The organism is Mesorhizobium sp. KR2-14, from assembly GCF_040049255.1.
Taxonomy (GTDB): domain Bacteria; phylum Pseudomonadota; class Alphaproteobacteria; order Rhizobiales; family Rhizobiaceae; genus Pseudaminobacter.
In genome coordinates, this window is the sequence record NZ_JBDZDR010000009.1 from 1 (window position 1) to 114,593 (window position 114,593).

The 114,593-nt window shown below is 64.8% G+C and carries 100 protein-coding genes (1 of these 100 running past the window's edge); 39 read left to right on the top strand and 61 right to left on the bottom strand.

The genetic code is table 11. From position 1 onward, the window contains the following. Window positions 1–1,193 (bottom strand): HAMP domain-containing protein (locus ABLE86_RS19360; protein WP_348780624.1); only part of this gene is annotated, 1,193 nt, incomplete at its 3' end. 784 nt (window positions 1,194–1,977) lie between these two features. Between ABLE86_RS19360 and groES the strand changes: the two genes are divergently transcribed. The 4 genes from groES (at window position 1,978) to ABLE86_RS19380 (ending at window position 4,890) form a co-directional block, all read left to right on the top strand. Beyond that, the gene (gene groES, locus ABLE86_RS19365; protein ID WP_348780625.1) at window positions 1,978–2,292 is read left to right on the top strand and encodes a co-chaperone GroES; all 315 of its coding nucleotides are present in this window, start codon (window positions 1,978–1,980) and stop codon (window positions 2,290–2,292) included. A gap of 51 nt (window positions 2,293–2,343) precedes the next feature. Further along, window positions 2,344–3,972, top strand: a complete 1,629-nt coding sequence (gene groL, locus ABLE86_RS19370; protein WP_348780626.1) for a chaperonin GroEL — start codon at window positions 2,344–2,346, stop codon at window positions 3,970–3,972. A 94-nt stretch (window positions 3,973–4,066) separates the two neighbouring features. After that, window positions 4,067–4,258: a hypothetical protein gene (locus ABLE86_RS19375; RefSeq protein ID WP_348780627.1), complete on the top strand. Its 192-nt coding sequence runs from the start codon at window positions 4,067–4,069 to the stop codon at window positions 4,256–4,258. A gap of 290 nt (window positions 4,259–4,548) precedes the next feature. Continuing rightward, window positions 4,549–4,890, top strand: coding sequence for a hypothetical protein (locus ABLE86_RS19380; protein ID WP_348780628.1), 342 nt, complete (start codon window positions 4,549–4,551; stop codon window positions 4,888–4,890). Window positions 4,891–5,198: 308 nt separating this feature from the next. Here the strand turns inward: ABLE86_RS19380 and ABLE86_RS19385 are convergent, their stop codons facing one another. The 12 genes from ABLE86_RS19385 to ABLE86_RS19440 form a co-directional block, all read right to left on the bottom strand. Continuing rightward, window positions 5,199–5,564, bottom strand: coding sequence for a hypothetical protein (locus ABLE86_RS19385; RefSeq protein ID WP_348780629.1), 366 nt, complete (start codon window positions 5,562–5,564; stop codon window positions 5,199–5,201). A gap of 76 nt (window positions 5,565–5,640) precedes the next feature. Then, window positions 5,641–6,708, bottom strand: a complete 1,068-nt coding sequence (locus ABLE86_RS19390) for an ABC transporter ATP-binding protein (RefSeq protein ID WP_348780630.1) — start codon at window positions 6,706–6,708, stop codon at window positions 5,641–5,643. Between the two features lie 17 nt (window positions 6,709–6,725). Then, a complete protein-coding gene (locus tag ABLE86_RS19395; RefSeq protein WP_348780631.1) occupies window positions 6,726–7,517 on the bottom strand; it encodes an ABC transporter permease in 792 nt (263 codons plus the stop codon). Next, on the bottom strand, window positions 7,514–8,359 hold the full coding sequence (locus ABLE86_RS19400) for an ABC transporter permease subunit (RefSeq protein ID WP_348780764.1): 846 nt from the start codon (window positions 8,357–8,359) through the stop codon (window positions 7,514–7,516). Before ABLE86_RS19400 ends, ABLE86_RS19395 begins: the two co-directional genes overlap by 4 nt. Window positions 8,360–8,488: 129 nt before the next feature. Then, window positions 8,489–9,595 (bottom strand): ABC transporter substrate-binding protein, encoded by a 1,107-nt coding sequence (locus ABLE86_RS19405; RefSeq protein ID WP_348780632.1) that lies wholly within the window; start codon window positions 9,593–9,595, stop codon window positions 8,489–8,491. Between the two features lie 190 nt (window positions 9,596–9,785). Then, on the bottom strand, window positions 9,786–10,964 hold the full coding sequence (locus ABLE86_RS19410; protein WP_348780633.1) for an iron-containing alcohol dehydrogenase: 1,179 nt from the start codon (window positions 10,962–10,964) through the stop codon (window positions 9,786–9,788). A gap of 122 nt (window positions 10,965–11,086) precedes the next feature. After that, a complete protein-coding gene (locus ABLE86_RS19415; protein ID WP_348780634.1) occupies window positions 11,087–12,475 on the bottom strand; it encodes an aldehyde dehydrogenase family protein in 1,389 nt (462 codons plus the stop codon). Between the two features lie 85 nt (window positions 12,476–12,560). Next, window positions 12,561–13,931: a glutamine synthetase family protein gene (locus ABLE86_RS19420; protein ID WP_348780635.1), complete on the bottom strand. Its 1,371-nt coding sequence runs from the start codon at window positions 13,929–13,931 to the stop codon at window positions 12,561–12,563. A 94-nt stretch (window positions 13,932–14,025) separates the two neighbouring features. Beyond that, a complete protein-coding gene (locus ABLE86_RS19425) occupies window positions 14,026–15,093 on the bottom strand; it encodes a TRAP transporter substrate-binding protein (protein ID WP_348780636.1) in 1,068 nt (355 codons plus the stop codon). A gap of 124 nt (window positions 15,094–15,217) precedes the next feature. Continuing rightward, window positions 15,218–16,546 (bottom strand): TRAP transporter large permease subunit, encoded by a 1,329-nt coding sequence (locus ABLE86_RS19430; RefSeq protein WP_348780637.1) that lies wholly within the window; start codon window positions 16,544–16,546, stop codon window positions 15,218–15,220. After that, window positions 16,543–17,097 (bottom strand): TRAP transporter small permease subunit, encoded by a 555-nt coding sequence (locus ABLE86_RS19435; RefSeq protein WP_348780638.1) that lies wholly within the window; start codon window positions 17,095–17,097, stop codon window positions 16,543–16,545. Before ABLE86_RS19435 ends, ABLE86_RS19430 begins: the two co-directional genes overlap by 4 nt. After that, window positions 17,097–17,894 carry an N-formylglutamate amidohydrolase gene (locus ABLE86_RS19440; RefSeq protein ID WP_348780639.1) on the bottom strand — a complete coding sequence of 266 codons (798 nt, stop codon included), beginning with the start codon at window positions 17,892–17,894 and terminating at the stop codon, window positions 17,097–17,099. Before ABLE86_RS19440 ends, ABLE86_RS19435 begins: the two co-directional genes overlap by 1 nt. Window positions 17,895–18,065: 171 nt before the next feature. Between ABLE86_RS19440 and ABLE86_RS19445 the strand changes: the two genes are divergently transcribed. The 3 genes from ABLE86_RS19445 (at window position 18,066) to ABLE86_RS19455 (ending at window position 23,427) form a co-directional block, all read left to right on the top strand. After that, window positions 18,066–18,893 carry a MurR/RpiR family transcriptional regulator gene (locus ABLE86_RS19445; RefSeq protein WP_348780640.1) on the top strand — a complete coding sequence of 276 codons (828 nt, stop codon included), beginning with the start codon at window positions 18,066–18,068 and terminating at the stop codon, window positions 18,891–18,893. Window positions 18,894–19,109: 216 nt separating this feature from the next. Then, on the top strand, window positions 19,110–20,285 hold the full coding sequence (locus ABLE86_RS19450) for an efflux RND transporter periplasmic adaptor subunit (RefSeq protein ID WP_348780641.1): 1,176 nt from the start codon (window positions 19,110–19,112) through the stop codon (window positions 20,283–20,285). A gap of 13 nt (window positions 20,286–20,298) precedes the next feature. Beyond that, complete coding sequence (locus tag ABLE86_RS19455; protein ID WP_348780642.1) at window positions 20,299–23,427, top strand: efflux RND transporter permease subunit; 3,129 nt, start codon at window positions 20,299–20,301, stop codon at window positions 23,425–23,427. A 34-nt stretch (window positions 23,428–23,461) separates the two neighbouring features. Here the strand turns inward: ABLE86_RS19455 and ABLE86_RS19460 are convergent, their stop codons facing one another. After that, the gene (locus ABLE86_RS19460; RefSeq protein ID WP_348780643.1) at window positions 23,462–24,496 is read right to left on the bottom strand and encodes a zinc-binding dehydrogenase; all 1,035 of its coding nucleotides are present in this window, start codon (window positions 24,494–24,496) and stop codon (window positions 23,462–23,464) included. A gap of 216 nt (window positions 24,497–24,712) precedes the next feature. On the opposite strand from ABLE86_RS19460, the gene ABLE86_RS19465 reads away from it, so the two are divergent. Together ABLE86_RS19465 and ABLE86_RS19470 are read left to right on the top strand one after the other, a co-directional pair. Continuing rightward, window positions 24,713–25,204, top strand: a complete 492-nt coding sequence (locus ABLE86_RS19465; protein WP_348780644.1) for a MaoC family dehydratase — start codon at window positions 24,713–24,715, stop codon at window positions 25,202–25,204. Between the two features lie 172 nt (window positions 25,205–25,376). Next, complete coding sequence (locus ABLE86_RS19470) at window positions 25,377–27,263, top strand: MFS transporter (RefSeq protein ID WP_348780645.1); 1,887 nt, start codon at window positions 25,377–25,379, stop codon at window positions 27,261–27,263. Window positions 27,264–27,343: 80 nt separating this feature from the next. Here ABLE86_RS19470 and ABLE86_RS19475 read toward each other — a convergent pair whose 3' ends face one another. From ABLE86_RS19475 to ABLE86_RS19495, 5 genes are read right to left on the bottom strand one after another with little or no spacing between them, the layout of a single operon-like run. Continuing rightward, on the bottom strand, window positions 27,344–27,541 hold the full coding sequence (locus tag ABLE86_RS19475) for a hypothetical protein (protein ID WP_348780646.1): 198 nt from the start codon (window positions 27,539–27,541) through the stop codon (window positions 27,344–27,346). A gap of 60 nt (window positions 27,542–27,601) precedes the next feature. Continuing rightward, a complete protein-coding gene (locus ABLE86_RS19480) occupies window positions 27,602–28,174 on the bottom strand; it encodes a sarcosine oxidase subunit gamma (protein WP_348780647.1) in 573 nt (190 codons plus the stop codon). Beyond that, window positions 28,167–31,157, bottom strand: coding sequence for a sarcosine oxidase subunit alpha (locus tag ABLE86_RS19485; protein WP_348780648.1), 2,991 nt, complete (start codon window positions 31,155–31,157; stop codon window positions 28,167–28,169). The genes ABLE86_RS19480 and ABLE86_RS19485 overlap by 8 nt, the downstream gene beginning before the upstream one ends. Continuing rightward, window positions 31,157–31,549: a sarcosine oxidase subunit delta gene (locus tag ABLE86_RS19490; protein WP_348780649.1), complete on the bottom strand. Its 393-nt coding sequence runs from the start codon at window positions 31,547–31,549 to the stop codon at window positions 31,157–31,159. The genes ABLE86_RS19485 and ABLE86_RS19490 overlap by 1 nt, the downstream gene beginning before the upstream one ends. Window positions 31,550–31,567: 18 nt before the next feature. Then, on the bottom strand, window positions 31,568–32,821 hold the full coding sequence (locus ABLE86_RS19495; protein WP_348780650.1) for a sarcosine oxidase subunit beta: 1,254 nt from the start codon (window positions 32,819–32,821) through the stop codon (window positions 31,568–31,570). A 390-nt stretch (window positions 32,822–33,211) separates the two neighbouring features. On the opposite strand from ABLE86_RS19495, the gene rpsU reads away from it, so the two are divergent. From rpsU to ABLE86_RS19520, 5 genes are all read left to right on the top strand, one after another. Beyond that, window positions 33,212–33,454 carry a 30S ribosomal protein S21 gene (rpsU, locus tag ABLE86_RS19500; RefSeq protein WP_348780651.1) on the top strand — a complete coding sequence of 81 codons (243 nt, stop codon included), beginning with the start codon at window positions 33,212–33,214 and terminating at the stop codon, window positions 33,452–33,454. 146 nt (window positions 33,455–33,600) lie between these two features. After that, on the top strand, window positions 33,601–34,446 hold the full coding sequence (locus tag ABLE86_RS19505) for a tetratricopeptide repeat protein (RefSeq protein WP_348780652.1): 846 nt from the start codon (window positions 33,601–33,603) through the stop codon (window positions 34,444–34,446). A 195-nt stretch (window positions 34,447–34,641) separates the two neighbouring features. Then, on the top strand, window positions 34,642–35,130 hold the full coding sequence (locus tag ABLE86_RS19510) for a DUF992 domain-containing protein (protein WP_348780653.1): 489 nt from the start codon (window positions 34,642–34,644) through the stop codon (window positions 35,128–35,130). 148 nt (window positions 35,131–35,278) lie between these two features. After that, window positions 35,279–35,926: a metalloregulator ArsR/SmtB family transcription factor gene (locus tag ABLE86_RS19515; protein ID WP_348780654.1), complete on the top strand. Its 648-nt coding sequence runs from the start codon at window positions 35,279–35,281 to the stop codon at window positions 35,924–35,926. Further along, window positions 35,923–37,350: an MFS transporter gene (locus tag ABLE86_RS19520; protein WP_348780655.1), complete on the top strand. Its 1,428-nt coding sequence runs from the start codon at window positions 35,923–35,925 to the stop codon at window positions 37,348–37,350. The genes ABLE86_RS19515 and ABLE86_RS19520 overlap by 4 nt, the downstream gene beginning before the upstream one ends. 4 nt (window positions 37,351–37,354) lie before the next feature. Here the strand turns inward: ABLE86_RS19520 and ABLE86_RS19525 are convergent, their stop codons facing one another. From ABLE86_RS19525 to ABLE86_RS19580, 12 genes are all read right to left on the bottom strand, one after another. After that, window positions 37,355–38,191, bottom strand: coding sequence for an amino acid ABC transporter permease (locus tag ABLE86_RS19525; RefSeq protein ID WP_348780656.1), 837 nt, complete (start codon window positions 38,189–38,191; stop codon window positions 37,355–37,357). 4 nt (window positions 38,192–38,195) lie between these two features. Then, window positions 38,196–39,035, bottom strand: coding sequence for a transporter substrate-binding domain-containing protein (locus ABLE86_RS19530; RefSeq protein ID WP_348780657.1), 840 nt, complete (start codon window positions 39,033–39,035; stop codon window positions 38,196–38,198). 195 nt (window positions 39,036–39,230) lie between these two features. Continuing rightward, entirely contained in the window at window positions 39,231–40,628 is a 1,398-nt protein-coding gene (locus ABLE86_RS19535; RefSeq protein WP_348780658.1) for an NAD(P)(+) transhydrogenase (Re/Si-specific) subunit beta, read from the bottom strand. Window position 40,629: 1 nt separating this feature from the next. Continuing rightward, window positions 40,630–41,058: a proton-translocating transhydrogenase family protein gene (locus ABLE86_RS19540; protein ID WP_348780765.1), complete on the bottom strand. Its 429-nt coding sequence runs from the start codon at window positions 41,056–41,058 to the stop codon at window positions 40,630–40,632. After that, complete coding sequence (locus tag ABLE86_RS19545) at window positions 41,058–42,305, bottom strand: Re/Si-specific NAD(P)(+) transhydrogenase subunit alpha (RefSeq protein WP_348780766.1); 1,248 nt, start codon at window positions 42,303–42,305, stop codon at window positions 41,058–41,060. Before ABLE86_RS19545 ends, ABLE86_RS19540 begins: the two co-directional genes overlap by 1 nt. A gap of 84 nt (window positions 42,306–42,389) precedes the next feature. Continuing rightward, complete coding sequence (locus ABLE86_RS19550) at window positions 42,390–42,617, bottom strand: aa3-type cytochrome c oxidase subunit IV (RefSeq protein ID WP_348780659.1); 228 nt, start codon at window positions 42,615–42,617, stop codon at window positions 42,390–42,392. Window positions 42,618–42,767: 150 nt separating this feature from the next. After that, window positions 42,768–42,917, bottom strand: coding sequence for a DUF3096 domain-containing protein (locus ABLE86_RS19555; protein ID WP_348780660.1), 150 nt, complete (start codon window positions 42,915–42,917; stop codon window positions 42,768–42,770). A 144-nt stretch (window positions 42,918–43,061) separates the two neighbouring features. Beyond that, the gene (locus tag ABLE86_RS19560; RefSeq protein ID WP_348780661.1) at window positions 43,062–43,838 is read right to left on the bottom strand and encodes a hypothetical protein; all 777 of its coding nucleotides are present in this window, start codon (window positions 43,836–43,838) and stop codon (window positions 43,062–43,064) included. 194 nt (window positions 43,839–44,032) lie between these two features. After that, window positions 44,033–46,330 (bottom strand): EAL domain-containing protein, encoded by a 2,298-nt coding sequence (locus ABLE86_RS19565; protein ID WP_348780662.1) that lies wholly within the window; start codon window positions 46,328–46,330, stop codon window positions 44,033–44,035. Window positions 46,331–46,372: 42 nt separating this feature from the next. Further along, a complete protein-coding gene (locus ABLE86_RS19570) occupies window positions 46,373–50,005 on the bottom strand; it encodes an indolepyruvate ferredoxin oxidoreductase family protein (protein WP_348780663.1) in 3,633 nt (1,210 codons plus the stop codon). Between the two features lie 113 nt (window positions 50,006–50,118). Continuing rightward, entirely contained in the window at window positions 50,119–50,643 is a 525-nt protein-coding gene (locus ABLE86_RS19575) for a hypothetical protein (RefSeq protein ID WP_348780664.1), read from the bottom strand. Further along, window positions 50,636–51,238 carry a CGNR zinc finger domain-containing protein gene (locus tag ABLE86_RS19580; protein ID WP_348780665.1) on the bottom strand — a complete coding sequence of 201 codons (603 nt, stop codon included), beginning with the start codon at window positions 51,236–51,238 and terminating at the stop codon, window positions 50,636–50,638. The genes ABLE86_RS19575 and ABLE86_RS19580 overlap by 8 nt, the downstream gene beginning before the upstream one ends. A 95-nt stretch (window positions 51,239–51,333) precedes the next feature. Between ABLE86_RS19580 and ABLE86_RS19585 the strand changes: the two genes are divergently transcribed. From ABLE86_RS19585 to ABLE86_RS19595, 3 genes are all read left to right on the top strand, one after another. Further along, on the top strand, window positions 51,334–52,269 hold the full coding sequence (locus tag ABLE86_RS19585; protein WP_348780666.1) for a branched-chain amino acid ABC transporter permease: 936 nt from the start codon (window positions 51,334–51,336) through the stop codon (window positions 52,267–52,269). A 152-nt stretch (window positions 52,270–52,421) separates the two neighbouring features. Continuing rightward, a complete protein-coding gene (locus ABLE86_RS19590) occupies window positions 52,422–53,006 on the top strand; it encodes a TRAP transporter small permease subunit (RefSeq protein WP_348780667.1) in 585 nt (194 codons plus the stop codon). Continuing rightward, window positions 53,003–54,745, top strand: coding sequence for a TRAP transporter large permease subunit (locus tag ABLE86_RS19595; RefSeq protein WP_348780668.1), 1,743 nt, complete (start codon window positions 53,003–53,005; stop codon window positions 54,743–54,745). The genes ABLE86_RS19590 and ABLE86_RS19595 overlap by 4 nt, the downstream gene beginning before the upstream one ends. A 121-nt stretch (window positions 54,746–54,866) precedes the next feature. Here the strand turns inward: ABLE86_RS19595 and ABLE86_RS19600 are convergent, their stop codons facing one another. Then, a complete protein-coding gene (locus ABLE86_RS19600; RefSeq protein ID WP_348780669.1) occupies window positions 54,867–55,976 on the bottom strand; it encodes a TRAP transporter substrate-binding protein in 1,110 nt (369 codons plus the stop codon). Between the two features lie 289 nt (window positions 55,977–56,265). Between ABLE86_RS19600 and ABLE86_RS19605 the strand changes: the two genes are divergently transcribed. After that, a complete protein-coding gene (locus ABLE86_RS19605; protein WP_348780670.1) occupies window positions 56,266–57,039 on the top strand; it encodes a gamma-glutamyl-gamma-aminobutyrate hydrolase family protein in 774 nt (257 codons plus the stop codon). A gap of 72 nt (window positions 57,040–57,111) precedes the next feature. On the opposite strand, the gene ABLE86_RS19610 is transcribed toward ABLE86_RS19605, so the two are convergent. The 4 genes from ABLE86_RS19610 to ABLE86_RS19625 form a co-directional block, all read right to left on the bottom strand. Then, window positions 57,112–58,098 (bottom strand): 2-hydroxyacid dehydrogenase, encoded by a 987-nt coding sequence (locus ABLE86_RS19610; protein WP_348780671.1) that lies wholly within the window; start codon window positions 58,096–58,098, stop codon window positions 57,112–57,114. Further along, window positions 58,095–59,117 (bottom strand): LacI family DNA-binding transcriptional regulator, encoded by a 1,023-nt coding sequence (locus ABLE86_RS19615; protein ID WP_348780767.1) that lies wholly within the window; start codon window positions 59,115–59,117, stop codon window positions 58,095–58,097. Before ABLE86_RS19615 ends, ABLE86_RS19610 begins: the two co-directional genes overlap by 4 nt. Before the next feature lie 74 nt (window positions 59,118–59,191). Next, entirely contained in the window at window positions 59,192–60,085 is an 894-nt protein-coding gene (locus ABLE86_RS19620; RefSeq protein ID WP_348780768.1) for a DMT family transporter, read from the bottom strand. A gap of 151 nt (window positions 60,086–60,236) precedes the next feature. Continuing rightward, the gene (locus tag ABLE86_RS19625) at window positions 60,237–60,719 is read right to left on the bottom strand and encodes a MarR family transcriptional regulator (RefSeq protein WP_348780672.1); all 483 of its coding nucleotides are present in this window, start codon (window positions 60,717–60,719) and stop codon (window positions 60,237–60,239) included. A gap of 259 nt (window positions 60,720–60,978) precedes the next feature. Between ABLE86_RS19625 and ABLE86_RS19630 the strand changes: the two genes are divergently transcribed. From ABLE86_RS19630 to ABLE86_RS19650, 5 genes are all read left to right on the top strand, one after another. Further along, window positions 60,979–62,052 carry a GTP-binding protein gene (locus tag ABLE86_RS19630; RefSeq protein ID WP_348780673.1) on the top strand — a complete coding sequence of 358 codons (1,074 nt, stop codon included), beginning with the start codon at window positions 60,979–60,981 and terminating at the stop codon, window positions 62,050–62,052. A gap of 156 nt (window positions 62,053–62,208) precedes the next feature. Next, a complete protein-coding gene (locus tag ABLE86_RS19635; protein WP_348780674.1) occupies window positions 62,209–63,183 on the top strand; it encodes a WD40 repeat domain-containing protein in 975 nt (324 codons plus the stop codon). 95 nt (window positions 63,184–63,278) lie between these two features. Then, window positions 63,279–64,661: an aspartate aminotransferase family protein gene (locus tag ABLE86_RS19640; RefSeq protein WP_348780675.1), complete on the top strand. Its 1,383-nt coding sequence runs from the start codon at window positions 63,279–63,281 to the stop codon at window positions 64,659–64,661. Window positions 64,662–64,752: 91 nt separating this feature from the next. Beyond that, window positions 64,753–66,141, top strand: coding sequence for a glutamine synthetase family protein (locus ABLE86_RS19645; RefSeq protein WP_348780676.1), 1,389 nt, complete (start codon window positions 64,753–64,755; stop codon window positions 66,139–66,141). Between the two features lie 74 nt (window positions 66,142–66,215). Then, window positions 66,216–66,887: a UdgX family uracil-DNA binding protein gene (locus tag ABLE86_RS19650; RefSeq protein ID WP_348780677.1), complete on the top strand. Its 672-nt coding sequence runs from the start codon at window positions 66,216–66,218 to the stop codon at window positions 66,885–66,887. Window positions 66,888–67,086: 199 nt separating this feature from the next. Here ABLE86_RS19650 and ABLE86_RS19655 read toward each other — a convergent pair whose 3' ends face one another. The 5 genes from ABLE86_RS19655 to ABLE86_RS19675 all read right to left on the bottom strand — a co-directional run bounded on the left by ABLE86_RS19655 (window position 67,087) and on the right by ABLE86_RS19675 (window position 72,215). Then, on the bottom strand, window positions 67,087–68,352 hold the full coding sequence (locus ABLE86_RS19655; RefSeq protein ID WP_348780678.1) for a glycerate kinase: 1,266 nt from the start codon (window positions 68,350–68,352) through the stop codon (window positions 67,087–67,089). A 14-nt stretch (window positions 68,353–68,366) separates the two neighbouring features. Beyond that, window positions 68,367–68,867 (bottom strand): heme-degrading domain-containing protein, encoded by a 501-nt coding sequence (locus ABLE86_RS19660; protein ID WP_348780679.1) that lies wholly within the window; start codon window positions 68,865–68,867, stop codon window positions 68,367–68,369. Between the two features lie 67 nt (window positions 68,868–68,934). Beyond that, entirely contained in the window at window positions 68,935–69,648 is a 714-nt protein-coding gene (locus ABLE86_RS19665; RefSeq protein ID WP_348780680.1) for an aspartate/glutamate racemase family protein, read from the bottom strand. Window positions 69,649–69,675: 27 nt separating this feature from the next. Beyond that, a complete protein-coding gene (gene guaD / locus ABLE86_RS19670; protein WP_348780681.1) occupies window positions 69,676–70,986 on the bottom strand; it encodes a guanine deaminase in 1,311 nt (436 codons plus the stop codon). Continuing rightward, entirely contained in the window at window positions 70,983–72,215 is a 1,233-nt protein-coding gene (locus ABLE86_RS19675; protein ID WP_348780682.1) for a urate hydroxylase PuuD, read from the bottom strand. Before ABLE86_RS19675 ends, guaD begins: the two co-directional genes overlap by 4 nt. Before the next feature lie 243 nt (window positions 72,216–72,458). Between ABLE86_RS19675 and ABLE86_RS19680 the strand changes: the two genes are divergently transcribed. Then, window positions 72,459–73,379, top strand: a complete 921-nt coding sequence (locus ABLE86_RS19680) for a LysR family transcriptional regulator (RefSeq protein ID WP_348780683.1) — start codon at window positions 72,459–72,461, stop codon at window positions 73,377–73,379. 7 nt (window positions 73,380–73,386) lie between these two features. Here ABLE86_RS19680 and ABLE86_RS19685 read toward each other — a convergent pair whose 3' ends face one another. The 5 genes from ABLE86_RS19685 to uraH form a co-directional block, all read right to left on the bottom strand. After that, on the bottom strand, window positions 73,387–74,325 hold the full coding sequence (locus ABLE86_RS19685; RefSeq protein WP_348780684.1) for a hypothetical protein: 939 nt from the start codon (window positions 74,323–74,325) through the stop codon (window positions 73,387–73,389). Window positions 74,326–74,489: 164 nt separating this feature from the next. Continuing rightward, the gene (gene xdhC, locus ABLE86_RS19690; RefSeq protein ID WP_348780685.1) at window positions 74,490–75,371 is read right to left on the bottom strand and encodes a xanthine dehydrogenase accessory protein XdhC; all 882 of its coding nucleotides are present in this window, start codon (window positions 75,369–75,371) and stop codon (window positions 74,490–74,492) included. Further along, window positions 75,368–77,722 (bottom strand): xanthine dehydrogenase molybdopterin binding subunit, encoded by a 2,355-nt coding sequence (xdhB, locus tag ABLE86_RS19695; protein WP_348780686.1) that lies wholly within the window; start codon window positions 77,720–77,722, stop codon window positions 75,368–75,370. The genes xdhC and xdhB overlap by 4 nt, the downstream gene beginning before the upstream one ends. Before the next feature lie 10 nt (window positions 77,723–77,732). Continuing rightward, on the bottom strand, window positions 77,733–79,211 hold the full coding sequence (gene xdhA / locus ABLE86_RS19700; protein ID WP_348780687.1) for a xanthine dehydrogenase small subunit: 1,479 nt from the start codon (window positions 79,209–79,211) through the stop codon (window positions 77,733–77,735). Next, window positions 79,211–79,576 (bottom strand): hydroxyisourate hydrolase, encoded by a 366-nt coding sequence (uraH, locus tag ABLE86_RS19705; protein ID WP_348780688.1) that lies wholly within the window; start codon window positions 79,574–79,576, stop codon window positions 79,211–79,213. Before uraH ends, xdhA begins: the two co-directional genes overlap by 1 nt. A 182-nt stretch (window positions 79,577–79,758) precedes the next feature. Here uraH and puuE point away from each other — a divergent pair, with 182 nt between their 5' ends. The 11 genes from puuE (at window position 79,759) to ABLE86_RS19760 (ending at window position 93,172) form a co-directional block, all read left to right on the top strand. Continuing rightward, complete coding sequence (gene puuE / locus ABLE86_RS19710) at window positions 79,759–81,192, top strand: allantoinase PuuE (RefSeq protein WP_348780689.1); 1,434 nt, start codon at window positions 79,759–79,761, stop codon at window positions 81,190–81,192. A 12-nt stretch (window positions 81,193–81,204) separates the two neighbouring features. Then, window positions 81,205–82,032, top strand: a complete 828-nt coding sequence (locus ABLE86_RS19715) for a bifunctional allantoicase/(S)-ureidoglycine aminohydrolase (protein ID WP_348780690.1) — start codon at window positions 81,205–81,207, stop codon at window positions 82,030–82,032. A gap of 13 nt (window positions 82,033–82,045) precedes the next feature. Next, window positions 82,046–82,555, top strand: a complete 510-nt coding sequence (locus ABLE86_RS19720) for an ureidoglycolate lyase (RefSeq protein WP_348780691.1) — start codon at window positions 82,046–82,048, stop codon at window positions 82,553–82,555. Beyond that, window positions 82,552–83,145, top strand: coding sequence for a nucleoside deaminase (locus ABLE86_RS19725; protein ID WP_348780692.1), 594 nt, complete (start codon window positions 82,552–82,554; stop codon window positions 83,143–83,145). The genes ABLE86_RS19720 and ABLE86_RS19725 overlap by 4 nt, the downstream gene beginning before the upstream one ends. A 93-nt stretch (window positions 83,146–83,238) precedes the next feature. After that, window positions 83,239–85,221, top strand: a complete 1,983-nt coding sequence (locus tag ABLE86_RS19730; RefSeq protein ID WP_348780693.1) for a CocE/NonD family hydrolase — start codon at window positions 83,239–83,241, stop codon at window positions 85,219–85,221. A gap of 152 nt (window positions 85,222–85,373) precedes the next feature. Further along, window positions 85,374–86,963: an ABC transporter substrate-binding protein gene (locus ABLE86_RS19735; protein ID WP_348780694.1), complete on the top strand. Its 1,590-nt coding sequence runs from the start codon at window positions 85,374–85,376 to the stop codon at window positions 86,961–86,963. Window positions 86,964–87,143: 180 nt separating this feature from the next. Further along, window positions 87,144–88,727: an ABC transporter substrate-binding protein gene (locus ABLE86_RS19740; protein WP_348780695.1), complete on the top strand. Its 1,584-nt coding sequence runs from the start codon at window positions 87,144–87,146 to the stop codon at window positions 88,725–88,727. Between the two features lie 16 nt (window positions 88,728–88,743). Further along, window positions 88,744–89,700 carry an ABC transporter permease gene (locus tag ABLE86_RS19745; protein WP_348780696.1) on the top strand — a complete coding sequence of 319 codons (957 nt, stop codon included), beginning with the start codon at window positions 88,744–88,746 and terminating at the stop codon, window positions 89,698–89,700. Window positions 89,701–89,714: 14 nt separating this feature from the next. Further along, window positions 89,715–90,545, top strand: a complete 831-nt coding sequence (locus ABLE86_RS19750; protein WP_348780697.1) for an ABC transporter permease — start codon at window positions 89,715–89,717, stop codon at window positions 90,543–90,545. Beyond that, the gene (locus tag ABLE86_RS19755; protein WP_348780698.1) at window positions 90,538–92,205 is read left to right on the top strand and encodes an ABC transporter ATP-binding protein; all 1,668 of its coding nucleotides are present in this window, start codon (window positions 90,538–90,540) and stop codon (window positions 92,203–92,205) included. The genes ABLE86_RS19750 and ABLE86_RS19755 overlap by 8 nt, the downstream gene beginning before the upstream one ends. Window positions 92,206–92,332: 127 nt before the next feature. Next, entirely contained in the window at window positions 92,333–93,172 is an 840-nt protein-coding gene (locus tag ABLE86_RS19760; RefSeq protein ID WP_348780699.1) for an alkaline phosphatase family protein, read from the top strand. Window positions 93,173–93,435: 263 nt separating this feature from the next. On the opposite strand, the gene ABLE86_RS19765 is transcribed toward ABLE86_RS19760, so the two are convergent. From ABLE86_RS19765 to ABLE86_RS19795, 7 genes are all read right to left on the bottom strand, one after another. Beyond that, on the bottom strand, window positions 93,436–94,377 hold the full coding sequence (locus tag ABLE86_RS19765; protein ID WP_348780700.1) for an alpha/beta hydrolase: 942 nt from the start codon (window positions 94,375–94,377) through the stop codon (window positions 93,436–93,438). A 24-nt stretch (window positions 94,378–94,401) separates the two neighbouring features. Further along, window positions 94,402–95,184: a carnitinyl-CoA dehydratase gene (locus tag ABLE86_RS19770; RefSeq protein WP_348780701.1), complete on the bottom strand. Its 783-nt coding sequence runs from the start codon at window positions 95,182–95,184 to the stop codon at window positions 94,402–94,404. A gap of 21 nt (window positions 95,185–95,205) precedes the next feature. Next, on the bottom strand, window positions 95,206–97,332 hold the full coding sequence (locus ABLE86_RS19775) for an acetate--CoA ligase family protein (protein WP_348780702.1): 2,127 nt from the start codon (window positions 97,330–97,332) through the stop codon (window positions 95,206–95,208). 3 nt (window positions 97,333–97,335) lie between these two features. Next, window positions 97,336–98,499, bottom strand: coding sequence for an acyl-CoA dehydrogenase family protein (locus ABLE86_RS19780; RefSeq protein WP_348780703.1), 1,164 nt, complete (start codon window positions 98,497–98,499; stop codon window positions 97,336–97,338). A gap of 357 nt (window positions 98,500–98,856) precedes the next feature. After that, window positions 98,857–99,942 (bottom strand): carnitine 3-dehydrogenase, encoded by a 1,086-nt coding sequence (locus ABLE86_RS19785; protein WP_348780704.1) that lies wholly within the window; start codon window positions 99,940–99,942, stop codon window positions 98,857–98,859. Beyond that, window positions 99,939–100,568, bottom strand: a complete 630-nt coding sequence (locus ABLE86_RS19790; RefSeq protein WP_348780705.1) for an HD domain-containing protein — start codon at window positions 100,566–100,568, stop codon at window positions 99,939–99,941. Before ABLE86_RS19790 ends, ABLE86_RS19785 begins: the two co-directional genes overlap by 4 nt. Window positions 100,569–100,607: 39 nt before the next feature. Continuing rightward, the gene (locus tag ABLE86_RS19795; protein WP_348780706.1) at window positions 100,608–101,525 is read right to left on the bottom strand and encodes a 3-keto-5-aminohexanoate cleavage protein; all 918 of its coding nucleotides are present in this window, start codon (window positions 101,523–101,525) and stop codon (window positions 100,608–100,610) included. A gap of 123 nt (window positions 101,526–101,648) precedes the next feature. Between ABLE86_RS19795 and ABLE86_RS19800 the strand changes: the two genes are divergently transcribed. Then, complete coding sequence (locus ABLE86_RS19800; protein ID WP_348780707.1) at window positions 101,649–102,629, top strand: GlxA family transcriptional regulator; 981 nt, start codon at window positions 101,649–101,651, stop codon at window positions 102,627–102,629. On the opposite strand, the gene ABLE86_RS19805 is transcribed toward ABLE86_RS19800, so the two are convergent. The 4 genes from ABLE86_RS19805 to ABLE86_RS19820 form a co-directional block, all read right to left on the bottom strand. Continuing rightward, entirely contained in the window at window positions 102,630–103,397 is a 768-nt protein-coding gene (locus ABLE86_RS19805) for a TIGR01458 family HAD-type hydrolase (RefSeq protein WP_348780708.1), read from the bottom strand. Between the two features lie 77 nt (window positions 103,398–103,474). Next, a complete protein-coding gene (gene xylA, locus ABLE86_RS19810; protein WP_348780709.1) occupies window positions 103,475–104,785 on the bottom strand; it encodes a xylose isomerase in 1,311 nt (436 codons plus the stop codon). Next, window positions 104,782–106,236 carry a xylulokinase gene (xylB, locus tag ABLE86_RS19815; RefSeq protein WP_348780710.1) on the bottom strand — a complete coding sequence of 485 codons (1,455 nt, stop codon included), beginning with the start codon at window positions 106,234–106,236 and terminating at the stop codon, window positions 104,782–104,784. The genes xylA and xylB overlap by 4 nt, the downstream gene beginning before the upstream one ends. A gap of 181 nt (window positions 106,237–106,417) precedes the next feature. Further along, window positions 106,418–107,041, bottom strand: a complete 624-nt coding sequence (locus ABLE86_RS19820) for a LysE family translocator (protein ID WP_348780711.1) — start codon at window positions 107,039–107,041, stop codon at window positions 106,418–106,420. A gap of 544 nt (window positions 107,042–107,585) precedes the next feature. Here ABLE86_RS19820 and ABLE86_RS19825 point away from each other — a divergent pair. Both ABLE86_RS19825 and ABLE86_RS19830 read left to right on the top strand, forming a co-directional pair. Beyond that, a complete protein-coding gene (locus ABLE86_RS19825) occupies window positions 107,586–108,272 on the top strand; it encodes a L,D-transpeptidase (RefSeq protein WP_348780769.1) in 687 nt (228 codons plus the stop codon). A gap of 214 nt (window positions 108,273–108,486) precedes the next feature. Then, window positions 108,487–109,653 carry a diphosphate--fructose-6-phosphate 1-phosphotransferase gene (locus tag ABLE86_RS19830; RefSeq protein WP_348780712.1) on the top strand — a complete coding sequence of 389 codons (1,167 nt, stop codon included), beginning with the start codon at window positions 108,487–108,489 and terminating at the stop codon, window positions 109,651–109,653. A gap of 67 nt (window positions 109,654–109,720) precedes the next feature. Here ABLE86_RS19830 and ABLE86_RS19835 read toward each other — a convergent pair whose 3' ends face one another. From ABLE86_RS19835 to ABLE86_RS19845, 3 genes are all read right to left on the bottom strand, one after another. Then, window positions 109,721–110,059: a DUF305 domain-containing protein gene (locus tag ABLE86_RS19835; RefSeq protein ID WP_348780770.1), complete on the bottom strand. Its 339-nt coding sequence runs from the start codon at window positions 110,057–110,059 to the stop codon at window positions 109,721–109,723. Between the two features lie 70 nt (window positions 110,060–110,129). Continuing rightward, window positions 110,130–110,576 carry a Cu(I)-responsive transcriptional regulator gene (gene cueR / locus ABLE86_RS19840; protein ID WP_348780713.1) on the bottom strand — a complete coding sequence of 149 codons (447 nt, stop codon included), beginning with the start codon at window positions 110,574–110,576 and terminating at the stop codon, window positions 110,130–110,132. Window positions 110,577–110,589: 13 nt separating this feature from the next. After that, on the bottom strand, window positions 110,590–113,082 hold the full coding sequence (locus tag ABLE86_RS19845; RefSeq protein WP_348780714.1) for a heavy metal translocating P-type ATPase: 2,493 nt from the start codon (window positions 113,080–113,082) through the stop codon (window positions 110,590–110,592). 262 nt (window positions 113,083–113,344) lie between these two features. Between ABLE86_RS19845 and ABLE86_RS19850 the strand changes: the two genes are divergently transcribed. After that, on the top strand, window positions 113,345–113,512 hold the full coding sequence (locus ABLE86_RS19850) for a hypothetical protein (RefSeq protein ID WP_348780715.1): 168 nt from the start codon (window positions 113,345–113,347) through the stop codon (window positions 113,510–113,512). An 80-nt stretch (window positions 113,513–113,592) separates the two neighbouring features. On the opposite strand, the gene kynU is transcribed toward ABLE86_RS19850, so the two are convergent. Next, window positions 113,593–114,593: the 3' portion of a kynureninase gene (gene kynU / locus ABLE86_RS19855; protein WP_348780716.1), read on the bottom strand. The gene runs 247 nt beyond the window's last position; 1,001 of the gene's 1,248 nt are visible here — the last part of the coding sequence; its start codon lies off the right edge, out of view — the gene reads right to left on this strand; it ends in the stop codon at window positions 113,593–113,595.

Below are 114,593 nucleotides of genomic sequence, written 5' to 3' on the forward strand. Positions count from 1 at the left end.
GCCTGCTGCTCGGTGCGCCGCGACAGGTCGTCGGCCGCGCTCGAGATCTCGCCGGTGCCGGCATGGATGGTGCCGACGCTGGCCGAGATCGCCAGCAGCGTCTGCTGCAGCTTCTCGACCGAGGCGTTGAAGTCGCCGCGCAGCTTGTCCGCCTGGCCGTGGAACGGAACCTCGATGCGGTGGGTGAGGTCGCCCTGCGCCAGCCGGTCGAGCCCCTCGCCGAGCGCCGCGATCGCGATCTGGCTCTGGCGGTCCTCCTCGGCCTTGCGCGCCGCGGCCGCCGCCCGCTCCTCCTCAGCGCGCTGCCGGCTCGCCGCGGCCTCGGCCTCGAGCCGCAGCTTCTCGATCGCCGCCGCCTTGAACGTCTCGACCGCCGCCGCCATCTGGCCGACCTCGTCGCGCCGCCCCACCGCCGGCACCGCCACGCCGTGGTCGCCGGAGGCCAGCGCCCGCATCGCCGCCGTCATCTGGCTCACCGGCCGCGCGATCTGCCGCGACAGCCACCACGCAATCAGCACCAGAAACCCAACCGTCAGACCGGCACCGCCAAGCTGGAGCCGCTCGGCGAAAATGACGGCCTCGTCCTTGAGCCGGCGCACATCCTGCAGCCAGTCCGAGATCTGGGTCTGCACATCCGTAACCGCGGAGCGCGCAGCCATCTCGGTGTCGATGGTGTGCTCCGACGCCGCAAGGTCACGCGCGCGCTGCAGCATGTTCGGATCGGCCGCCAGCTTCACGATCGGATCGCCAACGTCGAGACGCCACTTCCGGGTGGCTGTATGGAATTTACCTATCGCCGCCAGCAGGCTTTCGTTGCCTTCCGCCTCGGCCTTGGCGTTGGCGACATGCTCCTCGAGCAGCTTGGTGGCGTCGCCGTAGCGGGTCCGCACATCGTTGTTCGGCGACAACGCGTAAAGACGCGCGAGGTTGAGCCTGTCGAGATGAAGCGCCTCGGCCTTGCTGAGTTCGGTCAGCAGGCGGTTTGCAGATTCATATTCACTGCTGGCGGTTTCAATCGTGCCGAGCGACCGCATCACGAGCAGCGCCACGACGATGCTGACGATGAAGATCGCCGAAAAACCCAGCGCCAGCTTGCGGACGATGTTGAGATCGGCCAGCGAGAAGCTCCATCGCCGCCGCCCGGACTTTCCGGCCCGGCGGGGAAGTTCTGTGTCGAATGCGATGGAACTCATTGGGTATTTCCTTGCCGTGGACGTGACAAAACTCAATTGCTTTCCTGCTTGCCGGCGCCGTCTGGAAGCCGACCGCTCAGCACAGAGGCCGAGACCCTGAAGCGCTTAGGCGCGAGGTGGTTGACGAATTGCGACATGCGCCGGAAGATTCGCGGAACGGCACGCTCTTCAGAAGATTTCGGCAAATATGGTTTTCCAATTCTTGCATTGAATTGCTTTGCGCTGCTTCAGGATCAGCCCGCATGGTTCTGAATGACGCCAGGATGCATCCGACGATGACTGCCATGCGAATTCCCCCTTTGCGGCCGCCAAACTCCCCCCTGGCCGACCTGCCCGTGCAGCATTGTTCGGTGCGCGGGAGGTTTCTTGCTGCCTCGCGTACCCTTGCTGCTTTCGCGCTGTTCATCTGCCCCGCGTCGCCTGTGTACGATACCGGACGAACGGCAGCGTACATATCCACAGGTTAACTGGAGTTTAAGGCCGATCCGGAGGCCGGGAACTTCCCCAACCGTGGGGCACAGGGCTGTTGCGCGGCGCGGGTTGCGAAGCCAGCATCGTCGCCGATGTATCGGCTTCGCGGTCAGCCCAATAGGCCCGTATTTTCATGGCGCTAGCACACCAAGGCAGCGAGTGCCAAAATTTTTGCGCCATCCTCTTGAAACGTCAAAACCCCGGAACTAGCTCGATATCGCGCGATGCCGGAGAGGGTCGCGCGCCCCGCTCCGCCGCCTCACGGATCGGAGCGGAGGAGCTTTCAAAACTGTTTGTCCTTGAGGAGAACGACATGAAGTTCCGTCCATTGCACGACCGCATCCTGGTCCGCCGCATCGAGGCCGAAGAGAAGACTGCCGGCGGCATCATCATTCCCGACACAGCCAAGGAAAAGCCGCAGGAGGGCGAGGTCATTGCCGTCGGTTCCGGCGCGCGTGCAGAGAGCGGCCAGGTCCTGCCGCTCGATGTGAAGGCCGGCGACCGGATCCTCTTCGGCAAATGGTCCGGCACCGAGATCAATCTCGATGGCGAGGACCTTCTCATCATGAAGGAAAGCGACGTGATGGGCGTGATCGAATCCGCCTCAACAGCCAAGAAGGCCGCCTGACGGCTTCTTGCGCCACCAGTCAACGAAACTGCCTATCGAAGGAGTGATCCAATGGCTGCCAAGGAAGTGAAGTTCCATTCCGAAGCCCGCGAGAAGATGCTGCGCGGCGTCGACATCCTGGCCAATGCGGTGAAGGTGACGCTTGGCCCCAAGGGCCGCAACGTCGTCATCGACAAGTCTTTCGGCGCGCCGCGTATCACCAAGGACGGCGTGAGCGTCGCCAAGGAAATCGAGCTCGAGGACAAGTTCGAGAACATGGGCGCGCAGATGGTGCGCGAAGTCGCCTCCAAGACCAGCGACCTGGCCGGTGACGGCACCACGACCGCGACCGTTCTCGCCCAGGCCATCGTCAAGGAAGGCGCCAAGGCCGTGGCCTCGGGCATGAACCCGATGGACCTGAAGCGCGGCATCGACAAGGCGGTCGAGGCCGTGGTGGCCGAGCTGAAGGCCAATGCCCGCAAGGTGACCAACAACGACGAGATCGCCCAGGTCGGCACCATTTCGGCTAATGGCGATGCCGAGATCGGCCGCTTCCTGGCCGAAGCGATGCAAAAGGTCGGCAATGAGGGCGTGATCACCGTCGAGGAAGCCAAGACCGCCGACACCGAACTCGAGGTGGTCGAGGGCATGCAGTTCGACCGCGGTTATCTCTCGCCCTACTTCATCACCAACCAGGACAAGATGCGCGTCGAGCTGGATGAGCCCTATGTGCTGATCCATGAGAAGAAGCTTTCCAACCTGCAGGCCATGCTTCCGGTGCTCGAAGCGGTGGTGCAGTCGGGCAAGCCGCTGCTCATCATCGCCGAGGATGTCGAGGGCGAGGCGCTGGCTACGCTGGTGGTCAACAAGCTGCGCGGCGGCCTGAAGGTCGCGGCGGTGAAGGCGCCCGGCTTCGGCGACCGCCGCAAGGCCATGCTGGAGGACATCGCCATCCTTACCGGCGGCACGGCGATCAGCGAGGATCTGGGCATCAAGCTTGAGAACGTCACGCTCAACATGCTCGGCCGCGCCAAGAAGGTGGTGATCGAGAAGGAAAACACCACCATCATCGATGGCGCCGGCTCCAAGAGCGAAATCCAGGCCCGTGTCACGCAGATCAAGGCCCAGATCGAGGAAACCACCTCCGACTACGACCGCGAAAAGCTGCAGGAGCGCCTGGCCAAGCTCGCCGGCGGCGTCGCCGTGATCCGCGTGGGCGGCGCGACCGAGATCGAGGTCAAGGAAAAGAAGGACCGTGTGGACGACGCGCTGCACGCCACGCGCGCGGCGGTGGAGGAAGGCGTGCTGCCGGGCGGTGGCGTGGCACTGCTGCGGGCCGCAAGCGCGCTTGAGGGCGTAAACCTCGACAATCCCGACCAGAAGCACGGTGTCGATATCGTGCGCCGCGCCATCGAGGCGCCGGTGCGCCAGATCGCCGAGAATGCCGGGGCCGAAGGCTCCATCATTGTCGGCAAGCTGCGCGAGAAGAACGAGTTCGGCTATGGCTGGAACGCCCAGACAGACGAGTTCGGCGACCTCTACGGGCAGGGCGTGATCGACCCGGTGAAGGTCGTACGCACTGCGCTGCAGGATGCGGCCTCGGTTGCCGGCCTGCTGGTCACCACCGAGGCCATGATCGCCGAAAAGCCGAAGAAGGAGGCCGCGCCCGCGATGCCCGCCGGAGGCGGCATGGACTTCTAACGCATGACCCGGTGCCCGCCTCCGGGCGGGCGCTACTTGCGTGAGAATTGCAAAGCTGCACCGTCATCCGGTGCGGCACAACTCCAGGTGTTTCATGACGAATACGGAAGCTTTCGCGGGGATCGCGCCGCCGCGCCACCCGCCGACCCAATTTGCATATGAGACCGAATGCAAGCAGGTGCTGGAGCCGGTGCTTCTGCAACTGCTCGACAAAGCAGAAGCCGCCGGATGGGACAGGCGCAAGGCGGCCTATGCGCTGATGTTCCTGGCGGCGAAGAACGTGTAGGCCGCTTCACAGGATCGTGACCCATAGGCCATTCGTTTTTCCGGCGCGACGGGTGGCGGCCACCCTCGCGCCGTCTTTCTTGATCGGAATGGCCGCCTCACCTGGGCCGAAGCTTCCTGTTTGAACAAGACAACTGCGGTGCGGCTTGAACTACTCGCGCCGGAGCAGTGCAGAGGCATCGCCTCGCCCCTATGCGAAGAATAGCTGGCGGATGCGGATGCGCGCCTATTTTCAAACCGTGCCTTGCCTTGTTAGACAGCCTTGCTCAATTTCGAGCAGGAAAAAGCATCATGAAGTTTAGATTGAATACCATTTCTGCTGCAACGTTCGCGGCCTGCTTGGCTTCCGCGTGCGCGGCGCAGGCGGAAGATCTTGTTTTCACGCTTACCAACGGCACCAACTCTGTTTTGACCCAGTTCCACACCTCGCCCACGGGCGTGAACGATTGGGAGGAAGATGTCCTCGGCCAGGAGGTACTGAACCCGGGTGAAAGCGCCACGGTGACAATCGCCGACGGCCGCACCGTCTGCGCATACGACATGAAGTTCGAGTTCTCGGAAGATTCCGAGCTCGACACCACGACCGATACGCAGGACCTGTGCGAACTCGGTTCCTACACGATCAACGAATAGTTTCGAATTCGGCCCCTGCCCTTCTGGCTGGGGCCTTCCCCGCAGTCCACGAGCCATCTTTTCACCCGGGGCAGCCGTGTCTCTGCGGTGCGTGCGGTGATGAGATCTTCCGGGCCATGCAAAGCCCGAAGGGAATTTCCAGACAACTCTGGCTCTCTGGAAAGTGACTTCAAATTTACTGGTCGAGCAGCAGCCCCAGGCACATCTTTAGGCGAAGTTGGCGGAGGCTTAGCGCAAACGGAATACTCTGAACGGAGATTACGACGATGCGTCTTTTGCTCGCTTCAATATCGTTGGGCGTACTAGCCCTAGTATCTGGATGTACAACCGGCTCCAGTGTGTACGGGATAACCGCACCCGGTTACTACGGGCCGCTGGTCGGCGGTGGAGTTGATCGTCTCCGTCGCAACAATTTCGTTGACTTCCGGCGTGTTGAACGCAACCGCCACAATCATGGCCATCATAACCACGGTCAAAACAATCACGGCCATCACGGCAGCCACGGCATGGGCGGCCACCACGGGATGGGTGGCCATGGCAGCCATGGCATGGGTGGCCACGCCGGTGGCGGCTATGGTGGCGGCGGTGGCGGCAGCTATGGTGGCGGTGGCCACGGCGGCCATTCCGGCGGAAATGGCGGCCACGGTGGTGGCGGCGGCCACTAATCGCCGCATGCGCACTTACGATCATGTCCGGCCGTGCCTTTGGGCCGGCCGGCGTGATTGCTCTCTTTAGTAAAGAACCAGCAGGTTAGTGAAGAACCAGCAAGTCGCTCGACGAGAAGCTGATCTCGGCCCTTTCGCCTACCACCGGCGGCGGGCTGGCGGGGCTGTTGAACGTGTCGAGAGACACGGCATTTTTGCCCAGCCCCACACGCACGCGGATGACCGACCCGAGGAAGCTGACGTCGGCGATGTGCCCGCCCAGGCTGGTGTCGCGCCCTTCCTGCTTGCCCAGAACGATCGCTTCGGGCCGAAGCGCCAGCGACAGCACGTCGCCCGCCTTGGCGCCGTTGATCGCACCCTTGTCGAGCGAGATATCGCGATCGTTGATCCTGACGGTGGCCGTGGCGGGGTCGATGACGGTTCCGTCGAGCACGTTGAGCGTGCCGACGAAATTGGCCACGAAGCGCGTGGCCGGCCGGTTGTAGATCTCGAACGGCGTGCCGACCTGCTCCACCTTGCCGTCATGCATGACCACGATGCGGTCGGACATCGACAGCGCCTCTTCCTGGTCGTGGGTCACGAAGATGGTGGTGATGTCGAGCTTCTTCTGGATCGCGCGGATTTCCTCGCGCAGCGAGATGCGCACCTTGGCGTCGAGCGCCGACAGAGGCTCGTCAAGCAGCAGCAGTTTCGGCTTGGGCGCCAGCGCGCGGGCGAGCGCCACGCGCTGCTGCTGGCCGCCGGAGAGCTGGTAGGGATAGCGGCTGCCGTAGTCGGGCAGCTTGATGATGCCGAGCATCTCCTCCACCCGCTGCTCGATCTCTGCCTTGGGCGCACCGGCCACCTTGAGCCCGAAGGCGATGTTCTGCGCCACCGTCAGGTTGGGGAACAGCGCGTAAGCCTGGAACACCATGCCGATATTGCGCTGGTTGGGCTTCAGCTTGGTGACGTCCTTGCCGCCGATCATGATACGGCCGGCGGTCGGCTCCTCGAAGCCGGCCACCGTGCGCAGCATGGTGGTCTTGCCGCAGCCTGAGGGGCCGAGAAAGGAAACGAACTCGCCGCGCGAGACGTCGAGATTGAAGTCCTTGACCACGGTGGTCTGGCCGAACGACTTGCGAACCCCCTGGATGCTGAGAAATGTTTCGGACATCGCGTCGTTTCTTTCGTTCAATTCGGGTTGTTGGCCGATTTCGGCGCGAAGCGGGACAATACCTGGATCACCGACATGCAGCCCCAGGTGATGGCGAAGGCGATCACCGCCAGCGCCGCCGGCTCATAGGCGCGGTTGGCGCCGATATTCTGCAGGTAGGGACCGAAGGCCGGCCTGTTGAGCAGGCTCGCCATGGTGAACTCGCCGATCACGATGGCAAAGGTAAGGAAGGCGCCTGAAAGCACCGCGATCAGCACGTTGGGCAGGATGATGCGGGCGATGATCGTGGTCCAGCCGGCGCCGTGCACCTGCGCGGCTTCTGTCAACGTGCGCACATCGATGGTGCGCAGGCCGGTATCCACCGCGCGGTACATGTAGGGCAGCGCCAGCGTGGCATAGCCGATCATCAGCAGGAAGTCGGTGCCCCGCGTGGTCGCCAGGAACGGCAAGGGCGAGTTCGAGCCATACATGCGGATGTAACCGAAGACGATGACGATTGCCGGGATGATCAGCGGCAAAAGCGTGATGAACTCGACAACCGGCCTGATCCACGGCATGCGCAGCCGGATCCAGTAGGCGGTCGGCACCACCAGGAGCACGCCGATGACGATCGTCAGGCAGGCGATAACCGTCGAGTAAAGGAAGGTTTCCTGGAAACGCACGTCGCCAAGCACCACCCGGTAGGCGTCGAAGGAATATTCGCCGCGGCGCATGCGCAGCGAAAACTCCAGCGTCGCGATCAGCGGAATGAAGAAATAGGCGGCCCCGAGAGCGAAGGTGAGCCATGCCCAGAAACGGCCGGCCTTCATTTGAGCCACCTCTCGCTGCGGACGCGGAACCAGATGTAGAAGATGTTGGCAAGCCCGGTGACGAAGATCATCCCGAATGCCAGCGCATAGCCGAGATGCGGGTTATGCAGCACGTCGCCGCGGATCTGCGCATAGAGCAGGATCGGCACGATGTTGAGCTGGGAACCGGTCAGCGCATAGGCGGTGGCGATCGCTCCGAAGGCGTTGGCGAACAGCAGGATGACGGTGCCGAGGAAGCTCGGCCAGAGAACGGGGATGGCCACCATGCGCCAGTACTGGAACTGGGTCGCGCCAAGCGTCGCGGCGGCTTCGCCCCATTCCTTCTTCAGCCCGTCGATGGCCGGCGTGATGATGACGACCATCAGTGGGATCTGGAAGAACAGATAGGTCAGCGTCAGGCCGGCGAAGGACAGGATATTGAAGCCGAGCGCATAGATGTTGATGTCGAACCACGTGCGCAGCAGCACGGTGACGAGACCGAGCCGGCCCAGCGTGGCCAGAAATGCGAAAGCCAGCGGCACGCCGGCAAAATTGGAAGCAACGCCCGAGAACGTCATCGTGGTCGAGCGGACCCACTTCGGCAGGCCGCCGCGGACGATGGCCACGGCAATGGCAAGGCCAGCCAGCGCGCCGAGCACAGCCGAGGCCAGGCTGATGCGGATCGAGATCCAGTAGGCGGCCAGGATCGAGGGCTGGAACAGCGCCGCCATATTGGCAAGGGTGAATTCGCCCTGATCGTTCTGGAAGGCACCGACGACCAGATAGAAGGTCGGCAGGATCAGGAACATCAGTGCAAAAATGAAAAAGGGCGCGACGCCCAGCCAGTGCAACGGAAGCCGCATGCCTTCCGCGCGCGCCGGCGGCACGGCCTGCCGGGCAGCAGCTGGATCGGGAAATGTGGTTTCGCTCATGCGGCAAAAATCCAGAATGGGGGTCCGGGCGGCCTGTGCGGCCACCCGGAAAAGCGAGGTTTACTTGACGTTCGCGCCAACCACTGTGTCCCACTGCTTGGTCACGATCTCTTTCACAGTCGCCTGATCATCGAGCGTCGGGAATACGGCAGCCTCGTAAGCTGCCGCGGGCGGCAACTTGTCGAGCATTTCCTGCGGGATCTTGCCGTTCTTGGCAAGATCGTTGAAGCGGATCGGGTGGCAGTAGCCCTTCAGCCAGCCGAGCTGACCTTCGTCGGAATAGAGATATTCCATCCACAGCTTGGCGGCGTTCGGATGCGGCGCGTAGGCGCTGATCGCCTGCACGTAGACGCCGGCGACGACGCCGGACTTCGGAACGATGACCTCAACCGGCGGGTTGCCGTTCAGCGTGTCGCGGCCCGAGAGCGCGTTGTAGTCCCAGTAGACGATGATAGGCGTCTGGCCCTGCGCCAAGGTTGCAGCCTTGCCGGTAACAGGCACGAAATTGCCGCTCGAATTCAGCTGCTTAAAGAAGTCCAACCCCTTTTCTCCAGCCGATTTCGCATCAGTAGCACCGGCTGCGAGACCGGCCGCATAGACGCCTTGAATGGCCTGGTTGGATGTGCGCGGATCGCCCGCCAGTGACACGCTGTTTGCGTATTCGTCCTTCAGCAGGTCGGCCCAGTCTTCCGGCACGTTCTGCACCAGATCCTTGTTCACCATGAAGGAAAGCACGCCGTAATAGTCGCCGTACCAGTAGCCGTCGGCGTCCTTGGCGCTGTCCGGGATCGAATCCCAGGTCGAGACCTTGTAAGGCTGGATCAGGCCGTCGGCCTTGGCCTGCGGACCGTAGGAGAGACCGACGTCGATGACGTCCGGAGCCTGCGGGCCCTTGTTGTCCTTGTTGGCCTTGATGGCCTCGACCTCGTCGCTCGAACCGGCGTCGGGGTTGAGCTCGTTGACGGTGATTTCAGGATACTTCGCCTTGAAGCCGGCGATCACTTCGCCGTAGCCGCACCAGTCATGCGGCAGCGCGATGGTGGTGAGCTGTCCCTCTTCCTTGGCGGCCTTGACCAACTCGTCCATCGACTGCGCCGAGCCGACGGCCGTGGTCACCATGAGGGCCGCGGCGGTGAGGGAAAGAATTTTCCCCGTGAACTTGAACATGTCTCTCTCCGTTGAACTGACGCCCTGCGACGCCTGCGATGCGGTTATCTGCGCCCAATGACAGTTTTGTGAAACCTGCACCCGGTCTCCTCCCCCGAGCGCCAAAATCTAACTACTTTTCCACGGGGCTGGCAATCGTGCCATTTGTTTTTCCGGCTAATGATTTTTCGATTGCCAGCCCCCTCCCCCTCTAACCCTGGAGAGTTCCTTCGATGGCGTTATCCAGCAGCATCAGCGCGGCTTCCTTGGTGAGCTTCACCGGGTTGCCGCCGGCCGTCGGGTCCACCACCGCCATGTCGGCGATCAGGTCCTTGCGCGCCTTGTCCATGTCGAGGCCCTTGATCAGCTCGGGCAGGGTGTGGGGCACCTTCAGTTCCTCGCGCAGCTTCAGCACTGCGCTTGCGAAGCCGTCGAAGCCGCCCTCCATGCCCAGGTAGCCGGTCAGCCGCACGATGCGGTCCTCGATCGCGTCGCGGTTGAAGGCCAGCACATAGGGCATGAAGACGGCATTGGTCATGCCGTGGTGGGTATCGTAGAGCGCGCCGATCGGGTGCGACATCGAATGGATAGCGCCCAGCCCCTTCTGGAAGGCGGTGGCACCCATGGCGGCAGCGCTCATCATGTGCGCACGAGCCGTCAGGTCCTGGCCGTCGGCAAAGGCCTTGGGCAGGTTCTCGAACACCAGCCGGATGCCCTCGACTGCGATGCCATCGGCCATCGGGTGGTAGCCCGGCGCGCAATAGGCTTCCAGGCAGTGCGCCAGCGCGTCCATGCCGGTGCCCGCGGTGATGAAGGGCGGCATGCCGGTGGTCAGCTCCGGATCGGCGATCACGATGGCCGGCAGCATCTTGGGGTGGAAGATCACCTTCTTGGTGTGCGTCGCCTCATGCGTGACCACGCCGGCGCGGCCGACTTCCGAGCCGGTGCCGGCCGTCGTCGGCACGGCGATGATCGGGGCGATGGCGTCGGCGTCCGCACGCGCCCACCAGTCGCCGATGTCCTCAAAATCCCACACCGGCCGGGTCTGGCCGGCCTGGAAGGCGATCAGCTTGCCGAGGTCCAGCGCCGAGCCGCCGCCGAAGGCGATGACGCCGTCATGCTTGCCTTCCTTGAACACCACGATGCCGGCGGTGAGGTTGGATTCCACCGGGTTGGGCTTCACGTCGGAGAAGACGCCGTAAGGAATCTTGGCGTCGTCGAGGATCTTCAGCGTGGACGCCACCACCGGCAGCTTGGCCAGCCCCGGGTCGGTCACGAATAGAGGCCGCTTGATGCCGGTCGCGGCCAGCGCGTCGGGCAGTTCCGAGATGCGGCCGGCGCCGAAACGGACGGTGGTGGGATAATTCCATTTGGAAACGAGATTGGTCATTTTTGCTTTCCGAAAGTTAGAAGCACCCCCACTCCGTCCCGGCTTCGCCGGTCCACCCCGGGACAGAGGTGTCGAGCGCAGCGAGACGGAGTGGGGGTCAAAAACATGTTCTGTGCCGCGAACTAGATCTTCTCGCGCAGGTGATAGGACTTCGGACGGGTCAAGTTGTCGTAGCCGATGGCCGACAGCGCCGCGCCCTTGCCGGTGTCCTTCACGCCCGTCCACACCAGCGCCGGGTCGAGATAGTCGCAGCGGTTCATGAACACCGTGCCGGTCTCGACGCGGTCGCCGATCGAGACGGCATGCTCGATGTCGCTGGTCCAGACCGAGGCGGTCAGGCCGTATGGGCTGTCGTTCATCAGCGCGATGGCATCCTCGTCGCCGCGCACCTTCATGATGCCGACGATGGGGCCAAAGCTCTCCTCGCGCATCACGCTCATCTGGTGGTCAACATTGGTCAGCACTTCCGGCGCCAGATAGGGCGACCCGGCGACGTCCTGGTCGACCTTCATGTTGACGTGCGCGGAGGCACCCTTGCGCAGGGCTTCCGCCTTCTGTTCGCGGATGAAGTCGGCAAAGCGCGACTGCGCCATCGGCCCCATGGTGGTGGCCTGGTCGAGCGGGTTGCCCACCACATAGTCCTTGGTCAGCGCAACGAAACCGTCGACGAAGTCGTCATAGACCTTCTCGTGCACATAGATGCGCTCGATGCCGCAGCAGCACTGGCCGGAATTGTAGAAGGCGCCATCCACAAGGTTGGCGATGGCGTGGTCGAGCTTGGCGTCGGGCAGCACATAGGCCGGGTCCTTGCCGCCGAGTTCTAGGCCCATGGTCATGAAGGTGCCGGCCGCCGCCTTCTCGATCGCCCTGCCGCCGGCCACCGAGCCGGTGAAGTTGACATGGTCGATCTTGCCCGAGCCGAGCAGCTTCTCGGTCTGGGCGTGGTTGAGCACGATGTTCTGGAACACGCCCTTGGGCAGACCAATCTTGTCGAAGGCCTGCTGGAAGCGCTCGCCCACCAGCAGCGTCTGCGCCGCGTGCTTGAGAATGACGGTCGAGCCCGCCATCAGCGCCGGCACGATAGTGTTGACAGCGGTAAGATAAGGATAGTTCCAGGGCGCGATCACCATCACCACGCCAAGCGGCTCGCGCTTCACATAGCGGCGGAAGCCCTCCTTCGGGTCCGATGCCATGACCGGCTTGAGCGCCTGCTCGGCGATCTCGACCATGTAGTTGGTGCGGTCCTTGACGCCGCCGAACTCGCCGCCGTAGCGGGTCGGGCGGCCCATCTGCCAGGCGATCTCCGGCACGATCTCGTCGCTCATCGCCACCAGCGCCTCGAGGAAGGCGAGCATGTACTTGCCGCGCTCGGCAATGGAGGTCTGCGCCCAGGTGGCCTGAGCGGCACGGGCCCGCTCCACCGCGGCGTTGATCGCCTGGTCGCTGGCGACGGGTCGCTCGGCATAGATCGAGCCGTCGATGGGGGATTTGAGCTTGACCGTCTCGGTCATGATTTCAGTCCTTCTTCATGCGAAATGCAATTGGTCGTTCCGGCAGGGCGCGGGCCACACGCCGCGCCCGCGATGGGCGCCGACATTAATACCGCTCGAAGCCCCTGTGCAGCTCCCAGTCGGTGATGCGGCGGTCATATTCCATCTGCTCCCAGCGCGCGGTGTGCACATAGTGGTCGATCGCATCTTCGCCCCAGGCCTCGCGCAGCATGGTAGATTTCTCCAGCGTTTCGGCAGCGCCGCGCAGGGTCTTCGGAATCTCGGGCAGCTCGGCCGCCTGGTAGGCGTCGCCCACGAAGGGCTTCTCCAGTTCCAGTCTCTCGTCGATACCGGCCAAGCCCGCCGCGATCAGCGCCGCGAAGGCGAGGTAGGGGTTGAGATCGGCGCCGCCGATGCGGCACTCCATGCGCACGGCCTTGGTGCCCTGGCCGCACAGCCGGAAGCCCGCGGTGCGGTTGTCGTCGCTCCACATGATCTTGGTCGGCGCGAAAGTGCCGGCCTGGAAGCGCTTGTAGGAGTTGATGTAGGGGGCCAGGAAGTAGGTATATTCCTTGGCATATTTGAGCTGACCAGCCGACCATTGGCGACCGAGTTCCGACAGGCCATGGGGCCCGTTCTTGTCGAGGAACAACGGCGTCTTGCCGTCGGCGCTCCACAGCGAGTTGTGAATGTGGCTGGAATTGCCGGCCAGGTCATAGTTGTACTTGGCCATGAAGCAGACCGACTTGCCCATCTGGTCGGCGATCTCCTTGGCGCCGTTTTTCAGGATCACATGCCGGTCGGCGGTTTCCAGCGCCTCGCCATAGCGGAAGTTGATCTCTTCCTGGCCGGGGCCCCACTCGCCCTTGGAGTTCTCGATGGGAATGCCGGCCGCGTCCATCTCGTTGCGCAGCCGGCGCATATAGCCTTCCTCCTTGGTGGTGATGCCGATCAGGTAATCGCCGATATAGGGAGAGGCGGTGTCGAGGCCGCGCCAGTGCTTTTCGCGCGCGGTCTTGTAGGTCTCGTCGAAGAGATAAAATTCCAGCTCGGAGGCGAAATAGGCGAGGAAACCGCGCTGCTCCAGCCGGCGCAGTTGCTTGCGCAGGATGCCGCGCGGCGAATGCGGCAGGTCTTCATGCCCGTGATGGGACTGCACGTCGCTGATCACCAGCGCCGTCTTCTCCAGCCATGGAACCCGGCGCAGCGTCGACATGTCGGGCTTCATGACGAAGTCGCCATAACCCTTCGACCAGCTTGCCGCCTTGTAGCCGGGCACCGGCTCCATGTCGATGTCGTCGGCCAGCAGATAGTTGCAGGCGTGCGTCTCCTCGTAACCCGACTGCACGAAGAAGCTGGCCAGAAACCGCTTGCCGATCAGCCTTCCCTGCATGTCGACGGCGCATACCAGCACCGTGTCGATCTCCCCGTCCGCAACCGCCTTCTTCAACTGATCGAATGTAAGATTTCCGGCCATTTTCCACTCCGCCGCAGTCGGCGCATCGCTGTTTCAACAGGTGAGCCCGGCCGTCACACGGCCGGGCTGTTCGACTTCACAAGACTGGCTCTGCTCAGCCGTAGCGATAGGGTGCGCCTGCGCCGCGCATGGTCTCCTGGTATTTCTTGAGGATCTCGACCACTTTGGCGTTGCGCGGGCTCTTGGCGGCGACCTCGTCCCAGAATGCCTGCGCCATGTCCTCGACTTCCTTCCACTCGTTCTCGGGAATGGTCGTCAGTTCGAGCTTGCCGCCCGTGGTGCGGTAGTGGGCCTCGCCCCACCAGTACCAGTGCTGGCGGTAGTAGTGCGAGGAATCCATCGCCAGCCGGAACAGCTCCTTGAGGTGGTCAGGAACCGCGTTCCACTTCTCGGTGTTGGCGAAGAACGAACCCGACCAGGCGCCGGAGATGTTGTTGGTCAGGTAGTACTTGGTCACGTTGGCCCAGCCGACCGTGTAGGTCTCGGTCGCCCCGCACCAGGCGATGCCGTCGAGCTCGCCGGTCTGCAGCGCCACCTCGATGTCTTCCCACGGCAGCGTGACGGGCACGACGCCGAGACGCGAGATGAACTGGCCGCCCGTCGGGAAGGTGAAGACGCGCAGGCCCTTCAGGTCGGCCACCGAGCGGATCGGCTTGGTGGTGGCGAAGTTGCAAGGGTCCCATGCACCGGCGCTGAGCCAGGTCACGCCCGGGATTTCGCCATAGGCCTCTTCCCAGATCTCCTTCAGTCCGTACCAGTTCCACAGCACCGGCACGTCGAGGCTGTAGCGCGAGGCGAAGGGGAAGTAGGCGCCGAACACGGCGACATCCACCGGCGAAGCCATGGAATCGTCGTCGCTCTGGGCGGCGTCGATCGTGCCGGCCTGCACGGCGCGGAACAGCTCGCCCTGCGGCACCAGCTGGTCGGAGGTGTAAAGCTCGATCACCATTTCGCCATTGGCCGCCTTGTTGAAGGCATCGATGGCGGGCTTGCACACATGCTCGGCCAGGGCCGGGCCGGCATAGGTCTGCAGACGCCACTTGATCGGGGCCTGGGCCTTGACATAGGGCGCTGCGAGCGTGGTTGCGCCCACCGCACCAGCGCCGGTCAAGATCGACTTGCGCAGGAAATCGCGCTTGCTGATGGTCTTGTTCTCTGACATTTCATTCCTCCCGTTAACAGATACAGTAAAATCTCATCCACGACGCGGGGTTGAGCGAATTTGTATTCCGCCATTCCCCGTTCTTATTCTGGAAAATTCAAAGGATGCTCTCCCGGCCTTCATCTCATCTCTTCCCCATGTAGACGTCGGGCAGCCACATCGCGATGTCGGGGAAGATCATGATGATGATCATGGTCAGCACCATCATGAAGAAGAACGGAATGATCGAGCGATAGATGTCGACGATGGTGATTTCCGGCGGCGCCATCGCCCGCATCAGGAACAGGTTGTAGCCGAAGGGCGGCACGATGTAGGCGATCTGGCAGGTGATGGTGTAGAGGATGCCGAACCAGATCAGGTCGAAGCCGAGCGCCTTGACGAGCGGGATATAGAGCGGCGCGACGATGACGAGCATGGCGGTGTCGTCGAGGAACATCCCCAGGATGATGAAGGAAAACAGCATCATCGCCAGCACGCCCCAGGGGCTGAGATCCCAGGTGTGCAGAAGCAGGTTTTCGATTGCCTTGATTGCGCCCAGACCGTCGTAGACTGCGCTGAAGCAGAGCGCGCCAAGGATGATCCAGAGGAACATGGCGGAAACGGCCAGCGTGTTGCGCGTGGTTTCTTCCATGACGCGGCGATTGAGCCTGCCGGTGAACCACGCCGACAGCAGCGCCAGCAATGCACCGACCATCGAGGTTTCGACCAGGCTGGTGGTGCCGGTGAGGAACAGGCCCATGATGGCTGCGAACAGGCCGAAGGGCAGCAGGCCGGCGCGCAGCAGCACGAGCTTTTCGCGCGTCGTGATCTGTTCGCGTTCCGCGGCGGGCAAGGCCGGGCCCATTTCTGGCTGGAAGCGGCAGCGGAGATAGATGTAGGCCGTGAAGATCACCGCCATCAGGATGAAGGGGCCGATGCCGGCCAGCCACAATTGCAGCACGGGCTGGCGCGCGATCATGGCGTAAAGGATCAGCACGACGCTGGGCGGCCCCATGATGCCGAGCGACGACCCGCCCTGGATGACGCCGGTGATCATCACCTTGTCGTAGCCGCGCCGCAGCAGTTCCGGCAGCGCTACCGTGGCTCCGATGGCCATGCCGGCAACCGACAGGCCGTTGACCATCGAGATGACGATCATCAGGCCCATCGTGCCGAGCGCAAGGCCGCCGCGCACCTGGCCGAACCAGACGTGGAACATGCGGTAGAGATTGTTGGCGATGCCCGACTCCGAGAGCATGTAGCCCATGAAGACGAAGAACGGCACGGTGATCAGCGGATACCAGTTGAGCACCTGGAAGGCCGCGTTGAACGGCATTTCGGCAGCGCCGTCGCCCCACATCCAGAGTGCGGCCGCCGCGCCGACTGCACCGATCACGCCGAACACGCGCTGGCCGGTGGCCATCAGGATCAGCATCGACGCGAACATGAAGATGGTGATGAATTCGGAACTCATGCCAGCGACTTTCCACGTGCTTCAGCCACGTCCTTGAAGAAGGTGGCGATGGTTTGCAGCAGCATCAGAAAGATGCCGAACGTCATCAGGGCCTTGATCGGCCACAGCAGCGGCGCCCAGGCGGTGTAGTTCTTCTGGCTGTAGGTGATGGAATATTCGGTCGAGGAAACTCCGGCCCGGAACAGGACCACGAGGTAGAAGATCACGGCCAACACGGTGAAGGCGTCCATGATGGCGCGCCGGCGCGGCGACATCATGCCGTAGAACAGATCCATGCGGACATGCGCGTCGAGCTGCAGGGAGTAGGCTCCGCCCAGCAGATAGTAGGCCGAGAGCATGAACTGCGACATCTCCATGATCCAGTTGATCGGATAGCCGAAGATCACGCGCATGATGGTCGAATAGAGCAGGATCGCGCCCATCGGGAAGATGAGATACATGGCGAAGCGCCCGACCCCGTGGCTCACGGCATCGACATACCGCACGTAGAGTCTCACCGCCTGGACCAGCCGGCTCTTCCTGACCGACTCTCTTTCTGTCGCTACGCTCATCATGCGGACCTTGTCGTGTTGGCGAAATTCGGCTGGCCCGGATTGACGCCGGCCAGGATGGCCGACAGAAGCTCGGCCCATCTGCGTTGGCCGCTCTCGTCGCCGATTTCGTCGTTGCGGATCTCGATCATGGCGCAGGCGAGCCCGCGCGCGCGGCCGTGCCGCTCCAGCGTGAAATAGACACGGTCGGCCGGCGAATAGGGCTCGTTTACGCCCACCTCCAGGCCGACCACGCCGCGCAGCGCGCCGATCATCGGGCCGGCCAGCCTGTCGTCATCGTCATGGATGATGCCGATGTGCCAGGGGCGGTCCACGCCCTTGTAGACCGGCGTGAAGGAATGGACCGAGACAAGCCGCGTCTCGCGCCCCTCGGCCAGCCTCTCGGCAACTACATCGGCAATCGCATCGTGAAACGGCCGCCAGGACAGGGCGATGCGCTCCTGCCGGTCGGCCTCGGAAAGATCGGCATTGCCGGGCACCTCCGTCGCCTCGCTAACAGGCGAGATCAGGTCCGGCGCGTCGAGCGGCCGGTTGCAGTCGATGACGAGGCGCGAAACGCAGGATTCCACCAGCGTCGCGTCCAGCGCGTCGGCCATGCGGCGGATCACGGGCAGCGCGCCGGGATCCCAGGCGATGTGACGCGTCAGGTCGGCTTCGTCGAGGCCGAGCGTGCCGAATCGGGCCGGAATGAAATTCGAGGCATGATCGCAGACCAGCAGATAGGGGCTGGCGCCCTGCCGCCGGCTAACCCGGACGGAAGCGGATGCTTCATGCACTGCGGACGGCGCAGTTCCCATTGCTTTTAGTCCCCCAAGACGCCGTATCGTATGTTACGGATTTTATTTCTTTGCGTCTTTGTGGATGATTTCATACATATTCCCGGACTTTGTCAAATGGGTTTGTGCAGCGGCTGCACCAACGGAGCGCGAGCGGGCGAAAACCCCTCGATCCGGGCCGAAGGGGGCGAGATGGCATCGAGCATCGCTGAACTGATTTCCGAGCGCATGGACACCATGCCGGCCGGCGAACGCCGTGCGGCACAGACATTGGTCGCCAACTATCCGCTGATCGGCCTGAAGACGGTCGCGGATTTCTCCCAGCATGCGGGCGTCAGTTCCCCCACCATCCTGCGCTTCGTGGCGCGGCTTGGCTTTCACAACTATCCGGAATTCCAGGCGGCCCTGCAGGACGAGCTGGCCGCGCAGCTTCAGTCGCCGCTGTCGCGCACGGTGCTGGAGCCGGCGCCCGATCGCGGCAAGACCTCGCCGGTGCTGGAAGCCACGCTGACCAACATCCGCGAAACCTTCCGCCACGTGTCGGAAAGGCAGATGGGCGAAATCGTCGCCCGGCTGGCCAACCCACGCGCCAAGATCTTCCTGATCGGCGGCCGCTTCACCGACCCGGTGGCGCAATACATGACCGCCCATCTCACCATCGTGCGGCCCAATGTGTTTCACCTCACCGGCCAGGAAAGCACCTGGCGCGACCGCCTGATCGACATGGGCAAGCGCGACGTGCTCTTGATCTTCGACATCCGCCGCTATCAGGACAGCCTGATCCGGCTGGCCGAGAAGGCGCATGCCCGCGGCGTCGAGATCGTTCTCGTCACCGACCAGTGGCTGTCCCCGATCGCCCGCTTCGCACGCTATGTCATCGCCGGGCGAACGGCGGTTCCATCCTCATGGGATTCGTCGGCGGCGCTATTCGTGTTTGCGGAGGCGCTGATCGGAGAGCTTACGCGCGCGCTGGAAGCCGAAAGCGCCCGGCGCATCCGCGAGATGGAAGAGCTGCGCTGAGCCCGGTAAGCCGCTCGAAGCAGGGCTTACGCGCGTGATCGTGGCCAGGCACCGCCAATAATTACCGATATTTAAGGTGCGCCGGGGCAAGCGACCCGTCATAAAGGCGCGCTACTGACTTTGCGCTGCTTTGCGTCTAAAATCCTCGCCGTCACGCCTTCCGAGAAGGCGCGAGCGGCGCCAAAGACATTGTTGTGTGGGACCCCTGGAGTGCCGATGGCTGCCTGGAAACAAATCGCTTTTGCCCTTGTTCTCCTTCTGGTTGCCGCGGCCGCCTGGGTGCGTTTCTTTCCGGGCGCGCCTGAAATGCTGGCGCGCTGGGGCATAGACTGGGCGGACGCAGCAGCATCGCGCACCGAGGCCACGACCGCCGCAGCCGGCGGCGCGCGCGGTGCCGGCCGCGGCGGGCCGCAGACGGCCGTGGTGAGCGCGACCGTGGCTTCGGCCACCATCAACGACAGGCTTCAGGCTATCGGCACCGGCCGCGCAAACGCCTCGGTAGCGGTCACGCCGGACGAGGCCGGGCGCATGACGGAGGTGGCCGTTGCCTCGGGTGCGTTGGTCGAGGCCGGCACGGTCATCGCGCGGCTCGATTCCCAGGCCGAGGAAATCGCGGTGGAGCGCACCAGGCTGGCGGTTTCAGACGCCAAGGCCAAGCTCGAGCGCATGCAGGCGCTGCGCAACTCCAATACTGCGAGCCTGGTGCAGGTCACCGATGCCGAGGTCGCACTGCACAATGCCGAACTCGCCCAGCGTGACGCCGAGCTCAAGCTCGAGCGCCGCTCCATCGTCGCTCCCATTTCCGGCTTCATCGGCATCCTGCCGATCGAGGCGGGAAATTACGTGACGCAGCAGACCACCGTCGCCACCATCGACGACCGCTCCTCCATCGTCATCGATTTCTGGGTGCCGGAACGATTTGCCGGCGCAGTCTCCGTCGGCCAGAAGCTTGAAGCCACGCCGATATCGAACCCCGGCCGGTCCTTTGCCGGCACGGTCAGCGCGGTCGACAGCCGCCTTGACGAGAAAAGCCGCACGCTGCGCGTTCAGGCCCGCATCGACAATTCCGATGATGCCCTGCGCGCCGGCATGTCGTTCCAGGTCGCCATGGGCTTTCCCGGCGACACTTACCCCTCGGTCGATCCGCTGGCCATTCAGTGGGGCACGGACGGCGCCTTTGTCTGGGCAATCCGCGACGGCAAGGCCCGGCGCACTCTGGTGCGCGTCGTCCAGCGCAATTCCGAGGCCGTGCTGGTCGAAGCCGACCTGAAGCCGGGCGACGAGGTGGTGACCGAAGGCATCCATGTGGTGCGCGAAGGCGCCGAGCTGCTCATTGCCCGCGCGCCGGCTTCCGCACCCGATGGCACCTCCGCCGCCGGCAGCGGCTCGTGAACCGGAGAGGGGCATGACGGAATTGCACAAGGGGGGCGAGGAAAAAGGCTCGACAGCACTTTTCGTGCGCCGCCCGGTCCTCGCCTTCGTTCTCAACGTACTCATCATCGTCGCCGGCCTCGCCGCCTTCTTCGGCGTGGAGGTGCGCGAACTGCCGGACGTCGACCGGCCGGTCATCACCATCACCACCAACTATTCAGGTGCGGCGGCCGAGACCATCGACCGCGAGCTGACTGCCGTGCTCGAAGGCGCGGTCTCGCGCGTCAGCGGCGTCAAGTCGATCTCGTCAAGCTCGTCCTACGGCCGCAGCCGCGTCACCGTCGAGTTCGGCGACGGCGTCAACCTCGACGTCGCCGCCTCCGACATGCGCGATGCCGTCGGCCGGGTCGCCAACCAGTTGCCGGACAACGCCGACACCCCACGCATCGTCAAGGCCGACGCCAATGCCGACGCGGTCATGCGGCTGGCGGTCACCTCCGACACCATGTCGGTGGAGGACATGACGATCCTGGTGGAAGACCAGATCGTCGATGCCCTCTCCGCGGTGCCGGGCGTGGCCGATGTGCAGGTCTACGGCGACCGCGAAAAGATCTTCCGCATCGACGTCGACCAGACCAGGCTCGCCAGCGTTGGCCTAACCGTTGCCGACATCCGCAACGCGCTGGGCTCGATCGCGCTCGACACACCCTCGGGCGCGCTGAGCACCAATGCCCAGAGCATCATCGTGCGCACCACCGCCTCGGTGACAACACCGGAAGCATTCGAGAACCTGGTGCTCGGCGAAAACACGCGGCTCGGCGATGTCGCCAGCGTCACGCTCGGACCCGACATCGGCGTCTCCTCGCTGCGCTCCGACGGCAAGACCGGCATCGGGCTTGGCATCATCCGTCAGGCGCAGTCCAATACGCTCGATATTTCCGATGGCGTGCGCGCGGCGGCCGAAAAGATCCAGCAGACCTTGCCGCAGGGCATGTCCATCCGCGTCACCAGCGACGACGCCAGCTTCGTCAAGGGCGCGGTGCACGAGGTGCAGATCGCGCTGATCCTTTCGGTTTCGATCGTCCTGCTCATCATCTACGTGTTCCTGCTCGACTGGCGCGCCACGCTCATTCCGGGCCTGGCCATGCCGGTGGCGCTGATCGGCACCATCGCGGCGATTTATCTTGCCGGCTTCTCAATCAACATCCTCACCCTGCTGGCGCTGGTGCTGGCCACCGGCCTCGTCGTCGACGATGCCATCGTGGTGCTGGAAAACATCGTGCGCCGCCGCAACGAAGGCATCGGCCCGCGAGCCGCAGCCGTGCTCGGCACGCAGGAGGTGTTCTTCGCGGTGGTCGCCACCACGGCGACTCTTGCGGCGGTGTTCATCCCGCTCTCCTTCCTGCCCGGCCAGACGGGCGGCCTGTTCCGCGAGTTCGGCTTCGTGCTCGCCATCTCGGTGTCGCTGTCGGCCGTGGTCGCACTGTCGCTGTGCCCCATGCTTGCCTCGCGCATGCTTGCCGGCCACTCGGGCGAACATGCCCACAGCGGCGTTGCCGGTCGCGTCGGCACCATGCTTGCCGGCCTCTACCGTCGCTGTCTCGCCGCCTGCCTCAACGCGCCGGCGCTGGTGGTCATCGCTTCGATACTCTTCGCCGGCGCTGCCTATGGCGCCTTCGGCCTCATCCGCCAGGAGCTGACGCCGCCGGAAGACCGCTCCATGATCATGCTGCGCATCTCCGCGCCGCAGGGTGTCAGCCTCGACTACACCACACGGCAGGTCAGCCGCATCGAGCAACTGCTGCAGCCACTGCGCGTTTCCGGCGAGATCGAGAGCACCTTCGCCAGCGCCGGCCAGGGCGGCTCGTTCAACAGCGGCTTTATGGTCATCTCTCTTGCCCCATGGGAGAAGCGCGAGCGCACGCAGCAGCAGATCGCAACGCAAATCAGCGGCCTGCTCACCCAGGTGCCCGGCGTGCGTGCCTTCCCCATCGCGCCAAACAGCCTAGGCATTCGCGGCGCCGGCAGCGGCCTCCAATTCGCCATCGTCGGCAACAGCTATGCCGACCTCGGCGCCGCAGCGGGAAAGATCATCGCCGAAATGGAAAAGGAGCCCGGCTTCCAGCAGCCGCGCCTGACGACCGACGCCACTCAGCCGCAGCTCTCGGTGGAGCTCGACCGCGAGCGCGCCTCCGACCTGGGCATAGACATCAGCGGTCTCTCCGAAGCTATCCAGGCCGTGCTCGACGGCCGCCAGATCGGCAAGGTGTTCATCGACGACCGCAGCTTCGACGTGAAGCTGGTTTCCACCACCAACCCGATCAACGATCCGACCGACCTGGAAAACATCTTTGTCAGGACAGGCGACGGCCGCTATGTGCCCATGGCCACCATCGCCAGGCTCACCGAGCGCGCCGTGCCGCCATCGCTGTCGCGCGAGCAGCAGATGCGTTCGGTGGCGATCACCACAAGTCTCGCGCCCGACTTCGCGCTGGGCGATGCGCTGAAACGCGCCCAGCAGATCGCTGCACCGCTGCTGCCGGCCGGCAGCCGGCTCGTGCCGCTGGCGGAAGCCGCCACGCTCGGCGAAAGCACAAGCGGCATGACGATCGTGTTCGGCTTTGCGCTGGTCATCATCCTCTTGGTGCTGGCGGCGCAGTTCGAAAGCTTCGTCAGCGCCGTCATCATCATGGCCACCGTCCCGCTCGGCCTCGCCTGCGCGGTGTTCGCCCTGCTGCTCACCGGCACCAGCCTCAACGCCTACAGCCAGATCGGCCTCGTCATGCTCGTCGGTATCATGGCCAAGAACGGCATCCTCATCGTTGAGTTCGCCAACCAGCTGCGCGACCGCGGCATGGGCGTGCGCGAGGCGATCGAGGAAGCCGCCAACATCCGCCTGCGCCCGGTGATGATGACCATGATCTGCACCGTGCTCGGCGGCCTGCCGCTGGTTCTGGCCTCCGGCGCCGGCGCGGAAGCGCGCATCGCGCTGGGCTGGGTCATCGTCGGCGGCCTCGGCCTCGCCACGGCCTCGACCCTGTTCCTCACCCCGGTCGCCTATCTGCTTCTCGGCCGCTTCGTCACCCCGAAGGTCGAGGAAGAGGCACGCCTGAAGCGCGAGCTGCAGGAAGCTGCCTACGCCAATACCGAGCCGGCGGAGTAGCGCCGGCCTCCCCTCGAGGGGGAGGGAAAGCCTCTTACGGCCGGATAAAGACCTTGCCATTCGGTTTCGCGAGTTCCGCCGGCACGCGCTCCATCGCTTCGGCAAGCGGCACCACTGCCGTCACGTTGGTTGCCCAGCGCCCGTCCGAAAAACGTCTCTGTGCCTGCATCACCGCCTGCATCTTGCGCTCGGGCGCCGTGTGCCGCATCCATTCGGTCAGCCAGAACCCCTCTATGCGCTTTTGCATGAAGATGAGCTGGCCGGGCTGCGGAATAGGCGTGGTCTCCGGGTTGAGCCGGCCATAGACGATCCAGCGTGCCCGCTTCGGCATGGCGTCGAAGATCGCGCCCGCCAGCGGCCCGGTTACCGCGTCGAGGAAGATGCGCGGCTGTTCCTCCTTCATCACCGCCGCCAGCGCCGCGCGGAAATCCGCAGCCGTGGCATTGAGCACATGCGCCGCCCCGGCTTCCTTCAGAAGCGGGATCTGTTCGTCGCGCCGCACGATCGCGATGGGGCGAAACCCTTCGTCCGCCGCCACGCCCATGATCAACTTCGACAGCTGGCTGGCGCCGGCGGTGAGGACAAAACCCTTCTGGCCCTCCTCGCGCACGATGTCGAACATGGCGAGCGCCGTGAGCGGGTTGACGATCAGCGCCGCGCCGTCCTCGTCGCGCACGCCATCGATTAGCGGGATGCAGGCAGCAGCGTCGGTCATCGCATAGTTGGCCCACGAGCCCCAGCTGCCGGTGGCAAACGCCACGCGCTTGCCCGCCATCTGCTGCGCCGCCGGGTCTTCGCCCGTGGCCACCACCGTGCCGACACCCTCGAAGCCCGCCGGCCTGCCCTTCACGCGCGGCTGGCCGTACTGCCCCTTGATGAACATCACGTCGGACGGATTGATCGCGGCGAGCCCCACCTTGATCAGCACCTGCGATCCTTTTGGCTGTGGTACGGCGATGCGGTCGAAGGCGACATAGGGCTCCATCGCTTCGAGCACCGTGCCTGAAGGCGTGGCCGCATAGCCGTCATTGGTCACGAGCAGCGCGTTCATGTCGGAAGGAATGGCCATGACACAGCTCCCTTGAGGGCGAATTTCTGGCTGCCGGAAAGAATAGGGGCGACGGGTGTCGAAGGCGAGGCCGTCGCGATATCGGGCTTAGAAATCCGAGTGCGTGCCCACACCCGGCTGCTCCCCACGCCCGGATGACAATGACGGCGCAAGGCTGTATCTGTGCTGCGCTTTGGGCACGAAACGCCCTGCCCCCGACTTGAAGAGGCGAGTTTCTTGAAGACGATTACCATCGACCAGCTCCTGTCCGGCGTCGGCACCGAGGTCGGCGTTTCACCCTGGCGCACGGTCACCCAGACAATGATCGACCAGTTCGCCGATGCGACCGACGACCACCAGTTCATCCATTGCGATCCGGCGCGCGCCGCGCGCGAGACCCCCTTCGGCGGCACCATTGCGCACGGTTTCCTGACGCTGTCGCTGCTCTCCGCCATGACCTACGAGACCATCCCCCGCATCGAGGGCGGCGACATGGGCATCAATGCGGGCTTCGAAAACCTCAAATTCGTCGCGCCGGTGAAGACCGGTTCGCGCATCCGCACCCGCTTCTTCCTCGCCGACGTGAAGGTGCGGCCGTCCGGCTGGATCCAGATCAGCCACGACGTGACCATCGAGATCGAAAACTCGAAGAAGCCGGCTCTGACCGCCCGATGGCTGACGCTTACTTTCGTGGCGCCCCAAGACGATGCAGCCCCGGCGCAGGGGTGATCGCTGCCGCCATTCGTGCCCGCAGCGCGCTCCCGTCATTAGATCGAGGTTGTAAAACCAAAGCATTGCTATCCCTCCTCCCATGGCAGGCGTAAAATCGTCTTGCTAACCCGAGGCCGCTCTCCCTTGCGTGCGGGGAGCAGCCACGGTGAACCGTCCGGGAGGACACACAATGGCTGTCACCGCGAGTGCGGGCTCGTCCCCGCGCGGCATGACCCGCGAGGAGAAGAAGGTCATCTTCGCTTCCTCGCTGGGCACCGTCTTCGAATGGTACGACTTCTACCTCTACGGCTCGCTGGCGGTCTTCATCGGCGCCGCCTTCTTCAGCGAGTATCCGGAGGCCACGCGCAACATCTTCGCGCTGCTGGCGTTTGCCGCCGGCTTCCTGGTGCGCCCCTTCGGCGCGCTGGTGTTCGGCCGCATCGGCGACCTTGTCGGCCGTAAATACACCTTCCTCATCACCATTCTGATCATGGGGTCGTCCACCTTCCTGGTCGGCCTCTTGCCGGGCTCGGCGTCCATCGGATTTGCCGCGCCGGTCATCCTGATAGCGCTACGCATGCTGCAGGGGCTGGCGCTCGGCGGCGAATATGGCGGGGCGGCGACCTATGTTGCCGAACACGCGCCCAACGACCGGCGCGGCTATTACACCTCATGGATCCAGACCACCGCTACGCTCGGCCTGTTCCTGTCGCTCATCATCATCCTGGTGGTGCAAAGCTGGCTCGGGCCGGACGTCTTCAAGGCCTGGGGCTGGCGCATCCCGTTCATCGTTTCGGTGGTGCTGCTCGGCATCTCGGTGTGGATTCGCCTGTCGCTGAGCGAGTCCCCGGCCTTCAAGCGCATGAAGCAGGAGGGCAGAGGTTCCAAGGCGCCGCTGAAAGAGGCCTTCGGCCAGTGGAAGAACGCCAGGATCGCGCTGCTGGCCCTGTTCGGCCTCACCGCCGGCCAGGCCGTGGTCTGGTATTGCGGCCAGTTCTACGCGCTGTTCTTCCTGCAGAACGTGCTCAAGGTCGACGCCTTCTCGGTCAACGTCATGATCGCGATCGCACTGGCCATCGGCTCCATCTTCTTCGTGGTCTTCGGCTGGCTGTCCGACAAGATCGGCCGCAAGCCGATCATCATGGCCGGGCTGGCGCTGGCCGTCCTCACCTACTTCCCGCTGTTCAAGGCAATGACCTGGGCCGCCAACCCGGCGCTGGCCACTGCTCAGCAGAATGTGAAGGCGCACGTGACCGCAGCACCCGGCGACTGCAAGTTCCAGTTCAACCCGACCGGCACGGCAAAGTTCACCACGTCCTGCGACATTGCCACGGCGTTCCTCACCAACAACTCTGTGCCTTATGACGTGGTTGCGACGGCGGCCCCCGGCACTCCGGCAGTGGTCAGGATCGGCAACGAGACGATCGAATCCTACGATGCAATCGCCGCCGGCGACCAGGCCAAGGCCAAGCAAGCGGCCTTCGCCAAGGGGGTGAACACCGCCCTGCATGACGCCGGCTATCCGCTGATGCGTGAGACGTCGAAGGTGCCTGACGTCAAGCTCGACGCCTTCGTGGCTGCCAACCCGGAACTGAAACTTGACGCGGCCGCCATCCGCGCCGGCGAGAAGACGATGGTGCCCGTGGCCGATCTGATAGCCAGCAAGGCGCTGACGCCCGAAGAAGCCGGTGGCGCGACCGAAATGGCGGTCTACGCCATACCCGCCAGCGGCGCCTTCAAGATGGTCGCAAACCCCGCGGCGGTGAACTGGCCGATGATCATCGGCATCCTGTTCATCCTCGTGATCTATGTCACCATGGTCTACGGGCCCATCGCCGCGATCCTGGTCGAAATGTTCCCGACCCGCATCCGCTACACCGGCATGTCGCTGCCCTACCACATCGGCAATGGCTGGTTCGGCGGCCTGCTGCCGGCGACCGTCTTCGCCATGAGCGCCTACAAGGGCGATATCTACTACGGCCTCTGGTATCCAATCGTGGTTGCGGCGATGACCTTCATCATCGGCATGATTTTCGTGAAAGAAACCAAGGGCATCGACCTCCACGCCATCGACTAGGCGCAGCGAGGACCAAGAAGCCCCGGCCGCAAGCCATGCGCCGGGGCTTTCATGCTTTTTTCGCGGGGGAGATGGGCCGGCTATTTCTTTGGCTTCGGCCCGCCGGGAATAGAGGTCGAGATGACGGAAACCGGATCGCTGGCCGGGAACGTGTCTTCCAGGCCTTCCTCGAGCTTTTCTTCCTTCGTCTCCTCTTGCGCGCGCTGCTCCTTTTCCAGTGAGCGCACGGCAGGAGATTTCTTGGCTTCGGGACTCGGTTGCTGGGTTGGTTTCGGCATGGCGCTTACCCTCCTTGCTTCAGAGGACAAACGCCAGCCGTGTATCTAAGGTTCCGCGCCTCAGGCGGCCGCGTCGGTCGCCGCCTGCGCCAGGAAGGCGAAGACGTAATCCGAAAACGAACGCCAGCACTCGACGCGGAAAGCATCTTCCGCCGTGCGCAGCAGAACGATCTCGACCTTGCCGAGCACGGTGCGCGAGCAGGCCCCGACCGGGAACGCCGCCAGCGACAGGTCCTGCGGGCAGCCGGCGTTGATGCAGGCAGCCGCCGCCGGCCCGGTCACCGAGATGCCGACGTTGCGGTGCGATATGCCGACCGCCGAATGCAACTGCTTGACGCCGGCGCAGTCCGCCAGCGGGTCGCCGCCGGCCTCGTCGATCACCATCCATTCGTCCGGGCCGAGCCAGAGCGCGGTGCGGCCGTCCTTGGTAGCCGACGTCTTCGGCGCCTTGGGCAGCGTCAGCCCGAGCGCCTTGGAAAGCGCGGCCACGGAGGCTGCCGGCGCGCGCAGCGAAATGCGCTCGGCCGGCGCAAGAACGGCCAGCTTGACGCCCTTGGCGGAGAACTCGCGGCCGGCCTGTGCCGGTGCGCGCGCGGCCATGGCCACGGTTGTTGCAGTCGCAGCATTAGCCATTGAGGCGCTCTCCCTTCTCGTCGAAGAACACGGTGCCGGTCACTTCCACCTCGATGATGCGGTCGGGCATCGGCACGTAAAGCGTCTGGCCGATGCGGTCGCGTCCGTCCGTCACCAGCGCCAGCGCGATGCCACGGCCGCAGTTTTCCGACCAGTAGCTAGAGGTGACATGGCCGATCATCTTCATCGGCACCGGCTGCTTCGGGTCAGCTACGATCTGCGCGCCCTCCTCCAGCACCTCCTTCGGGTCCTTCGCCTTCAGCCCGACAAGCTGCTTGCGGCCCTTGCCCACGAGGTCGGGCCGCGCCATGCCGCGAATGCCGACAAAGTCGGTCTTCTTCTTGCCGACCGCCCAGTCGAGCCCAGCGTCGTTCGGCGTCACGGTGCCGTCGGTATCCTGGCCGACGATGATGTAGCCCTTCTCGGCGCGCAGCACGTGCATGGCCTCGGTGCCGTAGGTGCAGGCGCCGTGCTTCTGGCCCTCGGCCCACAGCGCTTCCCACACTGCCTGACCGTAATCGGCCGGTACGTTGACCTCGAAGCCGCGCTCGCCGGTGAACGACATGCGGAAGAGCCTCGTCGGCACGCCGCAGATCTTGCCCTCGCGCACCGACATATGCGGCATCGCTTCGTCCGACAGGTCGATGCCCTCGACCAGCGGCTCGATGATCTTGCGCGAGTTCGGGCCCTGGACCGCAATCACCGCCCACTGTTCGGAGATCGAGGTCAGCCAGACGTCGAGATGCGGGAACTCGGTCTGGAGGTAATCCTCCATGTGGTTCATCACGCGGGCAGCGCCGCCGGTCGTGGTCGTCACGTGGAAGCGGTCCGCCGCCAGCCGGCCCACCACGCCGTCGTCATAGATAAAGCCGTCCTCGCGCAGCATGATGCCATAGCGGCAGCGGCCGACTTCGAGCTTCTCCCACGGATTGGTGTAGAGCAGCTCCATGAACTTGGCCGCATCCGGGCCCACCACCTCGATCTTGCCGAGCGTGGAGGCGTCGAACATGCCGGCCGACCTGCGCACGGTCGCGCATTCGCGGTTGACGGCGGCATGCATGTCCTCGCCGGCCCTTGGGAAATACCAGGCGCGCTTCCACTGGCCGACATCCTCGAACACCGCGCCATGGGCCTCGGCCCAGCCATGCATCGGCGTTTTGCGGGTCGGGTCGAACAACGCGCCGCGCCCGTGGTTGACGATTGCGCCGAAGGTCACCGGCGTATAGGGCGCGCGGAAGGTGGTGAGCCCCACCTGCGGGATCGGCTTGTCCAGCGTCTCGGCGGCAATCGCCAGGCCGTGCATGTTGGAAGTCTTGCCCTGGTCGGTCGCCATGCCGTTGGTGGTGAAGCGCTTGACGTGCTCGATGGAGTGCATGCCCTCGCGCACGGCAAGGCGGATGTCCTTGGCGGTGACGTCGTTCTGGAAGTCGACGAAGGCCTTCACGGTCGTGTCCGGGCCGGCGCCCGGGCCGGCGCCCAGCATGCCGCGCGACCAGCTTTCGCTCGCCTCGACCTTGGGCTTGGTGCCCCTGCCGGCGCCGCCGGCTTCCCTCGCCACCTTCGCACCGGCCGCATAGGCTTCATCGACGCTGCCCGCGAGCCCGTCGGTGCCGTTGCAGGCGCCCACCGACACGCAGTCCTGGGCATAGGTGCCCGGCAGGAAGCGCTTGGTCTCCTCGTCGAAGGCGACCTTGCCGCGCGACTGCGAGAACAGGTGCACCGAGGGCGTCCAGCCCGCCGACATCAATAGCGCGTCGACGGGAATGGTACGCTCGCCACCGCCGTTCTTGGGCTGGATGGTCATGGACGACACGCGCAGGCGGCCGCCGGTGCGGATGACGGCGCGGCCATGGTTGATCTCGATGCCCAGCGCGCGCGCCTCCTCGACCAGCGGGCCGGAGGGGTTGTCGCGCAGGTCGACGATGGCCGCGATGTTCACACCGGCCTTCTTCAGGTCGAGGGCGGCCGCATAGGCGCTGTCATTGGCAGTGTAGACGCCGACATTCTTGCCCACCGAAACGCCGTAGTGGTTGAGATAGGTGCGAGCGGCCGAAGCCAGCATCACGCCCGGGCGGTCGTTGTCGGCAAACACCATGTGGCGCTCGATGGCGCCGGTGGCCAGCACCATGCGCTTGGCCCGCACCTGCCACAACCGCTCGCGCGGCAGGTCGCGGTCGGGAGTTGCCAGATGGTCGGTCACGCGCTCGACGAGGCCGACGAAGTTCTGCGCGTAGTAACCGAAGGCGGTGGTGCGCGACAGCAGACGCACATTGTCCATGGCCGAAAGCTTCGCCACGGCGGCCTGCGCCCAGCTCCAGCCGTCGGTGCCGTCGATCGCAGCTCCCGCTTCAAAGCGCAAGCTCCCGCCGAATTCGGCCTGCTCGTCAGCCAGGATCACGCGCACGCCGGTCTCGGCCGCTGCGAGGGCCGCCGCGATGCCGGCCGCACCGCCGCCCAGAACCAGCACCTCGCAATGCTCGAAGCGCGAGGAGTAGTGGTCGGAATCGGGCTGGTCGGGCGCCACGCCGAGGCCCGCCGCGGCGCGGATCTTCGGCTCATAAAAGCTCTTCCAGGCCGCCTTCGGCCACATGAACGTCTTGTAGTAGAAGCCGGCCGAAAACATCGGCGAAGCCAGATCGTTGACCGCGCCGACGTCGAAGGACAACGACGGCCAGCGGTTCTGCGAGGTGGCGTTGAGCCCGTCATAAAGCTCCTGCACCGTGGCGCGCACGTTCGGCGTCTTGCGCGTGGCGTCGCGTTCGATGCCGACCAGCGCGTTCGGCTCCTCGGCGCCGGCTGAGAGAATGCCGCGCGGGCGGTGATACTTGAACGAACGGCCGACCAGATGGATGCCGTTGGCAAGCAAGGCCGAGGCCAGCGTGTCGCCGGCAACGCCCGAAAGGTGCTGACCATCGAAGGTGAAACGCAAGGTCCTTGCCGGGGTCAGCCGGCCCTGGCCTGCAATGCGGTGCGTGGCGGCCATCACGCGTCTCCCTTCTTTGCGGTGGCTTTCTTCGCCGCCGGCTTCTTGGCTTTGTCTTCCTGGGCGTCGTTCTGCGCGGCCTCGGCCGCCGGCGCCTCGCTCGGCATGATCTTGGCGAGGTCCGGCTTGGGCTCGCCAGCCTTGTAGGTCACGACGAACTTGTCGGTCACGGTGTCGCGCACCGCGTTGAAGAAGCGCGCGCAGCCATGCACATGGCGCCAGCGCTCGAAGGTGATGCCCTTCGGATTGGAGCGGATGAAGAAGAACTTCTCGAAGTCCTCGTCGCTCAGCTCGGCCATGTTGGACGAGCGCGCGATATGCGCTTCACCGGCGTTGCGGAACTCGAGTTCCGGACGCTCTTCCTCGCAATAGGGGCAGCGGATGAGAAGCATTTTTGTCCCCCTTGGTGATCAGTGAGCCACGGCGGCAGCTGCCGCCTCATCGATCAGACGGCCGGTGCGGAAGCGCTCCAGCGTGAACGGCGCGTTGATCGGATGCGGCTCGTCGCGCGCGATGGTGTGGGCAAAGACATGGCCCGAGCCCGGCGTCGCCTTGAAGCCGCCAGTGCCCCAGCCGCAATTGACGTAGAGCCCCTGCACCGGCGTCTTGGCCAGGATCGGCGAGCGGTCGGGCGTCACGTCGACGATTCCGCCCCACGAACGCAGCATCTTCATGCGCGTGAAAATGGGGAACATCTCGCAAATGGCGTCGAGCGTGTGGTTGAGGATATGGAGCCCACCCGTTTGAGAGTAGGAAGTGTACTGGTCGGTCCCGGCGCCGATCACCAGTTCGCCCTTGTCGGACTGCGAGATATAGGCATGCACCGTGTTCGACATCACCACGCAGGGGAACACCGGCTTGACCGGTTCCGACACCAGCGCCTGAAGCGGATAGCTTTCCAGCGGCATGCGCACGCCTGCCATATCCATCAGCACGGAGGTGTGGCCGGCCGCCACCACGCCCACCTTCTTGGCGCCGATAAAGCCGCGCGAGGTCTCGACGCCGGTCACCGCGCCGTTGGCCGCACGCTTGATGCCGGTGACCTCGCAATTCTGGATGATGTGGACGCCGCGTGCCGAGGCGCCGCGTGCATAGCCCCAGGCCACCGCGTCGTGGCGGGCCGTGCCGCCGCGCCGCTGCAGCGTGGCGCCCATCACCGGATAACGAGCATCCTTGGAGATGTTGAGCGGCGGGCAGAACTCCTTGGCCTGCTCGGACGTCAGGTATTCGTTGTCGACGCCGTTGAGCCGGTTCGCGTGGACATGACGCTTGAGCACCTGCACATCATGCACATTGTGCGCCAGCATCATGACGCCGCGCGCCGAATACATGACGTTGTAGTTGAGGTCCTGGCTGAGCCCGTCCCACAGCTTCACGGCGTGGTCATAGATGCCGGCCGACTCATCATAGAGATAGTTGGAACGGATGATGGTGGTGTTGCGGCCGGTGTTGCCGCCGCCGAGCCAGCCCTTCTCCAGCACTGCCACATTGGTGATGCCGTGCTCCTTGGCCAGGTAGTAGGCGGTGGCCAGGCCGTGACCGCCGGCGCCGATGATGATGACGTCGTATTCGGCCTTCGGCTCGGGCGAGGACCACTGCTCCTCCCAGCCCTTGTGGCCGCGCATGGCTTCGCGCGCGATGGCAAATACCGAATATTTCCGCATGGACTTGATCTCGTGAATGCCGGAACGGGAGCGTTTCTGAATCAGAGGCGACGTGTAGCACTAGCGAAAAGGCAGTACCAGCTTTGCGCTGTTTGCGACGGCGAATGCCGCTTTGGGCCATGCGGCGGCCCAGCTTTGCCGGCAGCCGCCAGCGGGGCTCGCGGAGAATTCCGATTGACCTTGCCGCCCGCTCGGCCATAGTGGACAGACGAGTGATTTGTCCACTCCGCATGCGCTTTTTTGGGCAGGCTTTTCGGGGCTTTTGCTCTACCCCTCTCGACATGCCCCCTTGATTCTGCTATCAGCCGCCCCAATTCGCGGTGGTGACCGCTGCGAAAGCAGTTGTAGCGTGCCCCGCTTTATTGAATCAAACGAAAGACAGGATCGCCCGTGCAGGTACTCGTCCGCGACAACAATGTTGATCAGGCGCTTCGCGCGCTCAAGAAAAAGATGCAGCGTGAAGGCATCTTCCGCGAAATGAAGATGCGCGGCCACTACGAGAAGCCTTCCGAAAAGCGCGCCCGTGAAAAGGCCGAAGCCGTCCGCCGCGCCCGCAAGCTGGCCCGCAAGCGCGCCCAGCGCGAAGGCCTGCTGCCGATGGCGCCGCGTCCGGCTGCCCGCCCGGCGCGTTGATCTCGCCAAGTTTTCGTCCTTTTCCAAGGATAGCGGAAGGTGGGGTGACACGCTGTCACCGCCACCTTTTTGTTTTGGTTGAAATCTGAGAACAGTGATTTGCCGCAGGGGAGCACACCTCCGGCGGCTGGAAGGGGGATGACGCGATGCAAGCAGTGACCGGCGACCGCAGGATCTTCTGGCGCGGACCAGCCACGATCGCGGTGATGCTTTCCGGCCTCGCACTCGCCGCCTGCCAGACCGGCGGCCCCGCCGGCGAACTCACGAAAATCGACACGGCGCAGAGCTCCAGCGAGAACATCGCCTCGCTTTCGGCGGTCATCGCTCGCAACCCACAGGACCCGGAAGCCTACAATGTGCGCGGCTCGGCCTATGGCCGCGGCGGCAAGTATCGCGAAGCCCTGCAAGACTTCGACACCGCCATCCAGCTGCGCCCGAATTTCTACCAGGCCTATGCCAACCGCGCCCTGATCCATCGCTTCATGGGCAACCAGGCCAATGCTCTCAGCGACTACAACCGCGCTGTCCAGCTCAATCCCAATTACGATGCCGCCTATATCGGCCGCGGCAATCTCTACCGCAAGGCGGGGCGCGTTCAGGAAGCCTTCAACGACTTCCAGAAGGCGATCCAGCTCGACACCACCGACCCTCGCGCCTACCACAATCGCGGCCTGATCTATCAGCAGCAGAGGCAGCACGCCTATGCAATCGAGGATTTCTCCACCGCGATCTCGCTGGCTCCCGAGGCGGCCGAGCCCTATAACGGCCGCGGCCTTTCCTACCTCGCCACGAACGACGAGGAGAACGCCTTCGCCGACTTCAACATGGCGATCAAGCTCGACGGCAACATCGCCGAGAGCTGGGCCAACCAGGCGCTGATCTACGAGCGTCGCGGCGACAAGGCCAAGGCCGCCCGCTCCTATTCGCAGGCCGCAAGGCTCGACCCCAACTACAAGCCCGCCATCGAGGGCCTGGCCCGCACGCGCGGCTGACCGCCCCCCACGGCAAGACCGTTCCATTCTCGGCGCCCGGCGGAAATCCTGCCGGGCGTTTGCATTTTCGCGGATTTTTCATCGTGGTGCCGCCGGCGCGGAACCTTGCACGCGGTCGCCGGTTATCCCCGCAATCGGCGGTATTCTGCCGGGTTTTGTCGATCATTGATTTTTACAAGCGAAGGGATCAACTCGATGAATACCTCCCTTATTGCGGCCGCCGTGCTGGCCGCCACCGTGGCTGCTCCAACCTTCACCACGCCCGCGCACGCACTCGGCATCAGAGTTGGCACGCTCAGCTGCGCCATCGGCGGCGGGGCGGCCTACATCATAGGCTCGAGCAAGGACGTGATCTGCACGTTCCAGAGCATTGACAGGAACGTTCCGGTTGAAACCTACCGCGGCCGCATCGACAAGCTGGGCGTCGACGTGGGCCTGACCGCTGGCGGTGGGTTGGTATGGTGGGTCATCGCTCCGACCTGGGACGCCTATATGCCGGGACAACTAGCCGGCTATTATGTCGGCGCGACGGCCGAAGCCAGCACCGGCATCGGCGGGGGCGCCAATCTGCTGGTCGGCGGGCTTTGGAACAGCTTTGCCCTGCAACCGCTCAGCGTGCAGGCGCAAACCGGCGTCAACGCTGCCGTCACCGCCTCGAAGCTGCAGCTGGTCAGCGCTCAGTAGGCCGACGCTCGGTCCCATGTGGCCGGCAGTGGCGCCGGCGCCTCTGCGCCAGGTCTGACGGATCGCTTGATCCAGTAGCCTGGCCGCATTGCCGACTGCGCGTCATTCGATTTAAGAACCGTTTGGTTTCTTAATCGAACGAGGCGTCGTGCCAGACAGTGCCCCAAGCGATGACCGCATCCTGCGGTTCCTGAAATTTCGCGGCGAGCAAGCCACGGCCGCGATAGCGCAGGAACTCGGAATCACCCCGCCCGGCGCGCGAAAACATCTCGCTGCGCTGCTGGCGGGTGGGCTGATCGCATTTGAGGATCGCGCCGGGCGTGTCGGCCGCCCGGAGCGCCATTGGCGCTTGACCGACCTCGCGCAAAAGCGCTTCCCCGACAGCCATGCGGTGCTGACCGTCGAGATGCTCGATTCGCTCCGCGCCCTGTTCGGCGAGGAGGGCCTCGACCGGCTAATCGGCGACCGCGAGCGCCAGATGCTGCAGCGCTATGAAGCCGCCCTCTCCGACCGCGAAGGGCTCGGCGCCCGCGTCGCCGCCCTCGCTCACATCCGCGCCCGCGAAGGCTACATGGCCGAGACAGAACAACTGCCGGACGGCGCGTGGCTGCTTGCCGAAAACCATTGCCCGATCTGCGCCGCGGCCAGCAGTTGCCGCAACTTCTGCCGCTCCGAACTTGCACTGTTCCGGCAGGTGCTTGGCCCGGACGTCAGCGTCGAACGCGTCGACTACATACTCGAGGGCGCGCGCCGCTGCGCCTACCGCATCCAGCCTGCCTTGGAGGAGCATTCATGAACGCAGGGACCAATCGGGCCGACTGGCGGGCATTGTGGGCGAGCGGCGACCTCGCCCGCTTCATGTTCATCTGCCTGGGCATCATGCTGCACGCCACCAACGAGACCATGGTGGCCACGGTCATGCCGGCCATGGTCGGCGAACTTTCCGGCGTGGAGCTGGTGGGCTGGTCGCTGGCGATCTACGAGGTCGGTGCCATCGTGGCCGGCGCGGCCGCCGGGCGGCTTATCACCTATGTGCCTTTGCGCAGCAACATGGCGGTGGCCGCCCTGCTCTATGCCGCTGGCGCGGCCGTGTGCGCTATGGCCCACACCATGCCCCTGTTCCTCGCCGGCCGGCTGGTCGAGGGGCTGGGGGGCGGCGCGCTGGTGGCGCTGGCCTTCGTCTCGGTGGAACGGCTTTTCCCGCGCAACATCTGGCCGCAGCTATTCGGGGTCATGTCGGCCATCTGGGGCGTGGCGGCTTTCAGCGGACCGCTGGTCGGCGCCCTGATCACGCAGCTGGTCTCCTGGCGGTGGGCCTTCGGCGTCTTCTTCTTCCTCGGCGGCGGCATGGCGCTGGCGTGCTTTGCCGTACTGCGCGGCCCTGCCGCCACCCGGCGCCAGGCCATCTCCGACGCGCTGCCGCCCTTCCCGTTCGTGGCGCTCGCCGCGCTGGCGGCCAGCGTCGTGATGATTGCGCTGGCCGGCGTGCGCATCGAGATGCTGCGCTCGACCATCCTGCTGGTCGCGGGCCTCGCCGGGCTTGCGCTTTTCTTCGTGCTCGATGCCCGCAAGCCCCTGTCGCGGCTGTTTCCCCGCCGGCCGTTCGACCGGCGCACCCCGGTCGGCAATGGCATGATCATGGTGGCGACGTTTTCGGTCGCTACCTGCTCCTTTGCCGTCTACGGACCGCTGCTGCTCACCAGCCTGCACGGCATTTCGCTTCTGACGGCCGGTTACATCATCGCCGCGGAATCGATCGCCTGGTCCATCCTCTCGATCCTGGTCGCCAATGCGCCGCCCCGCCACGAGAGGCTGATCATCGTCGGCGGCGCCGCCATGATCGCCGCCGGCATCGCCGGCTTCGCCCATGCGGTGCCCGCTGGCTCGATCGCGCTTATCCTGCTGTGCGCGCTGCTGCAGGGCGGCGGCTTCGGCATTGCCTGGCCATTCGTCACCCGCGTCATCGTGGCGGCGGCCGATCCCGGCGACAGCACCATCGCCTCCTCGGCAGTGCCCACCATGCAGCGCATCGGCTATGCCGTGGGTGCCGCCTCCTGCGGCATCATCGCCAATGCCGCTGGATTTTCCGAAGGCCTGTCGGGGCAGACAGCCCAAAATGTCGCGACGTGGCTGTTCCTGGCCTATGTGCCGCTGGCGCTGGTGGGTGTTCTTGCCGCCGTGCGGCTGACGGCGGGCGCAAGCAGGCCCGCCGTCGCATAAGCAGCTAGCGCTTGTAGCCCTTGCCGTAGTGGGCCTCCAACCGGGCCTGCACCATCTCGAACAGGAACGAGAGGAACCAGTAGATCAGCGCGGCCGTGGTCAGCATCTCGATGTAGCGATAGCTGGCGCGGCCGAAGGACTGGGCAAGGAACATGATCTCCCACACGCCCATCACCGAGATGAGGGACGAGTCCTTCAGCATGGCGATGAATTGCGAGCCCGTCGGCGGGATCACGATGCGCATGGCCTGCGGCAGCACGATCTTCCACATGATCTGCCTGCGGTGCAGGCCGAGCGATGCGCCCGCCTCATGCTGGCCGGCCGGAACCGACAGAATGCCCGAGCGGAAGATCTCGCTGAGATAGGCGCCGTAGTTCAGCGACAGCGCGATGATGCCGGACGGCACCGCATCCGGCACCGGGCCGATCTGCGGCAGGCCGAGATAGATCAGGAAGATCTGCACCAGCAGCGGCGTGCCGCGGAAGAACGAGGTGTAGAAGGTCGACAGACCATAGAACAGGGCATTGTTGGAAAGCCGGGCCAGTGCCGAGAGCAGGCCGAGCACTATCGACGCGGCGATGCCGAAGAAGCACACAAAGAGCGTAAGCGCCGCCCCCTGGATGAAGCCGTCCTTTGTCAGCCGCAGACCGGCCAGCATCGGAAACTTGTCGACAATGAAGGGGAAGTCGAGGCCGAAGCTCAGGAAGAACAGCACGAACAGCGCAAACAGCGCCGTCCATACACCGGCCACCTGAACCTGGAACAGGCGGCCGCGCTTGTCGACCACCTCGGGCGGGAGCAACTTCCCGCCCTCGGCAATCTCGGTAGTCTGGTTTGTCACGCCGCTACTGCTTGCTGGAGATGTCTTTTCCGATCCACTTCTCGGAAATCTTGGCCAGCGTGCCGTCGGCCTCCATTTCCTTGAAGATTTCCTTGATCTTGGCATTCCATTCCGGGTCGCCCTTTTCGGCGGCAACCCAGATCGGCTCGTGGAACAGCTCGCCGTCAATGATCTTGAACTTGCCGCCCGAATTCTCGACACGCTCCTTGGCGGTCAGGTAGCCGGAGACGACAGCGTCGAGACGCTTGCCGCTGCCCAGCGCCAGATCCTGGAAAGCGGTGTCTTCCGAATCGTACGGAACCGCGGTGACGTTATCGAAGGGGAATTCGATGTCCTGCTTGTGCCCGTCCGGCGTCTCGATCACCAGCTGCTTGTCGATGTATTTCTCGAAGGTGGAGCCGGCTTCGGAGCCAATCTTCTTGCCGCTCAGGTCGGCAGCGCTCTTGATATCGGTGTTGTCGCTGTTGACCACGATCACGGCAGGTGCCGCGTAATACTCGTTGACGAAGTCGAGCACCTTGCCGCGCTCGGCAGTCGGCGTCATCGAGCAGATGCAGATGTCCCAGCGGCCCTTCCAGTTGCCGGCAGTGATGATCGCCCAGGACGGCGTCTCGACCTTGTAGTCGACGCCCAGCCGCTTCGCGAATTCCTTCGACACGTCGATGTCGAAGCCGTCCATCTCGCCCTTGTCGTTCATGAACGAAAACGGCTGGTAGGCCTGGTCCGTCACCTCCACCAGCAGCTTGTTCTTCATCACGCGGTCCAGCGTCTCGCCGGCCTGTGCCGAGACCGCGCCCGCCATCACGCAGCCGAAAGCGGCTGCCGCTGCAACAATTCGTTTCATGTCCGATTTCCCATCCTTTGAGCTCACGGCCCGTGTTCCGCCTGATTACCGATCTTGGAGAGCCGGCTTAGCCAATTTCAATCATGTATATACAAATCGGGCAAGCCGTGATTCGCACCACCAATAAAAAAGGGCCGTCACAAACGGCCCTCTTTCTTAAATCAGAATTTCCGCGGAAACCATTCCAGTTCCGACCTAATGGTCCATCGCCTTGACGATTTCCTCGGTCATCTTCTTGGCGTCGCCCAGCAGCATCATGGTGCCGTCCTTGTAGAACAGCGTGTTGTCGATGCCGGCATAGCCGGAGCCGAGCGAGCGCTTGACGAACAGGCAGGTGCGCGCCTTGTCCACGTCCAGGATCGGCATGCCGTAGATCGGCGAGTTCTTGTCGTCGCGCGCCGACGGGTTGGTCACGTCGTTGGCGCCGATGACATAGGCCACGTCGGCCTGGGCGAACTCGGAGTTGATGTCCTCGAGCTCGAACACCTCGTCATAAGGCACGTTGGCTTCGGCCAGCAGCACGTTCATGTGGCCCGGCATGCGGCCTGCGACCGGGTGGATGGCGTATTTCACGTCGACGCCGTTGGCCTTGAGCTTGTCGGCCATCTCGCGCAGCGCGTGCTGCGCCTGCGCCACCGCCATGCCGTAGCCCGGCACGATGATGACCTTCTGCGCGTTCATCATCAGATAGGCGGCGTCGTCGGCGGAGCCCTGCTTGACCGTGCGCTCGACGCCGTCATGCGCCGCCGCCGTCGTCTCGCCGCCGAAGCCGCCGAGGATGACCGAGATGAAGGAGCGGTTCATGCCCTTGCACATGATGTAGGACAGGATCGCGCCCGACGAGCCGACCAGCGCGCCGGTGATGATCAGCGCGAGATTGCCAAGCGTGAAGCCCAGTGCCGCCGCGGCCCAACCCGAATAGGAGTTGAGCATCGACACCACGACCGGCATGTCGGCGCCGCCGATCGGGATGATCAGCAGCACGCCCAGCGCCAGCGACAGCGCCACGATCAGCCAGAACACGGCATAGCTCTGCGTGACCACCAAGAGCACGATCAGCACCGCAAGCGTCGCGCCCAGCACGATGTTGATGACATGGCGCGCCGGCAGCATGATCGGCTTGCCCGACATGCGCCCGTCGAGTTTCAAAAAAGCGATGACCGAACCGGTGAAGGTGATGGCGCCGATGGCCACGCCCAGGCTCATCTCGACCAGGGCCTGGCCGTGGATGGCGCCGACCGAACCGATGCCGAAGCTCTCGGGCGCATACATGGCGGCTGCCGCCACCAGCACGGCGGCCATGCCGACGAGGCTGTGGAAGGCCGCCACCAGCTGCGGCATCGAGGTCATGGGGATGCGGCGCGCCACCACGGCGCCGATGCCGCCGCCGATCGCCAGGCCGACGACGATGAGCGCGAAGCCGCCGACCGAGGGTGTGGCCAGCGCCAGCGTGGTGGCAATGGCGATGGCCATGCCGACCATGCCGTAGATATTGCCCTGGCGGCTGGTCGTCGGGTGCGACAGGCCGCGCAGCGCCAGGATGAACAGGATGCCGGAGACCAGATAGAGGAAGGAAGCGAGGTTGGCGTTCACGTCACTTTTCCTTCTTCTTGTACATGGCCAGCATGCGCTGGGTGACGAGGAAGCCGCCGAAGATGTTGACCGACACCAGCATCAGCGCGACGAAGCCGAAGCCGGTGGCCAGCCCCGAGGCGGCGATGCCGACCGCCAGCAGCGCGCCCACCACGATCACCGAGGAGATCGCGTTGGTCACCGCCATCAGCGGCGTGTGCAGCGCCGGCGTCACCGACCAGACCACGTAATAGCCGACGAAGATCGCCAGCACGAAAATGGCAAAGCGGAACACGAACGGGTCGATGGCGCCGCCGGATGCGGCATGCGCAGCCGCGCCGGCGGCTTCCGCCGCACCTTGCGCGTTCACCAGGTCCTGGACTCCGAGACGCACCGCCGCGACCGCCTGGTCGAGCTGGTCGAGCGCCTGTTCGAGCGCGGTCTTGTCCATCATGCATCCCCCTTCGACGTCTTGGCGGCAGGCTTTTTCGCGGCGGTTTTCCTGGCCGCCGGTTTGGCAGCCGGCTTTTCAGCCGCCTCGGGCGCGCCTGCGGCTGCCTGTGCGGCTGCCGCGAAGGCCGGATGCACCACCTGGCCGGCATCGGTCAGCATGGTGGCCTTGACCAGCTCGTCGTCGCGGTTGATTGCCAGCTGCTTTGTCTCCTTGTCGACCAGCGTTTCGAGGAAGGCAAAAAGGTTCTTGGCGTAGAGGAGCGAGGCCGAGGCCGCGACGCGGCCCGGCACGTTGAGATGGCCGACGATCTTGACGCCGTTTTCGGTGGTTACGACCTGGCCCGGCACTGCGCCCTCGACATTGCCGCCGCGCTCGACGGCGAGGTCGACCAGCACCGAGCCCGGCTTCATCGAGGCAACCATCTCCTTCGACACCAGCTTGGGCGCCGGGCGGCCGGGGATCAGCGCCGTGGTGATGACGATGTCCTGCTTGGCGATGTGCTCGGCGGTCAGCGCCGCCTGCTTGGCCTGGTATTCCTTGGACATTTCCTTGGCGTAGCCGCCCGCCGTCTCGGCCGCCTTGAACTCCTCGTCCTCGACCGCGAGGAACTTGGCGCCGAGCGAGGCGACCTGCTCCTTGGCCGCCGGGCGCACGTCGGTGGCGGTGACGATGGCGCCGAGGCGGCGCGCCGTGGCGATGGCCTGCAGGCCGGCCACGCCCACGCCCATGATGAACACCTTGGCCGCCGGCACCGTGCCGGCCGCCGTCATCATCATCGGCAGCGCGCGATCGTATTCGGCGGCTGCGTCGATGACCGCCTGGTAGCCGGCCAGGTTGGCCTGGCTGGACAGCACGTCCATCACCTGCGCGCGGGTGATGCGCGGCATGAATTCCATGGCGAAGGCGGTGACCCCGGTCCTGGCCAGCGCCGCGACCGCGGCGTCGTTGCCATAGGGGTCCATGATGGCGATGACCGCCGCGCCCTTCTTGTAGCCCTTCAGCTCGGCCTCGGTCGGACGGCGCACCTTCAGCACCACGTCGGCCTTGGCCGCGTCGGCGGCCTTGCCGATCTTCGCCCCGGTCGCCTCGAAATCGGCGTCGACGATTCGGGAGCCAAGCCCGGCGCCGGCTTCGACCACCACGTCGAAGCCAAGCCCGGCCAAGCGTTTCACCGTTTCCGGAGACGCCGCCACCCGCGGCTCGTTGGGATCAACTTCCTTCGGAACAAAGATCGTTTGCGCCACGGCATGGCCCTTTCGGCTGAAAACCACCAGGCGCAGCTCGGCCGGAGCGCAAGACCACACCTTCAGGACAAAGGTCTGGAGGGATTAGCGGAGAAGATATCCGCCAACGGCACAGACGATAAGGAACAGAACCGTTGCAGAGAAGAAGCCGGCGCTGGTGAAGAAGCCGAATGCCATCGCGATCAGAATGGCAATGCAGACAAGCGTGCCATACTTTGCGATGCTGAGGAAAGCGCTGTAGGTGCGCTCGTGCTCGCGATAGTCCATCTGGGCACCCGTTTCGACCGGACCGGTCGTCAAGTGGTCTGCCATCAAAAAACCCTCCAAAATCGTTTCATGCGCAGATAGCGAAAAGCATCGGCTTGGGCAATGGCCGTGATGCCGCGCCTCGGCATTGTCGCGGATTTCTCGATGGGTAACGGTTGGTGCGTGCGTTGCGCTCGCCTCGACACAACGCTCGCCTCACCCGACCAGATGCGGAAACAGCCCGAGCAAGCCCACAATGATTAGGTAGATGGCGACGATGTAGTTCAACAGGCGCGGCACGATGAGAATGAGCAGGCCGGCGATCAGCGAGACAAGCGGCGCGACGGCCGGCGTTGAGAACGTCATGGCGGTTTCCCCTTTTCTGACGGCGCCGAGAAGGCGCTTCGATCCCGCAGGTTGTCGCCCATTGCCTGCAATGACCCTCCGGGCGAAATCAGAACGGAAAAGGATTGGAAAGGTTCAACGCGCCGCGGTGCCCAGCGCCGGCGCTCATGCCGCGTCGCTGTAATACTTCGCGGTCGGCAGGACCGTCAACGGCGCCAGTTCACCCCCTTCTGGCCGGGCAAACAGCAGCCGCTGCTCGAGCGGCGTGGAACGGAAGAAAGGGAAACGCGCGTAATAGCGCTGGCGGTTGAGATAGGCGTTGGTCCGGTACAGCACCACCTTGCTGAAAACTCCCGGATAACCTCGCGGCTCGCTGATCTGCTCCGAATAGTAGACCCGCTTGTAGAAGCCTGCATGGTCCTCCCGTACGGTCGAAAGTCCATACGGCGTCTCGAAATAATAGCAGGCCATTCCGGCCAGTCGCAACGTCACGTAAGCCAATTGCGGATATACGCGGGTCCATTCGGGGTCGGAGGCGAACCGGCTGGGACAGATGAAGGTGTCGCCCGCGGCGAGTAGCGGCAGAACGACATCGCCGAACGCCTTCACCGAAGGCGAAAAAGGCGTCTCCTGCGTAACGTGGTGAATCCGCATCGTGCTGACGAGGCGTTGATCGATATAAATGCCGAAACGATAGACATTCGGCGTCTCGTCGAGCTCGTCGCTGATCGACTGATTCTCCATGTCAGGGACGATATCGTTGATGCGATAGGCCTTGTACCGAAGGCGATATATGTCCTCGACGTCTTCGCCCCTGTCGCACCGGCGATATTCGGTTCGGTCCAGGAGCTCCAGCACCTTCTGCGCGAAACTCGAGACTTCCGGCGCATCGCCGCCGCCCTCACGGGCATTTCTATCGATCGGCATCTGATGAATACCCATTGCTACCCCTTACTTGAACCCGCCGGGAGGGTAGCGAAAGGCGTATACCTGTAAAGGCTTAAACTGTAATCGTTATATTTACCTGGTATTAACCTTAATTAAAAATAACCTGCTTATAATTTGAATCCTCTGTCGGAACTACGGCGTCTATAGCGCCAATCGTGGACCAAGTCGAGAAACGCCGATCAGGTTGATCAGCACTTGGCTACCCTCATCTCCTCGGCGAAAGGCCACACGGTACTCGACATCGTCCGGATACCGGAGGCACTCAGCGCCGACCCGAAGAGGAAGCCTTGAACCAGATCCGGCTTGACCTCCAACGACAGGATCTTCAGCTGCTCATATGTCTCGACGCCTTCGACCGTCACCGCGAGCCCCAGCGGCCGCGAGAGATTGACGATACCCTTGAGCAAATCGAGCGAGTGGGGATTTTGGGTGACGTCCACCAGGAAGCTGCGGTCGATCTTGACCTTGTCGAGCGGCAGCTTGTGCAGATAGCTGAGGCTTGAATAGCCCGTGCCGAAATCGTCGAGCGCGATGCGCACGCCCAGTTGCTTGATCTCCTCGATGTACTGGCGCGTCTGCGACTTGTCGTCGAGCAGCGCAGTCTCCGTCACCTCGATCTCCAGCCTCCATGGAGCGAGCCCGGAATTGACAAGCGCGTCGCGTACCTTGTCGACCACATCGCGGCGGCGGAAATCCTTGGCCGAGAGATTGACAGAGACACCGATCGGCGAGGGCCACTTGGCGCATTCGCCGCACGCAGCATGCAGCATGAAGGTACTGATGTCCGAGATGATGCCCATCTCTTCTGCCAGCGGGATGAAGACCGCCGGCGAGATTGCGCCAAGATCAGGGTGATCCCAGCGGCACAACGCTTCGCAGCTTGCAATCCGCATCGTCTCGATCGCGACGATCGGTTGAAAGACCACGCGCAGGCGCTTTGCCTCAACAGCGCTCCTGAGGTCGGCTTTCAGGAGTTGCTTGTCACGGAAAGCCGCGTCCATGGCCGATTCGAACAGTCGCCAGCCGTTCTTGCCGAGTTCCTTGGCCTTGTACATCGCAAGGTCCGCCTTGACGATCATGGCGTCGGCGTCGCTTTCGTTCACGCGCGACAGCACCGCGCCACCGCTGGCCTGGAGGCGCAGCATATGGCCGGCGACATCGACATCGCCCTGTAGAATGAGAAAGATCGCGTCCAGCATGGCGGCCATATGGCTCTCATCCTCGACGCGATTGAAGAAGATCATGAATTCGTCGCCGCCGAAGCGACTTACCTTGACGTCTTCGCTGGCGAGATGGGCCAGCCGTTCCGCCGCTGCGTAAATCAAGCCGTCGCCCACCGGGTGTCCAAGCGTGTCATTTACGCTCTTGAAGTCATCAAGGTCGAGGACCGCCAGCGCGCACAGGCGCTCACGGTCGCCCGAGGCCATGCACTCGCCCACGATCTCGTGGAAATAGGCGCGGTTCGGCAAACCCGTAAGGCTGTCGTAACGGGCCATGGAACGGATCTTCTCTTCGGCCTCGACGCGCTGCGTGACATCCTCGAATGTGATGACACCGAGTTCCTGGTTTCCGGCGCGTGCCGAAAACTCGTAATGCTGTCCGTTCGTCAAGGAAACGAGGACCTTGCGGTCCCGCCCTTCATGTAGCGCCCGCGTCAGCTGCACCTCCACGTAGCGGCAGTCCTTCGGTGACAGCAGCCCGCCGGCCACGCCGCGCTTGAGAAGCGAGCGGACCGAACGCCCAAGCAGGGCGTCGGGAGACTTGAGCGACATCAAATGCGCGGCCTCTGCATTGGCCACCACCACCTTGCCGTTCGGTCCAAGCATGACCAGGCCGTGCGACATGGTGTTCAGCGCGCGATTGAAACGGCCGGCAATGCGGTTGGCCCGTTTCTCCGCCGAGAGCGCCGTGAACAGAACTTCCCGAACCGTATCGGCATATCTGTGAATCGCCAGCAGGAAGGGCGCGGAAAGCAGGCCAAGGGTTACGTGGTAGAAGTCGCCGCGCAGAATGAAGCCGAGCGACATCGGGCAGGTCAACGTGATGATCAGGATGATCACCATGCGTGGCGAACCATAATTTCGGCCGGCAATGCCGGTCGCGGAGGCCAGCGAGATGCACACCGCGGCAATCTCGGCAAAGGCGTCTTGAGCGGTGTAGATGGCAACCAGGCAGAACGTGCCCAAGGCGGCGCCGTGCATCGCGCCATAGACGATGTAGCGGTTCTCGTGCCTACGGGCCTCCGCCCGCGTCGTGATCGGCGGGAGCTTCCCGAATTTGCGCATGCTCCCGACGCGCAGCAAGCCAACGATCAGAAGGACGAATATGATCGCGAGGAAGGCGGCATTTCCGGTTTTGGCCCAGGCGAGCGTGATGAGCGCCATCTGGGCGGTAATGCCAATAGCAAGGGTGAAACCGTCGCGAAAAAGGGTTTCCACAAACGGGATATAAATGTCGTCCGGAAGCTCTTTTTTGCTCGCAGTCACTTCTGGTTCCCATTTTGGGACCCTAGCAATGCCACAGTCGCCTTAAGAAAGACTTATTCCCCGCATGCGCCGATCAAACCTGGCGAAAGACGCGGTCTTTGCATTAAACCCGGTTCTTCTGCCCCCTGTCACTCCGCCGCCTGCCGGCTCGCCGGCAAGGCGCTCGAGCAGCCGCGTCCGCTCGCCGGCCGCCTTCGTTGCACTCGCCTTCCTGACATGGCCGTAGCCGCGGATCAGCGCCGGCACCGAAGCGAGTGCCGCTGCCGCGTCAATCCCGCCAGCCGCGATCGAGCCGCGGATCAGGTCCAGGTCACCCTCATATTGAGACAGCAGCTCGCGCTCCATGCGCCGCTCGGCGGTGTAGCCGAAAACGTCGAACGCCGTGCCGCGCAGCCGTTTCAAGGCAGCGAGCACCCGAAAGCCCGTCATCATCCACGGCCCAAAACTCGACTTGCGCGGCTTGCCGTCGGCGTCGCGGCGGCCGAGGATCGGCGGCGCAAGGTGGAATTCCAACCGGTCGTAGCCCTGGAATTGCGCCGAGAGCTGCCGCGCGAAGGAGCCGTCGGTGTAGAGCCGCGCGACCTCGTATTCGTCCTTGATCGCCATCAGCTTGAACAGGTTTTTTGCCGCCGCCTCGGTGACGACGGTGGAACCAGGCGAAGCCTTGGTTTCGGCCGCGCGTAACGCCTCGATGCGGTCACGGTAGCGCTTCGCGTAAGCCGCTTTCTGGTAGGCTGTGAGAAAATCCACCCGTCGCGCGATCATCTCGTCCAGCGTCCGCGCCGGCTCCACGCTCGCGGCGCTCGCCGGTTGCGCGACCAGCCCGCGCACGAATTCCGGCTCATGCGCCGCGCGCCGGCCCCAGCGGAAGGCGGCGACGTTCATGGCCACCGCCTGTCCGTTGAGTTCGATTGCCTTTTCGATCGCGTCTGCCGAAAGCGGCAGCCCGCCATTCTGATAGGCAAAGCCGAGCAGGAACATGTTGGCGCCGAGCGAATTGCCGAACAGCGCGGTGGCGGCGCGTGTGGCGTCGAAGAAGTGTGCATGCGCCTCGCCCGCGGCGTCCCGGATCGCCTTCTTCAGCCGCTCTGTCGGCAACGAGAAATCGGCCGAGCGGGTGAATTCGCCCGGCATCACCTCGGCCGTGTTGGCGACGAAGATGGTGTGCCCCTCGCGCACCGCCGCCAGCACCTTCTTGGCGCCGGAGACGACAAGGTCGCAGCCCAGGATCAGGTCGGCCTTGCCGGCAGAAACGCGGATGGCGTTGATGTCCTCCGGCGTGTCGGCAATGCGAACATGGGTGAAGACCGAGCCGCCCTTCTGGGCTAGCCCCGCCATGTCGATCATGCCGCAGCCCTTGCCCTCCAGATGCGCGGCCATGCCCAGGATCGCGCCGACCGTCACAACGCCGGTGCCGCCGACACCGTCGATGATCGACGACCAGCCGTTTCCGAGCGGGAATGGCTTGGGCTCCGGCACGCCGGCCAGCGGGTCGGACTTTCCGGCGATACCCTCCGCCTTGCGGATCTTGGCGCCATGCACCGTCACGAAGGAGGGACAGAAACCGTTGACGCAGGAAAAATCCTTGTTGCAGCTCGACTGGTCGATCTTGCGCTTGCGGCCGAACTCGGTCTCCACCGGCTGGATCGAGACGCAGTTGGACTGCACGCCGCAGTCGCCGCAGCCCTCGCACACCAGTTCGTTGATGAAGACCCGCTTGTCCGGATCGGGAAACGTGCCGCGCTTGCGGCGGCGGCGCTTTTCCGCCGCGCAGGTCTGGTCGTAGAGTAGCACCGACACGCCCTTGACCTCGCGCAACTCGCGCTGCACCCGGTCGAGGTCGTCGCGGTGATGAATGGTCGCGCCGGCGGGGAACTCGACGCGGCCAGCATATTTGCCCGGCTCGTCCGTCACCACGGCGATGCGGTCGACGCCCTCGGCGCGCACCTGCCGCGCGATCATGTCCACCGTCAGCCCGCCCTCATGCGGCTGGCCGCCGGTCATGGCGACGGCGTCGTTGTAGAGGATCTTGTAGGTGATGTTGGCGCCGGCCGCTACCGCGAAGCGGATTGCCAGCGTGCCGGAATGGTTGTAGGTGCCGTCGCCGAGATTCTGGAAGATGTGCTGGCGCTTGGAGAACGGCGCCTGGCCGATCCACTGCGCGCCCTCGCCGCCCATGGCGGTGAAGCCCACCGTCGAACGGTCCATCCACAGCGCCATGAAATGGCAGCCGATGCCGGCGGCAGCGAGCGAGCCCTCCGGCACCTTGGTCGAGGAATTGTGCGGGCAGCCCGAGCAGAAGAACGGCGTGCGCCCGCCCACATCCTTCGTGTCGGCCAGCATCGCCTGGAACTGGCGCAGCCGGCTGACGTGGGCGGCGATCTCCTCCGAAGGCCCGATCACTTTCAGGATGCGCTCGCCCAGTGCAATGGCGATGTCGTTGGGGTCGAGCGCGCCCTTGGCCGGGAACAACCAGCCGCCGCGCTCGTCCTTCTTGCCGATGACGATGGGCTGGGTGGCGGTGTTGTAGAGGTTTTCGCGCACCTGCACCTCGATCAGCGAGCGCTTTTCCTCCACCACGATCACGGTTTCCAGCCCGCGCACGAAGTCGGCGATGTGCTCCAGATCGAGCGGCCAGGGGCAGCCTACCTTGAACAGCCGCACGCCCAGCTCGTTGGCGCGCTTCTCGTCGACGCCGATGTCATCCAGCGCCTGGCGCACATCGAGATAGCTCTTGCCCACGGTGATGATGCCGAGCCTGGCCTGGGAGCCGCCGGAATAGACGATGCGGTTGAGATTGTTGGCGCGGATGAAGGCGCTGGCCGCCGCGCGCTTGTATTCGTGCAGGCGCGCCTCCTGGCCAAGCTGGTCAAGCTCGTTGCGGATGTTCAGGCCGCCCGGAGGCATGTCGAACTCGGGCAGCACGATGTTCAGCCGGTCGAGCGAGGCGTCCACCGAGGCCGTCGATTCGATGTTGTCCTTCACGCATTTGATCGCCGCCCAGGTGCCCGAGAAGCGCGACATGGCGTAGCCGTAGAGGCCGTAGTCGATCAGTTCCTGCACGCCGGCCGGATTGAGGATCGGCATCATGGTGTCGATGAACAGGAATTCCGTCGCATGCGCGTTGGTGGAGGATTCGGCCATGTGGTCGTCGCCCATCAGGGCGAGCGCGCCGCCATGCCTGGACGAGCCGGCCAGGTTCGCGTGGCGAAACACGTCGCCGGAGCGGTCCACCCCGGGCCCCTTGCCATACCAGAGCGCAAACACCCCGTCATGCGTGCCCTCGCCCAGCAATTCGGCCTGCTGCGCGCCCCAGCAGGCGGTAGCCGCCAGCTCTTCGTTGAGGCCGGGTTCGAAGACGATGTCGGATTGCTTGAGCTGCGCCCTCGCCTTCCACAGTTGCATGTCGAGCCCGCCCAGCGGCGAGCCGCGATAGCCCGAAACGAAACCTGCCGTGTTCAGCCCCGCGCGGCGGTCGCGCTCGCGCTGCATCAGCAGCATCCGCACCACGGCCTGCGCCCCGGAAAGGAAGACGCGTTCCTTGCCAAGGTCGAATTTGTCATCGAGCGCGACGTCGTGCAGCGTCATCAGGCGTTCCTTTGCGGAAGCGGCCGGCGAATCGGGGCGCCAGCATTCAGACAGACTGGACCAGAGCTGCGCTCCCGGAAAGTCCATTGAAGCGAAGCACCTCCGGCGTGAAAGCGCAAGGGTGGCGCCAGGCCTGGCTTGCGCGCACGCACAGGGAATTGTCCCATCGCAGGCATTCTCATGGCCTCTCTTGTTGCCCGTCAGTTCGCGCCGGGACAAGTCACCTCACGCCCGCCGGGCAGCCTGCCGTCCGGGTGGCCGGCCAGTTCCGGGTTGGGCTCGTAGCCCGGCCCGACAACCAGCGGCCGGTCGGGCAGCATGCTCTGGTCCTGCGAAGAGACCATGGTGGTCTCGATCTCCTGCAGCAGCGCGCCATCCTGCCCCTCGATGCGGATCGACACCTTGTAGGGTCGGTCCTTCACCACGCATTCCAGTGGCGGGCTCTCGATGGTCACCTTCTTGTGTTCCGGAAAAAGCTTCTGGCGCACCACCAGCGGCGCGCCGCCGGCCGGGTTTTCGAAGGTCGTCACCGCAATCTGACCCTCGCCGATGGGCTGGATCGGATTCAGCGTCACCAGATAGTTCACCGTCGCAACGCGGTAGTTGAACACCATCAGCCGCCCTGAAACCTCGAACAGCCTGCCGGTGTCGCGGCATGCGCCCAGCAGCAACGGCGCCAGCAGGATGGAGGCCAGAACGGGGCGGATGCGCGCATGCTCAAACATGGGAAACCTCCTCCTTGTGGCGACGGTAGTGGCGCCTGGCCTTCTGGCGGTTGCCGCACACCGCCATGTCGCACCACAGGCGGCTGGCATTGCGGCTGCGGTCGACGAACAGCCAGTTGCAGTTGGGGCAGATCCGCAGCCGGCGCAGATTGTCGGCTGAAAGCAGCGACAGCGCCGAGACCGCAAGTGCGGCCTCAAGCGCCAGCGGCTTACCGGGATCGCCGAATGGCTTTTCCGGCGTTCCGACATGCTCCTTGTGCCGCGCCAGCCCGTCGGCGCAGGCGCGCAGGAATTCAGGCAGGTGGGCCGTCTCCACGCCGCCGCTCAACGCCGCATGGCGGAACAGCCGGTCCGTCGCCTCTCGAATGGCCAGCACCTCGGGCAGCACCGCCTCAGCGTCGCTGACGACGAGTTGCCGCGCGCCCAGTTCGCCGGCACGGAAGCCGGTCGCGGCCGCCGCAAAGCGGGGCAACTCGGTCGCCTGCGCAAAGCGGTCGAAACAGCGCTCCGGATCGCCACGCAGCACCACCGTGTTGGCGACGTCGAGCGCCAGCACGCCGCCGGAGAAGCGATGTCTCGTCCATGCAACTGCCATGGCAAAAATCTAACCTGTTAATGGCCTTTGACAAGTTAGATTTTTCGAAGCAACCTTCATCTCATGCCGCACGGTGCGCGGCGAGCGGGCTGCCCATGCTCTATTTCTTCCAGCAGTTCCTGAACGGCCTGCACATGGGCGCGCTCTATGCGCTGCTGGCCTTCGGCTATGTGTTGGTCAACGGCGTGCTCCACCGCACCAACCTTGCCCACGGCGCGATCTTTGCCTTCGGCGGCCAGACCATGATCCTCATTGCGGTCTTCGGCTGGCAGGTGCTGTGGATGACGCTGCCGACGACGATCGCCTTCGCCATCGCCGCCACCTTTGCCTATGCGGCGCTTGTCGGCTTCGTCCTGTCGCGCAACGTCTTTGAGCCGCTGGCCAAAAGTTCGCCCAACGCCATAGTCGTCGCCACGCTCGGCGTGCTCCTGTTCCTCACCGAGCTTGCCCGCATCTCCGCCCAAACGCATGATTTCTGGCTGCCGCCGCTGCTTTCCATGCCGGTAGTCTTCGCGGAAGGCGCCGGATACAAGGCCACGCTCACCGTCATCCAACTGCTCGACTGCGCCATCATCGTCGTCGTGCTGGCAGCGTCCGGCTTCGTCCTCGCCCGCTCGCGCTTCGGGCGCGACTGGCGCGCCGTCTCCGACGATCCGGCCGCGGCCGCCATGTGCGGCGTCGACACGCGCTTCGTCTTTCGCGGCGCGGTGCTGGCCGGCGCGCTGACTGCCGCGCTCGCCGGCATGCTGGCGGCGCTGCATTTCGGCAATATCGGCTTTGGCAGCGGCCTCGTCTTCGGCCTGAAGGTCCTGTTCGTCACCGCTGTCGGCGGCTATCGCTCTCCGGTACGCGCCGCGCTCGGCGCCCTCGGCTTCGGCATCGCCGAGTCGCTGTGGAGCGGCTATTTCCCCATCGAATGGCGCGACGCCTGGATGTTCCTGCTGCTGTCGGCCATGCTGGTGCTGCGTTTTTCCGGCCGGGACACGCTGCAATCCTCCCGCCCAGATTTCCAGGGTTTTCCTCAACGGTAGGAGCCTGAAACGCCGGATTTCCCGGCAAAGCCGACATGGCCCCACCCGAAAACTGTGCCGCGCGTTGTTGACGCGCAGCCGCCGCTCATCTTACCGATGAGCACAAGGAGCCGTCGGGAGGGAAACGAACGGCACCACCGAGGAGGAACCGCATGGCAGCGCTGCTTGCTCTCTCCAGAGCCATAGATCGTGTCAATGAAGTCATAGGTCGATGGGTCGCCTGGCTCATCCTTTTGGCAGTGCTGATCAGCGCCGCCAACGCCATCGTCCGCAAGACCTTCAACATCTCGTCCAACGCCTGGCTGGAGCTGCAATGGTACCTCTTCGGCGCAGCCTTCCTGCTCGCCGCGGCCTATACGCTGAAGCAGAACGAGCACATCCGCATCGATGTGGTCTACGGCATGTTCTCGCGCCGGGTGCAGCACTGGATCGATCTGCTCGGGCACGTCTTCTTCCTGATGCCGTTCACCATCCTGATGATCTGCTATTTCGTGCCCTATGTGAGCCTGTCGGTCCGCTCCGGAGAAATGTCCTCCAGCGCCGGCGGCCTGATCCTCTGGCCGGCCAAGGCGCTGCTGCTGATCGGCTTCGTGCAGCTTGGTTTCCAGGGCGTTTCCGAGATCATCAAGAAGATCGCCGTGATGCGCGGTGACATCGACGACCCGAACCCCTTCATTTCCGCACACGAGCAGGCTGAGCTCGAGGGCAAGGCTCTCACCGAGGAGGTGCGCCCATGATGCACCTCATCGCCGAGAACATGGCGCCGATCATGTTCTGCTCGCTCATCGTTTTTCTGCTGCTTGGCTATCCGGTTGCCTTTTCGCTGGCTGCCAACGGGCTCTTGTTCTTCTTCATCGGCGTGGAGCTCGCCCCCTATTCGGACAACAGCATCAACCTGTCCTGGCCCCTGCTCTACGCCATGCCCGAGCGGCTCTGGGGCGTGTTGTCGAACGAGACGCTGCTGGCGATCCCGTTCTTCACTTTCATGGGCATAGTGCTCGAACGGTCCGGCATGGCCGAGGATCTGCTCGACACCGTCGGCCAGCTGTTCGGTCCGATCCGTGGCGGCCTTGCCTATGCGGTGATCTTCGTCGGCGCGCTGCTGGCGGCCACTACCGGCGTGGTGGCGGCGTCCGTCATCGCCATGGGGCTGATCTCGCTGCCGATCATGCTGCGCTATGGCTACGACCGGCGGCTCGCCTCCGGCGTCATCGCAGCATCCGGCACGCTGGCGCAGATCATCCCGCCCTCGCTGGTGCTGATCGTGCTGGCCGACCAGCTCGGCCGTTCGGTGGGCGACATGTACAAGGGCGCGCTGCTCCCCGGCCTGGTACTGACCGGCATCTACATCTGCTACGTCGTGGTCATGTCGATCATGCGGCCCAAGTCGATGCCGGCGCTGCCTCTGGAAGCCCGCACGCTCGGCCATGGCGTCACATCGCTTGCAGTCGCACTCGCGGTCGCGACCGCGGTGGCCTACGCGGCTCACGTCGCGCTGACACCCAGCGTCGGCGTGGACGCGGACATCTGGGGCGCCGTGGCCGGCATCACCCTCATCTATACCGTGGCGATTGCAGACCGGGCCATGGGGCTCAACATGATGTCCAGGCTCGCCCAACAGGTCATCATCGTGCTGATCCCGCCGCTGGCGCTGATCTTCCTGGTGCTGGGCACCATCTTCCTCGGCATCGCCACGCCTACGGAGGGCGGCGCCATGGGCGCCGTCGGCGCGCTCGTCCTGGCGGCCGCCAAGAAGCGCCTCACGCTCGACGTGGTTCGCCACGCGCTTGCCTCGACCACCCGGCTGTCGTCCTTCGTCATCTTCATCCTCATCGGCGCGCGCGTCTTTTCGCTCACCTTCTATGGCGTCAACGGCCATCTCTGGGTCGAGCATCTGCTGACGTCGCTGCCGGGCGGCGAGGTGGGCTTCCTCGTCGCCGTCAACATCCTGGTCTTCCTGTTGGCCTTCTTCCTTGATTTCTTCGAGCTGGCCTTCATCATCGTGCCGCTGCTGGCCCCGGCGGCCGACAAGCTCGGCATAGACCTGATCTGGTTCGGCGTGCTGCTGGGCGTCAACATGCAGACCAGCTTCATGCATCCACCCTTCGGGTTTGCGCTGTTCTACTTGCGCTCGGTGGCGGCGCGCGTGCCCTATCTCGACAAGATCACCGGCAAGCGCATCGAGCCGGTCACCACCGGCCAGATCTATTGGGGCGCGGTTCCCTTCGTGGGCATCCAGGTTCTCATGGTTGCCCTCGTCATCGCCTTCCCGCAGATGGTGATGCACTACAAGGGCCCGACGATTAACCCGGATGACGTCAAGATCGAGATGCCAGCCATGCCCGGCCTTGACGGAGGCGGCCTTGGCCTGCCGCCACTCGGCGCGCCCGGGGAAGGCGCTTCGCCTGGTCCGGCGCCGCTGGTTGCCCCGGAAGCGCCGGTAAGCGACCTGTCGCAGCCGCCGAGCTTCAACTGACCAGACGACGAAGCCCGGCCGTCGAGCCGGGCTTCTCCGCTTTACGTGTCTACAGACATGGCCAAGAAAAAACCCGGGGCGCAAGCTCCGGGTTCCCCCTCATCTGCTTTTGGGCAATGGCTCAGAGCTTGCCGTTGCGCTGCTGGACCATCATGAAGGTGTCGTAGTTGTATTCGGCAACCTGCATGTTGAGGTAATAGTCCTTCCGGAAATCCTTGATCGAATCCCAGATTTTCTTGAACGGAGCGTTGTTGGCCTCGATCTCGGCATAGGTCTGGTTTGCCGCATCGAAGGAGGCTGCCAGAATTTCCTGGCTGAACGGTCGAAGCTGTGCACCGGCAGCGACGAGACGCTTCAGAGCCGCCGTGTTGAGGTAGTCATAGGCGGAGAGCATGTTCGCGTCGGTTGCCTGGGCGGCCACCTTCAGCACCGACTGGTACTGCTTCGGCAGCTCGTTGAACTTGTCCTTGTTGAACAGGCTGTGGACCGTCGGGCCGCCTTCCCACCAGCCGGGGTAGTAGTAATAGGGCGCGACCTTCACGAAGCCGAGCTTCTCATCGTCGAACGGTCCGACGAATTCCGCGGCGTCGATGGTTCCCTTCTCGAGCGCCGGGTAGATGTCGCCACCGGCGAGCTGCTGGGGAACCACGCCAAGCCGCTCAAGAACCTTGCCGGCGAAGCCGCCGACGCGGAACTTGAGGCCCTGAAGATCGGCAACCGTGTTGATTTCCTTGCGGAACCAGCCGCCCATCTGCACGCCGGTATTGCCGCTCGGGAAGCCGATGATCCCCTGCGTTCCAAGAAATTCGTTGAAGATGTCGATGCCGCCGCCCTGATAGTGCCAGGCGTTGATGCCACGCGCGTTGAGCGAGAACGGCACGGCCGAACCGAGCGCCCAGGTCGGATCCTTGCCCCAGAAGTAGTAGCAGACGGTATGCGCGGCCTCGATGGTGCCAGCGGTCACCGCATCCGCAACCTGCAGCGCCGGAACGATTTCGCCAGCAGCGAAGACCTGGATCTGGAAATTGCCGTCCGTGACTTCAGACACATATTTCGACAGCGTCAGGGCGCCGCCGAAGATCGTGTCCGACAGGCTCTTGGGAAACGACGAGGCCAGGCGCCAGGTGATTTTCGGGTTCGACTGTGCAATGGCGGGAGCGGCCAGCGCAGTAGCTGCGACAGCTCCAGCGCCGGTCAGGCCGGCCTTGCGTATGAATGAACGGCGATCCATTAGTTCCTCCCATTTGGACCAGGACGAGCCGGATACCCTTGAATTTTAATCATTTCCGGCTTAGTCGCGGTTGAAAACAAAACATGGCGGCCGGTTCGAGTCCAGCGCCCCAATCTCCGAAAAACCGGGAAAAGTGCGACTTCGCAGCCGCCAAAACCGTGGTCCTGCGGGGATTCCTTCCATCCGATTTCCGGAAACTCTGTTGGAAAGCTGCTTGAAAATCGCCTATTTAAGCAGCAATTGCCATTCCGCCTGTTTGGCCCGCCCTGTTTGGAAAGCACCAAATCAAATGCACAAGCCGCTTGTCGCAGTCTCGACCGATGTCCGCCAGTTTGAAAACTACACCTGGCATGCCGCTCCGCAGCAATATCTGGAAGCCGCCATTGTCGGCTCGGACGTGACTCCGATCCTCGTGCCCAATTTCGGCGACCGCATCGACCTCGACCGGCTTCTCGCCTCGGTCGACGGCGTCATGATCACGGGCTCCAAGTCGAACGTGCATCCCTCGCTCTATGGCGAGGAAGCAACCGAGGCCAACGGCCCCTATGACACCGACCGCGACGCCACCACCCTGCCCCTGATCCGCAAGGCGATCGAGCGCGGCGTGCCGCTTCTGGCCATCTGCCGCGGCCTGCAGGAAATGAACGTGGCGCTGGGCGGCACGCTTGCAGCCGAGATCCAGGAGCGCGAAGGCTCGCTCGACCATCGCGCCCCGGTCAGCGACGACCAGGACGAGCGCTTCGCCATCCGCCACAAGCTGTCCATCAAGCCGGGCAGTTGCCTGGCCGACGTATTCGGCGCCGGCGAGGTCATGATCAATTCGGTCCACCGCCAGGCCATCGATCGGCTCGGCGGCCGGCTTCAGGTCGAGGCGGTGGCAGAGGACGGCACGGTGGAAGCTGTGTCGGTGAAGGATTCGCGCGCCTTTGCCGTCGGCGTGCAGTGGCACCCGGAATACTGGGTCAAATCGGACAGCGCTTCGGCAAAAATCTTCAAGGCATTCGGCGAGGCCGTGCGCCTGCACGCAGCCGCCCGCGACGGCACGCGCCAGGCGGCAGAGTAGCCATCGAAATTTCAGATCGTCTTCGACACTTTGCCCGCGCGGTTCAACCTCGCGGGCATTCTTGTATCCGGCCTACGGCTTCGCGCTCACATGCGCCGTCTCGGACACCGGCGTCAGCAGCTTGCGCTCGGAAAACCACGAGATCAGATTGTCGGCCACCAGATCGGCCATGGCGTTGCGCGTGTGCACCGAGGCCGAGCCGACATGCGGCAGAAGCACCGCATTGGGCAGGTCGATCAGCGCCTGCGGCACTTGCGGTTCGTCGACGAACACATCCAGCCCGGCGGCATGGATGGTGCCGTCGCGGAGCGCCGCGACCAGCGCCTCCTCGTCCACCGTGCTGCCGCGACCGATATTGATGAACACGCCGTCGGGCCCGAGCGCCTTGAAGATCTTTGCATTCACCACCTTTTCCGTCGCCGCGCCGCCCGGCACCACCGAGATCAGCGTGTCGACCGCACCTGCCAGTTCCTCAAGGCTCGGATAATATTCATAGGCCAGCCCCTCGACCGGGCGGCGGTTGTGGTAGGCGATGGAGATGCCGAACGCCTCCAGCCGCCGCGCGATCGCCATGCCGATCCGACCCATGCCGAAGATGCCGGCGCGGCGGCCGCGCAATGTCGCGGGCGTGAAGGGATAGTTGCCCTCGCGCGCCCAGCGCCCGGCGCGCAGATAGGCTTCGGCGCGGGGCAGTTCGCGCACCGTGTTGATGAGCAGGCCGAGCGCGGTGTCGGCCACTTCCTCGGTCAGCACGTCGGGCGTGTTGGTCACCATCACGCCCCTGGTTCCGGCGTGGGCGGCGTCCACCGCGTCATAGCCGACGCCGAAGGAAGCGATGATCTCCAGGTTGGGCAGCGCATCGATGAAGGCGGCGTCGAGCGGCTCCAGGAAGCCGCTGGCGGCCACGCCGCGCACGTCGCGCCTCAGTTCCGGCGTCAGCAGCGCCGGGTCCACCCTGTCGATGCGCACCATGTTGAAGGCCCCATCGACCCGCGTCACGGCGCGCTCGTGCAGACGGCCGGGCACCAGGACCGTTACGGACGGATGCAGTTGATTCATTTTCTCTCCACGGGCTTGGCGGTGGACTGCCTGACATGCAGCTCCGGCCTTATCAGTTCCTGCGACGGCCGCACCGGCTGGCCATTCAGCTTGTCCAGCAGCGCGCTTGCCGCGCGGCGGCCCACTTCGCGCTGGCCGTTCCACACCGTGGTCAGCGCCGGCGTGGCGATGGCTGCTTCCTCGAGATCGTCATAGCCGGTCACCGAAATGTCCACGCCCGGCACCAGGCCGGCGCGCGCAATGCCGTTCATCAGGCCGATGGCGACGAGGTCGTTCCAGCACACGGCGGCGGTCGGCCGATCCTGCAGCGCCAGGAACTGCCCGGCCGCCTCGAAACCGGCCTGCTTGGTGCGCGGGCCGGGGAAGCGCCAGGATGCCGAGGGCTCCAGCCCCGCGGCCTGCATGGCCTTCAGGTAGCCCTGGTAGCGGTCGCGCCCGGTCGAGGTCTGGTCCGTGCCGCCGATCATGGCGATGCGCTTGTGGCCGAGAGAAATGAGATGGTTGGTGGCCAGCCCAGTGCCATAGGCATCGTCGCCCCGGAACACCGGCACATTGGCGCCCTCCACCCGGCGCGCGATCAGCACCGCCGGCAGGCCGTTCTCCTCCGCCATCCTGATGTCCTCAGCCGGCGTGCCGATCGCCGGCGACATGATCACCCCGTCGGCGCCCAGCTGCAGCAGCGTGTCGACGAAGGTGCGCTGCTTTTCCAGGTCGTCATAATGGTTGGAAAGGATGAAGGTCTGGCGGCTGCGGTCGAGCTCGCTTTCGATCGACTTCAGGATTTCGGCGAAGAACGGATTCATGATGTCGTGCACCACCACCCCGACGATGCCCGACCGCGACGTGCGCAGCGAAGCCGCGCGGCGGTTGTAGATGTAGCCGATGGCGCGGGCATGTTCCTTGATGCGCTCGCGCGTCGCATCGGCCACCAGCGGGCTGTCGCGCAGAGCGAGCGAAACCGTTGCCGTCGAAACGCCCAGGGCATCCGCAATGGTCGAAAGCTTGATTTTCTGTGCCAGCACGTCCTCCCGGCCCACAGGGCGCATGGCTTTTAAACAGTTTAAAAGCCTATACGACATTCAGGCAGGGCAAATCAAAGCCTTTTTGCCAGGTCCTCGTCCTCAGCCATGGGCACGGTGCGGCGCCCCAGGCGAAGCTGGCGCTCACGGTGGACGATGTAGAAGCCGCTGGCCACGATTATGCCGGCGCCGCCCAGCGTCCAGCCGTCCGGCAGCTGGTCGAACACGAGGTAGCCGAAGCCGATCATCCACACCATCTGCAGATAGGGATAGGGCGCCAGCGCCGTGGCGGTGGCCTGCTTGTAGGCCTTGATCAGCAGCCAGTGGCCGAAGCCGCCGAAGAAGCCCAGCAAGAGCAGGATCATCCACTGGAACGCGTCGGTCGGCAGAGCCGCGGTGTAGAGCCCGACCGGAAGCATCAGCACCGCCGGCGCCAGCGCCGAATAGAAGATCAGGCTCTCGGCCGTCTCGGTCGCGCCCATGTGCCGGGTCATGATGACATAGAGGCAATAGCTGATCGTCGAGCAGATGGCATAGACATGGCCGATCTCGAAGGCGGCGACGCCCGGCCGCGTGATGACCAGCACGCCGACGAAGCCGGCCAGGATGGCCATCCAGCGCCGCCAGCCGGCCCATTCGCCCAGCAGCGGCCCGGCCAGCGCGGTGATGACCATCGGCGCGAAGAAATAGATCGACGTGGTCTCGGCAAGCTGCAGGGTTCTCAGGGCTGCGAAGTTGAAGATTGTCGAGCCGAACAGGAACACGCCGCGCAGCACTTGCATCGGCAGGCTTTTCACCCGGAACATGGCCGGATTGGCCCAGCTGCGGAACAGCAGCAGCACCAGAACCACATGCACCGCGAAGCGCACCCACGAAATGAACGTAGCGGGCAGGCCCGACAGCACCAGATACTTTGCGCTGGAATCGAGACAGGAAAACAGGAAGCCCGCGCAGAACACCAGGAGGATTGCGGATGTGGGGGTCGCCTGTTCGCTGGCGGCAGTGGACTTGCTCACGATTCGCAGCCGGTCTGGTGATTTGTTTCGACCGCTTGTCGGCCACCTTACCGTGGTGCGCAAGCCGAAAGCTGTGGTCCAGGTGACGAAAGGCGCGATGCCTTCAGGCCCCGGCGCTTTCTTCCGTTTCCTCGGCTTCGTCATGCACCACGAGGGCGGTGCCGGAAAGATTGGCTTCCACGCGCTGCAGAAGCTTGCCCAGCAACTTCTGCTCCTTCTTGTCGAAGCCACGAAACGCCTGCTTTTCGGTCTTTCGCACCGATTTCTCGATGGCGCGAATCGTATCTCGCCCATTCTGGGTCAGGAACACATGCGCCTGGCGCGCGTCGGATTCGGAGGCGCGCTTTTCCAGAAAACCCTGCACCTGCAGCCGGTTGATGGTCTTGGTGATGGTGGGCGGGCGAACACCGAGCCGCGTCGCCAGCTGGCCGGGCGTCTGCCCGTCCTCAAGGTTGAGCGCCAGCATGATCTGGTCCTGCCCGGCATAGAAGCCGTGCTCCAGCAAGCGCGCGGCCAATGCGGTTCGCGACAGCCGCGCCGCCGAATGCAGGTGGTTCATGGTCGCGCTTCTGTCTGCCTTGGCCATTCGTCACCTCTCCGCTCGACGCCATGCCGCCAGCCCTTTGCCGGCAACCGGGCCCGACGCGCTCATGCCAGATGCAAATAACAGTCGGATGACAAAGGAAAGTAGTCGATCGGCCCGCATCCTCCAACAGCCATGCTTGCGCGCGTCCGAAATTCTAGGCCGCAATGGCCCCGCCTCGCCGAAAGTCCTGCCCGGATTGGTGCGTGCAAAAGCGCCCCCGCCGTCCTATATGGAGCCCAACCATCCTATCGAGGACATCATGAGCGAAGCACAGACGCAGATCCCCGTAACCGTGCTCACCGGCTATCTCGGCTCGGGCAAGACCACGCTGCTTAACCGCATCCTCTCCGAAAACCACGGCAAGCGCTATGCCGTCATCGTCAACGAATTCGGCGAGATCGGCATCGACAACGACCTGATCGTGGAATCCGACGAGGAAATCTACGAGATGAACAATGGCTGCGTGTGCTGCACGGTGCGCGGCGACCTGATCCGCGTCGTGGAAGGCCTCATGCGCCGCCCCGGCCGCTTCGACGCCATCGTGGTGGAAACCACCGGCCTGGCCGACCCCGTGCCCGTGGCGCAGACCTTCTTCATGGACGAGGACGTCCGCTCCAAGACCAAGCTCGACGCCGTGGTGGCGCTGGTGGACGCCAAGCACCTGCCGCTGCGCCTGAAGGACAGCCGCGAAGCGGAAGACCAGATCGCCTTCGCCGACGTAGTGCTGGTCAACAAGACCGACCTGGTGGACGAGGACGAGCTGCGGGCGGTGGAAGCCACCATCCGCGCCATCAACCCCGCCGCCGCCATCCACCGCACCACCCGCGCCGGCGTGCCGCTGGAAACGGTGCTCGACCGCGGCGCCTTCGACCTGAAGCGCGTGCTCGAGAACGATCCGGATTTCCTGGACGCCCACGACCATGACCACGATCATGAGTGCGGGCCGAATTGCGACCACGACCATCACCACCATCATCACGATCATGACCATGACCATGATCACGACCACCATGGTCATGTCTCGCCCATCCACGACGTGACGGTGCAGTCGGTATCGCTGCGCGCCGGCGAGATGGACCCGAAGAAGTTCTTTCCCTGGATCGAGAAGATCACCCAGCTCGAGGGGCCGAATATCCTGCGCCTCAAGGGCATCATCGCCATCAAGGACGACCCGGAGCGCTACGTCATCCAGGGCGTGCACATGATCATCGAGGGCGACCACCAGCGCGCCTGGAAGGACGACGAAAAGCACGAAAGCCGCCTCGTCTTCATCGGCCGCCAGCTCGACGCCGAGCGCCTGAAGCGCAGCTTCGAGGCCTGCCAGGCGGCGTGAGCCCACTCGGCAGGCGCTCGAGCGCCTGCCCCGCCCATTCTTGCCCAGGCTGGAAAGGTCGAGTAATCCCGGTCATCGGCTCCCGTCGCGCCGACGACGGACGCTTTCGACAGCATCGATCCGATCAGCAGTATCCAACGGAAGACACTAGAGCCCATGCCCACAGTCGCGCCGCTTGATCTCGAAGGCCACTGCATCGCCGCCGTCTTCCTCGGCGGCGTGCCGCATTTCGCGCTGGCCGATGGCGTCGTCCACCTGCTCGACCACGGCCACAAATGGACCGAACTGCACGACGGGCTGCTTTCCACCGCCTTCGATCCGGCCAGATCGCGGCTGATCACCGGCGGCGAGGACGGCAAGGTCCGCGCGCTCGGCGCTGGCGACGCGGTCGAGACCCTGGCCGAAGTCGGCAGGAAGTGGGTCACCAGCGTGGCGGCCGGCCCGCAGGGCGCCGTCGCCTATGCCACCGGCAAGGTTGCCAGCGTGCGCTTCGCCGACGGCAAGGTAAAGGATTTCGTCCATCCCCGTTCGGTCGAGGGCCTGGCCTTCGCGCCCAAGGGCATGCGCATCGGCGTTGCCCGCTACAATGGCGCGACGCTGCATTTCCCGGCCACAGAGGGCAAGCCGACCGAACTGGAATGGGCCGGCGCCCACACCGGCATCACTTTCTCGTCCGACGGCAACTATGTCGTCACCACGATGCAGGAAAACGCCCTGCATGGCTGGAGGCTTTCCGACGCCAAGCACATGCGCATGAGCGGCTATCCGATGAAGGTGAAGAGCCTTTCCTGGAGCGCCAAGGGCAAGTGGCTGGCAAGCTCCGGCGCGCCGGCTGCAATCGTCTGGCCGTTCCAGGGCAAGGACGGCCCGATGGGCAAGGCGCCGCTGGAGCTCGGCACCCGCGGCAACGCCGCCGTCACCTGCGTGGCCTGCCACCCCAGCGAGGACATCGTGGCCATCGGCTACAATGACGGCATGATCCTGGCCGCCCGCTTCGCCGACCAGAAGGAGGTGCTGCTGCGCCGCCCCGGCAAAGGCGCCATCACCGCGATGAGCTGGGACGACGACGAGCGCCGCATCGCCTTCGGCTCAGAGACCGGCGACTGCGGGGTCATCGATATAGCGGGCTGAGCGACTCTGCCCACTCCCTGCCCCAACTTCCCGCCATTGCCTGGATGCAGGCGTGACGCTACAACTTCTGCTCCACGATAATGGGCAGGAAATAATTGCGGACATCAGGGAACAAGGCCACCACGCAGGGCGGCATCAGTCTGGCGCGCATAGCAACCATTCGCGCCACCGAAGCAACCGCATTCCGCGAGGCGCGGCCGAAATCCGAGGCGGCTGTCGGCAATGGCCTCAAGGGCTTCCTCGACGGCGTGCCGATGCACTGGATGAACGACTGGCCGACCCCGTTTCCCATCCTGGTCGAGAAGGCCAAGGGCGCCACCATCACTGACATCGACGGCAACAAGCTGGCCGATTTTTGCCTGGGCGACACCGGCTCGATGTTCGGCCATTCGCCTGAGCCGGTAGCCAAGGCCATCCGCCGCCAGGCCAAGCGCGGCCTGACCTACATGCTGCCCAGCGAGGACGTGTTGCCGCTGGGCGAACTGCTTGCCGCGCGCTTCGGCCTGCCGCACTGGCAGATCGCCACCACCGCCACCGACGCCAACCGCTTTGCGCTGCGGGTGGCGCGTGCCATCACCAACCGGCCCAAGATCCTCGTCTTCAACGGCTGCTACCACGGCTCGGTCGACGAGACGATGGTTCGGCTGAAGGACGGCAAGCCGATCAACCGGCCGGGGCTCGCCGGCGAGTTCCGAGACCTGACCCAGAGCGCACAAATCGTCGAGTTCAACGACCTTCCCGCGCTGGAGGCCGCCCTTGCCGAGGGCGACGTGGCCTGCGTCATCACCGAGCCGGTGCTGACCAATTGCTGCATGGTGCTGCCCGAGCCCGGCTTCCACGAGGGCCTGCGCGCCATTACCCGCCGCCATGGCACACTGCTTCTCATCGACGAAACGCACACCATCTCCACTGGCCCTGGCGGCTACACGCGCAGATACAATCTCGAGCCCGACCTGTTCGTGCTCGGCAAGCCGGTGGCGGGCGGCGTGCCGGCCAGCGTCTGGGGCATGAGCGAGGAAGTGGCGAGCCGCTACAACGCCTACAACCTCACGCGCGAAGCCGGTTTTTCCGGCATGGGCACCACGCTCTCGGCCAACCCGCTGCAGTTCGCCGCCATGCGCGCGAACCTCGAAGAGGTGATGACCCAAGAAAACTACGGGCATATGGAAAAGCTGGCCGGCCGGCTTGCCGCCGGGCTGGAAGCCTCGATCGCGCGCCACAACCTGCCCTGGCACGTGCAGCGCGTGGGCGCCCGCGTCGAGTTCATCTGCGCCCCCGGCCCGCTGAAGAACGGAGCCGAGGCCGAGGAAGCCCATGCGCCGAAGCTGGAGGCGGCCATCCATGTCGCGCTGGTCAATCGCGGCGTGCTGATCGCTCCATTCCACAACATGATGCTTGTTTCGCCGGTGACGACCAGGAAGCAGGTCGACAAGCTGATCGCCGCCTTCGACGACATCGCCAAAGATCTCGTGGCGTGATTTCTCCTGCATCCCCATGGGCCCGGCGGCCGTGGGGATGACTGACCGCAGCATCATCGCCCATGGCGACTCGAAAACAGAGTATTTCCCAATGACTTCCCCTTCCGGCTCGACCGTCGAAGAAGCCCAGGCTTTCCTCGACGCGCATCCCGAGATCGAAGCCTTCGACATTGTGCTCACCGACCCCAACGGCGTCGGCCGCGGCAAGATCATCCGCCGCCACGAACTTATGGGCCTCTACGAGGGCGGCCGCCATCTGCCGATCTCCATCCTCGGCCTCGACATCACCGGCGAGGACGTGCACGAAACCGGCCTGATCTGGGATTCCGGCGACGGCGACCTGCGCGCCTGGCCCATTCCCGGCACGCTGGTGCCGCTCCATGGCACCAGCCCAGCGCGCGGCCAGGTGCTGATGTCGATGTTCCACCTCGACGGCGCACCGATGACGTCCGACCCGCGCCTTGCGCTGGTGCGGCAGGTGGAGGCGCTCGCCGCCAAGGGCCTGCACCCGGCCGGCGCCTTCGAGCTGGAGTTCTTCCTGCTTGCCAACGAGCGTGACGCCGAAGGCCGCGTGCAGCCGGCCAACGCCGTGCTGGATGGCCGCAGGAGCGGCAAGACCGAGGTCTATTCGGTCGACCATCTGCACGGCATGGAGCCGCTGTTCTCCGACATCTACGCCGCTGCGAAGGCACAAGGGATTCCGGCCGAGACCGTGATTTCCGAATATGCGCCGGGCCAGTACGAGCTGACGCTTCACTATCGCAAGGACGTGCTGCGGGCGGCCGACGATCTCGTGATGCTGAAGCGCCTGGTGCGCGCGCAGGCGCGCCGCCACGGCGTCACCGCCTGCTTCATGGCCAAGCCCATCGAGAAATATGCCGGCTCCGGCATGCATCTCCATGTCTCGCTGCAGGACGACGCCGGCACAAACGTCTTCACCGAGGCCACCGATGGCCAATGGTCGCCGACGCTGCTTCACGCGCTGGGCGGGCTTGCCGACACCATGGCCGAATCCATGCTGGTGTTTGCCCCGCACGCCAATTCCTGGCGGCGGTTCGTGTCGCAGTCCTATGCGCCGGTGGCGCCGACATGGGGCGTAAACAACCGGTCGGTAGCGCTGCGCGTACCGGCCGGCGACAAGAAGAACCGCCGCATCGAGCACCGCCCCTCGGGCGTCGACGCCAATCCCTATCTCGTCGCCGCCACCGTTCTGGCCGGCATCGCCAAGGGGCTGGACGAGAAGCTCGATCCGGGCCTGGAGGTCACCGGCAATGGCTACGAGGCGGACACCGGGGCGCATGGCAAGATGCCGTCCGACTGGCGCAGCGCCATCGAGGCGGCGAAGGCTTCCGCCTTCCTCAAGCAGGCGCTGGGCGAGGACCTTCACCGCACCTTCACGGCGATCAAGGAATCCGAGTATTTTCGCGTCGCCCGCACGGTGAGCGAACTGGACTACCACCTCTATCTGCACGAGGTGTAAGCGGCGGCACATTTGCCGGAACCTGCGCGCCCCTCGCTCATTTCTCGCGCGAGGGGTTTTTGCAGGAGGCGATGATGCCCACACACCCCGCGCCGCATGGCGAGCGGACCCGCGCCAGGAGCCGCCTGAAGCGGCCGGTCCGTCCGGACACGGCCGACTACCCCACCCTCACCATTGCCCGCGCCGCCGCGCGTTCGTGCCGGCGGTGCCCACTCTGGCAGAATGCGACCCAGACCGTCTTCGGCGAAGGTCCGGAACATGCGGACATAATATTCGTCGGCGAACAGCCGGGCGACCAGGAAGACCTTGCCGGCAGGCCCTTCGTCGGCCCGGCAGGCAGGCTGCTCGACGACATCCTCGACGAAGCCGAAATCGACCGTACCAAGGTCTACGTCACCAATGCGGTGAAGCATTTCAAATTCGAGCCGCGCGGCAAGCGACGCATCCACAGCAAGCCCAACGCCGGCGAAATCCGCGCCTGCCGCTGGTGGCTGGAGAAGGAACTGGCGCTGACCGTGCCCAGGCTTGCGGTCGCGCTCGGCGCCACGGCCGCGCATGCGCTGCTCGGCGAGGTGGTGTCTGTGACCAGGTTGCGCGGCAGCGTTGTCGATCGAGACGACGGGCTGCGCGTCTTCATAACCGTCCACCCTTCCTTCATTCTGCGCCTGCCGGAGGAAGTCGATAAACGCGCCGAACGGGCGCGGTTTCTGGAGGACATGCGGGCGGTGGCGCGGATGATGGGATGAATTTGCCCGCTCATCCGGCCTAGAAATGACCCCCACCCCTAGCCCCTCCCCACAAGGGGGAGGGGGACTTTGCATAATGGACCACCGCTAATCTTAGCCGTTCTGAATGGCCTCGGCGGTCAAATCATCCCCCTCCCCCTTGTGGGGAGGGGTTAGGGGTGGGGGAATAACACCGGTCAGGCTTGGCAAAACCCTTACTTTATCGCACCAATATTGCCCTAAAATCGTTCACATTCGTGCCCGTCGGGCCGGGAACAAAAAGGTCGCCGATCGAATGAAACGCCGTCCAGGCGTTGTTGCCTGCCAGCATGGCCTTGGCGTCAGCACCGCCCGCGCGCATGCGTGCCACGCTGGTGCCGTCGGCAAAGGCGCCGGCATTGTCTTCCGAGCCATCGATGCCATCCGTGTCCGCTGCCAGCGCATTGATGCCCGGCACGCCGTCGATTCCCAGCGCAAACGCCAGCAAGAATTCGCTGTTGCGGCCGCCCTTGCCTTTCGCGCGCAGCGTCACGGTCGTTTCGCCGCCGGAAAGGATCAGAACCGGCTTCCTGAATGGCCGGTCTCGGGTCGCCACCTCCCGCGCCAGCGCGGCGTGAACCGAACCGACATCGCGCGCCTCACCCTCGATGGAATCGGAGAGAATGACGGCCTCGACGCCCTGCCGCTTGGCTTCGGCGGCCGCTGCCTCCAGCGACACGGCCGCGGATGCAATCACCCGCACTTCGTTGCGGGCGAAGCGCTCGTCGTCGGCAAGTGGCGCGTCGGCCTCGGGCGAATTCAGATGCGCCATCACGGCTTCGGGCAGTTTCATGCCGTAGGTGGCAATAATCTCCAGCGCCTGCGCACGCGTGGCTTCATCCGGCACGGTCGGCCCAGAGGCCACCAGCGCCGGATTGTCGCCGGGAATGTCGGAAACGATCAACGAAACCACTTTGGCCGGATATGCAGCCGCCGCGAGCCTGCCGCCCTTGATGGTGGAAACATGCTTGCGCACCGCGTTCATGGCCGAGATCGGCGCGCCTGAGGCAAGCAGCGCCTCGTTGACGGCGATCTCGTCGGCAAGTGTCAGGCCGGCGGGCGGCGCGGGCAAGAGGGCCGAGCCGCCGCCGCAAACCAGCGCGATCACGAGGTCGTCGGCAGTCAGCCCCGAGACCTGGTCGGTCAGTGCCTTTGCTGCCTCCAAACCGGCAGCGTCCGGCACCGGGTGGGAAGCCTCCAGCACCCGCAGCCGCTCGCAGGGCGCGCCGTAGCCGTATCGCGTCACCACCACGCCTTCCAGCGGCCCGTCCCAGGCCTTTTCCAGCGCCGCCGCCATCTGCGCCGCGCCCTTGCCGGCACCCACCACAACCGTGCGCCCCTTGGGTTTCTCGGGCAGATACGCGCGGATGGTTTTCTCCGGGTCGGCCGCGGCCACGGCCGCGTCGAAGATCGAGGTCAGGAAACGCTTGGCATCGAGTTCGGCCATGCCGCCGCTCCTTCTCAGTTGGCTGCGGCGGCCGACAGGGCCAGCGCCCCCGCGTCCAGTCCCAGATGCGCGCAAAGCGCTGCCACGATCACCTCGTGGTCCTGGCGTTCGGGCAGGCCTGACACGGCGATCACGCCGACCACGCCGGCATTGGCGACGCGGATGGGGAAGCCGCCGCCCGCCAGCACATAGTCGGCCGGGTCCAGCCCCTCGCCCACCTTGAAGGTGCGATCGGGGCGATCCTGCTCCAGAACCATGCGGTAGGTGCTTTTCAGGAACATCCTCACCACATTGATCTTGCGCCGCGCCCAGTTGGCGTTGATGGCGGTCGAGCCCGGCAATGCGGCGTAAAACAGCGCCCGGTCCCACAGGCGTATGTCGATGACAATCGGCAGATTTTCGGCGAGCGCCCGCTCGCGGATGGCCGAGCCGATCTCGAAGGCCACGGTTTCGTCGAAGCGGTCGAAGACGAGTTCCGCCTCCTGCCTCTTGATGCGTTCGATGTCACCGGCCATTTGCGTCCCTCCCGATGTTCTGGCTGGCCTGGTCCGACCGTGGCGACACGGTCAGGCTTTGGATGTATCAGCCCAGCACATCGGCCAAGGCGATGTCCAGCGCCGCCTCGACGTGCAACTCGGTCGCGTCGAAGGCCGGGAGAGGATAGTCCCCGGTGCCCACCAGCAGCGGCAGTTCCGTGCAGCCCAGGATGAAGGCCTGCGCGCCGCGCGCCTCCAGATCCGCGGTCATCTCAAGCAGCGTAGCCCGCGACGCATCCTCGACTTTGCCGAGCGTCAGTTCATCGATGATGATGCGATGCAGTCTCTCGCGCTGTTCGGCGCTCGGCGTAAGCACTTCGAGGCCGTGGCCCCTCAGCCGTCCGGAAAGGAATTCCTGTTCCATCGTATAGCGTGTTCCGAGCAGGCCGACGCGCGAAAGACCCCTGGCCTTGATGCTTTTCGCGGTTGGATCGCCGACATGCAGCAGGGGCACGGAGACGGCCGTTTGTACTTCCTCGAATACACGGTGCGCCGACACGGCGGTTAGCATCACCAGATCGGCGCCGGCCCTTTCCAGCCACCGCGCCGCATCGCTCACTCTTTCGGCGACGACGTCCCAACGGCCGAGAGCGGCCATGCGGTTAATCTCGTCGAAGTCGAGAGTATACAGAAGCGACCGGGCATTATGGTGTCCGCCAAGCCGTGCGCCCGCCCCCTGGTTGAGCAGCCGATAGTATATGGCGCTCGATTCCCAGCTCATGCCGCCCACCATGCCGATGAGCCTGGACTGTCCGGTCATGATTGCCCCCCGCTTGCGCCACTTCCGCTAGGCCATATCGCCCTTCGCGGACCGGCCCGCAACATAAACCTCGCTCACGGCGCGGTCGTCGCCCACGGTCTGCAGCAGGAAAAGCTCCTCGGCGAGGCTTTCGATGCTCTCCATGCGCAGCCGCATCAGCGGCGTGGCGCGCGAATCCAGCACCACGATATCGGCGTCGGTTCCCGGCTCCAGCGTGCCGACGCGATCCTCCAGCGACAGCGCCCGCGCATTGCCGAGCGTCATCTGCCAGAAGGAGGCGAAGGGGTTCAGCTTCTCGCCGTTGAGCGCGATCACCTTGTAGCCCTCGTCCATGGTGCGCAGCATCGAATAGCTGGTGCCGCCGCCGACATCGGTGGCGGTCGCGATCCTGATCGGCTTTTCCCGCCTGCGATAGCGCTGGTAGTCGAACAGGCCCGAGCCGAGGAACAGGTTGGAGGTAGGACAAAAGACCGCCACCGACCCGGTGTCCGACAGTGCATCCGCCTCGCGCTCCGACAAATGGATGCAGTGGCCGAGCAGCGTCTTGGACCCCAGCAGGCCGTAATGCTCGTAGATGTCGGTATAGTCCTTCGCCCAGGGATAAAGCTGCTGCGTGAATTCGATCTCGGCGTGGTTTTCCGAAAGATGCGTCTGGATGTGCAGGTCGGGGAACTCGGCTGCCAGCGCCTTCGCCATCTCCATCTGCTCGGGCGAGGAGGTGATGGCGAAGCGCGGCGTAATCGCATAGTGCTGGCGGCCCTTGCCGTGCCACTGGCCGATCAGCGCCTTGGTGTCGTCATAGCCGGATTGCGGCGTGTCGAGCACGCCTTCCGGCGCGTTGCGGTCCATCATCACCTTGCCGGCGATGTTGAGCATGTTGCGCGCATGGCTTTCCTCGAAGAAGGCCTCAGCCGACTGCTTGTGCACCGAGCAATAGGCGGCCACCGTGGTGGTGCCGTGGCGCACCATCTCGTCCAGGAACAGCCGCGCCACGCGGCGGCCATATTGCGCGTCGCGGAATTTCGTCTCCTCGGGGAAGGTGTAGGTGTTCAGCCAGCCCAGCAGTTCCGCACCATAGGAGGCAATCACCTGCAGCTGCGGGAAATGCACATGCGCATCGACAAAGCCGGGCAGGATGAGGTGCGGCCGGTGGTCTATCCTCTTCGCGTCCGCGGCGGCCTTGCGCTCGACCTCGGCATAGGCGCCGGTCGCGACGATCCTGCCGTCGCGCATCAGCACGCCGCCGTCTTCCTCATAGGCATAGGCGCCATGGTCGTCGATCGCATCGGGCCAGCGCAGAAAGCTCAGCGTGCGGCCGCGAAGGAGGGTTTCGGTCATTGCTGCGTCTTCTTTCCTGCTTCTTCAAACCAGCCGACCAGCAGCTGCCGCTCCTGCGGCGTGATCTCGGTGACATTGCCGGGCGGCATGGCATGGCTGCGTCCGGCCTGCAGATAGATCTCCCGGGCGTGGCTGGCAATCGCCTCGTCCGTATCGAGCGCCACGCCCTTTGGCGCCTGGTAGACGCCCTCATACACCGGCTCGGCCATATGGCACATGGAGCAGCGGCCGAGCACTGTGTCGCGCACGGCCGGGAAATGCGCCGAGGCGACAAGCGCCTGCTCGCCGGCCGACATCTTCTGTTCGTCGCCCGTCAGCACCTTCGGCACGGTCGACAGCCACATGACGATGACGAACAGGATCGCCGTGGCAAGCCAGGTCCAGGTCGGGTTGCCCTTGCCGGCGTGTCGGGTGTTGAAGTAGTGGCGGATCAGCACGCCCATCATGAACACCAGCGAGGCGATGACCCAGTTGAACTCGGTGCCGAACGCCAGCGGATAGTGGTTCGACAGCATCAGGAACAGCACCGGCAGCGTCAGGTAGTTGTTGTGCAGGGAGCGCTGCTTGGCGATCTTCCCGTATTTCGGGTCGGGCTTGCGGCCGGCGATCAGGTCGGCCACCACGATCTTCTGGTTGGGGATGATGACCATGAAGACGTTGGCCGACATGATTGTGGCGGTAATCGCGCCCAGATGCACGAAGGCGGCCCGGCCGGTGAACAGATGCGTCAGCCCCCAGGAGATGAACACCAGGATGACGTAGAGCAGGACCATCAGGCCGGTGTCGGCCTTGCCGATCAGCCAGCGGCACAGAAGGTCATAGACGATCCAGCCTCCAGCCAGGCAGGCGAGCGAGATCAGGATGGCGACGGGCACGGAGACGTCCAGCACGTTGCGGTCGATCAGGAACAGGTCCGCGCCCGCATAGTAGACGATGGCGAGCATCGCGAAGCCGGTCATCCAGGTGAAATAGGATTCCCATTTGAACCAGGTCAGGTGCTCGGGCATCTGCTCCGGCGCCACCAGATATTTCTGGATGTGGTAGAAGCCGCCGCCATGCACCTGCCACTCCTCGCCGAAGGCTCCCTTTGGCAGGCCCGGCCGCTGGCGCAGGCTCAGGTCCAGCGCGACGAAATAGAAGGATGAGCCGATCCACGCGATCGCGGTGATGACATGCGTCCAGCGCATGCCGAAGCTCAACCAGTCCCACAAAACTGCGTAGTCGTTCATTGACGCCCCTCTTAGATCGCCCTGCGTCCGCTCGGACGCACAAGGGACGATCTAGCATTTCGGATGAGGATCGGAACATTCCGAAAACCGTAGTCCAGTTTTTGGTCCGATGCTCTTGCAGGGTTCCGACTTTACGGCCTCGCCGGCAAACGGAAAGAGCCCAGCCATTCGATGACTTTCAAAAAAAACTAAAAAATATTAGCCTCACTGCATCGGTTTCAGCTTACGGAATGCCCTCTCAGAATGGCCTATCTCGACAATCTCGCCGTTTTTGTCCGTGTCGTCGAACTCGGCAACCTGTCGGCCGCCGGGCGCGACATGCGCATTTCGCCGGCCGTCGCCTCGAACCGCATCAAGGAACTGGAAAAGCACCTGGGCGTGCGGCTGTTCAACCGCACCACGCGCCAACTCATGCCCACCGAGCAAGGCAGCGTGTTCTACAAGGGCGCCAAGAAGGTGCTGGAAGCCATCACCGAGGCGGAAGCCGCCGTCAGCGCCCTTTCCGGCCAGCCGCGCGGCACCATACGCGTCACCGCCCCGCTCGGTCTCGGGCGTCGGCTTATCGCCTCGGGCATACCCGATTTCCACGACAAATATCCCGACATCGAGGTGCGGCTGCGGCTGTCCGATCATAACGTGGACATCATGAAGGAAGGCATCGACGTCGGCTTCCGGCTGGGCCTCCTCGAGGATTCGAGCCTCAGGATGCGCGGCATCATGGAATGCGAGCGCGTACTGGTGGCCGCGCCCGCCTATCTCGAGAGGCACGGCGAGCCGAAGCAGCCGCAGGAACTGGTCGACAGGAAGCACGACTGCCTGCTGCTGCGCTATCCCGGCATGCGCGAGTTCTACTGGACGCTGTCGACGCCTCGCGGCTCGGTCAAGTTCGAGGTGCGCGGCCCCTTCGATTCCGACGATGGCGACGTGCTGACCGGCTGGGCGCTGGCCGGGCGCGGCATCGTCAACAAGCCGCGCTTCGAGGTCGAGCCCTTCATTCGCGATGGCCGGCTGAAGGTGCTTTTGCCGGAAACGCCGCCGGTGCCCATCCAGCTCGCCGCCGTCTATCCGCACAAGAACCTGCAGGACCCCAAGGTGCGCCTGCTGCTCGACTTCATGGCCGAGCGTTGCCAGCGCCTGATCCGCGAGACGCTGGCAGGCCGGTAGAGCGGCCTCACCTCACGATCGGCCCCGGCGCTTCCGGCCCGTTGACGGCATTCAGCCTCAGCACATTGCCGTTGATGCAGGATTCGATGCGATAGTCCGGCGGGATCTTCTTGAGCCAGGGGTTGAGATTGGCCACCTGCGTCTGGAGCCCGGCGAAATTGAACTGGCGATCCTGCGTCAGTTGCTGGGTCAGGTCCTTGCCGGTGAAATACTGGTGAACTTTCTGCACCGCCAGCGCCAGGCTGCCGCTGACGTTTTGCGCATCCAGCCTGATGTTCGAGACGATGATCGTCGTGCCGCCGACGCCCATGGGGCTCGTGACGGTCTTCGGAATGGAGATCTGCGTGCGCGCTTCAAGATCGAAGTCGACCGAGAATTCAGGGTCCGCCCAGCTGCCAATGGGCGACGGCGTCGTGACATGGAACAGGAACCGGTTTCCGGGCAGCGCCACGCGTATCTTCACCGCATTGTCGCAGGCCGTCAGGATTTCGGCGCGCGCGCCGCAGTTTCCCGTCAGCCGTGGCCGCGCGTCGGAGCGGATGGTGAAGCCGCCCATTCTCGGGTTGACCGTCGATCGAACCAGGTACTTGAAGGCGTCGTTGAGCTGGCCGAGGTTGGAGGTCCACATCTGGCAGATGCTGCCGCCGCTGAGGAAATTGCCGTTGCCGGCAATCGGCACATTGTTCTTGGCAATCTCCAGGCCGGTCACCTCGATCCCGCCGAAGGTGTTGTTCTGGATGATCCTCAACTGGCCGGCCTTGCCGATCTTGAGGTTTGAGAGGCTGCTGTTGGCCGCCAGAAGGATGTTGTCCTGACTGTCGCCAGCGGCTGCCGGCACCGCGAGTGCCTCGTCGCCGGAGGCGCCAAGAGCCCCATAGGCTAGCGGCGTGGACGCGAGCCCCGCGCAGAGTAAAGCGGAAAGAGTGTGTCGGAAAATGCCCCGCATGCTGTCCTCCCCTCCATCGGTCGCAGCAAGACAGGGCGCGGTCAAGCCTCAGAAGGCTCCGCCGCGTGCATGTGCATGATCTGGCTTGCCACGCGACGCTAGCAGAAACGCTTCCACCGCATATCCTGCGAACGGAGGAGGCGCAGAACTTGCTCGTTCGGGGTTCAGCCGGCCGACACGCCCTGATGGGCCTGGCTGGAGTCCGTGCCGTGGGCTACCAGCGCCGTCATGATTTCCGCCGCCGCGAGTGCGGCGATCACCGCCGGTCGCTTGTCCTTCACCGCGTCGCCGCCGATGGGCGTGACGAGCCGGGCAAAGGTTTCCTCGGTGCCGCCTGCCGTCTTGATGAACCAGCTCTTGAACGTGGCCTTCTTGGTCCTGGAGCCGATCATCCCGACATAGGCGGCATCCTCGCGCTTCAGCGCCTCGGCCACGATAAGAAAGTCCAGCGCATGGTCGTGGGTCAGCACCACGAAGGCGGAGCCGGCGGGTGCCTCGCGCACCATCTCCTCCGGCACCGGCGTCAGCCGCGTCTCCACCGCATCCGGCATGCCCTCCAGCGCGTCGGCGCGGGTTTCCACCACCACCGCCTGCACCGGCAGCAACGCAAAAGCCGCCGCCATGGCGTGGCCGACATGGCCGCCGCCGAAGACATAGACATGCGGGCTGGCCGCGTCATCGGCTTTCGCCTGCGCGATCAGTTCGGCGCGAAGGGCCTCCTCGACGGGCCGGATCGTCAGGCCCACGCGGCCGCCGCAGCACTGGCCAATTTCCGGCCCGAGCGGAATGTCGAGGGTAACCCCTTCGCGGGAGAGGTCGGCGCGCGGCGCGGAAGGCGAAGAACCGGCCAGCATCTGCCGCGCCCGGTCGATGGCCATGAATTCGAGCTGGCCGCCGCCGATGGTGCCGAAAATGGCCTGCGGCGAAACCAGCATCCTCGTGCCGGTCTCGCGCGGCGTCGAGCCCTTCGCCTCCGTCACCTCGACCAGCGCGGCGGCTTGCGCCGTGTCGAGGAAGCAACGAAGACGTTCAGCGTTGCGTGTCACTGCCTTGCCGTTTCAGCTCTCAGCCGTTCGATTGCCATCAGCACCCGCTCGGGCGTGGCGGGTGCATCGAGACGCGGGCAGACCTTGTGGTCGGCCACGCTTGCCACCGCATCCGAAAGCGCATGCAGCACCGACATGCCCAGCATGAAGGGCGGCTCGCCCACCGCCTTGGAGCGGTAGATAGTCGGCTCATGGTTTTCCGGCCAGTCGGCAAGCGTCACATTGAAGATCTTGGGCCGGTCGGAGGCGAGCGGGATCTTGTAGGTCGAGGGAGCATGCGTGCGCAGGCGGCCCTTGTCGTCCCAGACCAGCTCTTCCGTCGTCAGCCAGCCCATGCCCTGGATGAAGCCGCCCTCGATCTGGCCGAGGTCGAGCACGCGGTTCAGCGAGCGCCCGGTCTCGTGCAGGATGTCGGCCCGCTCGACCACATATTCGCCGGTCAGCGTGTCGACCGACACTTCCGCGGCGGCAGCGCCATAGGCGAAATAATAGAAGGGATGCCCCTGCCCCTTGTCGCGGTCCCAGTGGATCTTCGGCGTCTTGTAGAAGCCAGCCGCAGAAAGCTGGACGCGCGCATTGTAGGCCTGCTTGACCAACTCGGCGAAGGAGATCTCCTCATTGCCGATGCGAACTCGGTTGGGCAGGAACACGATCTGGTCGGCCGGCACCTGATGCGCGTGGCTGGCGAAGGCAATCAGCCGGTCCTTGATCTGATGCGCGGCGTTCCTGGCCGCCATGCCGTTGAGGTCTGCGCCCGAGGAAGCGGCGGTCGCCGAGGTGTTGGGCACCTTGCCCGTGGTGGTGGCGGTGATCTTCACCTTGTCGATGTCGATCTGGAACTCTTCGGCCACCACCTGGGCGACCTTCACATAGAGCCCCTGCCCCATTTCGGTGCCGCCATGGTTCAGGTGCACCGAGCCGTCGGTATAGACATGCACCAGCGCGCCGGCCTGGTTGAACTGGGTGGCGGTGAAGGAAATGCCGAACTTCACGGGCGTCAGCGCAATGCCCCGCTTGATGAAGCGGCTGGTCTTGTTCAAGGCCTCGATCTCGCGCCGGCGGCCGGCATAGTCGGCGCTCTCCTCCAGCTCGGCGACGATGCGGTGGATGATGTTATCCTCCACCCGCTGGTGGTAAGGCGTCAGGCTGCGGTCGCTCGCCTTGTCGCCGTAGAAATTGATCTTGCGGATTTCCAGCGGGTCCTTGCCCACCGCAAAGGCCACCTCGTCGATCACGCGCTCGGCGCCCACCATGCCCTGCGGGCCGCCGAAGCCGCGAAACGCGGTGTTCGACACGGTGTTGGTGTAGAGCGGCGCCGACTGCGCATGCACCGCCGGGTAGTAATAGGCGTTGTCGCAGTGGAACAGCGCGCGATCGGTCACCGGCCCCGAAAGGTCGGAGGAGAATCCGCACCGCGCCGCGAAGGTGTAGTCCACGCCGTGGATGTTGCCGTCGTCGTCGAAGCCGACCTCGTAGTCGATCAGGAAGTCGTGGCGCTTGCCGGTCGCGGTCATGTCGTCGTCGCGGTCGGGCCGGAGCTTGACCGCGCGGCCCAGCCGCTTGGCCGCCACTGCCGCCAGCGCGGCGAACTGGTTGGACTGCGTCTCCTTGCCGCCGAAGCCGCCGCCCATGCGCCGCACTTCCACGGTCACCGAATGCGAGGATGTGCCCAGCGCATGCGCCACCATGTGCTGCACCTCGCTCGGGTGCTGGGTGGAGGAATAGACGGTGACGTCCTGATCCTCGCCGGGGATGGCCAGCGCGATATGGCCTTCGAGATAGAAATGGTCCTGCCCGCCCACGCGCATCTGGCCCTTGATGCGGCGCGGTGCCTTGGCGATCGCCTCGGCCGCGTCGCCGCGCTTCAGCGTCAGCGGCGGGGTGACAAGCTTGTCTTTGGCCGGGTCGAGCCCGCCGACATCGATCACGAAGGGCAGTTCGTCATATTCGACCTTGGCCAGCCGGCAGGCGCGCCGCGCCTGCTCGCGCGTTTCGGCCACGACGAGGAAGATCGGCTGGCCGTGGAACTGCACCTTGCCTTCGGCCAGCACCGGCTCGTCGTTGCGGCCGCTGGGGCTGATGTCGTTCACGCCGGGAATGTCGGCGGCCGTCAGCACGTCGACCACGCCGGGCGCTTCGCGTGCCGCCGAAAGGTCCATCGACCGGATGGCGCCGTGGGTCACGCTCGACAGGCCGAGATAGCCATGCAGCGTGCCGGCCGGCTCCGGCATGTCGTCGATGTAGATGGCCGTGCCGGTGACATGCTTGTGCGCGGAATCGTGGCGCTGGTCCGTGTGGACGCCGCCGATGATCTTTTCGGCCTTGAGGTCGACTGCGGAATGCTTGTTCATGGCCGTCTCCTCACGCAGCCTGATGCCGCGAAACCTGGATCGGCTCGCTGCCGCCCTGGGTCTCGGCAAAGAAGCGCCGCAGCAGATTGCGGGCTGCAAGCATACGGTATTCGGCACTGGCGCGCATGTCAGTCAGCGGCGTGAAGTCTTCCGAATAGGCCTCGAGGGCTGCTTCCACCGTCGCTTCCGTCCACGGCTTGCCGAGCAGCGCTGCCTCGACCGCCCTGGCGCGCTTCGGCGTCGCCGCCATGCCGCCATAGGCGATACGGATGGAACCCACCCTGCCGTCGGCGGTGAGCCTCAGGTGGAAGGCGCCCAATGCGGCGGTGATGTCTTCGTCGCGCCGCTTGGTGATCTTATAGGCGGCAAAATGGTCGCCCTTTGCCGGCACCGGAATATGCACCGCCTCCACGAACTCGCCCGGCTGCCGGTCCTGCTTGCCATAGGCGATGAAGAAATCTTCGAGCGGGATGGTACGGCGCGCCGCACCCTTGCGCAGGATCAACGTCGCGCCCAGCGCGATGAAGGGCGGCGGCGTGTCGCCGATTGGCGAGCCGTTGGCTATGTTGCCGCCGATGGTGCCCATGTTGCGCACCTGCTCGCCGCCGATGCGGTCGATCAGCGCGCCGATCGCCGGGATGTGCTGGCTGAGCACGTCGAACGCCTCGCTATAGGTCACGCCCGCGCCGATGGTGATGACGCCGTCCTTCTCCGAAATCCCGCGCAGACCTTCCAGATGGCCGATGAAGACCACCGGCGAGATCTCGCGCATGAATTTCGTCACCCACAGCCCCACGTCGGTCGAGCCGGCGACGATGGTTGCATTGGGCTCGGCCTCCAGCACGGCGGCAAGGTCGTCGACATCAGCCGGCACGATCAGGCGCGCCTTGTCCGATCCGATCTCGACGCGCGCGTCGTCTCGCAACGCGGCTAGCTTTGCGGTCACGGCCGCGCGCTCCACCGCCAGCGGGTCGCTCGCCGCCTTGCCGTAGTCGGAGATCGCGCGCGCCGCGCGCATGATCGCCTCATAGCCGGTGCAGCGGCACAGATTGCCCTGCAACGCCTTCTCGATCGCCGCGTCGGACGGGTCGGCGTCCCGCATCCACAGCGCATAAAGCGACATCACGAAGCCCGGCGTGCAGAAGCCGCATTGCGAGCCATGGAAATCGATCATCGCCTTCTGCACCGGGTGCAGATCGCCGCCGGTGCCGCGCAGATGCTCGATGGTCACGACATGGCAGCCATCCAGCGAGCCGACGAAACGGATGCAGGCATTCACGCCTTCATAGACGAGCCCGCCCGCCGTCAGCTTGCCCACCAGCACCGTGCAGGCGCCGCAGTCGCCTTCGGCGCAACCTTCCTTGCTGCCGCGCAGCGAGCGGTCAAGCCGCAGCCAGTCAAGAAGCGTGGCGTCCGGAGCCACATCGCGGACGGTCACCTCCCGGCCATTGAGCAGGAAGCGGATTTCGTTGCGGATTGCGGTCGCCATCAGCTCCCCCGATAGGTCGAATAGCCGTAGGGCGAGAGCAGCAGCGGCACATGGTAGTGCCTGTGCTCGGCAATGCCGAAGCGGATGGGCACCTGGTCGAGGAAGGGCGGCTCCGTCAGGTTCACCCCGCGCGAACGCAGGTAATCGCCGGCGTGGAAGACGATCTCGTACTGGCCGAGATGGAAATTGTCGCCCTCCAGAAGCGGCGCATCGCAGCGGCCGTCCAGATTGGTGTTCACGGTCTTGATCAGTGTCCGGGTCTCGCCGTCAATGCGATAGAGCGACAGCCTGAGGCCATCGGCCGGCCGCCCCGAGGCCGTATCGAGAACATGGGTCGTGAGCCGCCCGCCTTGAGCTGTCGACATTCGGCCTGCCTCCTCCGGTACTTGAACACGAATGGTCTGTTGTGCGCCAATTTAAGGACATGCATAAGACCCCGTGAAGTGGAACGCCACAAAAAGACTTTCAATTTTTTTGAGGGGAATATCGCAAAACCCCTTTGATATTGTGCAAATATAGGGTCGCAGCGACCGGAGGTAGAGGGAAGATGCGCTACGTAAGAGACATGCGCGGCTATGGTGCCAACCCACCGGACCCGAAATGGCCGGGGGACGCCCATGTCGCGGTGCAATTCGTCGTCAACTACGAGGAAGGCGGTGAGAACTGCATTCTCCACGGCGACGCCGCCTCTGAAGCCTTCCTCTCCGAAGTGGTGGGCGCCGCGCCCTGGCCCGGCAAGCGCCACTGGAACATGGAATCCATCTACGAATACGGCTCCCGCGCCGGCTTCTGGCGGCTGCACCGCATGTTCACGCAAGCCGACGTGCCGGTCACAGTCTATGGCGTCGCCACCGCCCTTGCCCGCTCGCCCGACCAGGTCGCGGCGATGCAGGAAGCCGGCTGGGAGATCGCTTCGCACGGCCTGCGCTGGATCGACTATCGCGACCATGAGGAAGAGACCGAGCGCGCCGATCTGATGGAAGCCATCCGCCTGCACAAGGAAGTCGTGGGCGAACGGCCGACCGGCCTCTATCTCGGCCGCACCTCGGCCTATTCGGTGCGCATCGCCGCTGCCGAAGGCGGGTTCGCCTGGATTTCCGACACCTATGACGACGACCTGCCCTACTGGCTCGACCATGACGGCCATGGCAACCCCATCCCGCCCCAGCTCGTCATCCCCTACACGCTCGACGCCAACGACATGCGCTTTGCCACCGCGCAGGGCTTCAACTCGGGCGACCAGTTCTTCGCCTATCTGAAGGACGCCTTCGACACGCTTTATGCCGAGGGCAAGGCCGGGCGCGGCGGCATGATGAGCATCGGCCTGCACTGCCGCCTGATCGGCCGGCCGGGCCGCGCCGCGGCGCTCCAGCGCTTCATCGACTATGTGAAGAGTCACGACAAGGTGTGGCTGCCGCGCCGCATCGACATCGCCAACCACTGGCGCGAACACCACCACTACAAGCCGGCCGCGCTTCGCCCCTCGCGCATGGGCGAGAAGGGGTTCGTCGAAAAATTCGGCGGCATTTTCGAGCATTCGCCGTGGATCGCCGAGCGCGCCTTCAGGCTGGAGCTCGGCCCCGCGCATGACAGCGCCGGCGGCCTGTACAATGCGCTCTGTCGCATCTTCCGCTCGTCCAGCGAGGCCGAGCGCCTCGGCGTGCTCACCGCCCACCCCGATCTTGCCGGCAAGCTGGCGCAGGCCAGGCGCCTGACGGCCGAGTCGACCAAGGAACAGGCCTCCGCCGGCCTCGACGCCCTGACCGACGCCGAGCGCGAGAAGTTCACGCAGCTGAACAGCGCCTATGTCGAAAAGTTCGGCTTCCCCTTCATCATCGCCGTCAAGGGCCGCACCAAGGACGAGATCCTTGCTGCCTTCCAGACGCGCATCGACAACGACCGCGAAACCGAGTTCAACACCGCCTGCGCCCAGGTGGAGCGCATCGCGCTCTTGAGGCTCAGGGACATCCTGCCGCTCTAAAGGAAATCAGCAATGGCCGGCCGCACCTATTACGCTCCCACCGGAGGTCTGCCGCCGCAGACGGACCTCATCACCGACCGCGCCGTCTTTACGGAAGCCTATGCGGTTATCCCCCGGCGCGAGTTCAGCGACATCGTCGCCAGCTACCTGCCGTTCTGGGACAAGACCCGGTGCTGGATCATCGCGCGTCCGCTCTCGGGCTTTGCCGAAACCTTCTCGCAATATGTCATGGAAGTGCAGCCGGGCGGCGGCAGCAACCAGCCGGAGCCCGATGCCGACGCCGAGGGCGTGCTGTTCGTGGTGGAAGGCGAGATCACGGTGACCGTGGACGGTGCCGCCCACCGCCTGACGCCGGGCGGCTATGCCTTCCTGCCGCCTGCCAGCGGCTGGACCCTGCGCAACGATAGCGCGGCCGCCGCCCGCTTCCACTGGATCCGCAAGGCCTATGAATATGTCGAGGGCATCGACGTTCCGGATCCGATCTTCGCCAACGAAAACGACATCGCCCCGACCCCGATGCCCGACACGGACGGGAAATGGGCAACGACCCGCTTCGTCGACCCTGCCGACCTGCGCCACGACATGCATGTCACCATCGTCACCTTCAAGCCGGGCGGTATCATCCCCTTCCCCGAAACGCATGTGATGGAGCATGGGCTCTACGTGCTGGAAGGCCAGGCGGTGTACCGGCTCAACCAGGACTGGGTGGAAGTGCAGGCAGGCGACTATATGTGGCTGCGCGCCTTCTGCCCGCAGGCCTGCTATTCCGGCGGCCCCGGAGACTTCCGCTACCTGCTCTACAAGGACGTCAACCGGCACGCCAAGCTGGGCGGGTTCTGAGGCGGAGATGCAGGTGAACCGCACCATCGTCGCTCAGCCGCTCACCCGCGAGAACTTCGCCGAATTCGGCGAGGTCATCGAGACCGATGGCGCGCACCACTATCCGATCAACGATGGCCGCTGCGAGCGCTACCACGCGCTCGCCACCGCCGAGGCGGCGGGGCCCAACAGCCGTGTCATCCTCAACATCTTCAAGGGAACGCCCTATGCCTTCCCGCTGAAGCTGACCATGGTCGAGCGCCATCCCTTCGGCAGCCAGGCTTTTGTGCCGCTCACGCCGCGCCCGTTCCTGGTGGTCGTCTGCCACGACACGGCCGAAGGCCCCGGCACGCCGCACGCCTTCGTCACCCGCCCTGGCCAGGGCGTGAACTATCCGCGCGACCTCTGGCACGGCGTGCTGACGCCGATCGGCGAGCCGCAGGATTTTCTCGTAGTCGACCGCGCCGGCGACGGGGTCAATGTCGAGGAGTTTTTCTTCCCCGAGCCTTACGAAGTCGTCCTGCCGGAAGGATTTCAGCCATGAGCACCGCTTCGCTGATCAACCGCCTCTTCGACGTCATCGAAAACGACATCGTGCCCAAGACCGCCGAAGGCGTCGCCCACGGCAACAAGCTGTTCGGCGCGGCGATCCTGCGCAAGTCCGACCTGTCGCTGGTTCTGGCCGAGACCAACAACGAGCTGGAAAACCCACTCTGGCACGGCGAGGTCCACTGCCTGAAGCGGTTCTACGAGATACCCAAGGCCGACCGGCCGGACACCAAGGACTGCATCTTCCTCTCCACCCACGAGCCCTGCTCGCTGTGCCTGTCGGCCATCACCTGGGCCGGCTTCGACAATTTCTACTACCTGTTCAGCCACGAGGATTCGCGCGACAGCTTTGCCATCCCGCACGATCTGAAGATCCTGAAGGAAGTCTTCACCCTCGATCCCGGCGGCTACAATGCCGAGAACGCCTACTGGAAAAGCTATTCGCTGCGCCGCCTGGTTCGCGAACTGCCCGAGGCCGAACGCGCACCTTTGGAAGCGCGCGTCGAGAGAATAGCAGAGCGCTACGACGAGCTTTCGAACTCCTACCAGTCCGGCAAGGCCGACAACGACATTCCGTTGAATTGACGTAAATTGACCACCCAACTCCGTTGACTGGCTCATGAACATCGCCGTCTATCTCCACCATGCATCGCACTGATGCAGGCAGGAGAGGCATTCATGAAAACCGTCACCGAATTTCCGCGCAAGGTCGTCGAACATCCCGACATGGGGATCGTCATGCCCGACGGCTGCCGGCTTTCGGCGCGCGTGTGGATGCCGGAGGATGCCGAGCAGGCTCCAGTGCCGGTGATTCTCGAACACCTGCCCTACCGCAAGCGCGATGGCACCACCGCGCGCGACTGCCTCACCCATCCATATCTCGCCGGCCATGGCTATGCCTGCATCCGCGTCGACATGCGCGGCAATGGCGATTCCGACGGGCTGATGGACGACGAATACACCGACCAGGAATGGCAGGACGCCTGCGACGTGATCGCCTGGGCGGCGGCACAGCCGTGGAGCAATGGCAATGTCGGCATGATGGGCATTTCCTGGGGCGGCTTCAATTCGCTGCAGGTGGCCGCCCTGCAGCCGCCGGCGCTGAAGGCCATCATCACGCTCTGCTCCACCACCGACCGCTACGCCGACGACATCCACTACAAGGGCGGCTGCCTGCTCAACGAGAATTTCGGCTGGGCCTCGACCATGTTGTCCTATTCGTCGCGCTCGCCCGATCCGGCGCTGGTGGGCGACAAGTGGCGCGAGATGTGGCTGCACCGGCTGGAGCACCAGCCCTTCCTCGCAGAAACATGGTTCGGCCACCAGCGCCGCGACGCCTATTGGAAGCGCGGTTCGGTTTGCGAGGACTATTCCGCCATCAAAGCCGCCGTGCTTGCCATCGGCGGCTGGCATGACGGCTATCGCAACACCGTCTCGCACCTCGTCTCCAACATCTCCGCGCCGGTGGCGGGCATCGTCGGTCCGTGGATCCACAAATATCCGCATTTCGCTGCCCCCCAGCCGGCCATCGGCTTTCTGCAGGTGGCGCTGCGCTGGTGGGACCGCTGGCTGAAGGGCATCGACAACGGCGCCGAGAACGACCCCGCCTACCGCGCCTGGGTCATGGATAGCGTGCGCCCTTCCCGCTGGCATGACGCGCGGCCCGGCCGCTGGATCGCCGAATCGCAGTGGCCCTCGCCCCGCATCGAAGCCCGCGAGATCGAGTTGCTGTCCGGCACTTCCGCGACCGCCCTCGTCGCCTCGCCGCAGGATTGCGGCCTTGCGGGCGGCGAATATTTCCCCTTCACCTATGGCCCCGAACTGCCGGGCGACCAGCGCCCTGACGACGCCCGCTCGGTCTGCTTCGACCAGCCGCCGGCAGCCGAAGCCATCGATATCGTCGGTGCACCGGAGGTCGTCGTGCGCCTCGCCTCCGACAAGCCGCAGGCCAATATCGCCGTGCGCCTCTGCGACGTGCATCCGGACGGCGCGTCGGAACTGATTTGCTACGGCGTGCTCAACCTCACCCACCGCAACAGCCACGAATTCCCCGAAGCTCTGAAGCCGGGCGAGGTGGTGGAGGCCCGCATCGTGCTCGACCAGTGCGCCTACCGCCTGCCCGCCGGCCACCGCCTGCGCGTGGCCGTCTCCACCGCCTACTGGCCGGCCATCTGGCCTTCGCCTGAGCCGGTGCGGCTCACGCTCTCACAGGCCACGCTTCACCTGCCGGTGCGGCCGCTCGCCACGGGCGACGAAGCCAGCTTCCCGGAACCGGAGGCCGCCACGCCCTGGGCCATCGAGACGCTGCGCGAAGCCAATTCTGAGCGCCATGTCACTCGCGACGAGAAGACCGGCATGGTGACGCTGACGATCGTCGATGATTCCGGCCAGTACCGCGACCTGGACCACGGCCTCGTCGAAGGCGGCGTCACGCGCGAATGGTGGACCATCAATCCGGACGATCCGTTATCGGCGCGCGGCGAAACGCACTGGAGCTCGACCTTGTCGCGAAATGAATGGTCGCTGCGCACCAAAACTTTTTCGACCATGCGTTCTGACGCGAAAAATTTCTACGTCACTGGCCGGATTGAAGCCTACGAAGGAGCAGAACTGATATTCGAGCGCGATTTCAAGAATGAAATTTCGCGCGACCATATTTGACCTGAAAACTTCGATATCCTAAAAGCGACGCGCCAATTGCGTCGCCACATGTCGCAATCTGCCTTACGCAGCGGCGGCAGGCCCTCCACTATCCCTGACAGGACGGTGGAGGAGCATCGCCCGTCTAGACGACATGCATGGAGGAGAAGTCATTGTCGGCTGAACTCGAATTTCTGGGCCGGCGCGTAGCCGCCGGCAAACTCAACCGCCGTGATTTTCTCGGCCGTGCCGCGGCATTGGGCGTCAGCGCCACGCTCGCCAACTCGGTTCTGAGCAGCGCCGTGCGCGCTGAAGGGCCCGTTCGGGGCGGCGTGCTCAAGGCGGGCCTGCAGGGCGGCGAATCAACCGACGGCCTCGACCCCGCCGCGATCAACAACCAGGTCACCGGCGCCTTCACCCGCTGCTGGGGCGAAAAGCTCATCGACATCGACGAGACCGGCAAGATCGTCCACCGGTTGGCCGAGGAATACGGCTCCTCGGCCGACGCCAAGACCTGGACCTTCAAGATCCGCAAGGGCGTGACCTTCCACAACGGCAAGGAGCTCGACGCCAGCGACGTGCTGGCCACCATCGAGCGCCATGCCGGCCCCGAGACCAAGTCGGGGGCGCTCGGCGTGCTGCGCGGCATCGACACCATGAAGGTCGACGGCAACGACTTCGTCATCACGCTGAAGGAGGCCAATGCCGACCTGCCCTTCCTGATGTCGGACTATCATCTCGTCATCCAGCCCAATGGCGGCAAGGACAACCCGCAGGCCGGCATCGGCACCGGCCCCTACAAGATCGCCTCGCATGAGCCCGGCGTGCGCGATGTCGGCACCCGCCACGAAGGCTATTGGGATGCCGACAATGCAGGCTTCGCCGACCAGGTCGAAATCGTGGTCATCAATGATTCGACCGCCCGCATGGCCGCACTTCGCGGCGGCCAGATCCACATGATGAACCGCGTCGAGGCCAAGATCGTCGATCTGGTCAAGCGCATTCCCGGCATCACCATCCAGAACATCGCCGGCGGCGCGCACTACGTGTTCGCCATGCAGTGCAACACCGCGCCCTTCGACAACAACGACCTGAGGCTCGCGCTGAAATACGCGATCGACCGGCAGGAGATGGTGGACAAGATCGTCGGCGGCTACGGCTCGGTCGGCAACGACATCCCCGTAAACCAGTCCTACCCGCTGTTCCCGGAAGACATCGAGCAGCGGGTGTTCGATCCGGAAAAGGCGGCCTTCCACTTCAAGAAGTCCGGCCACAGCGGCCCCATCCAGCTCATCACCTCCGAGGTCGCCTTCCCCGGTGCCGTCGACGCCGCCCAGCTGTTCCAGCAGAGCTGCGCCAAGGCCGGCATCCAGCTCGACGTGCAGCGCGCGCCCGGCGACGGCTACTGGGCCGAGGTGTGGAACAAGAAGCCGTTCTCGGCCTCCTACTGGACCGGCCGCCCGACGCAGGACCAGCAGTACTCCACCGCCTATCTGTCGACGGCCGACTGGAACGAGACCCGCTTCCAGCGCGAGGACTTCGACAAGATGGTCGCGGCCGCGCGCGCCGAGCTCGACGAGAGCAAGCGCAAGGCCATGTATCGCGACATCGCGCTCATGGTGCGTGACGAGGGCGGCGCGATCATCCCGATGTACAACGACTGGATCGACGCCGTGTCCGACAAGGTGGGCGGCTATGTGCCCTACCCGTCGGGCGAATTGATGAGCGGCCTGGCACTGGCCAGGTGCTGGCTGACCGCCTGACGTGGTCTCTCTTTGGGGGGCGCCAGCTCGACGGCGCCCCTTGGTCCACAGCCTGCACCCAATTTACGCCACGTAATGTCGCAATTCGCCTTGCCGAAGGCAAAGTCTTCCGCGCAATATCTGCCCAATAACCAATTACAAGACTGACCACAGTCACCTAACCGGAGTGAGGAACCAAGTATGTCCGAAGAATTGAAGTTTCTGAGCCGTCGTGTCGTTACGGGCAAGCTCAGCCGCCGCGATTTCCTGGGTCGCGCGGCCGCCCTGGGCGTGACTGCCACCTTCGCCAACAGCCTGCTCGGCAGCGCCGCGCGCGCGGAAGGCCCGCAGAGGGGCGGCACGCTGAAGGCTGGCATGCAGGGCGGCGAATCCACCAACAGCCTCGACCCGGCTTCCTGGCAGAGCCAGGTTCCCTACAAGTTCGGCCGCCAGTGGGGCGAGCAGCTCGTCCAGCTTTCACCCGAGGGCGACGTCAAGCCTTGCCTGGCCGAAGAGTGGGGCGCTTCCGCCGACGCCAAGACCTGGACCTTCAAGATCCGCAAGGGCGTGCAGTTCCACAACGGCAAGGAACTGACCCCCGACGACGTTCTCGCCACCATGGAACGCCATTCCGACGAGAAGTCGAAGTCGGGCGCGCTCGGCATCATGGGCGGCATCGATTCCATCAAGGTGGACGGCCAGAACGTCGTCTTCACCCTCAAGGATGCCAATGCCGACCTGCCCTACCTGCTGGACGACTACCACCTGATGATCCAGCCCAACGGCGGCAAGGACGATCCCGGCGCCGGCATCGGCACCGGCCCCTACAAGGTCGTCGTCAACGAGCCGGGCGTGCGCCATGTCGGTGAGCGCTTCGCCAATTACTGGCGCGACGACCGCGGCTTCGCCGACACGGTCGAGATTATCGTCATCAACGACGCCACCGCCCGCTCCTCGGCGCTGCAGGGCGGCCAGGTCGACATGATCAACCGCGTCGAGCCCAAGATCGTCGATCTCATCAAGCGCGTGCCGGGCGTCACCATCCAGAACGTCGCCGGCAAGGGCCACTACGTCTTCATCGCCCACTGCAACACCGCGCCCTTCGACAACAACGATCTGCGCCTGGCGCTGAAATACGCGCTCGACCGCGAGGAGATGGTGCAGAAGATCCTGCACGGCTATGGCTCGGTCGGCAACGACACGCCGATCAACAAGTCCTATCCGCTCTTCGCCGAGATCGAGCAGCGCACGTTCGATCCCGAAAAGGCGGCCTTCCACTTCAAGAAGTCGGGGCATGACGGCCCCGTGCTGCTGCGCACCTCCGACGTCGCCTTTCCCGGCGCCATCGATGCGGCCCAGCTCTACCAGCAGAGCGCGGCCAAGGCCGGCATCACCATCGAGGTCAAGCGCGAGCCGGGCGACGGCTACTGGTCGGAAGTGTGGAACAAGCAGCCCTTCTCGGCCTCCTACTGGGGCGGACGCCCGACGCAGGACCAGATGTACGCCACCGCCTACTATTCCAAGGCCGACTGGAACGACACCCGCTTCGTCCGCGAGGATTTCGACAAGCTGCTGTTCCAGGCCCGCTCCGAACTCGACAAGGACAAGCGCGTCGCGCTCTACAAGTCGATGGGCGAGATGGTGCGCGACGAGGGCGGCGTCATCACGCCGATGTTCAACGACTTCATCGACGCGACCGGGCCGAAGGTCGCGGGCTGGGCCGCGGACGGCAACCAGGAGATGATGGGGGGCTACGCCCTGTCCAAGTGCTGGGTCCAGGCTTGATCCCGGCCCTGCACAGATGTCCTCACTCCTGAAACTGGTGGCCCAGCGCGTTGCGCTGGGCCTGCTCCTGCTCCTCGCCGTTTCGGTGCTGATCTTCGTCGGCACGCAGATCCTCCCGGGCGACGTGGCGCAATCCATCCTCGGCCAATCCGCGACGCCGCAGGCGCTCGCCAACCTGCGCGAGCAGCTGGGCCTGAACGACCCCGCCTATGTGCGCTATTTCCGCTGGCTGTTCGGCATGCTGCACGGCGACATGGGCACCGCCCTGTCCAACGGGCAGGACATCGCCGCCTCGCTCGGCGGCCGGCTGAAGAACACGCTGTTTCTGGCCTTCTGGGCCGCGGTCATCTCGGTGCCGCTGGCCATCATCCTCGGCCTCATCGCCGTGCGCCACAAGAACGGCTTCGTCGACAAGTTCATCTCCGGCTTCACGCTGGCCTCGATCTCTCTGCCCGAATTCTTCATCGGCTACCTGCTGATCTATTTCGTGGCCGTGCAGATGCAGTGGTTGCCCAGCGTCTCGACCGTCTATGACGGCATGTCCATCCTCGACCGCATGAAGGCGATAGCCCTGCCGGCCGCCACGCTGACCCTGGTGGTGCTGGCGCACATGATGCGCATGACACGCGCAGCCATCCTCAACGTCATGCAGTCGGCCTATATCGAGACGGCCGAGCTGAAGGGGCTCTCGCCCTTCGAGATCATCCGCCGACACGCCTTCCCCAATGCGATTGCGCCCATCGTCAACGTGGTGATGCTAAACCTCGCCTATCTCGTTGTCGGCGTGGTCGTGGTGGAAGTCATCTTCGTCTACCCCGGCATGGGGCAGTACCTCGTCGACCACGTCGCCAAACGCGACGTGCCGGTGGTGCAGGCCTGCGGCCTGATCTTCGCGGCCGTCTACATCGCGCTCAACATCATCGCCGACATCACCGCCATCGTGTCCAATCCGCGCCTCAGGCATCCGAAGTAAGGGGGACGGACAAGATGCTGACCTTGAAAAACATACCACTCAGCGCCTGGCTGGGGCTCATCGTCACCGGCGTGTTCGTCTTCGCCGCCGTCTTCGCGCCGTGGGTGGCGCCCTTCCCCAACGCCGCGATCGTCGGCGACGTGTGGGAGCCGATGTCGTCCACCCACTGGCTGGGCACCGACAATCTCGGCCGCGACCTGCTCTCGCGAATGATTTTTGGCGCGCGCACCACCATCCTGATTGCGGCCCTCGCCACCGCCCTGTCCTTCACCATGGGCTCGATCCTCGGCTTCACCGCCGCGGTCATCGGCGGCTGGCTCGACCAGACCATGTCGCGCGGCGTCGATCTTCTGATGTCGATCCCCACGCTCATCTTCGCGCTGGTGGTGCTCTCGGTGCTACCGGCCAATATCGCGACGCTGATCCTGGTCATGGGCGTGCTCGATTCCACCCGCGTCTATCGCCTCGCCCGCGCGGTCGCCGTCGACATCAACGTCATGGACTATGTCGAGGCGGCCAAGCTACGCGGGGAAGGCCGCGGCTGGATCATCTTCCGCGAGATCCTGCCCAACGCGCTCTCGCCACTGGTGGCGGAGCTTGGCCTGCGCTTCATCTTCGCAGTGCTGTTCCTGTCGGCACTGTCCTTCCTCGGGCTCGGCGTGCAGCCGCCGGAGGCCGACTGGGGCGGCATGGTCAAGGAAAACAAGGAAGGCATCGTGTTCGGCATTCCGGCCGCTCTCATCCCTGCCGCCGCAATCGCGGTGCTGGCCATCTCGGTCAACCTCGTGGCCGACTGGATCCTCAACCGCACCACCGACCTGAAGGGAGGCCGCGGCAATGGATAGGCTCGTATCCCAGACCGCCGAAGCAGCCGGCAAGCTGCTCGACATCCGCAACCTCAAGATCGAGGCCACCGTCTATCCTCCGGGCGAGGCGCCGCGCAACATCGTCATCGTCGATGGTGTGTCGGTGTCGCTCGAGCGCGGCAAGGTGCTCGGGCTCATCGGCGAATCGGGTGCCGGCAAGTCCACAATCGGCCTGTCCTCGATGGGCTACGGTCGCGGCGGCGTGCGCATCACCGGCGGCGAGGTCGTCCTCAACGGCCGCGATATCCTCAGGGGCGGCAAGCGCGGCCTGCGCGCCTTGCGCGGGCGCGAGGTCTGCTATGTCGCGCAGTCGGCGGCGGCTGCCTTCAACCCCGCCCACCGGCTGATGAAGCAGGTGGTGGAGGCCTCGCTCAAGCACGGCGTCTGCAGCCGCGCCGAGGCCGAGAAGCGCGCGGTCAATCTCTTCCGCAAGCTCAGCCTGCCGGACCCGGAAAACATCGGCAATCGCTTCCCGCACCAGGTCTCCGGCGGCCAGCTACAGCGCGTCATGACCGCCATGGCGCTGTGCTCGGAGCCCGACCTGATCGTCTTCGACGAGCCGACCACCGCGCTCGACGTCACCACCCAGATCGACGTGCTGGCCGCGATCAAGGAGGCGATCCGCGACACCGGCGTCGCCGCGCTCTACATCACCCACGACCTCGCGGTTGTGGCGCAAGTGGCCGACGAGATCGCGGTGTTGCGGCACGGCAAGCTGGTGGAATGGGGCGATACGCGCCAGATCATCACCCGGCCCACGCAGGAATACACCAGCCAGCTGGTCTCGGTTCACCAGATCGAGCACGAGGAGCACGCGCCCGGCAAGGCCCCGGCCCTGTCGGTCAAGAACGTCACCGCGGCCTATGGCGGCGGCGCCATCAAGGTGCTGAAGAACGTCTCGGTCGAGATTCCTGCCGGGCAGACGCTGGCCGTGGTGGGTGAATCCGGCTCGGGCAAGTCGACGCTGGGCCGGGCCATCACCGGCCTTTTGCCGCCACTCGAAGGCAGCATCACCTTCGGCGGCCGCACCCTGCCCAACCGGCTAGCCGACCGCAGCAAGGAAGACCTGCGCCAGTTGCAGATGATCTACCAGATGGCCGATGTGGCGATGAACCCGCGCCAGACGGTAGGCACCATCATCGGCCGGCCGCTGGAGTTCTATTTCGGCCTGCGCGGGCGCGAGCGCGACAGGCGCGTGGCCGAGTTGCTCGACAAGATCGAGATGGGCAAGGGCTTTGTCGACCGTTACCCGGCCGAACTGTCGGGCGGCCAGAAGCAGCGCGTCTGCATCGCCCGAGCACTGGCGGCCAAGCCGAGCCTGATCATCTGCGACGAGGTCACCTCGGCGCTCGACCCGCTGGTGGCGCACGGCATCCTTCAACTGCTGCTCGAACTGCAGAAAGAAGAGCAGGTCGGCTATCTCTTCATCACCCACGACCTCGCCACGGTGAAGGCGATAGCCGACTCCATCGCGGTGATGTATCGCGGCGAGATCGTGCGCTATGGGCCCAAGAGCGAAGTGCTGAAGCCGCCGTTCGACGCCTATACCGACCTGCTGCTCTCCTCCGTCCCGGAGATGGAAGTGGGCTGGCTGGAGAAGGCCATCGCGGGGCGCCGCATGGAAAGCGCGGGGAACTGACCCGGCCGGCCACATCGTTGCGCGTCAATTTCGGGCGCGCAACGACTGCCTAACCGCTTGATTCTACGTATCATCCTTCCCGAGAACCGATTCGGTTCTCGGGATTTCTTTGACATTGGAGCGGCCCATGGCGCTGAAGAACAAGCTGTTGCTCATCATCCTCGACGGCGTGCCCTATCGCAACTGGCGCCGGCTGTTCGGCAATCTCGAAGGCTGGGTGCAGTCGGGCGATGCGCGCGTTTGGAAGATGCGCTCCGTGCTGCCCTCCACCTCGGCCTGCTGCTATGCCTCCATCCACACCGGCGTGTCGCCGCAGGTGCACGGCATCCGCTCCAACGAGGATCGCTTTCGCGTCGAGCAGCCCGACCTGTTTTCCGAAATATCGAAGGCCGGCGGCAAGACCGGCGCGGTAACCCATTCCTACTGGTCGGAATTCTTCAACCGTTACCCCTTCGATCTCGTCGAAGACATGGAATATGACGAGCCCGGCGGCCCGATCACCCATGGCCGCTTCCACACCATGACCGGCTACAACCACAAGAACCAGATGACGCCGAGCGACGTCGACCTGTTCGCAACGCTGACCATGCTGACCAAGCGCCACGGCATCGACTACGGCATCCTGCACACCTGCACGCTGGACTCCATGGGCCACCGCTACGGCCACGACTGCGGCGAAATGGACCATGCCTGCTACGCCATGGACGGCATGCTGGCCGCCTTCCTGCCGAAATGGCTGGAGGCTGGTTACGAAGTGATGGTCACCGCCGACCATGGCCAGACCGACCGCGGCCACCACGGCGGCTCGGAAGCCGACCAGCAGGATTTTGCGCTGTATTATTTTGGCCAAGGCGAAGGCCCGCAGGGAGATGTTCTGCTCGACCAGCTGCAGCTTGCGCCGACGGTGCTTGACCGGCTCGGCGTGGAGATTCCGAGCACGATGAAGGCCAAGCCGTTCTTGGGATAAGCCCCGAAGCGCGCCGCGAGGATGAAGCGCGCGACTATCCCTCCCCCTTGAGGGGGTGAGGAGTGGTGGCCGAAGGCCGCGAAAAGCCAATGATTTGGCTTTTCGAACGCCGAACGCCCGGAGCCATAGCGGAGGGCCGGCAGTGCGCGACTTGTCCTTACCGCGCTCCAGTTATAGCAGGGCGCGGCATGGACCGACCCCTCCCGGCCCTCCGGGCCACCCTCCCCTCAAGGGGGAGGGAGACGCCGCGCTACGGAACGCGCTCAATACGGCCAGTCACCCTTTCCAAGCGCGCGCACCGCATCCACGATGCGCGTAAAGCTCTCCCGCGCACGGCCGACGGTGTGGCGGGCGCGCAGATAGCCGTGCACCAGGCCCGGCTCGTTGAACCACCAGGCCTTGCCGCCATTGGCCAGCACCCGGTCGCGATAGTCGCGGCCGTCGTCCGACAGCGGATCGCATTCGGCGGAGATGATGACCGTGGGCGGCAAGCCGGAAAAATCGCTGTCGTTGAAGGCTGCGAAAGTGGCATCCTCCGACACGTCCTTACCGCCCGAGCGCATCTGCTTGTAATAGTCCATGTCGCGCACGGTCAGTAGCGGCGCCTCGGCATGGGTCACATAGGAACCCTGCCCGAGCTTGCCGCCAAAGCCCGGATAGATCAGCACCTGGCCGATCGGCGCGCGGGCATGGCCGCGCGTGGTGTGCGACACGGCCGCCGCGAGATTGCCGCCGGCACTGTCGCCGCACAGAACAATCGGCTGCGTATAGGTCTTCGCCGCCCATTCGAAAGCGGCGCGGCAATCGTCATAGGCCGCCGGATGAATGTGCTCCGGCACCAGACGGTAGTCGACCGACACCACCTCATAGCCGGTGCGCTCGCAGATTTCGGCACAGACGTCGTCGTGGCTGTCGAGCCCGCCGAGGATAAAACCACCGCCGTGGAAATAGAGCACCACCGCCGCGTCGTTCGGCTCGGCGTTGCGATAGATGCGGACGGGGATGTTGTGGGTCGGCGTTTCGACGGCGGAATCCGCCGCCGTCACGCTTGCGGGATAGCCGGCATGGAACTCGCGGCACATCCGGTCGTAGGTGCGCCGCTGCTCCTCCACGCTGTGGTCGACCGCGTCCGGCGGATAGAAGCTGTTGGTGCGGTCGATGAAAGCCCAGGTCTCGGCATCGATCAGCTTGCTGTAGTCGGTCATCGGTCGTCCTCCTGCACTGCCATGCTATTTGCCCTTCCACACCGGGTCGCGCTTTTCGGCGAAGGCGCGAAAGCCTTCCATGTTGTCTTCCGAGGCGTAGAGCTCGTCGACGGTGCGGAACTTGCGCTTGGTTATCCAGTTCATGGCGTCCTGGAACTCCATCGCCTCGGCCTTGCGAGCCACTTCCTTGATGGAGGCGAAGACCAGTGGCGGGCCGCCGGCGAGCAGCCGGGCGATCTCCCAGACGCGGTCTTCCAGCTTGTCGGCCGGCAGCACCTCGTTGACGAGGCCCCAGCGATGCGCCTCGGCCGCATCCATCCAGCGGCCGGTCAGCAAAAGGTCCATGGCGACATGGTAGGGAATGCGCTTGGGCAGCTTGATCGTCGCCGCATCGGCGAGCGTACCGGCCTTGATTTCCGGCAGCGCGAATGAGGAATGCTCGGAGGCGTAGATCAGGTCGCAGGAGAGCGCCAGCTCGAAGCCGCCGCCCACCGCCATGCCGTTGACGCAGGCAATGACCGGCTTGTTCATGTCGCGCAGTTCCTGCAGGCCGCCGAAGCCGCCCACGCCGTAGTCGCCGTCGACGGCATCGCCATTGGCAGCGGCCTTCAGGTCCCAGCCGGCGGAGAAGAACTTTTCGCCGGCCGTCTTGACGATGCAAACGCGCAGCTCGGGATCATCGCGGAAAGACTGGAAGGTCAGGCCCAGCAGGCGCGAGGTGGCGAGGTCGATCGCATTGGCCTTGGGCCTGTCGAGCGTGACTTCGAGAATGGCGCCTTCGCGCCGGGTTTTTATGACATCGGACATTTTGGAAACCTCCCTGGCAGCTCAGCCTTCGGCCGCAACCGCAACCTTCTTCTCGTGAGAAGCGGCCACTGCCGCCTCGCCTTCGCTCGTCACCAGCAGCGCGTCGGCGATCCAGGCTCCCTTGCCCTCGCCGCAGACGATCAGCGGGTTCACGTCGAGTTCCTCGATCGTGGCCGCGCGTTCCTGGACAAAGCGCGAAATGGCGAGGATCGCGTCCACCGCCGCCGCCACATCGGCCTTGGCGCGGCCGCGATAGCCGTCGAGCAGCGGGTAGAGCCGCAGGCTCTTCAGCGCCGCCTCGACCTCTTCGCGCGATGCCGGCAAAAGCAGCGTGGCGCTATCCTTCAGCAGCTCGACCAATACGCCGCCGGTGCCCACGGTCATGACCGGGCCGAAAAGCGCATCGCGCGTGACGCCAACGATGAGTTCGGCAACGCCGCCCTCCACCATGCGCTCGACATAAAGGCCAGTGCCGAGCGGCAGCAGAGCCTCGGCGGTCACCCGCACTTCATCAGTGGATTTGAGGTTGAGTTTCACCGCGCCCAGCTCGCTCTTGTGAGCAACGCCCAACGCCTTCAGCGCGACGGGGAAGCCGAGCTTCTCGGCGGCCGCGACAGCCTCCGCGACGCTGGCCGCGCAGGCTCCCTGCGGCACTGCAAGACCTGCCGAACGGAGAAGTGCCTTGGCCTCGGCCTCGTCGGGCGTGTTGCGGGCCGAACCGGCAGTCGAATTTGCATTCGACCCGATGGCACCGCTTGCCGGACGCGCCCACGCCTCACCGATGAATGCCGCAGCCTCGGCCGCGTCCATCGCCTCGACGATGCCCTGCAGGGGCACGATGCCGCGCTTAAACAGTTCTGCCGCATGGGCTTCGGTGACGTTTTCGAGCATCGAGGCCACGATGGCGCCGCGGGCCTTGTTGGTCTTCAGCGCGGACTCGAAGGCGCGTACCGTCGGCCACCAGTCCGCGTCCGAGCAGCGGTCATTGCGCGGGAAGTCGAGCACCAGTATGTTGAGATCGAACCCGCCCGACACCATCGCGGTGAACGTGTCGGTCATGGCCGGCTCGTTGTTCCAGATGAAGGTGTGGTAGTCGAGCGGATTGGCCACCGCCACGAAGGAGCCGAGCGTAGCTTTGACGCGGGTCCAGTGCTCCTGCGTCAGTGCCGGGAAGCGCACTTTGCGGCCTTCCGCGCTGTCGGCCATCACCGAAGCTTCGCCGCCCGAACAGCTCATCGAAGACAGCGTGTAGCCGGGAAGTGGCCCGAAGGCGTGCAGAAGCTTCAGCGTCTCGAGGAAGGACGGGATCGAGTTGACCCGCGCAATGCCGAGGCGCTTCAGGAAGGCGTCGGACGCTGCGTCCGATCCCGCCAGCGAGGCGGTGTGCGAGACGGTGGCGGCACGCGCCTGTTCGGAACGGCCGACCTTCATCGCCACGATCGGCTTCTTCAGCTCGCGCGCCCGTGCTGCCAGCCGCTCGAAGCCGTCGACCTTGTCAAAACCTTCGATGTGCAGGCCAAGGCAGGAAACGCGGTCGTCCTCGATCAGGCCGAGCGCCATTTCGGAAAGGCCCGTCTGCGCCTGGTTGCCGGCCGTCATCAGGAACGAGATCGGCAAACCGCGCTGCTGCATGGTGATGTTGCAGGCGATGTTGGACGACTGCGTGATGATCGCCACGCCGCGCGTGCCCGGCTCCAGCCGTTGGCCGCCATGCTGGTCGGGCCACAGAAGCGCGCCGTCGGCATAGTTGATCAGGCCGTAGCAATTCGGCCCGATGACAGGCATGGAGCCCGCCGCCACAACCAGCTCGGCCTGCAGCCGCTCGCCGTCCTCATCGTCGGCGCCGGCTTCGAGGAAGCCGGAGGCAAAGCAGATTGCGCCGCCCGCGCCACGCTCGGAAAGCTCGCGAACGATGTCGATGGTGGCGAAGCGATTGACGCCGATGAAGACGGCGTCGGGCGCGCCCGGCAGGTCGGCGACGGAGGCATAGGCCTTTACCCCCTCCACCTCGTCGCGCTTGGGGTGCACCGGCCAGATGTCGCCGGCAAAGCCCATTTTCAGCGACTGCTTGACGACGTTAGGCGCAAACGAGCCGCCGCCGATGACCGCAATCGATTTGGGACGCAGGAGCCGTTCAAGACGCAGCATGGCTCAGCCTCCCACGGCGCGCAGCAGGGCGCGGCTGATGATGTGGCGCTGGATTTCCGACGTGCCTTCCCAGATGCGCTCGACGCGGGCGTCGCGCCAGATGCGCTCCAGCGGCAGGTCGTCCATCAGGCCCATGCCGCCATGGATCTGGATCGCCTCGTCGGCGATGAAGGCCAGAACCTCGGTAGCCTTGAGCTTGGCCATGGCCATGTCCTGGTCGGTCACGGTCCCCTGGTCGTATTTCCAGCCGGCTTCGCGGGTGAGAAGCTCCGCCGCCTTCAGCTCGGTCGCCATGTCGGCGAGCTTGAAGGAAACACCCTGGAACTTGCCGATCTGCTGGCCGAACTGCTCTCGCTGGGCGGCATATTCGATCGCATGGCCAAGCGCGCGCTCGGCACGTCCCAGACAGGTCGATGCGACCTGCAGGCGGGTTGCGCCGAGCCAGCTGTTGGCAACCTCAAAGCCTTTGTGGACCTCGCCCAGCACCTGGCTCCTGGGCAGGCGGCAGTTGTCGAATTCCAGGATGGCGTTGGTGTAGCCGCGATGCGAGACGTTGCGATAGCCGTCACGCACGGTGAAGCCCGGCGTGCCCTTGTCGACGAAGAAGGCGGTGATCTTCTTGCGCTTGCCGCGCGGAGAATCCTCCTCGCCCGAAGCCATGAAGACGATGGCGAAATCGGCGATGTCGGCATGCGAAATGAAGTGTTTCGTGCCGTTAAGGACAAAATCGTCGCCGTCCTGCACGGCGCTCGCCTTCATCCCGCGCAGGTCGGAGCCCGCGCCGGGCTCGGTCATGGCCAAGCAGTCCCACTTCTCGCCGCGGATGCAGGGATAGAGGTACTTTTCCTTCTGCTCGTCCGTGCCGGCGAGCAGGATGTTGGATGGACGCGCCACGCAGGTCCAGTGCAGCGCATAGTTGGCGCGGCCGAGTTCCTTTTCGTAGAGCAGCCAGGTCAGCGTATCGAGGCCCGCGCCACCGACTTCGGCTGGCATGTTGGCGGCATAGAGACCGGCCTCGATCGCCTTGGCCTTGATCTCGTCGATCAGCTCACGACGCAGGTGGCCGGTGCGCTCGACTTCCGCTTCATGCGGGTAGAGTTCGTTTTCGACAAAGGCCCGCGTCGTATCGACGATCAGGCGCTGTTCTTCGGTAAGCCCGAAATCCATGATTAACCTCCCATGCAGGTGGCTCGGTACAGCCACCTTGAATTCGACCCCCACTCCGGTTTGCTTCGCAAACCACCATTCGGGGGCGCCCCACCTGTCTCGCCCGTCCTTCGCCCACCCTCGATCGACGGGGCAAGGCAATTGCATATGGCGCGACTTACCCCCCACTCCGCCTCGCTTCGCTCGGCACCTCTCCCCCTCAAAAGGGGAGAGGAAGGGCGCCAGCTTCGCGGACGGTCTTTCCTCTCCCCCGTCGATCGGGGGGTCCGAAGGACGGGCGAGACCCGTGGCTCGCCCCGGAATGGTGTCGCGCGCAGCGCGACGGAGTGGGGGTCGAAAACCTCAGCGACACGAACCTTACGCCGCGGCCCTCTTCTTCGCCGCCGCCTTCTTCACCGGCTTCTCGGCCTTTGCCTTGGCGGCAGCCTTCGAAACCGGCTTTTTGGCGGCCAGTTTTGCGAGGCGCTTGGTGTAGTCGTTGTGCAGTTCGCCAGCGCCCCAACCCTTGCCCTTGTTCTGCTTGCCCAGCGCTTCCATGATGGCGACGAGGTTGTCGTCGCGGATCTTTTCGAGCTCGCGGATCGACCACTGCGCCGACTGGTCGTCGGACTGGCCGGCGATGAGATCGACCAGTTCGTCGTTGAACTCCGGCACGTCCATCAGCTTGGTCCACGGCCAGGACAGGCACGGGCCGAACTGGGCCATGAAGTGGCGCATGCCCGCCTCGCCGCCGGCGATCCGATAGACCTGGAACATGCCCATCTGCGCCCAGCGCAGGCCGAAGGAGTAGCGCATGATGTCGTCGAGTTCCTCGACCGAGCAGATGCCGTCCTTGATCAGCCACAGTGCCTCGCGCCAGGCCGCTTCCAGCAGGCGGTCGCCCACGAAGGCCTCGATTTCCTTGCGGATCACCACCGGCTTCATGCCGATGGAAGCGTAGAGCTCACGCGCCTTGTCGATGAAAGCCGCGGTGGTCTTCTCGCCGCCGACGATCTCGACAAGCGGCAGCAGATAGACCGGGTTGAACGGGTGGCCGACGACCAGGCGCTCCGGATGCTTCAGCGCCGGCTGCATGTCGGTGGGCTTGATGCCGGAGGTGGACGAGCCGATCAGCGCGTCGGCCGGGGCATGGGCGTCGATCTCGGCCAGCACCTTGTGCTTGATGTCGAGCCGTTCCGGCACGCTTTCCTGGATGAAGTCGGCGCCCGTCACCGCCTCGGCGATGGTCTTGGCGAAGGTCAGTTTGCCTTCCTTGGGCAGGCCGCCGGGCAGCATCTGCTTATAGGCGCGGCGCGCGCCCTTCATCACCTCGTCGACCTTGCGCGAGGCCTCGGGATCGGGATCGTAGATCGCAACGTCGATGCCGTTCAGCAACAGACGCGCGACCCAGCCCGCGCCAATGACTCCGCCGCCGATGGCGGCTGCTTTCTTGATACTGCTCATGCGGATGCTCCGGCTCTCTGGCTGGCTATTTCGGGATTGACGAGCGCGACGCGCTCGCCGACGCGGATGACCGCGGGATCGTAGGCCTGGCGGGAGAACACCTTCTCCACGATGGGCCGGAAGAAATCGAGCGGCAGGGTGTCAAAGTCGGGGTCGAAGCTCGACTGGTCCCACCGCTCGCAGAACTGGTCGCAGTCGTCGTAATAGGGGTGCCCGGCGAACCTGTCGCGCGCATGGCGATTGCCGCCGACATGATGCGCGTAATAGAGCCGCTGGAAATCCCCGTGCTTCTCGACCACCCAGTGGCACTGTTCGCGAACGAACGGCCGCAGGATCGCGGCTGCATATTCATCGTGGTTGTAGGGCGCGTAGATGTCGCCGATGTCATGTAGGAGGGCGCAGACGATCCAGTCGTCGTCGGCGCCATCGCGCCAGGCACGGGTGGCCGCCTGAACCGAGTGGCCAAGCCGCGTCACCTTGTAGCCCGACAGGCTCTCGTCGAGCTTTACCAGCGCGTCGAGAAGACGCCCGCCGGTCTTGGCGGCGAACTCGATCTCGTGCTCGGTGAGGAAGGCGTAATCCTCGCGGTCGCCATCCTTCATCGCCGTGAACTTGACCGTTTCCATGGCGTCTCCTCCCTTCTCCGCCTGGAAGCCCTTGCCGGCCTACGCCGCCACGGGCGCGCGCTTGGTGAGGTTCAGCTTCTGGCGCACTTCCTCCGGACCGATCACCCGGGCGCCCATGCGCTCGATGATGCCGACCGCGCGATCGACCAGCTGCGCGTTGGTGGCCAGCACGCCCTTGTCGAGCCACAGATTGTCCTCGAGGCCGACGCGGACATTGCCGCCGGCGATCACTGCGGCCGCTGCATAGGCCATCTGGTTGCGGCCGAGCGAGAAGGCAGACCAGTTCCAGTCCGACGGCACGTTGTTGACCATGGCCATGAAGGTGTTGAGGTCGTCCGGGGCGCCCCACGGCACGCCCATGCAGAGCTGCACCAGCGCGTCGGGTTTCAACACGCCTTCCGAAACCAGTTGCTTGGCGAACCACAGGTGGCCGGTGTCGAAAGCCTCGATCTCCGGCTTCACGCCCAGCTCGGTCATCATGCCGCCCATGGCGCGCAGCATGCCGGGCGTGTTGGTCATGACATAGTCGGCTTCGTTGAAGTTCATCGTGCCGCAGTCGAGCGTGCAGATCTCGGGCAGGCACTGGCGCACATGCTCCATGCGGTTGGACGCGCCGCCCATGTCGGTGCCCTGCTCCTTCAGCGGCAGCGGGGACTCGACCGGACCAAACACCATGTCGCCGCCCATGCCGGCGGTGAGGTTCAGCACCACGTCCACATTGGCGTCGCGGATGCGCTCGGTCACCTCGCGATAGAGATGCACGTCGCGGCGCGGCTTGCCGGTCTCGGGATCGCGGACATGGCAGTGGACGATGGCCGCGCCGGCCTTGGCCGCCTCGATGGCCGATTCGGCAATCTGCTTGGGCGAGCGCGGCACATGCGGGCTGCGGTCCTGCGTTCCGCCCGAGCCGGTCACGGCACAGGTGATGAAGACCTCGCGGTTCATGGAAAGCGGCATTAATTCCTCCAGTCGATCGGCGCGTCTGCCACCCGGTTGCACAAGCTCCGGATATCGCGCCGTTCCTCCATCGCGATCATTGCCTCCCTTGCGCGGCGCTGCTTTGCACTTTACGAACTCGCGTTGATGAAAAGCGAAAAGCCCTCAATCTTTCTTCCCGACCGTTCGCCGCTCAAGGTGACGATGCTGGTTTTCTCCGGCTGCTCGATCATGTGCGTGGCGTCCGCCGTCGATCCGCTGCGCGCGGCCAATCGCGTTTCGGGCGAAACCCTGTTCGACTGGAAGCTGGTTTCAGTGGACGGTGAGCCGCCGGTCACCACATCGGGCCTGCCGGTCGCGATCAGCGGAAAGTTCGATCCGGCAGAGAAAACGGACGTGCTGGCCATCATCGGCGGCTTCGGCACCAAGAACCAGGGCACCCCTGCCCTGCTCGCCGGGCTGCGACGCGTGGCGCGCTCGGCGCGCGCGGTGGGCGGCATCGAGGCCGGCACCTGGCTCGTCGGCCGCGCCGGACTGCTGGAAGGCCGCAGCGCCACCACGCACTGGGAGGACATGGAGGACTTTACCGCCGCCTTCCCGGGCGTCGACGTGCGGCCCGACCGCTACATCATCGACGGGCCGGTCTTCACTTCGGGCGGCGCTTCGCCCACCTTCGACCTGATGCTGCATCTCATCCGCTCGCGGCTGGGCATGGCGGTGGCGCTCGATGTCGCCAGCGTCTTCATCTACGACCAGGCGCGCGCCGCCACCGATGCGCAGCCGCTGGTTTCGCTCGGCCGGCTCGACGGCTACGACCCGCGGCTGGCGCAGGCGATCCGTCTGATGGAAGCGCATGTCGACCAGCCGCTGACGATCTCGGCCATCGCCCGCCGCGCCGGCGTGACCACACGCGCGCTGGAAAAGATTTTTGGCAAGTCGATCGGCGAGCCGCCTGGCGCCTATTACCTGCGCCTGCGGCTCAGCGCGGCGCGGCGGCTGGTGGTGGACACGGCCGTGCCCATGGCCGACATCGCCGCGCGCACCGGCTTCTCCAGCGCCGCCGGCTTTTCGCGCGCATTTGCCAAGGCGTTCGGCATGTCGCCGACGCAACTTCGGCGGCGTTGATTAGATCCGCGCCAGTATCCACTCGGCCGCCGCCGTTATGTCGGCCACGACCGCCGTCGGCGCAGGCTCGACCTGCCTTTCGTCGCCGACGCGGTATTTGCCCGTTCGCACAAGCAGCGCCGTGGCAAGTCCGGCACGCAGGGCGCCGGCGACATCGCCTTCGGCATCGTCACCCACCATCACAGCATCCTCTGGCAGGCATTCCATGCTGGCCAGTGCGGAGAGAAAAAAGCCCGTCGACGGTTTGCCGAGCACGGTAGCAGGCCGCCCGCAGGCGAATTCGAGCGCGCGGACGAAGGGGCCGGCATCGAGGCTGAGCTTGCCGTCGTCGTCCTTGAAGACGCGATTGTCGGCCAGCGCCAGAAACTCCGCGCCATCGTTCAAAGCGCGGAAGGCCGCATTGAGGCTCGCATAGTCGAAGGCGTTTGCCGCATCGCCGACGACGACCGCGAGCCGCTCGCCAGCCGGCATGTCGCGAAAATCCGGCTCCAGATCTGGGTGGATCAGCAGATGCGCCGAGCAACCATGCGCTGCGAGCCAGCCGCGCGCGGCTTGCGCGGGCGTGAAAAGCTCGGCCGCATCGACCTCGATGCCGAGCCTGTCCAGCCGCTCCAGCACCATCTGCTTGGTCGAGCGCGTCGTGTTGCTGACGAAGCGCAGCGGCAGCCCGGCCTCGCGTAGCCGGCGAACCGCGTCGGCAGCCCCTTCTATCGGGCTGTCGCCGTCATAGAGCACTCCGGCAAGATCCAGCAGCACGCCGCGTAGCATTGCCGAAGCATGGCGAATGGACCGCTTTGCGTCAAACCGGACGCAAGTCGAATGCGGGCGGCCACCGCCGCCCGGCATCAGACGTAGCGATTGACGACGTTCTCCAGCAGTTCCTGACGGCCGGACTTCGGCCGCGGCTCGATCTCGCTCTTCACCACGCGCTCGGCGATGTCCTCCAGCGTCAGCTTGCCGGACAGCATCGCGCTTGCCTCGGGCGACTTCCAGCCGCCATAGCGCGCCTCCAGCGGGTCCGATAGCGCCTTGTCCTCGATCATCCTGGCCGCTGCCTTCAGCCCGCGCGCGCAGCAATCCATGCCGCCGATATGGGCGATGAGCAGGTCTTCCGGATCGAGCGACTGGCGGCGCAGCTTGGCATCGAAATTGGTGCCGCCGGTCTTGAAGCCGCCGCCCAGGAGGATCTGGTAATAGGCCAGCGCCATCTCCGGCACATTGTTCGGGAACTGGTCGGTGTCCCAGCCCGACTGGTAGTCGTTGCGGTTCATGTCGATGGAGCCGAAAATGCCGAGTGCATTGGCAAGCGCCAGCTCGTGCTCGAAGGAATGGCCGGCAAGGATGGCGTGACCCTGCTCGATATTGACCTTCACCTCGTTCTCGAGGCCATAGCGCCTGAGGAAGCCGTAGACGGTGCCGACGTCGAAGTCGTACTGGTGCTTGGTCGGCTCCTGCGGCTTCGGCTCGATCAGGATCGTGCCCTTGAAACCGATCCTGTGCTTGTAGTCGACCACCAGCGACAGGAAGCGGCCCATCTGGTCGAGCTCGCGGCCCATGTCGGTGTTGAGCAGCGTCTCATAGCCCTCGCGCCCGCCCCACAGCACATAGTTCTCGCCGTTCAGCCGCTTGGTGACGTCGATGCACCTCTTCACCGTCGCGGCCGCATAGGCAAACACGTCCGGATCGGGGTTGGTCGCCGCGCCGGCCATGTAGCGGCGGTTGGAGAACAGGTTCGCCGTGCCCCACAGCAGCTTGACATCGGTCTCGCTCATCTTGCCGGCAAAATAGTCGCCGATCTCGTCGAGACGCGCAGCGCTTTCGGCGAAGTTGTCCGCCTCGGGGCGCACATCGGCATCGTGGAAGCAGAAATAGGGAACGCCGAGCAGCGAGAACATCTCGAAGGCCACGTCGGCCTTATGCTTCGCCAAGTCCATCGTGTCGCCGAACCACGGCCGCTCGAAGGTCTGGCCGCCGAACGGATCGCCGCCAGGCCAGGTAAAGGAATGCCAGTAGGCGACGGCAAAGCGCAGGTGGTCCTCCATGCGCTTGCCGAGCACGATCTCGTCGGGGTTGTAGAAGCGGTAGGCCAGCGGATTTGTGCTGTCGGGACCTTCATATCTGACAGGCTTGATGTCGCCGAAAAAGCCGGTGCTCACGATGAAACTCCTCTGATTGCCGGATAGAGTGCGCGATAGCGCCGATAGGCGGCGGCGTAGGCCTCGCCCAGCGCCGCATCTGGTTCGATGGTTTCCGCGGTCTCAGGCGTGGTGCAGACAGAGAGCGGGTCGGCTGTCTCGGCCGCGATAAGGCCGAGCCGAGCCGCACCGAAAGCAGCGCCGAAATCGCCATCGGCGGGCAGATCGACCGGCAGGCCGAGCGCCGTGGCGATCGCCTTCAGCCAGTAGCGGGAGCGCGAGCCGCCGCCGATCGCGGTGACCCGCGTGAGCTTGGTGCCGGCCGCCTGCAGCGCCTCGAGGCTGTCGCGGAAGGCAAAGGCCACGCCTTCGAGCACGGCCTGCGTGAGGGCCGCGCGGCCCGACTGACGGTCGAGCCGGGCAAAGACCCCGCGAATGCCGGCATCGTTATGAGGCGTGCGTTCGCCCGAGAGATAAGGCAGGAACGAAACTTCCGACGGCGCCCTCAGCCGCTCGCCCAGTTCGCCGGTCAGCTCGGCGGCACTCCGCCCGGTTATATCCGCCAGCCAGTTCAGCGAATCCGTCGCCGACAGGATCACGCCCATCTGGTGCCAGGTGCCCGGCAGCGCGTGGCAGAAAGTGTGGACGGCGCTTTCGGGGTTGGGGAGATAGGAGCCGTTTGCGGCAAACAGCACGCCCGACGTGCCGAGCGAGACGAAGGCGTGACCGGCCCGGACCGTGCCCATGCCGCAGGCCGAGGCCGCGTTGTCGCCCGCGCCGCCGGCGACAACCACGCTCGCCCCCATGCCCCAGTCGGCCGCAAGTTCCGGGCGCAGCATGCCCGAGACCTGGGTGCCTTCGACCAGACGCGGCATCTGCCCTTCGTCGAGCCCGGTCGCAGCCAGCAGTTCAGGCGACCAGCGCCGCGCAGCAACGTCGAGCCACGATGTGCCGGCCGCATCCGACATTTCCGAAACCTGCTCGCCGGTCAGCCACAGGCGCAGGAAATCCTTCGGAAGCAGAACCTTGGCGACCCGGGCAAATGTCTCCGGTTCGTTGTTCCTCACCCAGGCAAGCTTGGGCGCGGTAAACCCCGGAAAGACGATGTTGCCGGTGATTTCGCGGAAACGCGGATCGGCATCGAGCTCGGCTGCCTCGTCATGGCTGCGCGTATCGTTCCACAGGATGCACGGCCGAAGAACCTTGTCGCCCGTGTCCAGCAGCGTCGCGCCATGCATCTGGCCGGAGAGACCGATGCCCCTGACGGCGGCCAGTTCCCGCGGATGCGTGGCTTTCAGAGCGCCGATGGCCTCCTCCGTAGCGCGGATCCAGTCGGCCGGCGCCTGCTCCGACCAGCCGTGATGCGGGCGCGAAACTTCGAGCGCGCCGGTGGCCGAGGCGATGATCGCCTGCGCCTGGTCGATCAGCAGCGCCTTGACGCCGGAGGTGCCGAGATCCAGTCCGAGATACATGCTGCCCCTCCCGCTGGCCTAGCGCAGCACCCCGCGCCTCAAGCAACCGCATTACCGGCGCCCGCAGCGAAACGGCGCCGGTCTTTCCTCCTCCCCAGTTTCATAACAAATATGGCGGCGCGGGAAAGGTATTTTTTCGAGTCTCGTAAAAAACCTCTTCGGCAGGCACCCAACCCCGCAGTCAACCGCCGGACCTGACCGCGACGGTGGCGATGCCCGCACCCACCAGCAGCGTGCCGCCGGTCTTGTTGAAGATGCCGATTGCGCGCGGATTGCGCACCAGGTCCCGCGCCCGCGCCGCCACCAGCGCGTAACCGAAGGCATTGGCGAAGGCGAGCGCCAGGAAGGTGGCCTCGAAGATCACCATCTGGGTCAGGAAATCGGCATGGCGGTCGAGGAACTGCGGCAGGAAGGCCACGAAGAAGGTGATGCTCTTGGGGTTGAGCGCGGTGACCAGCCAGGCATGCACCATCATCTTCGCGGCCGAGGTGGCGTCCGTGCGCGGTTCGGCATTCAGCGCGCCGCCGGCGCGAAACAGCTTTATGCCGAGATAGACGAGATAGGCAGCACCTATCCATTTGAGGATGGTGAAGACCGTGGCCGAGGCGGCCAGCAGCGCGCCGATGCCCAGCATCGACAGCGTCATGGCCGTGAAATCGCCGAGTGCGACGCCCACCGCCATGGGCAGAGCCGTGCGCCAGCCCTGCCCCAGCGCGTAGGACACCACCAGCAGAATGGTGGGTCCGGGAATGATCAGGAGGACGGCCGATGCCGCCGCGAAGGCTGCCCAGGTTTCAAACGGCATGGGTATCTCCTTTGCTCGAAGGAAAGGATGAATCCCTGCCAGCGCGGCGAAGTAAAGGGCAAAGTATCATGCGCCGACATGGCGTTTTTTGCTTTGCCGCTCATGTGATGAGCTCCAGGCTGGCTGCGCAATCGCAGCCGGCGCCCTCGTGCGCGCGACATTCGGCTGCTTGAGCCATGCACCCGGCAAAGAAACGCGTCGGTTCAGTAGTAAATGACCTGCTCATGATTCCCTCTCGTTCAGGCGCCACGGGTAGGAAGCGGGCTGGCCGAGATTGTGACGCAAGCGAGGTCTTGCTGCGTCGCCACAGCGGGTGGATCGGCGTTTCGGGGCCGTTGCCAGGCGACCGGGTCGGGCAAAGCCATGCCACGCAAGGAGCCCGCGGCGCTTCACTTTTTGTCAACCATGATTGCTGAAAATGCGAATGGCTTTGATCGCAGGGTTTCGCGATTGCCAGAGCGTTTCGTCCAATCGTGGAATCGTGCCCGTGTCGCCAAAACCCGCCTTGCCGAAGTCCGTCCACTTCCAGCACCAACAGCCCGCCATGATCTCACGCCGCGCGGCGCTGATCGGCCTCGGCTCAGCCCTGCTCGGTACCGGTTGCTCCCGGACTGCCGATCTCGCAGCCATCCAGGTGGATGATTTTTCCACCGGCTCTGTCCGGCCGCGCATCAGCGTCGACAAACAGGTGACCAGCCCGGAGCTGATGTACGCCTCCTTCACCGACGGCGGCAACACGCTGCCGGAAATCCCCTTCGAGAAGATCAACCCAAAATTCCGCCGCCAGATCGTGGTCGACCCGACGGGCGAGCAGCCGGGCACCATCGTCGTGCATCTGCAGGAGCGGTTCCTCTATCTGGTCCAGCCCGGCGGTGATGCCATCCGCTACGGCGTAGGCATCGGCAAGCAAGGCTTCGTCTGGTCCGGCCGCGCCAACATCCAGTACAAGAAGGAATGGCCGACCTGGACGCCGCCGGCGGAGATGATCGGCAGAAGGCCGGAGCTGGAGAAGTTCCGCGGCGGCCAGCCCGGCGGCCTCACCAACCCGCTCGGCGCCCGCGCGCTCTACATCTTCAAGGACGGGAACGACACGCTGTTTCGCGTCCACGGCTCGCCGGAATGGTGGTCCATCGGCACGGCCGTGTCGTCCGGCTGCGTGCGCATGATCAACCAGGACGTGATCGACCTCTACAACCGCGTTCCGCCCGGAACGCCCATCGTCGTCGTTTAGCTGTCAGACTCTCCTCCCGCGGGAAAGCATCGGTCGAGAGCCGGCCGGAGCGGTCGTCTTGCCCAGTCTGCAAAGGCGCGCGCTCCAACTCGGCCAGGCTGGACTGCATTCGATGTAAGCGTTGGCACGATTGCAGAGTTTACCTGCCGCCATATTGCGCAAGGCCCGCCGCCACGCGACAATGCCCGAGGCAACAGGCAGAGGAACTTCCGACATGGCCGAGACATTCGTGATCGCGCAGGGTGGCGGGCCAACGGCCGTGATCAACCAGACCATGGCCGGGGCGGTTCTGGAGATCCGCAAGCGCCATCGAGGCGCACGCGTGCTCGGCGCGCGCCATGGCGTGCGCGGCATCCGCGACGGCGACTTTGTCGAGCTTTCCGCCCTGCCGGAAGCGCAGCTTCTTCAGATTGCCGCGACGCCGAGCGCAGCACTCGGCAGCACGCGCGACAAGCCGGACGAAGCCTATTGCGAGCTTATCCTGAAGGGGCTGCAGAAGGAGAAGGCGGACGCCTTCATCTACATTGGCGGCAACGACACCGCCGGCACGCAACAAATTCTCGCCGACGCCTCGGGCGGATCGATCGCCTTCGTGCATGCGCCCAAGACCATCGACAACGACCTGGTCGAGAACGACCACACGCCGGGCTTCATCTCCGCGGCCGAATTCGTCGCCGGCGCGTTCCTGAGCGTGGACCTGGATTTCCGCGCCCTGCCCGGCGTGTATGTCGGCATCGTCATGGGCCGGCACGCCGGGTTCCTGACCGCTGCCGCCGCCGCATGGCGCTATGACGAGCACAGCGGCCCGCATCTGGTCTATGTGCCGGAACGCGCCTTTTCCATGCCGCGCTTCATCGACGACGTGCGCGCGACCCTTGCTCGCCACAAGCGCTGCGTCGTCGCCGTCTCGGAGGGCGTGACGACCGAGGATGGCAGGGCACTGGTGGAAAGCCTGGTGCCGCCCGAGCGGCTGGAGCGCGATGACCACGGCAATGTGAAGCTCTCCGGCAGCGATCTCAGCATGGCCATCGAGCGTGGGCTGCAGGAGGCTCTGCCTGGCAAGCGGGCACGCGTGGACAATCTCGGCTACATGCCGCGCGGCTATATCGGCGCGATCAACGCCACCGACGCCGCCGAGGCCTTTCAGGCAGGCGCTTTTGCTGTGGAGACGGCCGCACAGGGCGGCGGTTCCGTGGCGCTTCAGTTCGATGGCCAAAAGACGGTGATCAGCCGGGTGCCGCTCACCGCCGTGGCCGGCAAGACCCGCCACATGCCGGAAGATTTCCTGAAGCCCGACGCCAACGACATTTCCGAGGCCGGGATGGCATATCTGCACCGCCTGGTGCCGCCCAAATTCCAGATCGGCAAGTCATTCGTCTGATCCGGAACCGTCCGAAAGCGGCGGGACACGAGCGGCGGCCGCCGCCGCCCGTGCGGGAAGTTTCGTGCTACTTGGCCTTGTGGGCGGCAAGCCACTCGTTGAGCTGCTTGATCTCGGCCTCCTGAGCCTTGATGATGTCCTCAGAAAGCTTGCGGATTTCGGGGTCCTTTCCGTATTCGAGCTGAACCCTGGCCATGTCGATGGCGGCTTGGTGATGCGGGATCATGCCGAGTGCGAAGTCGACATCCGGATCGCCGGTATATTCGATCTTGCCCATTGTCTCGTGCATCTTGTCCATGGCCTCCGTATAGCCCTTGGCCGCGGGCGAGGAAGCGCCTTCCGACATGGCCATGGCGCTCATGTCGTGGCCGCCGTGGGTCTCCTGCGCCAGCGCAATGCCGGCCATGCCTAGACCGAGGAACAGCGCAGCCGAAAAGGCCGCGAGCTTGCGATGAACACTCATGAAATCTTCCTTTTCAATGCTTGGAGGGAGAAACCTCGTCATTTGCGCGGGCGGCGCCGCCGCAGGCGGCCTCCGGACTGCCGGCGAGTTCGTCGAGGATCGGGCATTCCGGCCGCGCATCGCCGTGGCAGTTGTGCACGAGATGGCGCAGCGTCTCGCGCAGGCTTTCCAGTTCGGCGATCTTGCGATCGATCTCGCCGAGCTTGACCTCGGCAAGCGCCTTCACGTCGGCGCTTTCGCGATGGGTGTCGCCATAGAGCGACAGGAGTTGCCGGCACTCTTCGACCGAAAAGCCCAGGCTGCGTGACCGCTGCAGGAATTTCAGCCGATGGACATCGCTCATCGAATAGTCGCGGTAGCCGTTTTCCGCGCGGCCGGGCTTCAGCAACCCGATGTCCTCGTAGTAACGGATCGTCTTGGCCGGCAGGCCGGAGCGTTCCGATGCGTCACCGATATTCATGGTTGCGTCTCCTTCAGAGCTTCAGCGTGCGCAGGCGCAGCGCATTGGCGATCACCGACACCGACGACAGGCTCATGGCAGCCGCCGCCAGCATGGGCGACAGCAGCACGCCGAAGACGGGGTAGAGAACGCCTGCCGCGATCGGCACGCCGAGCGTGTTGTAGACAAAGGCGAAGAACAGGTTCTGCTTGATGTTGCGGATGGTCGCCTGCGCCAGCGTGCGGGCCCGCACGATGCCGGTGAGGTCGCCCTTCACCAGCGTGATGCCGGCGCTTTCCATGGCCACGTCCGCGCCGGTTCCCATGGCGATGCCGACATCGGCGGCGGTGAGCGCCAGCGCGTCGTTGACGCCGTCGCCGGCCATGGCGACGACCGAGCCCTTGGCGCGCAACTCGTCGATCAGAGCCTTCTTGCCCTCGGGCAGCACGTCGGCGCGCACCTCGTCGATGCCGAGCCGCGCCGCCACGGCCTTTGCCGTGCGCTCATTGTCGCCGGTCGCCATGATGATCTTCAGGCCCTTCTCGTGCAGCGCGCGGATCGCTTCGGCGGTGGTCGACTTGATGGGATCAGCGACGGCGACGATGCCCGCGAGCTTGCCGTCGACGCCGACGAACATCGCGGTCCGGCCGTCGGCGCGCAGCGCATCGGCCTTGGCGGCGAGCCCATCGCCGTCAACGCCCGCCTCGTCCATCATGGCGCGGTTGCCAAGTGCTACCTTCCTGCCCGCCACGGCACCGGCAACGCCCTTGCCGGTCACGGCATGGAAGTCCGCGACATCGACCAGCGCCGCACCGCGCACCTTTGCCCCCTCGACGATCGCGTCTGCCAGCGGGTGCTCCGAAGCCCTTTCAAGGCTCGCCGCGAGCGTCAGAAGCTCGGCTTCGTCAAAGCCGTTGGCGGTGACGACATCGGTCAGCACGGGCCGGCCCTCGGTCAGCGTTCCGGTCTTGTCGACGATCAGCGTGTCGACGTGGGCGAAACGCTCCAACGCCTCGGCGTCCTTGATCAGCACGCCAGCCTGCGCGCCACGTCCGGTCGCGGTCATGATCGACATCGGCGTGGCAAGTCCCAGCGCACAGGGGCAGGCGATGATGAGCACCGACACCGCCGAGACGATGGCGAAGATCATCGCCGGCTCCGGGCCGAAGATCGCCCACGCGAGGAAGGAGACGATGGCGGACAGTACCACCGCCGGCACGAAATAATAGGCGACGCGATCGGCAAGCCCCTGGATCGGCGCGCGGCTGCGCTGCGCCTTGGCGACCAGCGCCACGATCTGCGACAGCATGGTGTCGGCGCCGACCTTCTCGGCGTGCATGACCAGCGAGCCGTTCTTGTTGATGGTGCCGCCGGTGACCGGGTCGCCCTGCGTCTTCTCCACCGGCAGGGACTCGCCCGTGATCATGGATTCGTCCACTGACGAGCGGCCCTCGACCACGACGCCATCGACCGGCACGCTTTCGCCCGGCCGGATGCGCAGCCGGTCGCCCACCTGGACCTCGTCCAGCGGCACGTCGACCTCCGAGCCATCGGTGCCGATCCGCCGCGCCGTCTTCGGCGCAAGGTCGAGCAGCGCGCGGATTGCCGAGCCGGTGCGCTCGCGCGCCTTCAGCTCCAGCACCTGGCCCAGAAACACCAGCGCCACGATGACGGCCGCCGCCTCGAAATAGACCGGCACCGCACCGCCATGGCCGCGGAACGAATGCGGGAAGGCGGCGGGGAACAGCGTGGCGACGACGCTGTAGAGATAGGCCGCGCCGACGCCGATTGCGATCAGCGTCCACATGTTGGGGCTGCGGTTGACGATGGATTCCCAGCCACGATGGAAGAACGGCCAGGCTGCCCACAGCACCACCGGCGTGGCCAGCACCAGCTCGATCCAGACGGCAAGCCGCTCGCCGAACCAGTCGCGCACCGGCAGGCCGACCATCGGGCCCATGGCAAGGACCAGAAGCGGGATCGACAGCGCCGCGCTGACCCAGAAGCGGCGGGTGAAATCGATGAGCTCGGGGTTCGGCCCCTCTTCGCCGGTGGGCACGCCCATCGGCTCCAGCGCCATGCCGCATTTCGGACAGGAACCCGGCTTGTCGCGGATGATCTCCGGATGCATGGGGCAGGTGTATTGCGTGCCCGCCGGCATCGGCTCCGGCGCCGGACGGTCGCCGAGATATTTTTCGGGTGCGGCCTCGAACTTGGTCTTGCAGCCGGCCGAGCAGAAATAGAAGACCTGCCCCTCATGGCGCGCGAAATGCTTCGCGGTCGCGCGGTCCACCTTCATGCCGCATACCGGATCTGTCGCCTGCAGATAGTTCTCCGGCGCCTTGATGAACTTGTCGCGGCAGGACGCGCAGCAGAAATGGTAGACGTGCCCCATGTACTGGGCCGTCGGCTTGCCGGCGGCCGGATCGACGGTCATCCCGCAGACAGGGTCGCGAACGACTTCCGCGGAGAGCGCATCGCCGCCTCCGTGCGACTGGCAGCAGCTTGCGTGTTGATGATGTTTCATCGCTCCAAATCCATGTCCGGCTTCATATAGGATCGGAAGCTAGGGCTTCCAGTAACTGGAAGGTCAAGGGCGTGGGCGAATTTTTCTGAAGTTGACAAGAAGGGCAACTTAGCCCTTCCAAGGAATCGGGTGCCAAATCACCCCGTGAAGTGCGGTCGGCAGGCGGCAAGCGCCGCCCTTCGTCCGGTCCGCTCAATCATTGAAGCAGCGCACGATCTTCTCACGCAGCTTTGGCGGACTGTGCGCTGGGAAAGGAGCCGCGATGAAACGCGTCGAGCTGCTTGCTCGCCTGAAGTCCGTGCAGAGCCACGACCTCGTCAGAGGCAAGGACATCACCACCATGACCCCATTCATGGACAACAAGGCACTTGAGCAGCACATAGCGCACTTCGAGAAGATCATCGAAGAGCAAGGGAAAAAGGCGAGCTAAGGCCTCTCCCGCAAATTCCCGGTGGCATGAGATGCTTTCGGGGCGTCGGCCTGAGGCCAACGCCCACGCCGTGGCTTGGCCTAGGTAACGGCCGTGCGCACGGCGAAGCGCTTGTCCTGCCAGGCGCCCGTCGCGAGGATGTCGCGCAGCACCTCCACCGCATCCCATACGTCGCGATAGCCGACATAGAGCGGCGTGAAGCCGAAGCGCATCACATTCGGCGCGCGGAAGTCGCCGATGACGCCACGCTCGATCAGCGCCTGCATGATCTCGTATGAATTTTCATGCGAGAACGAGACCTGGCTGCCGCGCCGCGCGCCCTCGCGCGGACACTCCAGCTCGACGCCGTATTCGCCGCACCGCGCCTCGACGAGCTGGATGAACAGCTCGGTCAGCTCGATGCTCTTCTTGCGCAGCAGCGTCATGTCGACATCGTCCCACACGTCGAGCGCACCCTTCAGCGCGCGCAACGACAGGATCGGCTGCGTGCCGCACAGGAAGCGGCGGATGCCGGGGCTTGCCTCATAGCCCTGCGTGAAGGCGAACGGCCTGGCGTGGCCCCACCAGCCCGACAGCGGCTGCTGGATCCGGTCATGATGACGCTTGGCCGCAAAGATGAAGGCCGGGGCGCCCGGGCCGCCATTGAGATATTTGTAAGTGCAGCCCACGGCCATGTCGGCATCGGCGCCGTTGAGATCGACCGGCAGCGCACCCGCCGTATGGCAAAGGTCCCACACCACCAGCGCGCCGGCGGCATGTGCCCTGGCGGTCAGCGCCGCCATGTCGCGCAGCTCGCCGGACTTGTAGTTGACGTGGTTGACCAGAACCACCGCCACGCTGTCGTCGATCAGGTCCTCGATGTTCTCGGCATCGACGCCTTCTAGGCGGATGGTCACGCCCGGTCGCGTGGCCGCCACGCCCTCGGCCATGTAGAGGTCAGTCGGAAAGCTGTCGCCCTCGGCCACGATCACCGAACGGCCGGGCCGCATCGACAGCGCCGCGTGCAGGGCCTTGTAGATGTTGGTCGAGGTGGTGTCGCAGACCACGGTCTCGCCGGCTTCCGCGCCGATGAGCCGGCCGA

Excerpts from the sequence above, each read along its gene's own strand:
- ABLE86_RS19850 (WP_348780715.1), top strand. The coding sequence starts at position 113,345 with ATGAAACGCGTCGAGCTGCTTGCTCGCCTGAAGTCCGTGCAGAGCCAC.
- ABLE86_RS19450 (WP_348780641.1), top strand. The coding sequence starts at position 19,110 with ATGGCTGCCTGGAAACAAATCGCTTTTGCCCTTGTTCTCCTTCTGGTT.
- xdhA (WP_348780687.1), bottom strand. The coding sequence starts at position 79,211 with ATGGCGACCGCAATCCGCAACGAAATCCGCTTCCTGCTCAATGGCCGG.
- ABLE86_RS19635 (WP_348780674.1), top strand. The coding sequence starts at position 62,209 with ATGCCCACAGTCGCGCCGCTTGATCTCGAAGGCCACTGCATCGCCGCC.
- puuE (WP_348780689.1), top strand. The coding sequence starts at position 79,759 with ATGCGCTACGTAAGAGACATGCGCGGCTATGGTGCCAACCCACCGGAC.
- ABLE86_RS19510 (WP_348780653.1), top strand. The coding sequence starts at position 34,642 with ATGAATACCTCCCTTATTGCGGCCGCCGTGCTGGCCGCCACCGTGGCT.
- ABLE86_RS19775 (WP_348780702.1), bottom strand. The coding sequence starts at position 97,332 with ATGCTGCGTCTTGAACGGCTCCTGCGTCCCAAATCGATTGCGGTCATC.
- ABLE86_RS19595 (WP_348780668.1), top strand. The coding sequence starts at position 53,003 with ATGATGCACCTCATCGCCGAGAACATGGCGCCGATCATGTTCTGCTCG.
- ABLE86_RS19410 (WP_348780633.1), bottom strand. The coding sequence starts at position 10,964 with ATGACCAATCTCGTTTCCAAATGGAATTATCCCACCACCGTCCGTTTC.
- ABLE86_RS19830 (WP_348780712.1), top strand. The coding sequence starts at position 108,487 with ATGGCCGAGACATTCGTGATCGCGCAGGGTGGCGGGCCAACGGCCGTG.
- ABLE86_RS19420 (WP_348780635.1), bottom strand. The coding sequence starts at position 13,931 with ATGGCCGGAAATCTTACATTCGATCAGTTGAAGAAGGCGGTTGCGGAC.
- ABLE86_RS19555 (WP_348780660.1), bottom strand. The coding sequence starts at position 42,917 with ATGACGTTCTCAACGCCGGCCGTCGCGCCGCTTGTCTCGCTGATCGCC.
- ABLE86_RS19835 (WP_348780770.1), bottom strand. The coding sequence starts at position 110,059 with ATGGCCGGCATTGCGCTGGCGCAGGAGACCCACGGCGGCCACGACATG.
- ABLE86_RS19425 (WP_348780636.1), bottom strand. The coding sequence starts at position 15,093 with ATGTCAGAGAACAAGACCATCAGCAAGCGCGATTTCCTGCGCAAGTCG.
- ABLE86_RS19480 (WP_348780647.1), bottom strand. The coding sequence starts at position 28,174 with ATGGCTAATGCTGCGACTGCAACAACCGTGGCCATGGCCGCGCGCGCA.
- guaD (WP_348780681.1), bottom strand. The coding sequence starts at position 70,986 with ATGACCGAAACCCTCCTTCGCGGCCGCACGCTGAGCTTTCTGCGCTGG.
- ABLE86_RS19645 (WP_348780676.1), top strand. The coding sequence starts at position 64,753 with ATGACTTCCCCTTCCGGCTCGACCGTCGAAGAAGCCCAGGCTTTCCTC.
- ABLE86_RS19820 (WP_348780711.1), bottom strand. The coding sequence starts at position 107,041 with ATGCCGTTTGAAACCTGGGCAGCCTTCGCGGCGGCATCGGCCGTCCTC.
- ABLE86_RS19485 (WP_348780648.1), bottom strand. The coding sequence starts at position 31,157 with ATGGCCGCCACGCACCGCATTGCAGGCCAGGGCCGGCTGACCCCGGCA.
- ABLE86_RS19780 (WP_348780703.1), bottom strand. The coding sequence starts at position 98,499 with ATGGATTTCGGGCTTACCGAAGAACAGCGCCTGATCGTCGATACGACG.
- ABLE86_RS19550 (WP_348780659.1), bottom strand. The coding sequence starts at position 42,617 with ATGGCAGACCACTTGACGACCGGTCCGGTCGAAACGGGTGCCCAGATG.
- groES (WP_348780625.1), top strand. The coding sequence starts at position 1,978 with ATGAAGTTCCGTCCATTGCACGACCGCATCCTGGTCCGCCGCATCGAG.
- ABLE86_RS19610 (WP_348780671.1), bottom strand. The coding sequence starts at position 58,098 with ATGAATCAACTGCATCCGTCCGTAACGGTCCTGGTGCCCGGCCGTCTG.
- ABLE86_RS19790 (WP_348780705.1), bottom strand. The coding sequence starts at position 100,568 with ATGGAAACGGTCAAGTTCACGGCGATGAAGGATGGCGACCGCGAGGAT.
- cueR (WP_348780713.1), bottom strand. The coding sequence starts at position 110,576 with ATGAATATCGGTGACGCATCGGAACGCTCCGGCCTGCCGGCCAAGACG.
- ABLE86_RS19585 (WP_348780666.1), top strand. The coding sequence starts at position 51,334 with ATGCTCTATTTCTTCCAGCAGTTCCTGAACGGCCTGCACATGGGCGCG.
- ABLE86_RS19490 (WP_348780649.1), bottom strand. The coding sequence starts at position 31,549 with ATGCTTCTCATCCGCTGCCCCTATTGCGAGGAAGAGCGTCCGGAACTC.
- ABLE86_RS19760 (WP_348780699.1), top strand. The coding sequence starts at position 92,333 with ATGGCGCTGAAGAACAAGCTGTTGCTCATCATCCTCGACGGCGTGCCC.
- ABLE86_RS19400 (WP_348780764.1), bottom strand. The coding sequence starts at position 8,359 with ATGCGGCTTCCGTTGCACTGGCTGGGCGTCGCGCCCTTTTTCATTTTT.
- ABLE86_RS19745 (WP_348780696.1), top strand. The coding sequence starts at position 88,744 with ATGTCCTCACTCCTGAAACTGGTGGCCCAGCGCGTTGCGCTGGGCCTG.
- ABLE86_RS19520 (WP_348780655.1), top strand. The coding sequence starts at position 35,923 with ATGAACGCAGGGACCAATCGGGCCGACTGGCGGGCATTGTGGGCGAGC.
- ABLE86_RS19625 (WP_348780672.1), bottom strand. The coding sequence starts at position 60,719 with ATGGCCAAGGCAGACAGAAGCGCGACCATGAACCACCTGCATTCGGCG.
- ABLE86_RS19785 (WP_348780704.1), bottom strand. The coding sequence starts at position 99,942 with ATGAGCAGTATCAAGAAAGCAGCCGCCATCGGCGGCGGAGTCATTGGC.
- ABLE86_RS19685 (WP_348780684.1), bottom strand. The coding sequence starts at position 74,325 with ATGCGGGGCATTTTCCGACACACTCTTTCCGCTTTACTCTGCGCGGGG.
- ABLE86_RS19475 (WP_348780646.1), bottom strand. The coding sequence starts at position 27,541 with ATGCCGAAACCAACCCAGCAACCGAGTCCCGAAGCCAAGAAATCTCCT.
- ABLE86_RS19605 (WP_348780670.1), top strand. The coding sequence starts at position 56,266 with ATGCACAAGCCGCTTGTCGCAGTCTCGACCGATGTCCGCCAGTTTGAA.
- ABLE86_RS19665 (WP_348780680.1), bottom strand. The coding sequence starts at position 69,648 with ATGACCGGACAGTCCAGGCTCATCGGCATGGTGGGCGGCATGAGCTGG.
- ABLE86_RS19445 (WP_348780640.1), top strand. The coding sequence starts at position 18,066 with ATGGCATCGAGCATCGCTGAACTGATTTCCGAGCGCATGGACACCATG.
- ABLE86_RS19805 (WP_348780708.1), bottom strand. The coding sequence starts at position 103,397 with ATGCTACGCGGCGTGCTGCTGGATCTTGCCGGAGTGCTCTATGACGGC.
- ABLE86_RS19655 (WP_348780678.1), bottom strand. The coding sequence starts at position 68,352 with ATGGCCGAACTCGATGCCAAGCGTTTCCTGACCTCGATCTTCGACGCG.
- ABLE86_RS19495 (WP_348780650.1), bottom strand. The coding sequence starts at position 32,821 with ATGCGGAAATATTCGGTATTTGCCATCGCGCGCGAAGCCATGCGCGGC.
- ABLE86_RS19730 (WP_348780693.1), top strand. The coding sequence starts at position 83,239 with ATGAAAACCGTCACCGAATTTCCGCGCAAGGTCGTCGAACATCCCGAC.
- ABLE86_RS19680 (WP_348780683.1), top strand. The coding sequence starts at position 72,459 with ATGGCCTATCTCGACAATCTCGCCGTTTTTGTCCGTGTCGTCGAACTC.
- ABLE86_RS19375 (WP_348780627.1), top strand. The coding sequence starts at position 4,067 with ATGACGAATACGGAAGCTTTCGCGGGGATCGCGCCGCCGCGCCACCCG.
- ABLE86_RS19740 (WP_348780695.1), top strand. The coding sequence starts at position 87,144 with ATGTCCGAAGAATTGAAGTTTCTGAGCCGTCGTGTCGTTACGGGCAAG.
- ABLE86_RS19405 (WP_348780632.1), bottom strand. The coding sequence starts at position 9,595 with ATGTTCAAGTTCACGGGGAAAATTCTTTCCCTCACCGCCGCGGCCCTC.
- groL (WP_348780626.1), top strand. The coding sequence starts at position 2,344 with ATGGCTGCCAAGGAAGTGAAGTTCCATTCCGAAGCCCGCGAGAAGATG.
- ABLE86_RS19415 (WP_348780634.1), bottom strand. The coding sequence starts at position 12,475 with ATGACCGAGACGGTCAAGCTCAAATCCCCCATCGACGGCTCGATCTAT.
- ABLE86_RS19435 (WP_348780638.1), bottom strand. The coding sequence starts at position 17,097 with ATGAGCGTAGCGACAGAAAGAGAGTCGGTCAGGAAGAGCCGGCTGGTC.
- ABLE86_RS19750 (WP_348780697.1), top strand. The coding sequence starts at position 89,715 with ATGCTGACCTTGAAAAACATACCACTCAGCGCCTGGCTGGGGCTCATC.
- ABLE86_RS19660 (WP_348780679.1), bottom strand. The coding sequence starts at position 68,867 with ATGGCCGGTGACATCGAACGCATCAAGAGGCAGGAGGCGGAACTCGTC.
- ABLE86_RS19725 (WP_348780692.1), top strand. The coding sequence starts at position 82,552 with ATGAGCACCGCTTCGCTGATCAACCGCCTCTTCGACGTCATCGAAAAC.
- ABLE86_RS19505 (WP_348780652.1), top strand. The coding sequence starts at position 33,601 with ATGCAAGCAGTGACCGGCGACCGCAGGATCTTCTGGCGCGGACCAGCC.
- ABLE86_RS19390 (WP_348780630.1), bottom strand. The coding sequence starts at position 6,708 with ATGTCCGAAACATTTCTCAGCATCCAGGGGGTTCGCAAGTCGTTCGGC.
- ABLE86_RS19395 (WP_348780631.1), bottom strand. The coding sequence starts at position 7,517 with ATGAAGGCCGGCCGTTTCTGGGCATGGCTCACCTTCGCTCTCGGGGCC.
- ABLE86_RS19825 (WP_348780769.1), top strand. The coding sequence starts at position 107,586 with ATGATCTCACGCCGCGCGGCGCTGATCGGCCTCGGCTCAGCCCTGCTC.
- ABLE86_RS19600 (WP_348780669.1), bottom strand. The coding sequence starts at position 55,976 with ATGGATCGCCGTTCATTCATACGCAAGGCCGGCCTGACCGGCGCTGGA.
- ABLE86_RS19440 (WP_348780639.1), bottom strand. The coding sequence starts at position 17,894 with ATGGGAACTGCGCCGTCCGCAGTGCATGAAGCATCCGCTTCCGTCCGG.
- ABLE86_RS19770 (WP_348780701.1), bottom strand. The coding sequence starts at position 95,184 with ATGTCCGATGTCATAAAAACCCGGCGCGAAGGCGCCATTCTCGAAGTC.
- ABLE86_RS19430 (WP_348780637.1), bottom strand. The coding sequence starts at position 16,546 with ATGAGTTCCGAATTCATCACCATCTTCATGTTCGCGTCGATGCTGATC.
- ABLE86_RS19675 (WP_348780682.1), bottom strand. The coding sequence starts at position 72,215 with ATGAACGACTACGCAGTTTTGTGGGACTGGTTGAGCTTCGGCATGCGC.
- ABLE86_RS19380 (WP_348780628.1), top strand. The coding sequence starts at position 4,549 with ATGAAGTTTAGATTGAATACCATTTCTGCTGCAACGTTCGCGGCCTGC.
- xdhB (WP_348780686.1), bottom strand. The coding sequence starts at position 77,722 with ATGAACAAGCATTCCGCAGTCGACCTCAAGGCCGAAAAGATCATCGGC.
- ABLE86_RS19540 (WP_348780765.1), bottom strand. The coding sequence starts at position 41,058 with ATGGACAAGACCGCGCTCGAACAGGCGCTCGACCAGCTCGACCAGGCG.
- uraH (WP_348780688.1), bottom strand. The coding sequence starts at position 79,576 with ATGTCGACAGCTCAAGGCGGGCGGCTCACGACCCATGTTCTCGATACG.
- ABLE86_RS19530 (WP_348780657.1), bottom strand. The coding sequence starts at position 39,035 with ATGAAACGAATTGTTGCAGCGGCAGCCGCTTTCGGCTGCGTGATGGCG.
- ABLE86_RS19755 (WP_348780698.1), top strand. The coding sequence starts at position 90,538 with ATGGATAGGCTCGTATCCCAGACCGCCGAAGCAGCCGGCAAGCTGCTC.
- ABLE86_RS19385 (WP_348780629.1), bottom strand. The coding sequence starts at position 5,564 with ATGCGGCGATTAGTGGCCGCCGCCACCACCGTGGCCGCCATTTCCGCC.
- ABLE86_RS19455 (WP_348780642.1), top strand. The coding sequence starts at position 20,299 with ATGACGGAATTGCACAAGGGGGGCGAGGAAAAAGGCTCGACAGCACTT.
- xylB (WP_348780710.1), bottom strand. The coding sequence starts at position 106,236 with ATGTATCTCGGACTGGATCTCGGCACCTCCGGCGTCAAGGCGCTGCTG.
- ABLE86_RS19795 (WP_348780706.1), bottom strand. The coding sequence starts at position 101,525 with ATGCCGCTTTCCATGAACCGCGAGGTCTTCATCACCTGTGCCGTGACC.
- ABLE86_RS19765 (WP_348780700.1), bottom strand. The coding sequence starts at position 94,377 with ATGACCGACTACAGCAAGCTGATCGATGCCGAGACCTGGGCTTTCATC.
- ABLE86_RS19560 (WP_348780661.1), bottom strand. The coding sequence starts at position 43,838 with ATGGGTATTCATCAGATGCCGATCGATAGAAATGCCCGTGAGGGCGGC.
- ABLE86_RS19570 (WP_348780663.1), bottom strand. The coding sequence starts at position 50,005 with ATGGACTTTCCGGGAGCGCAGCTCTGGTCCAGTCTGTCTGAATGCTGG.
- ABLE86_RS19630 (WP_348780673.1), top strand. The coding sequence starts at position 60,979 with ATGAGCGAAGCACAGACGCAGATCCCCGTAACCGTGCTCACCGGCTAT.
- ABLE86_RS19470 (WP_348780645.1), top strand. The coding sequence starts at position 25,377 with ATGGCTGTCACCGCGAGTGCGGGCTCGTCCCCGCGCGGCATGACCCGC.
- ABLE86_RS19575 (WP_348780664.1), bottom strand. The coding sequence starts at position 50,643 with ATGTTTGAGCATGCGCGCATCCGCCCCGTTCTGGCCTCCATCCTGCTG.
- ABLE86_RS19845 (WP_348780714.1), bottom strand. The coding sequence starts at position 113,082 with ATGAAACATCATCAACACGCAAGCTGCTGCCAGTCGCACGGAGGCGGC.
- ABLE86_RS19460 (WP_348780643.1), bottom strand. The coding sequence starts at position 24,496 with ATGGCCATTCCTTCCGACATGAACGCGCTGCTCGTGACCAATGACGGC.
- ABLE86_RS19715 (WP_348780690.1), top strand. The coding sequence starts at position 81,205 with ATGGCCGGCCGCACCTATTACGCTCCCACCGGAGGTCTGCCGCCGCAG.
- ABLE86_RS19580 (WP_348780665.1), bottom strand. The coding sequence starts at position 51,238 with ATGGCAGTTGCATGGACGAGACATCGCTTCTCCGGCGGCGTGCTGGCG.
- ABLE86_RS19590 (WP_348780667.1), top strand. The coding sequence starts at position 52,422 with ATGGCAGCGCTGCTTGCTCTCTCCAGAGCCATAGATCGTGTCAATGAA.
- ABLE86_RS19650 (WP_348780677.1), top strand. The coding sequence starts at position 66,216 with ATGCCCACACACCCCGCGCCGCATGGCGAGCGGACCCGCGCCAGGAGC.